Below are 114,618 nucleotides of genomic sequence, written 5' to 3' on the forward strand. Positions count from 1 at the left end.
GGCGAGAGCCGCTTCTACCTGTCGCTCACCGACGATCTCATGCGTCTGTTCAACTCCGGTGCCGCCGAGTCGCTCATGGGCCGCGGCAACGTCCCCGACGACCTCGCCATCGAGAACAAGATCGTCGGTCGGGCGATCCGTTCCGCTCAGTCGCAGGTCGAGTCCCGCAACGCCGAGATCCGGAAGAACGTCCTCAAATACGACGACGTCCTCAATCGGCAGCGCGAGGCTATCTACGGCGACCGTCGGCACATCCTCGAGGGCGACGATCTCCAGGACCGCGCCTCGAAGTTCCTCGACGACGTCGTGAACGAGGTCATCGATCAGCACACGGGCGAGGGCGGACCCGACGACTGGGATCTCGATGCCCTGTGGACCGAGCTCCGCACCCTCTACCCGATCTCGATCACGATCGACGAGGTCATCACCGAGGCCGGCTCGAAGGGCAAGGCGACGCGCGAGTTCCTCGGTCAGGAGATCCTCTCCGACGCCAAGGTGGCCTACCAGAACCGCGAGGCGACCCTCGGCGAGGCGGCCATGCGCGAGCTCGAGCGTCGTGTCGTGCTCTCGGTGATCGATCGCCGCTGGCGCGACCACCTCTACGAGATGGACTACCTGAAAGACGGGATCGGTCTGCGGGCGATGGCGCAGCGCGACCCGCTGGTCGAGTACCAGCGCGAGGGCTACGCGCTGTTCCAGAGCATGATGGGCCAGATCCGCGAGGAGTCGGTGGGCTTCCTGTTCAACCTCGAGGTCGAGGTCCAGAACCAGGTCGGCGCCGAGAAGACGCCGGTGATCGCTGCGAAGGGGCTCGGCAACGAGCAGGCCCCTCCCGCCCTCGAGTACTCGGCGCCGAACATCGACGGCGAGGTCGAGGTCCGCGACCAGAAGGGCCGCCTCGAGAAGGGGGCCACGGCCCGCGCCCAGCGCCTGCAGGAGACCGCCACGCAGACGACGGCGCCCGAGGTGGCCGCGGCGCGGGCATCGAGCGGCACGGCGCCGGCGGGCAAGGGCGCGTTCGGTCAGAAGACCGGAGGCGACGAGCCCGCACCCGTGAACCGGGCCGAGCGCCGGGCGGCCGGCAAGAAGTAGGCCGGTACTGGACGATCGGTCGCGACCGGTCACGCGACGACGGAGGCGCACCCGCTCAGGCGGGTGCGCCTCCGTCGTCGGCGGGGGAGGCCCCGTGTCGGCGCCGCCTCTCGGATCAGAGGATGTGGAGGGCGCTCGCCTGCCACCGGCCCCGGACGGTCTCGAGGCGCACGGCGACGGCGCGGCTGCGCCCCCGACCGTGGACGACGACGACGCCCTCGACGATGCCGTGAACGGGTTCCGCGATCCGCACCGGCCCGAACCGCAGGATCGGGCGCTGGGGTCGGACGCCGTGGGCGACGCGGGCCCTCGTCGAGATCCTGACCCTGTTGCGCAGGGTCGCGAACACCTCGGCGGTGACCCAGCGCGACAGCTGCTCGATGTCGCGTGCCCCGGCCATGACCTCGAGCACCGAACGGGCGAGGGCTTCGACGGCCGCCTCGGCGGTGATGGGCTTGCCCCGGGGTGCGAAGGGGTCCGGCGAGATGGCCGCCAGCGTCCCGCAGCCGGGCACGGCGCTCAGATGGCGTTCCAGCGGGATCGACCCCGTGGGCGACTCGACGCCCGTGCGGGGGCGGGCTGACGTGGTGGCGCGTGGTGAAGAGGGCATCGTGCTCGTACTTTCGTGACGGCGGCTCGGTCGTACACAACATATGACATCCGGTATTGGTTCGACAAGGACAGGCCGGGCTGTGGAGAGATCGCGGTCGTCCACAGAGCGCGACCCGCGCCTCCTGGGGTCCACGGGTCGACCTAGACTGGGGCGGTGTCGACGCTCAGTGATCTCGTACTCGCCCAGGGCCGCTCCAGCGAAGCGGACATCGAGTGGTTGCACCTGCTGGTCGGCGACTGGCAGCTGCTGGCCGACCTGGCCTTCGCCGACATGGTCCTCTGGGTGCCCACGCAGACGGGCAGCTTCGTCGCCGTCGCCCATGCGCGCCCGTCCAGCAGCGCGACGCTCTTCTACCGCGACTTCGTCGGACAAGAGGTGCGCCCCGAGTGGCGCGTGCAGATCGATGCGGCGTTCTCGTCCACCCGCATCGTCGACTCCGCCGCCCCCGACTGGTACGAAGAGACCCCCACGCGGGTGCGCGCCGTCCCCGTGCTGCGTCGACTCGGTGCGAGCCGCCCCGATGTGACCGAGGCGCCCATCGCCGTCATCACCCGGCACACGAACCTCAGCGAGGCCCGCACCCCGAGCCGGCAGGAGCTCACGTTCAACCAGTGCGCGAACGACCTGTTCGCGATGATCGCCGCGGGGGACTTCCCCGACCTCGGGGCGCCGACCGGCCCCCGGCGCGGCGCTCCCCGCGCCTCCGACGGGCTCCTCCGCCTCGACGTCGACGGCACGGTCACCTTCGCCAGCCCCAACGGGCTCTCGGCCTTCAATCGCATGGGCTTCGACGGCGAGCTCGAAGGGGAGTCCCTCGCCGAGGTGACGACGAACCTGCTGCAGGGCAAGCTGGTCATCGACGAGTCCCTGCCGCTGGTCGTCACCGGGCGGGCGCCATGGCGCACCGACATCGAGGCCCGGGGTGTGACGGTGTCGCTCCGGGCGATCCCGCTGCGTGATCGGGGCGAGCGCATGGGCGCCATCGTGCTCTGCCGCGACGTCACCGAGCTGCGGCACCAGGAGCGCGAGCTCATCACCAAAGACGCGACGATCCGCGAGATCCACCACCGGGTCAAGAACAACCTGCAGACCGTGGCGTCCCTCCTGCGCATCCAGGCGAGGCGGACGCACACCGACGTGGCCCGCGAGGCGCTGACCCAGGCGATGCGGCGGGTCGCCTCGATCGCGGTCGTGCACGACACGCTGTCCGAGGGCCTCAGCCAGAACGTGGACTTCGACACGGTCTTCGACCGCGTCCTCATGCTCATCGCCGAAGTGGCCTCGAGTCACAACACGACCGTGCGGCCCGCCCTCGTCGGCAGCTTCGGCGCCCTGCCGAGCGAGTACGCGACACCGCTCGCGCTGGCGCTGACCGAGCTGGTCACCAACGCGGTCGAGCACGGCCTCGACGGCCGCGACGGCGAGGTGCAGATCGTCGCCGAGCGCGACGACGAGCAGCTGACCGTCAAGGTGCGCGACAACGGCGTCGGTCTGCCCGAGGGCAAGGTCGGCTCCGGTCTCGGCACGCAGATCGTCCGCACGCTCATCCAGGGCGAGCTCGGCGGCACGATCGACTGGCACACGCTCGTCGGCAGCGGCACCGAGGTCACCATCGAGATCCCGTTCCGCTGGCTCACCCAGTCCTGACGGCCCGCCCGAGCACGCGACGAGCGTGCCCGGACAGCGACGAGGCCGGCTCCCCAGGGGAGCCGGCCTCGTGACGAGCCCGTCGGTCGGTCGCGACCGCCGTCGGGCGAGAAGGTCTAGCTGGCGCGACGAGCGCGAGCCGCACGGCGCTTCAGCGCACGACGCTCGTCTTCGCTGAGGCCGCCCCAGACGCCGGAATCCTGGCTGGTCTCGAGGGCGTACTGGAGGCACGTCTCGGTGACGGTGCACCGACCGCAGACGGTCTTGGCCTTGTCGATCTGGTCGACAGCGGGGCCCGTGTTGCCGACGGGGAAGAACAGCTCCGGGTCTGCGGTCAGGCAGGCGGCCTTGTCACGCCAATCCATCGATGGGTACTCCTTTAAATGCTGAACCGGCGCAACGAAGCACCGGTTCCGGATGGGGGAAAGAGAAAGAATTCGGGAGGCGCGCACAGCCGTGTGCACGTCACTTCGACCTCGAATATGGTCGCATACTGGTACGGCCAAATCAAGGATTTTGTGGAGGGCCACGCATGAGCCGAGCGGCTGAGAACGACCCCGCCGAGCCGACAGATCCGTCTGCCGCGACACGTCGACCGCCCCTCCTGTGGGTGCTGCTCGTGCTGCTCGTCGGCGAGCTCGTCGTCGTGGGCGGGGCCGCGGCCTATCTGCTCATCGAGCTCGTCGTCGCGACCCCGTCGTCGTACCCCTCCGCGGTGGCCGTGCTCGTGCTGACGCTGATGGCGGCGGCGTGGCTGGGCTCGATCGTCGTCGGGGCCTTCCGTGGCCGGGCCTGGATCCGCGGCGCCGCCATCGTCTGGCAGGTGCTCCAGGTGGCCGTCGGCGTCGGCAGCCTCCAAGGGACGTTCGCGAACCCCACCGTGGGGCTCTGGCTCATCGTCCCGGCCGTGCTCGTGGTCGTCCTGCTGCTCACCCCGTCGGTGACCGCAGCCACCGCCGCCCGCGACGAAGCGCCGCCCCGCACCTACTGACGCCGCCTCGCAGACGAGTGCGGAGCCGAGGAGGCGCGCGACGGCGCCCCGGGACCGCCCTCAGTCGAGCGCCAGCTTCTTCCGCAGCGACGCCACATGACCCGTCGCCTTCACGTTGTACAGCGGGAGCACGACGGCCCCCTCGCCGTCCACCACGAACGTCGACCGGATGGTGCCGGTGACGATCCGTCCGTAGCTGTTCTTCTCGCCGTACGCCCCGTACGCCTCGTGCACGGTGAGCTCCGGGTCGCTCAGCAGAGGGAAGTTCAAGCCCTGCTCGTCCTTGAACCGGCGCAGCGCCTCCGGAGCATCCTTCGAGACGCCCAGCACCTGATACCCGGCCGACTTCAACGAGTTGATGTTGTCGCGGAAATCACACGCCTCGGTCGTGCAGCCCGGCGTCGACGCCGCCGGATAGAAGTACACGATCACGTTCCGCCCCGCGAAGTCCGACAACGAGACCGGCGAACCGCTCTCGTCCTCGAGGGTGAACGACGGCGCAGCAGCGCCCTTCTCGAGCTTCGTGGCCATGGTGCTCCGATCTTCGGGCGCGCGAAGCGCCCCGGTGTTCAACAGGTGTCAGAACTCATGCTAATGTTGATCCTCGTTGCGGGACTCACCGCAGCACGCACCTCTAGCTCAATTGGCAGAGCAACTGACTCTTAATCAGTGGGTTCTCGGTTCAAGTCCGAGGGGGTGCACGACAAATCGATCCCCCGTGTTCATCATTCGATGAAGCGGGGGATTTGTCGTCGTGCCGGTTTGGTCGGCTGCGCCGACGTGCGGCCTGGGGCCGCGCGGGGTGGGGGTCCTTGCCGCCAGGTCGCTGTTGCCCGGGGGTGACGGCGCTTCGCGCGTCACGGTGCGACGGCGCTTCGCGCGTCGCGGGGCGACGGCGCTTCACTGGTCGCGGGGAGGCGACGGCGCTTCGCGCGTCGCGGGGCGACGGCGCTTCGCGCGTCAGGGGGAGGGCGACGGCGCTTCGCGCGTCAGGCCCTGAGAGCTGTGAGCGAGGAGCGCCTGGATCTCCGGCGCGATGGGGTCGAGTCCGACGAGGACCGAGCCCCACGATGGGAGACGGGCCTCCGTCACCGCTAGGGGCGGTCCGAGGGGCGGGGGTGCTGGGCGGCTGAATCCCGGCCGGTCACGGGGTAGGGGCCGGTCATGCCCTCGCGGAGGCGCGCCGCGGCGAGGATGCGGTCGCGCTGCAGGTGCCAGCCGAGCATCAGCAGCGGGATGATGACGACCAGCGACATCACCGTGAACGACCCGATCGGCCAGTCGATCGCCATCAGCACCACCACCGCGAGCAGGAACGCCAGCGTCAGGTAGCTCGTGACCGGCGCCCCCGGCAGACGGAACGACGGCTCCTCCGCCTTGCCCTCCTTCGCCCAGCGACGCAGCCGCATCTGACAGAGGATGATCGTGCCCCACGCCGTCAGGATCCCCAACGACGCGATGTTCAGGACGATCTCGAACGCGGCGCTCGCCCCGACGATCGCATTCAGACCCACCCCCAGCAGGGTGATCGACGCCGTCAGGAGGATGCCGCCGAACGGGACACCGCCCTTCGACATCTTCGTCGTGAACTTCGGAGCCGATCCGTTCATCCCCATCGAGTGCAGCACCCGACCGGTCGAGTACAACCCGGCGTTCAGGCTCGACAGCGCCGCCGTCACGACGACGAAGTTCATGATCGACCCCGCGATGCGGCCGACCTCGGGGCTCCCGATGCTGCTGAAGAACGTGACGAACGGGCTCTCGCCCTCGGCGTAGGCCGTGTACGGCAGCAGCAGCGACAGCAGCACCAGCGAACCGACGTAGAAGACCGCGATCCGCAGGATGACCGTGTTGATCGCCCTCGGCACCACCTTCTCCGGATTCTCGGTCTCGCCCGACGCCGTGCCCACCAGCTCGATCGCGGCGTACGCGAAGACGACGCCCTGCACGACCAGCACCGCCGGCAGCAGCCCGCTCGGGAGGATCCCGCTCGAGGCCACGACCGACCAGCCCGTGTCGACCGTCGCGCCGTCGTGCGTCACCGGGAACGCCGCGGCCAGCCAGACGACCCCGACCACCAGGAACACCACGAGCGCCGCGACCTTGACGATCGCGAACCAGAACTCCATCTCGCCGAAGACCTTCACCGCCAGCAGGTTCACCGACAGCACGACGGCCAGGGCCACGAGGGCCAGCAGCCACTCCGGGGCGGCCGTGAAGGCCTTCCAGTACTGCAGGTAGAGGGCCACGGCGGTGACGTCGACGATCGCCGTCATCGCCCAGTTCAGGAAGTACATCCAGCCCGCCGCGTAGGCGAACTTCTCCCCGTAGAACTCCCGGGCGTACGAGACGAAGGATCCCGAGGAGGGGCGGTGAAGCACCAGCTCGCCGAGCGCGCGCAGGATGAAGAACGCGAACACGCCGCAGATCGCGAAGACGATCGCGAGAGAGGGCCCCGCCGTCGCCAGCCGCCCGCCGGCACCGAGGAACAACCCCGTCCCGATGGCGCCGCCGATGGCGATCATCTGCAGCTGCCGGGGCTTGAGGCCGTGCTGGAAACCCTCCTGCTCGTGGCTGAAGTCCTGGGGGACGGTGTCCGGGTGCGCGGCCGAGCCGCGGTCTCCGTCAGATGCGCTCATGCCGAGAGGGTAGGCCCGAGTCTGCAGTTCGTGCACATCGAGCGGTCGGCATGTCGGGGGACCTGCGCTCCGCGGACGACGGCCCTCGAAGGTGCACGGCGTGTAACGAAAAGGCCACGATGTCGATGCCCATGAACACGGCGATCGGAGGGGATCGGGGTACACGTCCGGTCCCTCCGGAGGGGGGGTGCGGATTGGGATGGACGACACATGTTCGCTACGGTCGTCGAGGCCCGCTCCGGTGGGCCCGTCATCATCAGGACGCGATGATCGGCGGTCCGGCAGTCTCGGATCCCGATCCCCGTACGGTCTGGTGGCGTCGGTGCCGGTCCCATGACCGCACCAGCGGGGTACAGGTTCGCATCCAGGATCACGATGCTTGAGCCAGCACGTCCCGCATGCGCCGTCGACCCGTCCGCCCGACCAGAACGCCGCCGACGGCGCGCCTGCCCGAGCGGAAGGCGTTCCCCGGCGTGCCCGCGGAGAGCCCATGACAACGACACCACCCGCCGTGCGTGCGAAGAACCTCTACAAGGTCTTCGGTCGCCGACCCCGAGAGGCGGTCACCCGACTCGAGTCCGGCGCCAGCCGCACCGAGGCCTCGGCCCTCGGAACCGCGGCCGTCATCGACGCGTCCTTCGACGTCCAGCCCGGCGAGATCTTCGTCGTCATGGGGCTCTCGGGCAGCGGCAAGTCCACGCTGATCCGGATGCTCAACGGTCTGCTCGAGCCCACCTCCGGGTCGGTCGAGGTGTCGGGCACCTCGATCTCCGACGTCCCGGCCAAGCGGCTGCGCGACGTCCGGCGTCAGCACGTGTCGATGGTGTTCCAGCACTTCGCCCTGCTCCCGCACCGCACCGTCATCGACAACGTCGCCTACGGCCTCGAGGTCCAGGGCGTGGCGAAGGCGAAGCGGCTGGCGAAGGCGCGGGAGGTCACCGAGATCGTCGGTCTCGCCGGGTGGGAGGACAAGCTCCCGAGCGAGCTCTCCGGCGGCATGCAGCAGCGCGTGGGCCTGGCCCGAGCGCTCGCGGCCGAGACCGACATCCTGCTGATGGACGAGGCGTTCAGCGCCCTCGATCCGCTCATCCGCCGCGAGATGCAGGAGCAGCTGCTCGAGCTCCAGGCGAAGCTCGGCAAGACCATCGTCTTCATCACGCACGACCTCAACGAGGCGATGTTCCTCGGTGATCGCATCGCCGTCATGCGCGACGGCCGCATCGTGCAGATCGGCACGCCGGAGGACATCCTCACCGACCCGGCCAACGACTACGTCGCCCAGTTCGTCCAGGACGTCGACCGCGCCCGCGTGCTGACGGCCTCGAGCGTCATGGAGCCGGCCCGTGCGGTCGTGCAGCTGACCGCCGGGCCCCGCGGAGCCCTGCGCACCCTCCGGGACCTGCAGACGGCCGCCCTGTTCGTCCTCGGCCGCGACCGCCGGCTGCTCGGCTGGGTGCGCGACCGGCACGTCATGCGTCAGGTCAAGTCGAACGACACCGATCTCGAGGCCATCGTCACCACCGAGTTCGCCAAGGTCGGCCCCGACGCCGCCCTCGTCGACCTCTTCGAACTCGCCGTCGAGAGCCCGCTGCCCATCGCCGTGGTCGACGACCACGACCGCCTCATCGGCGTCATCCCGCGGGTCACGCTCCTCGCGGCCCTCGGCAACGTCGACACGACGACCTCGCCGATCCCCGTGCTCGAACCGGTCACCCGCTACTCCGAGAGCGAGCTGGACGCCACCCTCGCGACCGGGGAGACCCCCGTCGCCGCCACCGAAGGAGCCACCCGATGAACGAGATCCTCCGCATCCCCTTCGGCAGCTGGGTCTCGGCCGTCGTCGACTGGATCACCACGCACCTCGGCGGCCTGTTCGACGTCGTGCGCGCCGTCTTCCTCTTCTTCTACGAGTGGACCGAGTACCTCCTCAGCGCGCCTCCGTTCTGGGCGATCGTGCTCGTCGTGGCCGCGCTCGCGTTCGTCGCCCGGGGGTGGAGGTTCGCCCTCGGGTCGGCCGTCGGCCTCCTGCTGATCAGCTCGGTCAACCAGTGGGAGAACGCCATGTCCACGCTGGCGCTCGTGCTGGTCGCCGGAGTCATCGCGATCGCCGTCAGCATCCCGCTGGGCGTCCTCGCCGCGAAGTCGTCGATCGCCTCGCAGATCATCCGACCGGTGCTCGACTTCATGCAGACCACGCCCGCCTTCGTCTACCTGATCCCCGCGCTGCTGCTGTTCCGCGTCGGCGTGGTCCCCGGCATCGTCGCCACGATCGTCTTCGCGATGGCGCCCGGCGTCCGGCTCACCGAGCTCGGCATCCGCGGGGTCGACACCGAGGTGGTCGAGGCCGGCCAGGCCTTCGGCTCGTCGCCCTGGCGCATCCTGCGTCAGATCCAGCTGCCGCTGGCGAAGCCGAGCATCATGGCCGGGGTCAACCAGGTCATCATGCTCTCGCTCTCCATGGTCGTCATCGCGGGCATGGTCGGAGCCGGCGGACTCGGCGGCGACATCGTCGCGAGCCTCAACCGGATCGACGTCGCCCTCGGCGCCGAGGCGGGCATCTCGGTCGTCGTCCTCGCCATCATCCTCGACCGCATGACGGCCGCCCTTGGCGCCGACCGTCGCGCACGGCGCCGGCCGTCCCGCATCGCCCGCGGGTCCGATGACGCGGTCCCGGAATCCGGTCCGACCGGCGCGTCCGCCGACGCCTCGACGTCCGAGTCCCCGCTGCCCGACGCGCCCGCCCCCGATCGGACGCCGGCGTCCGTCTAGACCCCGACGGGGCGACCGGAGTCATCAGGTCGGCCCGCACCTCCCGCACCACCCGAAAGGATCACATGAACAAGCGCACCACCATCGCAGCCTCCGTCGCCCTCGGCACCTCAGCCGTCCTCGGCCTCGCCGCCTGCTCGCCCCCCGGCAGCTCGACGGAGAGCGAGACCCTCGACAACGGCGACCAGAGCGTCGTCGACATCGCGGTCTTCAACGGCTGGGACGAGGGCATCGCCGCCTCCTGGCTCTGGAAGTCCGTGCTCGAGGAGGAGGGCTACACGGTCAATCTGAAGATGGCCGACGTCGCACCGGTCTACCAGGGCCTCACGACCGATGACTACGACGTGGTCCTCGACACCTGGCTGCCCGTCACGCACAAGGAGTACATCGACCAGTTCGGCGACGACCTCACCGACCTCGGCGCCTGGAACGACGGCGCGAAGCTCGCCATCGCGGTCAACGCCGACGCCCCGATCGACTCGATCGAGGAGCTGAACGAGAACGCCGACCTGTTCGGCGGCACGATCGTCGGCATCGAGCCGGCCGCCGGCCTGACCTCGGCCGTCGAGAACGCGACGATCCCCGACTACGGCATCGACGACCTGACCCTCCAGACGTCGTCGACCGCCGCGATGCTCACCGAGCTGAAGAGCGCCACGGATTCGGGCGAGAACATCGCCGTCACGCTGTGGAGCCCGCACTGGGCGTACGACGCGTTCCCGATCAAGGACCTCGAGGACCCGAAGGGCACGCTCGGCGACGCCGAGGGCATCCACTCGTTCGGCGGCAAGAGCTTCACGGCCGACTACCCGCAGTTCGCCGAGTGGCTCGAGGGCTTCGAGATGGACAACGACCGCCTCTCGTCGCTCGAGAACGCCATGTTCAACAGCGGCGTCGACGGGAGCGACTACACCGAGGTCGTCGAGGCGTGGGTCGCCGACAACCAGGACTACGTCGACGGCCTCACCAGCTGACGGATCGGCTGCGGCCGACCGCAGGGCCCCGGGCGACGTCGTCCCCGGGGCCCTGCGGCATGCCGGCGTATCCCCAGCCGACGGGCGGGCGACGCACAGTGAATCGGCAGGACGTGGCCGAGGAGGCGCGACTAGCGTCGAGCACGTCGCATTCCGATCCCGCGACGGCACCACCACCCCGGACACCCCGGGGAACAGCACGAGAGGCACCACCCGTGAGCATCACCAGCATCGACGCCGTCCGCCGCAACGCCCGGGTCAGCACCCGGACGATCGCAGCCGACCTGGTGCAGGTGTCGACCCCCGACCGCGTGCTCGGCCACATCCGCGTCGAGAACGGCGCGTACGTCGCCGTCCGTGGATCGAACCCGCACTGGGGCGACGAGGTCGGCCGCTACGCCACGCAGGGCATGGCCCTCGAGGCTCTGCGCCTGCGCAAGCGCTCCGTCTGACGGCACCGCGTCGGGATGCCGTCCCCCGGGCGGTCGGCCGGCCCTCCGACCGGGTGGACCCGCCGCGGGCTCAGGGCCCGACGGAGGCGAGGAACGACCGCAGGCTGCGATCGATCTCGACCCGCGCCTCCTCGTCCGTCAGCGTCGCGGTCCCGTCGCCCGCCTGATCGCCGTAGGCGCCGAACTGCGCGTGGTTCGACCCCTCGATCTGCACGATGGAGGCATCGGGCGGCAGCTGGTCGCGGTACCGCTCGATGTCGTCGGGCGTGCTGAGGCCGTCCTCGCTGCCGCCGAGGCTGAGCACGGGCAGGTCGGTCTCGTCGGAGAGATCGGTGGTCGCGCAGTACGAGCCGAAGAGCACGAGACCGTCGACGCGCGGGTCGCTCTCGGCGTAGCCGCAGGCGCGGACGCCACCGAGCGAATGACCGCCGACGGCCCAGTGCGAGATCTCGGGCGCCTCCGACGTGAAGTCGGTGAGGGCCCGCCAGTCGAAGAGGCCGAAGCCGAGCACCGGTCGGACGATGATCACGGTGACCCCGGAGCGCACGGCCCCCGAGAGCACCTCCTCGTACGCCTGCGGGTCGACGCGCGCGCCGGCGAGGAAGACGAGGCCCTGGTCCCGCGGCGTCGTGTCGGCCGGACGCATGACGACCGTGTCGGGGCGGTCCGTCACGTCGACGGCGGTGTCCTCGGCCACGGCGGCGACCGAGGAGGCGGTGGCCGCCAGGGGCAGCTTGGCCCACGTGAAGAAGCCGGTCGCGCCGAGCACCACCGCGGCGAACAGCACCGAGGCCACGATCTTGACGATGCGTCGCGACCGCGACCCACGGTGGAGTGCGGGCACCCGTGTGGCGGGCTCGTGACGGGAAGCTGTGCGTTGTCTCACGGTTCCCATCCTGGCCGATCCGCGGTCGTGCTCGCTGAGGATGTCCGCCAGGCTGGTCCGATGCCTTGGATCGCACCCGTCGTCGCCGTCGTCTCGGCCGTCGTCCTCACCTTCGTCGTCTCGGCCCTCGTCGGCTGGGTCTTCTCGTTCGTCGCCCGTCGGAAGACCTGGGCGGTGGACTTCGTGACCCGCATGCGCCGCCCGTTCCGGTGGTCCCTCCTCGTCGTGCTGCTCACCATCGCCCTGTCGACCACGCTGCCCCGCAGCCTCGGCGCCGACTACCCCGGCGACGAGGCGGTGTCCCAGGTGTTCCGCTGCGCCATCATCGTCGTCGTCGCCTGGTTCGTCGGGGCCCTCGCGATCTTCTTCGAGGATCTCGGTCTCTCGCGCTACCGGGTCGACACCCCCGACAACAGGGTGGCGAGGCGGGTGCGCACGCAGGTGCTGATCCTCCGACGACTGACCGTCGCCCTCATCGTCATCGTCGCGGCGGGCGCTCTGCTGCTGGGGTTCCCCGGGGTCGAGGCCGTCGGGGCCAGCGTGCTGGCCAGCGCCGGTCTGGTGTCGGTCGTCGCCGGTCTCGCGGCCCAGTCGACCCTCGCCAACGTGTTCGCCGGCATCCAGCTCGCCTTCAGCGACGCGATCCGCATCGACGACGTCGTGGTCGTCGAGGGGCAGTGGGGTCTCATCGAGGAGATCACCCTCTCGTACGTCGTCGTCCACATCTGGGACGACCGGCGCCTCGTCCTGCCGTCGACCTACTTCACGACGACGCCCTTCGAGAACTGGACCCGCCGCAACAGCGAGCTGCTCGGCGCCGTCGAGTTCGATCTCGACTGGCGGGTGCAGCCCGGCGACATGCGCGCCGAGCTCGATCGCATCCTCGAGCGGACCGATCTCTGGGACGGCCGGGTCAAGGTGCTCCAGGTCACCGACGCGACGGGCGGGTACGTGCGGGTGCGGGTGCTCGTCACGGCGAAGGACGCCCCGACGCTGTTCGACCTGCGCTGCCTCGTCCGCGAGGACCTCATCTCCTGGCTGCACGAATCGAGTCCGGTCTCGATCCCGAGGGCCAGGGTGCAGATGGTCGCCGACGAGCCCGCGGTCTCGGGACGACCGCGCCGGTCGACGTCCGAGGCGGGAGGGCTCTTCAGCGGCGAGAACGCCGACAGCGAGCGGACGGCCCTGTTCACCTCGGCCATCCCCGTCCAGAGCCCGGACGACGGCGGTCGTCCCGACGGCCGCCCCGTCGCCCGACCGGACCGCTGACCCGCGATCCCGGGAGATGCGAAGGAGGCGCGTCCCGGTCGTCGGGACGCGCCTCCTTCGTGTGTTCCGCTCGGGTCAGTCGTCGTTGGCGGCGTCGACGACGTTGCCGATGGCGATGGCCGTCGTCGCCACCCAGGCGACGGCGGTAAGCAGCAGCCGCCAGTCGCGAGGACCGGCCGTGAGGCTCTTCAGGAGGCTGACGCCCGAGAAGATCGAGCTGAGGATGGCTCCGTTGAAAAGGAATTTGCGCACTGTTCGCTCCCGTGTTCGTTGTGATCACGCTATCCGCTGCGAGCAGCGCTGTCCGGAGGTCGGGCCGGCGGTTGTAGGTTGAGCTGCCCGCCGGTCGGACGGGCCGCCTCGTCGATCGCGAAGGAGTCCCTGTGCGCACAGCCGTGCTCGGCGCCGTGTTCCTCGCCGTGGGGCTCGTCGCGTTCCTGACGGGGGTCCTGACGGGCCCCGAGCTCGTGGTCCTCGTCGAGCGGGTCGCCCCGGTCCTCGGCTTCGTGGTCGCCCTGACGATCGTCGCCGAGCTCGCGGCCGAGGCGGGGCTCTTCGCCTGGCTGGCGCGCACCTGCTCGCGGTTCGCCGGGGGGCGCGTCGTCGTGCTGTGGCTCCTGGTCGTCGTGCTGGCCGTCCTCTGCACGGTGTTCCTCTCGCTCGACACGACGGCCGTCCTGCTGACGCCCGTCGTCGTGCTCGTGGCGCGCCACGCCGGTCTGCCGGTGATGCCGTTCGCCCTGACGACGGTCTGGCTCGCCAACTGCGCGTCGATGCTCCTCCCGGTGTCGAATCTCACGAACCTGCTCGCCCTGGGTCAGCTCGGCTCGCCCGCTCCGCTCGCCTTCGCGGCGCTGGTCGCGCCCGCGGCGGCCGTCGGGATCGTCGTGCCCGTCGCGGCCATCGGCGTCCGATACCGCCGTCAGCTCGCCGGGCGGTTCGCGCCTCCCGAGCCCGACGAGGCTGACGACCCCGTGCTGTTCCGCGTCGCCGCCCTCGTCACGGCGCTGCTGGTGCCCGCCCTCGTGTCGGGCGTCGAGGTGTGGATCCCCGCGGCCGTCGCCGCGGCCGTCCTCGTCGTCGCGTTCGCCGTGCGCCGCCCGGCGGTCCTCAGACCGGGCATGGTGCCGTGGAGCACGCTGCTGTTCGCCGGCGGTCTGTTCGTCGTCGTCGAGGCGGCGCACTCGCTCGGTCTCGCCGATCTGCTCGGCTCGGTCGTCGGGGGAGGGGACTCGCTGCCCGACCTGCTCCGACTCGCCGGGGGCGGGGCCGCGGCGGCCAACCTGGCGAACAACCTCCCGGCCTATCTGGCGCTCGAGCCCGTCGCCGGATCCCCGCTGCGTCTCGTGGCTCTGCTGATCGGGGTCAACATCGGCTGTCTCGTGACGCCATGGGCCTCGCTCGCCACGCTGCTCTGGCACTCGCGCCTGACGGCCATGGGCGTCGAGGTCTCGTGGCCGCGCGTCATCCTCGGCGGCCTCGCCGTGGCGGCCGTCGCGGTGCCGCTCGCCGTGCTGGCGCTGGTCGTCGTCCCCTAGCCCGGGGTCCCGGCGCGACGAGGGTCAGAGCCAGTCGCGCCGTCTGAACTGCCACCACAGGAGACCGCCGATCGCGACGATCAGCACGCACGACGTGATGAAGCCGGTCGTCGACTGGAACCCCGGGTACGGCACGTTCTGGCCGTAGAAGCCGGTGATGGCCGTCGGCACGGCGATGATGGCCGCCCAGCTGGTCACCTTCTTCATGATGAGGTTCATCCGGTTGGACTGCAGATTGAGGTTCGTGTCGAGGATCGTCGAGACGAGATCCCGGAGCGAGTCGTTCTGCTCGGCCACCCGCTGCACGTGGTCGTACACGTCGTGGAAGTAGGGCTGCATCTCGGAGTCCACCTGCTTGAGGTCCCTCCGCAGCAGGGTGTTGAGCACCTCGCGCATCGGGGACGCGACCCGGCGCAGCTGCACGAGGCTCTTGCGCAGGGCGAACGACCGCTTCTGCACGTCCACCGTGCGCGGGCGGGGGTCGAAGAGGTCGTCGGCTATGCCCTCGATCTCGTCGTCGAGGGCGTCCGTCGCCTCGAAGTGCCGGTCGACGATGCAGTCCAGCAGGCCCCACAGCAGGAAGGTCACGCCGTGCTCGGCGAGATCCGAGCTGTCGTCGAACACGCGCTCGAGTCGGGCCCGGTCGAACTCGGGGTGATGGATGGTCACGAGAGCCCGCTCCGTGACGAAGGCCTTCACCTCGCTGGTGGTCAGCACGCCGGTCCTCCGGTCGAAGCGCACGTCGTAGAGGGCGGTGAACAGGTGCCCCTCGTACCGGTCGATCTTGGGCCGCTGACCGTCCTGCAGGGCGTCCTCGACGGCGAGCTCGTGCAGCCCGAGCTCCTCCTCGAGCGCAGCGAGATCGGCGGCCGTGGGGTCGGTCAGGTCGACCCAGACGACGCAGCCGTCCTTCTCGAGATGATCGCTGACCTCGGCGAGAGTGAAGCCCTCCGAGATGAGGCGCCCTCCCCGGTAGGCGCGGGTCGAGACGGGAGCGCCGCTCGGCCCTCGGACCCGTCCGGCGGGGCCCTCCCCATCGCCGGGGTCGGGTTCGGTGCGCGCGGGGCGGGTGTCGGTCATGAGGCGCATGCTAATCCCGTGAGCCTCCATGCCAAGCAGCGCGTCGACGCCCCTCCCGGATTCTTCGAGGCCGAGGCGGCGGGCCTCGGCTGGCTGGCCGCGGCGGAGAGCCGAGGAGGCGCGCGCATCGTGGGCGTGCACGCGGTCTCCCCGGGTCGCATCGACCTCGAGGCCGTGTCGACCGCGCGTCCGACCGCGGAGGCCGCCCGGCGCTTCGGTGCGGCGCTCGCCGTGACCCACGCGACCGGCGCGGACGCCTTCGGTGCGCCTCCCGAGGGGTACGACGGTCCGTGCTTCATCGGCCGCCGACCGATGTCGGTGCGGCCGGCCCCGACCTGGGGTGCCTTCTCCGCCGAGCAGCGGGTGCTGCCCTACGCCGTCGCGGCGCTGGACGCGGGCAACCTCGACCGGTCGGGTCTCGACGTCGTCGAACGGGCCTGCGCGCTGCTCGCCGAGGGCGTGTTCGACGACGACGAGCCTCCGGCCCGGCTGCACGGCGACCTGTGGTCCGGCAACGTGCTCTTCGGCGACGGGGGAGTGGTGCTGATCGACCCGGCGGCGCACGGCGGGCACCGCGAGTCGGACCTCGCGATGCTCGCGCTCTTCGGCTGCCCGTTCCTCGACGACGTGCTCGGGGCCTACGACGAGCGCGCACCGCTGCGCGACGGATGGCGCGACCGGGTGGCCGTGCATCAGCTGCATCCCCTCGCCGTGCACGCGGCCGGTCACGGCCCCGGCTACGGCGCGGCGCTCGTCTCGGCGGCCGACGAGACCCTCCGGCTGGGGTACGACCTCCGGGGCGCCGCCCGGGCCCGCTGATAATCTGGCCGTCCCGCGCCCGTGCGGGTGATCCGACAGGAGCTGACCCACCTCATGCCCGACCCCTCCGAACGTTACGGCTTCGTCGTCGTCTCCAACCGCCTCCCCGTCGACCGCGTGATCGCCGACGACGGCAGCGCCTCGTGGCAGCACTCGCCCGGCGGGCTCGTCACCGCCCTCGAGCCGGTCATGAAGGCCAACGACGGCGCCTGGGTCGGCTGGGCCGGGCAGCCCGATCTCGAGTTCGAGCCGTTCGACGACGACGGCATCTCGATCGTCCCGGTGCCGCTCAGCGCCGAAGAGGTGCAGCGGTACTACGAGGGGTTCAGCAACGACACGCTGTGGCCGCTCTACCACGACGTGATCGCCGCCCCCACGTACCACCGCGTCTGGTGGGAGGCCTACGTGCAGGTCAACCAGCGCTTCGCCGATCGCGCCGCCGAGATCACCGAGGAGGGCGGCACCATCTGGGTGCAGGACTACCAGCTCCAGCTCGTCCCGCGGATGCTCCGCGAGGCCCGCCCCGACCTCACGATCGGCTTCTTCAACCACATCCCCTTCCCCCCTCTCGGCATCTTCTCGCAGCTGCCGTGGCGCAAGCAGATCCTCGAGGGGCTGCTGGGCGCCGACGTCATCGGGTTCCAGCGCGCCGACGACGCCTCGAACTTCTCCCGCGCCGTCCGCCACCTCCTCGGCTACGGCACGACGCGTCCCTACGTCGAGGTGCCCGTCGACGACGAGAGCGCATCGGTCTCGAAGCGCGGCAAGAAGGTGCGCCGTGTGCTGGCCAAGCACTTCCCCATCTCGATCGACGCGGCGAGCTACGAGGAGCTGGCGGCGCGCCCCGACATCCAGGCCCGGGCGCGCGAGATCCGAGAGGGCCTCGGCAACCCCAAGACCGTCATGCTCGGCGTCGACCGTCTCGACTACACCAAGGGCATCCGCCACCGCATGAAGGCGTTCGGCGAGCTGCTGGCCGACGGTCGTCTCAGCGTCGAGGACGCCACGCTCGTGCAGGTCGCCAGCCCGAGCCGCGAACGCGTCGAGACGTACAAGCAGCTCCGCGACGAGATCGAGCTCACGGTCGGACGCGTGAACGGCGACTACGCGACCATGAGCCACACGGCCATCAGCTACCACCACCACGGCTACCCCCGCGAAGAGATGGTCGCGCTGTACCTCGCCGCCGACGTGATGCTGGTCACCGCGCTCCGCGACGGCATGAACCTCGTCGCGAAAGAGTACGTCGCGGTCCGCCGCGACAACGACGGCGTGCTCGTGCTCAGCGAGTTCGCGGGCGCCGCCGACGAGCTCAAGACGGCCCTGCTGATCAACCCGCACGACATCGGCGGGTTGAAGAACACCATCATGAGGGCGATCGAGATGCCGCGGAGGGACCGCACGACGCGCATGCGTGCCCTGCGTCGGCGAGTGCTCGACAACGACGTGGCCAAGTGGTCGGCGTCGTTCCTCCAGGCGCTCGAGAACGTGCGACCCGGGCAGCAGATCACCCCCGCGGACACCGAGACCACCGACGAGAGCGAAGCCGAATGACCTCAGACGACCCCCGCGCCCTGTCCGACGCCCTCGGACGCCTCGCGACGACCCCGCGCCTCCTCGTGGCCCTCGACTTCGACGGCACGCTGGCGCCCGAGGTCGACGCTCCGATGGCCGCCCGCGCTCTGCCCGAGGCCCTGACGGCGATCGCCCGGCTGTCGGCGGCCGAGGCCACGACCGTGGCCCTGGTCTCGGGGCGCGACCTGGCGTCGCTGAGCGAGATCAGCGAGACGGCCGACGAGGTCCTCCTGGTCGGCTCGCACGGCGTGGAGCTCCGCATGGCGGGCCACGAGACGAGTCTCACCGACGACGAGGCGGCCGCTCGTGCGCGCCTCTCCGAGGTGGTCCACGCGGCCGCCGAGGGCCACGACGGCGTCTTCGTCGAAGAGAAGCCCGCGGGTCTGGCGCTGCACACGCGCCTCGCCGACGCCACGACGACCGAGACGGTCCTGTCGGAGGCGCGGCGCACCGTCGGCGCCCTCGAGGGCATCCACGAGCGAACCGGCAAGAACGTCCTCGAGTTCGCCGTCAGAGCCACGGGCAAGAACGACGGCATCGACCGCCTCCGCGAGATCGTCGGCGCCACGGGCGTCCTCTACGCCGGCGACGACGTGACCGACGAGGACGGCTTCGCCGCCCTCGGCGAGGGCGACCTGGCGGTCAAGGTCGGTCCGGGCGAGTCGGTGGCCGGTCACCGCGTGGCCGACCCGGCGGCGATCGCGCGCCTCCTCGGCGAGCTGGCCGATCTGCGGGAGCACCTGGGGCATTCCTGACGGAGCATGTGTCCCGGGGCGTCTGACCGATCTGGGCCTTCCCAGGCGACTGCAAGGTAGTCTGGACCCTCCGCCCGACTCCCCGCGCCCGCTCATCCGATCGGCAGACGAGGTCGCCAGCCGACGGAGGTCCTCGTGATCGCAGCCCTGACAGCGTTCGCCGTTGCGGCCGTGATCGTGGCCGCGGTCGGCCGGCGGATCGGCGTCTCGCTCTTCCTCTGGGCGTCGCTCGTCCCGTTCGCGGTCTTCGTCTTCACGGCCCTGCAGGGGCCAGCCGTCCTCTCGGGTGAGATCCCCGAAGAGACGGTGCCGTGGATCCCGCAGCTCGCCATCTCGCTCACCCTGCGCATGGACGTCCTGGCCTGGGTGCTCTCGCTCGTGGTCACCGGCGTGGGTGGTCTCGTGCTCGTCTACTGCGCGCGCTACTTCCGCGACGACGAGACCGGACTCGCCCGCTTCGCCGCCGTCCTGGTGGCCTTCGCCGGTGCGATGTACGGTCTCGTCACCAGCGACGACGTCTTCGTCCTGTTCGTCTTCTGGGAGGCCACGAGCGTCTTCTCGTACCTCCTGATCGGCCACTACACGTCGAAGCAGGCGAGCCGCGGCGCGGCCCTGCAGGCGCTGATCGTCACCACGGCCGGCGGACTCGCCATGCTGGTCGGACTCGTCATCCTCTCCGTGCAGGGCGGGACGAGCTCGCTCTCCGAGCTGGTGGCGGACCCGCCCGCCGGCACGGCGGTCACCGTCGCCGTGATCCTGGTCCTCGTGGGGGCCCTCTCGAAGTCCGCTCTCGTCCCGTTCCACTTCTGGCTGCCGGCGGCGATGGCCGCGCCGACCCCGGTCAGCGCCTATCTGCATGCGGCCGCGATGGTCAAGGCCGGCATCTACCTCGTCGCCCGTCTCGCGCCGGGCTATCACGACTCTCCCGGCTGGCAGGAGGTCATCGTCACGGTCGGCGTCGTCACGATGATCCTCGGCGGCTACCGGGCGCTGCGCCAGCACGACCTCAAGCTGGTGCTGGCCTACGGCACGGTCAGCCAGCTCGGCTTCCTGGTGATCGTGGTCGGCTTCGGCACCCGCGACGCCGCTCTCGCGGGGCTCGCCCTGCTCGTCGCGCACGCCCTCTTCAAGTCCACGCTGTTCCTCGTGGTCGGGGTCATCGACCACCGCACGGGCACCCGGGATCTCCGCCGACTGAGCGGGTTGGGCCGGCAGACGCCGGTGCTGCTCGTCGTGACGGTGCTGGCCCTCGCCTCGATGGCGGGCGTGCCGCCGCTCTTCGGCTTCGTGGCCAAAGAGGCGGTGCTCACCTCGCTGCTGCACGACGCCGAGACCGGCTCGGTCTGGGGTCTCGTCGCGCTGGTGGGCGTGGTCGTCGGATCGATCCTCACGACCGCCTACAGCCTCCGCTTCCTCTGGGGGGCCTTCGCGCGCAAGAAGGGCGTCGAGCCGGTCGAGTTCGTCCGCGAGCACATCGACTTCCTGCTGGCCCCGGTCATCCTCTCCCTCGCCGGTCTCGTCCTCGGTCTCGCAGCGCACCCGATCGATCCCGTCTTCGCCCTCTACGCCGACACCCTGCCGGCCGGCGGCGGCGACCACGAGCCGTACTACCTCGCCCTCTGGCACGGGCTCGAGCCCGCACTCGGGCTCACCGTCGTCTCCCTCGGCGTCGGAGCCCTGCTCTTCTGGCAGCGCGAGCGGGTCAGCGCTCTGCAGAAGGCGGTCTCGTTCCTGCCCCGCGCCTCCGACGGCTATGTGGCGATCATGGCCGGCATCGACCGGACGGCGTCACGCACGACGGCGACGACGCAGCGTGGATCCCTGCCGTTCTACCTCGCGACCATCCTCGTCGTGTTCATCGCGTCGTCCATCGTCACGCTGTCGCTCAACCGCAGCTGGCCGAGCACGGCGGTGCTCTTCGACTACCCGGCCCAGCTCGCCATCGGCACCCTCATGATCATGGGCGCCATCGCGGCGGCGCTGTCGAACAAGCGCTTCCAGGCCGTCGTGCTCGTCGGGGTCACCGGTTACGGCATGGCCGCGCTCTTCGCGCTGCACGGCGCCCCCGACCTCGCGCTGACCCAGGCACTCATCGAGACCATCACCCTGATCGCCTTCGTGCTCGTGCTCCGGCGCCTGCCGGCCCGGCTCGGCGACCGCAACGGCCGGACGCACACCGTCGCCCGCGCCGTCATCGGCATCGCCGTGGGGTCGGTCATGGCGGCCATCGCCGTCGTCGCGCTCGGCGCCCGGCCCGGGGCGACCATCTCGGGCGCCTTCCCGTCGCTGGCGGTCGACGGCGGTCACGGCAAGAACGTCGTCAACGTCACGCTCGTCGACATCCGCGGCTGGGACACCATGGGCGAGATCGCCGTGCTGATCGTCGCCGCGACCGGGGTCGCGAGCCTCGTCTTCATCACGTCGCGGGCCGACATCCTGCCGCGTCCCGAGAGGCGGACCCGGGCGCAGCGGTTCCTCGCACGGGTCCGTCCCCTGCGTGAGCCGGCTCCGGTCGTCCCCGACGGCGGATCCGCCGTGCAGATCGGCGACAGCGCCGAGGGCGACCGCCGCGCCTGGCTCCTGGCGGGCCGCAAGATCGCGCCGCAGAACCGGTCGATCCTCCTCGAGGTGGTCGTGCGGCTGATCTTCCACGCCATCATCGTCGTGTCGGTCTACCTGCTCTTCGCCGGTCACAACACCCCGGGCGGCGGGTTCGCGGGTGGTCTCGTCGCGGGGTTCGCGTTCGTGGCGCGCTACCTCGCCGGGGGCCGGTACGAGCTCGGCGCCGCAGCACCCCTCGACGCGGGCAAGCTGCTCGGCGCCGGTCTCCTGACCGTGACGGCCACGGCGCTCGTCCCGCTGTTCTTCGGCGTCGACGCACTGACGTCGACCTGGGTCGAGGGCGAGGTCCCCGTGCTCGGGCACCTCGAGTTCGTCACCTCGACCTTCTTCGACATCGGCGTGTACCTCGTCGTGGTCGGGCTGGTGCTCGACGTGCTCCGGAGTCTCGGGGCCGAGGTCGACCGTCAGGAAGAAGAGGACGACACGGGGTCGTCCGTCCCGCAGCACGACGCCGGAGGCGAGGGCGGGAGCGAGACCATCCCGGTCGCGACATCCGGGCCGACCACGAACGAGGGAGGCCGCGCATGAGCGTATCGCTCGTCCTGATCGTCGTCATGGCGGCTCTCTACGCGTGCGGGGTGTTCCTCCTGCTCGAGCGCAGCATGACCCGTGTGCTGCTGGGGTTCCTCCTCGTCGGCAACGCGACCAACATCCTGATCCTGATCATGTCGGGTCGACGCGGGGCCGCCCCGATCGTCGACGGGCAGGCACCGCCGGTCGACTTCGCCGACCCGCTGCCGCAGGCCTTCGTGCTCACCGCCATCGTGATCACGTTCGGGATCTCGGCGTTCATGCTCGCGCTCATCTACCGCTCCTGGCGCCTGGCCCAGGCCGACACGGTGTCGGACGACGTCGAGGACCTCGAGATCGGCCGGCGCGGAGTGCCCGCCGAAGAAGAGGACTCGCAAGGCGACGGCGACGACGAGTCGGGTGGAGAGAGCGAGTTCGGCGATCGGGCCGAGGCGGCGGTGCCCGCCGATGCGACGCACCGGGTCGCGCCCGACGACCCGGGCGCTCCCGCCTCCGCCCGCCCCCGAAGCACACCGACCGACGAGAGCGAGAACGCATGAGCTTCCTCGTCCCGCTGGTCGTCCTGGTCCCTCTGCTGGGCTCCGCGGCCGCGCTCATCACGGGTCGCCGGCCCCGCCTCCAGTCGATCCTCTCGATCGTCGCGCTCGGCGTCGTCGTGGTCATCAGCCTGGTGCTGCTCGTCGTCGTCGACACGCAGGGCGCGATCGCCGTCCAGGTCGGCGGATGGGAGGCCCCGTACGGCATCACGCTGGTCGTCGACCGTCTCGCGGCCCTCATGCTCAGCATCTCGTCGATCGTCCTGCTGGCGGTCTTCGTGTTCTCCGTCGGGCAGGGGCAGGCCGACGGCGACGGCGAGGCTCCCGTCTCGATCTACAACCCCACGTATCTGATCCTCGCGACGGGGGTCTTCAACGCCTTCATCGCCGGCGACCTCTTCAACCTCTACGTCGGGTTCGAGATCCTGCTCGTGGCGAGCTACGTGCTCATCACCCTCGGCGGCACCGAGCAGCGCATCCGCGCCGGCGTCGTGTACATCGTCGTCAGCCTGGTGTCGTCGGTCCTCTTCCTGGCCTCCATCGGCATGATCTACGGGGCGCTCGGCACGGTCAACATCGCCGACATCGCGCAGCGGATGGACACCATCCCGGCGGATGTCCAGACGATCATCCACGTGATGCTGCTGACGGCCTTCGGCATCAAGGCGGCGATCTTCCCGCTGTCGTTCTGGCTGCCCGACTCGTATCCGACGGCGCCCGCTCCCGTGACCGCGGTCTTCGCCGGGCTGCTCACGAAGGTCGGCGTGTACGCGATCATCCGCACCGAGACCGTGCTGTTCGTCGAGAGCAACGTCAACGTCTACCTGCTGATCATCGCGCTGCTGACGATGGTGGTCGGCATCCTCGGCGCCGTGGCTCAGGCCGACATCAAGCGGCTGCTCTCGTTCACCCTTGTCAGCCACATCGGCTACATGATCTTCGGCATCGCGCTCGGCACGGTCGAGGGCCTCGCGGCGACGATCTACTACGTGGTCCACCACATCACGGTTCAGACGACCCTCTTCCTCGGGGCGGGTCTGATCGAACGCCGAGGAGGCACGGCCTCCATCACGAGACTGGGCGGACTCCTGAAGGCGGCCCCGATCATCGCGGTGCTCTTCTTCATCCCGGCTCTGAATCTCGGCGGGATCCCGCCGTTCTCGGGCTTCATCGGCAAGGTCGCGCTCTTCGAGGCGGGTGCCCGTCTCGACGACCCCCTCGTCTACGTGCTGATCGGGGCCGGCGCGCTGACGTCGTTGCTCACCCTCTACGCACTCATGCGGGCCTGGAACCTCGCCTTCTGGCGGCCCAAGGCCGATGTGGAGGATCACGAGTCGCCCTTCACCGAGCACCTCGAGGAGGCGCCGCACCGTGTCGCGGTCCAGCAGAAGCGCACCAATCCGCGAACGATGGTCGGTGCCACGGCGGGCATGGTCCTCGTGTCGCTCGTCCTGACCTTCGCGGCCGGTCCGCTCTACGGCGTGGCCGAGCGGGCCGCCGGCCGGGTGTACGGCTCGAACGAGTACGTGCAGCTGGTCTTCCCGTCGGGTGAGGGCGAGACCCAGACCGAGACGTCGTCGCCGGCTCCGACACCCGCCGGGGGACCGGCCGACGAGGGGAGCGCGCCATGAGCGCCCGACCGTCCCGCGGTGAGGTGGGCCGGAGCCTCGCCCGCCAGCTGCCGCTGCTGATCGGCCTGGTCGTCCTCTGGATGTGCCTGTGGAACCAGTTCACCGTGCTGGCCTTCGTCACCGGCGTGGCCGTCGCCCTGCTCGTCACGCGGGTGTTCTTCCTCCCTCCGGTCGAGCTGAGCGGACGCTTCAACGTCTGGTTCGCACTCGTGTTCCTCGGGCACTTCGTGCTCGACCTGGTCCGGGCATCGGTCCAGGTCGCCTGGCAGGCGGTGCGGCCGCGCGGAGTCGACTCCAACGCCATCGTCGCCGTCCAGCTCCATACGCGGTCGGACTTCATCATGACGCTCGTGGCCGAGGCGATCTCGCTCGTCCCCGGGTCGCTCGTGGTCGAGGCCGACCGCGAGCGGTCGATCCTCTACCTGCACGCGCTGGCCGTCGAGGACGCCGACGGCGTCGCCGCCGTCCGCGCGAACGTGCTGGTCGTCGAGGAGCGCCTGGCGCGCGTGCTCGGCAGCGCCGACGACCTCCGCCGCATCGCGGCGGGCACGCCGGCCGCGTCCGAGGTGCACGATCCCGTGGCGCCGTCCTCGTCCTCCGAAGGGGGTCCCTCGTGATCGTCGTCGAATACGTCGTGGGCGCCCTGTTCGCCTTCGCCGGTCTCGCCTCCGTCATCCGCATCGTCAAGGGTCCGTCGATCCTCGACCGCATGATCGCCTCCGACATGCTGCTGACCACCCTGATCTGCGTCCTGGCGGCCGACATGGTCTTCTCGGGTCACACCCGCACGATCCCGGTCATCATCGTCCTCGCCCTGTCGGCGGTCTTCGGATCCATCACGGTCGCCCGCTACGTCTCCCGGCAGGACCCGTCATGATCCCCCAGTCCGTCTACGACGTCGCCTCCTCCGTGCTGCTGATCGGCGGCGCCCTCCTCTCGCTGGCGGCGGGGATCGGTCTGCTCCGCTTCCCCGACGCGCTGTCGCGGATGCACGCGGCCACCAAGCCCCAGATCTTCGGGCTGATCCTCGTCCTCGCCGCGATCGCCCTCGATCAGCACACCGTCGGCACGATCGCCTCGCTGCTCGTCGTCCTCGTCTTCCAGATGCTGACGGCGCCCATCTCGGCCCACATGATCGGGCGCGCCGGGTACCGCAACGGCGACCTCCTCCGCGACCAGCTGGTCGTCGACGAACTCGACGAGGCCGTGGCCCGCGCGGCCGGCGAGCTCGCCGACACCGTCGAGGGCGACGAGGCCGACATCGACGTGTCCGACCTGCCGGTCGGCTCCGCCGACGCCCTGGCCGTCGAGCTGGATCGCGTCGAGGGTCTCGGGGAGCACGACGCCGACGACGGCGAGGTCGACCGCGACGTCGAGGGTCGTCCGTCGACGGCGGGCGAGCAGGGCGGGAGCCGCCCGGGCGGCCTCTGACCGCTCCGCGCGGGGTGGACGGAGGCGCCGCCGCCACGCCCTAAACTCGACCCATGCCAGAGAAGGACACCCCGGTCGGGATCGACATCAAACCGCGGAGCCGAGTCGTCACCGACGGCGTCGAAGCCACGACCTCCCGAGGCATGCTCCGTGCCGTCGGGATGGGCGACGCCGACTGGGACAAACCCCAGATCGGCATCGCGAGCAGCTGGAACGAGATCACCCCCTGCAACCTGTCGCTCGACAGGCTCGCCCAGGGCGCGAAAGAGGGCGTGCACTCAGGCGGCGGCTATCCGCTTCAGTTCGGCACGGTCTCCGTCTCGGACGGCATCTCGATGGGCCACGAGGGCATGCACTTCTCGCTGGTCTCGCGTGAGGTCATCGCCGACAGCGTCGAGGTCGTCATGAACGCCGAGCGCCTCGACGGCTCGGTCCTGCTGGCCGGCTGCGACAAGTCCCTGCCGGGCATGCTGATGGCCGCCGCCCGACTCGACCTCGCCAGCGTCTTCCTCTACGCGGGCAGCGTCGCCCCCGGGTGGGTCAAGCTGAGCGACGGCACCGAGAAGAACGTCACGATCATCGACTCCTTCGAAGCCGTCGGCGCCTACAAGGCCGGCACCATCGGCGAGGAGGACCTCAAGGCCATCGAGTGCGCGATCGTGCCGGGCGAGGGCGCGTGCGGCGGCATGTACACCGCGAACACGATGGCGAGCGTGGCCGAGGCCCTCGGCATGAGCCTCCCCGGCTCGGCGGCCCCGCCGTCGGCGGATCGTCGCCGCGACTACTTCGCGCACCGTTCGGGCGAGGCCGTCGTCGAGATGCTCCGCCTCGGCATCACGACCCGCGACATCCTGACGAAGAAGGCGTTCGAGAACGCCATCGCCGTCGCCATGGCGTTCGGCGGCTCGACGAACGTCGTGCTCCACCTGCTCGCCATCGCCTACGAGGCCGAGGTCGACCTGACGATCGACGACTTCAACCGCATCGGCGACAAGGTGCCGCACATCGGCGACCTCAAGCCCTTCGGAAAGTACGTCATGAACGACGTCGACCGCATGGGCGGCGTGCCCGTCGTCATGAAGGCCCTGCTCGACGCCGGTCTGCTGCACGGCGACTGCCTCACCGTCACCGGCAAGACGGTCGCCGAGAACCTCGAGGCGATCAAGCCCAAGCCGCTCGACGGCGAGGTCCTCCGCACGCTCGACAACCCGATCCACGCGACGGGCGGTCTGACGGTCCTGAGCGGCACCTTCGCCCCCGAGGGCGCGGTCGTCAAGACCGCCGGCTTCGACGCCGAGGTGTTCCAGGGGCCCGCCAAGGTCTTCGAACGAGAGCGCGGCGCCATGGACGCCCTCACCGAGGGGCGCATCGAGGCCGGCGACGTGGTCGTCATCCGCTACGAGGGTCCCAAGGGCGGCCCGGGCATGCGCGAGATGCTCGCCATCACGGCGGCCATCAAGGGCGCGGGGCTCGGAAAAGATGTACTACTCTTGACGGACGGACGATTCTCAGGCGGCACAACCGGCCTGTGCATCGGCCACATAGCACCCGAAGCGGTCGACTCCGGTCCGATCGCGTTCGTGCGCGATGGTGATCTGATTCGGGTCGATATCGCCGCTCGCTCGATCGACCTACTCGTCGATCCGGCTGAGCTTGAATCCCGCCGCGACGGCTGGGAGCCCCTCCCGCCGCGATACACCCGCGGTGTCCTCGCCAAGTACGCACGCCAGGTCCGCTCTGCAGCGGAAGGCGCCGTCACCTACTAGGCCGCGCCTCCTCGGCAGGCCGTGACAGGGTCGGCCCACCGCGACCGCCGGCTCGGCGGCCAGGGCCCGTCCGTCGTCGACGACACCCGTCATCACCGTCACATCACCACGAACAGGAACCCGGCACTCATGCCCTCCGAAACGACGCCACTGCCCGGAGCCACGACCCGTGCCTCCGGTCGCGCGAACAGCCCGGCCGCGACCACCGCGCCTCCCGTCCTGACGGGCTCCGGCGCGATCCTCAAATCGCTCGAGAACCTCGGGGTCACCGACGTCTTCGGTCTTCCCGGCGGCGCGATCATCCCGTTCTACGACGAGCTGATGGCCTCGACGGCGATCCGGCACATCCTCGTCCGGCACGAGCAGGGCGCCGGTCACGCGGCCGAGGGCTACGCCGCCTCGTCCGGCCGCCTGGGCGTGGCGATCGCCACCTCCGGCCCTGGCGCGACGAACCTCGTGACGGCGATCGCCGACGCCTACATGGACTCCGTGCCGCTCCTGGCGATCACCGGTCAGGTCTTCTCGACCCTCATGGGGACGGACGCCTTCCAGGAGGCCGACATCGTGGGGATCACGATGCCGATCACCAAGCACTCGTTCCTCGTGACGAAGCCCGAAGACGTCCCCGCCACGCTGGCGGCCGCCTACCAGATCGCCACGACGGGTCGCCCCGGACCGGTGCTGGTCGACATCACGAAAGACGCGCAGCAGAACAGCGCGCCGTTCATCTGGCCGCCCGTCGTCGACCTGCCGGGCTACCGTCCGGTCACCAAGGCCCACGGCAAGCAGATCACGGCCGCGGCGCAGATGATCGCCGAGGCGAAGCAGCCCGTCTTCTACGTCGGCGGCGGCGTCATCCGCGCCGGCGCGTCGGCCGAGCTGAAGACGCTCGTCGAGGCCACCGGGGCCCCTGTGGTCACGACGCTCATGGCCCGCGGCGCGTTCCCCGACTCGCACGACCAGCACCTCGGCATGCCGGGCATGCACGGCACGGTCCCGGCCGTGCTCGGCCTCCAGGAGAGCGACCTGATCATCGCGCTCGGCGCCCGATTCGACGACCGGGTCACGGGCAAGGCCGATCTCTTCGCCCCGAACGCGAAGGTCGTGCACGTCGACATCGACCCGGCCGAGATCTCGAAGATCCGCTTCGCGGACGTGCCCATCGTCGGCGACGCCAAGATCGTCATCCCCGACCTCACGAGCGCCTTCGCCGAGGTGACCGGCGGCGTCCGCCCCGACATCTCCGCCTGGTGGGAGCACCTGAACGGTCTGCGCGAGCAGTTCCCGCTCGGCTACACCGAGCCCGACGACGGGCTCCTCTCGCCTCAGGGCGTCATCAAGCGCATCGGCGAGCTCTCGGGCCCCGAGGCGGTCTACGCCTCCGGGGTGGGTCAGCACCAGATGTGGTCGGCGCAGTTCATCCAGTACGAGCGTCCGCACGCCTGGTTGAACTCCGGAGGCGCGGGGACGATGGGCTACTCGGTCCCGGCCGCCATGGGTGCGAAGGTCGCCCAGCCCGACCGCGTGGTCTGGGCCATCGACGGCGACGGCTGCTTCCAGATGACCAACCAGGAGCTCGCGACCTGCGTCATCAACGACATCCCCATCAAGGTCGCGATCATCAACAACTCGTCGCTCGGCATGGTCCGCCAGTGGCAGACGCTCTTCTACGAGGGTCGCCACTCGTTCACCGACCTCAACACCGGGCACGAGACGCGCATGGTGCCCGACTTCGTCAAGCTGGCCGACGCCTACGGCGCCCTCGGCATCCGGGTCCGCCGTGAGGACGAGGTCGACGCCGCCATCAAGCTCGCCCTCGAGACCAACGACCGCCCCGTGGTCATCGACTTCGTCGTCAGCCGCGACGCCATGGTGTGGCCGATGGTGCCTCAGGGCGTCTCGAACTCCGAGATCCAGCACGCCCGCGCCCTCGCCCCCGAGTGGGACGACGAGGCACCCGGCACCAGCGCCTCCGACACCACCCGCGACGGCGACATGACAGGAGAGCACGCATGAGCCACGTCCTGAGCCTGCTGGTCGAAGACAAGCCCGGTCTGCTGACCCGCGTCGCCGGTCTCTTCGCCCGCCGCGGCTTCAACATCGAGAGCCTCGCCGTGGGCAAGAGCGAACTCGAGGGCTTCAGCCGCATCACGGTCGTCGTCGACGTCGAGGAGCTGCCGCTCGAGCAGGTCACGAAGCAGCTGAACAAGCTGGTCAACGTGATCAAGATCGTCGAGCTCGACTACTCGCAGTCCGTGCAGCGCGAGCACATGCTCATCAAGGTGCGGGTCGACAACACGACCCGCTCGCAGGTGCTGGAGGCGGTGACGCTGTTCCGCGCGTCGGTCGTCGACGTCTCGACCGACTCCCTCGTGATCGAGGTCACCGGCGACACGGGCAAGACGACCGCCCTGCTGCGGGTGCTCGAGCCCTACGGCGTGAAGGAGATCTCGCAGTCCGGGCTCCTGGCCATCGGCCGCGGCGCCAAGTCGATCACCGACCGCGTCTTCAAGAACTAGACGGGCGCGGCGCGGTCGACCTGCGCCTCCTCGTCATCCCATCAACCGACATCCCCACCGACATCCGTCGACAACCGAGGAGAATCACCACTGTGACTGAAATCGTCTACGACAACGACGCCGACCTGTCGATCATCCAGGGCAAGAAGGTCGCCGTCATCGGCTACGGCTCGCAGGGTCACGCGCACGCGCTCAACCTCCGCGACTCGGGCGTCGAGGTCGTCGTCGGCCTGAAGGAGGGCTCGAAGAGCCGCGCCAAGGCCGAAGAGGCCGGCTTCACCGTTCAGACCCCCGCCGAGGCGTCCGCCTGGGGCGACGTCATCGTCATCCTCGCGCCCGACCAGGTTCAGCGTCACGTCTACGCCGACGACATCGCTCCGAACCTCGCCGACGGCAAGGCCCTCGTCTTCGGGCACGGCTTCAACATCCGCTTCGGCTACATCGAGGCGCCCGAGGGCGTCGACGTCGTCCTCGTCGCCCCCAAGGGCCCGGGTCACACGGTCCGCCGCGAGTTCGAGGCAGGCCGCGGCGTCCCCGTCATCGTCGCCGTCGAGAAGGACGCCTCGGGCGCCGCCTGGGATCTCGCGTGGTCTTACTCGAAGGGCATCGGCGGCCTCCGCGCCGGCGGCATCAAGACCACCTTCACGGAAGAGACCGAGACCGACCTGTTCGGCGAGCAGGCCGTGCTCTGCGGCGGCACCTCGCAGCTCATCCAGTACGGCTTCGAGACCCTGACCGAGGCCGGCTACCAGCCGCAGATCGCCTACTTCGAGGTCCTGCACGAGCTCAAGCTCATCGTCGACCTCATCTGGGAGGGCGGCCTGGCCAAGCAGCGCTGGAGCGTCTCCGACACGGCCGAGTACGGCGACTACGTCTCGGGCCCTCGCGTCATCACCCCCGACGTCAAGGACAACATGAAGGCCGTCCTCGCCGACATCCAGTCGGGCGCGTTCGCGAAGCGCTTCATCGACGACCAGGACGCCGGCGCCCCCGAGTTCGTCGCCCTGCGCAAGAAGGGCGAGGAGCACCCCATCGAGGCCACCGGCCAGGAGCTCCGCGCCCTGTTCGCCTGGAAGCAGCAGGACAGCGACTACGTCGACGGCAGCGCTGCGCGCTGACGCCGACGCAGTCGGGGCGACGCTGGCCGTATCGGTCGGCTCCGCCGACGGGCGACGGCAGCGCTGCGCGCTGACGCCTCCGAGTCATCCCGAGAGGGCCTCGCACCGGACGTTGCGGGGCCCTCTCGGCGTCCGCCCGCACGGCGACGCCGTGGCATGATCTAAGGCATGGCAGAGAGCAAGACAGCAGTCCACTTCGGCGCCGGCAACATCGGCCGCGGCTTCGTCGCCCAGTTCCTCCACGCGAGCGGCTACGAGGTCGTCTTCGCCGACGTGAACGACGACCTGATCGGCTCGCTCCAGTCGCAGTCGTCCTTCGAGGTGCACGAGGTGGGCGAAGACAGCCGCGTCACCGTCGTCGACGGCTACCGGGCCATCAACAGCCGGTCCGACGAGGCGGCGCTCGTCGCCGAGATCGCGACCGCCGCCATCGTCACCACGGCCGTCGGAGCCCGGATCCTCCCCTTCGTCGCGCCCGTGATCGCCAAGGGCCTCGCCGCCCGCGACGCCGCCCTGCCGCCGCTCGCCGTCATCGCGTGCGAGAACGCCATCAACGCCACCGACTCGCTCGCCGCGGCCGTGCGAGAGCACGACCCCGCCGAGAACGCCGTCTTCGCGAACTGCGCCATCGACCGCATCGTCCCCGAGCAGGCCGGCGGCACCCTCGACGTCACCATCGAGTCCTTCTTCGAATGGGTGGTCGAGAGCACGCCGTTCGGCGACTCGCGTCCCGAGATCGAGGGCGTCACCTGGGTCGACGATCTCGAGCCCTTCATCGAGCGCAAGCTGTTCACCGTCAACACGGCTCATGCCGCGGCCGCCTATCACGGGTTCCGTCGCGGTCTCGCGAGCATCCGCGAAGCCCTCGACGACGCCGAGGTGATGACCGAGGTGCGGGGCGTCCTGTCCGAGACCAAGTCGCTGCTGGTGGCCAAGCACGGTCTCGATGCGGACGCGCAGCAGGCCTACATCGAGAAGAACCTCGTCCGCATCGCCAACCCCCACCTCCCCGACACGACCGAGCGCGTGGGGCGGAACCCCCTCCGCAAGCTCAGCCGGCACGAGCGCTTCGTCGGGCCCGCGGCTCAGCTGGCCGAGCGCGGCCTTCCCTCCGACGCTCTCGTCCGGGCCGTCGGCGCCGCCCTCGACTTCTCGGTCGCCGACGACGTCGAGAGCGTCGAGCTGCAGGCGCTGCTCAGCTCCGGTCTCTCCGCCGACGAGCTGACGACGACGCTCACGGGGGTCCTGACCGACCACCCCCTGTTCCCGGCACTGCGCGACGCCGTCGCGGCCAAGACGTCGGCATGACGTCGAGCCGGCCCGAGCCGGTCGACGGCGACGACGAGGCCCTCAGCTGGGGTGACGAGCTCGACGCGAGTCACGTCGACGGGCCGGCGCGGGCCGGCGAGCCCGGGCCCGACGACCGACCCGACGACCCCGCCGCGGTCAAGCCCATGAGCTCGGCGGCCCTGATCGGCCACGGGATCCTGGGGGGAGCCCTCCTCCTCTGCGCCGTGGGCTGGGTCACCCTCATGGGTCGCTTCACGTACACCTTCGACACGCCCTTCGCCACGGGCCTCTGGCGCTTCGGCGTCGTCGTCGCGGTCGCCGCCCCGGTGCTCTGGTTCGCGGCGACGATCGCGGTCGTCCCGGCGGCGGCGAGCCGTCGGCGTCTCGTCGCGCTGCTGATCGGCGTGCTGATCGTGGCCCCCTGGCCGCTGCTCGTCGGGGTGGGCGCATGAGCCGCGCACGTGGTGACGCGACGGGTGCTCCCCGCCGCGACCGCGCCTCCTCGGTGGTCGTCGTCGCTCTGGTGATCCTGTTCGGGCTGCTGTTCGCCTACGACCTCGTCGAGGCCGTCACGAACCTCATCTCGGTGCCGAACGAGGCCCGGTACGCGAACAACGACTTCTACGCCGAGAACGGCCTCGACGGGCTGGTGGCGTCGCCGCCGTGGTTCGCCCTCGTCGCGAACGTCGCCCTGCCACCCGCAGCCTTCGTCGCAGCCCTGGTCGTCGCCCGCCGTCGCGCACTGCCCGTCGTCGTGCTGGTGCTGTTCGCGGCCCTCGGTGCGGTCGCGGCCCTCAGCCTGACGATCACGGCCTACGTCCAGAGCATCTGACCCGCCCCGCCGACCCGGGGCGTCACATGGCGGGGGAGTCGATAGAGTGACGACAGCCGCGCCCACGGCGCGTCGCGGCCGTCCCCCCGAACTCTCTCTTTAAGGACCTCGTCTCCGTGGCAAAGCCCGTCGTGTTGATCGCAGAAGAACTCTCACCCGCAACCGTCGAGGCCCTCGGTCCCGACTTCGACGTGCGATCGGTCGACGGCACCGATCGTCCGGCCCTCCTCACGGCGCTGGCCGAGGCCGATGCGGTGCTCGTCCGATCGGCGACCCAGGTCGACGCCGAGGCCATCGCCGCCGCGCCGAACCTCAAGGTCGTCGCCCGCGCCGGCGTCGGGCTCGACAACGTCGACATCAAGGCGGCGACGACCGCCGGCGTCATGGTCGTGAACGCGCCGACCTCGAACATCGTCTCGGCCGCCGAGCTGACCGTCGGTCACATCCTGAGCCTCGCGCGTCACATCCCCGCGGCGCACGCCGCCCTGGCCCAGGGTCAGTGGAAGCGCTCGAAGTACACCGGCGTCGAGCTCTTCGAGAAGACCGTCGGCATCGTGGGTCTGGGTCGCATCGGCGCCCTGATCACCGCCCGTCTGCAGGCGTTCGGCGTGAACGTCGTCGCCTACGACCCCTACGTCACCCCGGCGCGAGCCCAGCAGCTCGGGGTCACGCTGCTCTCGCTCGACGATCTGCTGGCCACGGCCGACTTCGTCACCATCCACATGCCGAAGACCCCCGAGACGACCGGCATGATCGGCCTCGAGCAGATGAAGGCCATGAAGAAGAGCGCGTTCGTCGTGAACGTGGCCCGCGGCGGTCTGATCGACGAAGACGCCCTCTACGAGGCGCTGACCACGGGCGAGATCGCCGGCGCCGGTCTCGACGTCTTCGTCTCCGAGCCCCCCGTCGACCAGCGGCTCCTCGGTCTCGAGAACGTCGTCGTCACCCCGCACCTCGGCGCCTCGACGTCCGAGGCGCAAGAGAAGGCGGGCGTCTCGGTCGCCCGCTCGGTGCGCCTGGCGCTCGGCGGCGAGCTCGTGCCCGATGCCGTAAACGTGGCGGGCGGCGTCATCGACCCCTACGTGCGCCCCGGCATCGGTCTCGTCGAGAAGATCGGCCAGGTCTTCTCGGGTCTCGCCGACAGCCCGCTCACGAGCGTCGACGTCGAGGTGCGCGGCGACCTCGTCGAGTACGACGTCAGCGTCCTGAAGCTCGCGGCCCTGAAGGGCATCTTCACGAACATCGTGAGCGAATCGGTCAGCTACGTGAACGCGCCCCTGCTCGCCGAGCAGCGGGGCATCACCGTCCGTCTGCTCACCGATCCGGCGAGCGACGAGTACCGCAACGTGATCACCCTCCGCGGCTCGCTCAGCGACGGGTCGCAGATCTCGGTCTCGGGCACGCTGACCGGCACGAAGCAGGTCGAGAAGATCGTCGAGATCAACGGCTACGACGTCGAGGTGCCTCTCGCGAAGCACCACATCGTCATGGTCTACGGCGACCGACCCGGCATCGTCGCGGTCTACGGGCGCGAGTTCGGCGAGGCCGGCATCAACATCGCCGGCATGCAGATCGCCCGTCGCAGCGCCGGCGGACAGGCGCTCAGCGTCCTGACCATCGACAGCCCGGCCCCCGACGACCTGGTCGAGAAGGTCCGGGTCGCCATCGACGCCGAGCTGCTGCGCGAGATCGACATCACGCTCTAGCCTCTCCCTAAGACGACGGGCCGCCCGCCCCCGTATCGAGGGGCGGGCGGTCCGTCGTCTCGCGGTCGGGCGACCGAGACCGGGCCGAGGAGGCGCGGCGTCAGATCTCGAGGGATTCGTGCGCCGCCAGCAGCACGGCCCGCCCGCCGACCGACTCGGCGCTCGACCGGAGCCGGTCGAAGTGCATGGCGAGCCCGGCGTCGCTGAGGGTGCGCTCGTGCGTGGGGAACACGGTGGTCGCGCCGACGGCGGTGACGTAGTCCATGGCCTCCGAGATCTTCAACCACGGAGCGCCCACGGGAGCGGCGAGGGTCTCGACGGCGACGGGTGGGACGGTGAACGCGTCGCCCGGGTAGAAGAGCCGACCGTCGACGAGCACGCCGACGTTGTCGATGACGGGGATGGACTCGTGGATGACGGCGTGGCGTGAGCCGTGGAACGCGAGGTCGAACGGGCCGACCTCGATCGTTTCGCCGTCCGCCACGACGTGCACGTCGAAGTCGGCCGCCGCCGAGGCGACGCCGGCCGGACCGTAGATCGTCATGCCCGGGTTCGTCGCCAGCAGGTGGCCGAGCTGGTCGGGTGTCCAGTGGTCGGGGTGCTCGTGCGTCACGACGACGGCGTCGACGTCGGCCACGTCGATCATCGGCGAGCCGAACGAGCCGGGGTCGACGACCAGGCGCCGCCCCTCGATCTCGATGATCAGGCAGGCGTGTTCGAGTTTGGTGAGGCGCATGGGCGCGACTGTACGCCCCGAGGCTCGTGCATCGGAGACGCCCGGGTCGACGTGCGGCTGCCCGGGGAGTGCGGCGGGGTGCCTCGTCAGCTCAGGGGGTCTTCGGGGGTCGCAGCGCTGATCTCCGCACATGGGGCGTCGAGACGGGGACGCTCGGCGGAGCGCCGGCGCGGGGTGAGGTCATGTGATGCGCTCACGCTCACCACCGTGGGTCAGGCGGAGTTCTTGCCGCCGGCGGACCATGACGTGCCCCCGGCCTCCCCTCGGATGCCGGCGGCCCGGCGTTCGGCATCGGCGTGGGCCCGAAGACCGGCCCCGGGGTCGGCGCCGTCGAGACGCTCGGCCGTCAGACGGTCGCGGCGTTCGCGCAGGACGAGCGCGATCGTGGCCGCGACGATGACGACGACGATCAGGATGATGACGACTGCGGCTGTGTTCATGATGTCCCCCTCAGGATCGACCAAGACTGCCGCCTCGTTCCCGGTGACCGCAAGTGGTGATCTCGAATCGGACCGACCGGGCCCGACACGGGAGCGACCACAGGGTCCGGTGCCTCTCCTCGGCTGCCGGGCTGGTGGGCAGCTCGGTTCGCCCCCTTCCTCCGGTCAGGGCGTCGTGCCGAGGAGGCGCTCGGTCCAGTCGCGGAGAGCGGCGACGGCCCTGCGAGACAGGGTCGCTTCCGGCATCATGCTCGTCGACCCGTGGAACGCCCCGGGCCACACGTGCAACTCCGCCTGGACGCCCGCCGCCCAGAGCGCGGTGGCGTAGGCGACGGTCTCGTCGCGGAACACCTCGGTGCTGCCGCAGTCCAGGTACGCCGGCGGCAGGCCGGCGAGATCGGTCGCACGGCCCGGAGCGGCGTGGATCGACACATCGTCTCCGCCGCGACGGTGGCCGAGGTAGGCGTCCCAGCCGAACCGGGTCATCTCGCGGTCGGCGACGCCCACCCCGTCGAACTGCCGGGCGGAGAGGGTCGCATCGCGATCGTCGAGCATGGGGCTGACGAGCACCTGCCCGACGACCGCCGGCCCGTTCCTGTCGCGGGCGAGGAGCGCCGTGCCCGCCGCGAGTCCGGCGCCGGCGCTCTGGCCGACGAGGACGATCCGCTCCGGGTCGATGCCGAGCTCGTGGGCGTGCTCGGCGGTCCAGACCAGGCCGGCGTAGCAGTCCTCGACCGGGTACGGGTCGGGGTGCTCCGGGGCGAGACGGTAATCGGGGCTGACCAGGACGACGTCGTGCACGAGCAGCCAGTCGTCGTACGAATCGAGATCGCCGAGGTGGTGACCGAACATCATGCCGCCCCCGTGGACGGCGAAGGCGCAGGCCGCCGTCCCGGTGCGGCCGATGCGCTGGACGACCGCGAGGGCGATCGGGTCGCCGAGGTGCCCGGGCACGGTGATGCTGCGCCTCTCGAGACCGCGAGCTCGCAGTCCTTCGTCGAGCTGCGCCTCCGTCATGTCCAGCTGTCGCATCCCCGGCAGCATCCCGGTCTCGAGCCGGAAGCGGCCGCGGGCGTCCATCGCCTCCAGGAAGGGCACGAACTCGGGGTCGAACGGCGGGCGGGGCAGGGGGATGGTGTCAGGCACGGGAGGACTCCTCGGCAGGGGTGGCGATGGCGGTCGCAGGGGCGGATGCGGTCGAAGGGGCAGGGGTGGTCGATCCGGCGGGGGTGGCCGTGCTGGCCGGCGCGTCGGACGTCCGCGCCCGCAGCATGCCGACCGCGACGAGCACGGCGGCGACGGCCGCGAGGCCGAGCCCGGCGATGGTGAGGGCGTCCTCGAATCCTGAGAGACGCGGGGCCGTCCACGGGACGGTCGTGATGCTCCCGGTGACGAACGCGGCGACGATGGTTCCCGCGGCGGCGACCGCGACCCCGCCGGCGAGCTCGCTCGAGGTGTCGACGAGGGCCGCGCCCATCGAGGTGCGGTCGACGGGGAGGCCCGTGAGCACGGAGGCGCCTGCGACGACGCCGACGACGCGCATGCCGGCGGCGACGAGCACGAGCGCGACGAGCACCCAGACGTACCCGTGACGACTCAGGGCGCCGAAGACCACGAGGCCCGACACGACCGTGACCGCGCTGACCCATGCGGCGCGGCTCAGGCCGACCCGCTGCACGAACGGCCCCACGAGGCGCCCTCCGGCCAGGAGCACGACGACCTGCGGCGACGTGCCGACGGCGGCGAGGGCCGGCGGCCAGCCCCAGGCGAACTGCAGCTGCAGCGTCACGAGGTACGACATCCCGGCGACGGCGAGGCCCGACGCGGCCTTGAACGCCAGCCCGCTCGACACCAGGGGGCGGGCGAGCAGACGCAGGTCGACCACCGGGTGCCGCGCGGTCCGCACGCGCACGACGAATCCGACCCCGCATGCGACGGTCAGGGCGCCGGCGACCCACCCCCACGAGGAGGCGGTGGTCGCCCCCACGACGACGGTCGGCGTCACGAGCAGCCCCGTCACGGTCGCGGCCCCGAGCAGAGCGCCGCCCACGTCGACGGGGTCGTGCCGCAGCCCCGCGGGTGCATCCGGAGCGACTCCGGATCGGATGCCGACGAACGCCAGCGCGGCGATCGGCACGTCGGCCAGCAGCAGCACCTGCCACGGAGCGATGGCGAGCACGAACCCGCCGACGGTCGGGCCGACGGCCAGGCCGACGAGCCCCGCGGTCGAGATCACCGTCAGGGCCCGCACGCGCAGGCCCTCGTCGTCGAACAGCCGGAACGCCAGCGCCATCGACCCGGGGGTGGTCATCGCCGCGGCGACACCCGTCAGCACCCGGACGGCGATGAGCTGCTCGGTGGTCGTGACCGCCACGGTCGCGAGGCTCGCCACGGCGAGGAGCGCGAGGCCGACGAGCATCACCCGGCGGCGTCCCACCCGGTCGGCGACGGCGCCGAAGAGCAGCATGAGCGCGCCGAAGGCGACCGCGTAGGCGCCGGACACCCACTGCAGCCCCGTGGTCGACGAGCCCAGCTCGCGGCCGATCGTCGGCAGCGCGACGTTCAGCACCGAGGTGTCGAGCATCTCGAACAGGAACACCGCGGACAGCCCGGCCAGGGCGATCGACGCATCGGACAGCCGGGGAGGCGCGTCGGCGGCGACCCGCCGGCCGCGGGGGAGAGAGGGGCTGGGTGGCACGAGACGCACTCCTTCTGGGAAGAAGTGGCGACTCGTTCGATGCCGCGTGCAGGTGCGTCGCAGAGCGCGACGCCTTTTACCTCGGTGACGTGAACGATACACCGGCTGCTGCGGAAGGCGGACTCCACTCTTGATCGAGCCTTCAGCCGCGAACGTCCGGTCCCGCCCGGGCGGTATCGGACGGCCTCGCGCGCCGGGTGCTCCGCCTGCGATCGCGACGGATGACGCGCTGGTCCTGCTCGGGGTGACGGGCGCGCTCGAATCGAGCAGCGCGTCGTGCCCCAGGGAGGCCCCGGCGATCCGCCCGACTCGAGGAGGTGTCGGTCAGTCGTCGCTCTCGGCGACTCTCGCGAGGGTGTCGCTGCTGAAGCTGGTCATCGATTCTCCTTCCCTGTCGCGCACCGTCCAGGAGCGGCACGGAGCGGCAGGCCCGTGTCTGCACTTCTCATCTGCCCGCGAAGTCGTCGTCGGTGATGTGCTCGAGCCAGGTGGTGGTGCTGGCCGGGTCGTCGCCGTTCTCGAGCATCGCGATGTGCTCCATGAAGACGCCGGGGGCGGCGGCATGGAAGTGCTCCTGGCCGGGCGGGGTGTAGATCGTCTGACCGGGGTGGACGTCGATGATCCGACCGTCGCGGGTGCCGAAGCGGCCGACGCCGGCGGTGATCAGGCTGCGGTCGCGTGCGGACAGTTCCGCGCGGTTCCAGACGTCCTCGAAGAGGACGTCGTCGGTGAGGGCGGCGAGCTTCGGGGCGAAGTCCCCGAACACGTTCCGTCCGCCCCCGACCTGCTTGGGCTGGTCTGCCATCACTCTTCTCCTGCCTGGTGCGTGCTCGACGATGTCGTCATCGCCTGGATGCCACGAAACCCCGGACGGGAGTCCTGAGGGAGGCACTGATGTGACACCCTTCGCCGAGCCGCTCGTCGCGGGCGAGTCGTCAGTCGTCGGTGTACCCGGACGAGATGCTGCGAGGGTGTGCCTGACGGGACACCCCCGTGGGGGCCTCAGGCTCGCGCCGCGCCGTCGGCTCGATTTGTGCGGCGCTCGACAGCTGTGGCATACTCGACGAGTTGCAAATACGGCCCCATCGTATAGCGGCCTAGTACGTCGCCCTCTCACGGCGGTAACACGGGTTCGAATCCCGTTGGGGTCACAACCACGAAACCCGCTCAGCTCCGGCTGAGCGGGTTTCGTCGTCTCCCCGCGCCTGCGGGCCGCCGGCACCCGGCACCGGCACCCGGCACCCCCGAGAACCGCCGCCCGCTCGGTCCGTCACCGCGAGGGCACGACGTTCCGGGCCGTCCCCTCCAGCAGACGGGCCACCCCGTCCACGTCGACCTCGACGAAGCGCCCGGCCCAGGTGCCGATCTGCAGCTGACCCGCGAACGACCACAGCGTCTCGCCCGTCGCGAGGTCGAACCCGACGAGGGTCGAGCGCCCGCCCGAGCTGCCGAAGGCGAGGGCGTACCCGACGGTGCGCGACGCGGCGACCACCACCGCGCCGTCCGGCAGGGCGATGGTCGCGCGGGCGGCCCCGGTCTCGCCGTCGAGGGCGACGACCGACTGCGGGCCGGCGCCGGGTGCGGTGACGGTGGCGTACACCGTGTCGTCGGTCTGCCCGGGCAGCCCGTCGGCGCTCGAGGCCCCGTCCGCCGGCCTCGACCACCGCACCTCCCCGGTGCTCCAGTCGACGCAGCTGAGCTGGTCGTCGCTCAGATCGGTGACGGTGAGGCACGTCCGCGACGTCGAGTACGAGCCCGACGCCGCCGGGGTGGAGCTCCAGAGCGGCCGTCCGTCGAAGTCGACGGCGGCGAAGCCCCGGTCGACGCCGCGGACCGGCCCCACGATCGAGTCCGGGCGGGCGACGTAGCCCCCGAGCGCGGCGAGGTCCCCGCGCCACGGGGTCTCGCGACCGTCGAGTCCGACCTGTACCGTGCCTCCCGGGCGGGCGACCACGAGGCGGTCCGGCAGAGCGAGGGCCTGGCCCTCGAGACTCCCGGGGCCGGCCCAGAGCACGAGGTCGAGATCGCGGACGTCGCGCAGCTGGAACGCGAACGTCGCGCCCTCGGCCGTCTGCCCGCCGGTCATCACCGTCCGGCCCGCCGTCTGGAACTGCTCCGAGTCGACCGTCGTCACCGGCGCCGTCCGCTGCCTCAGCTCACCGGTGGTCGCGTCGAGGGTGACGAGGACCGTCTGGCCGCCCGCCCGGGCCCGCACCACGACGATGCGGGCGTCGTCGACGACCGTGGCCGACGCGAGCTCCACCGGGCCCCGCAGCCCGAGCGCCTGGAGGTCGTCGGCCACGTCGTACACCCACAGCACGCGCCCGAGGTCGGTGTCGAACGACGCCAGTCGAGTGCCCACGCCCGCCGTGGCCCCGCCGCAGTCGCCGTCGTTGGCGAAGCCGTAGGTCCACGCGCCGGCCGCGCGCAGCAGCACCCGACGATCGTCGATCGGCTCGTCCCGGAACCGCAGGCACTCCGCCGGCGTCCCGGGCGCGAGCGCGGCACCGAGGTCGATCGACCAGCCGGTGGCCGTCGGGGCCTCCCGCAGGTCGTCCACCGCGACGCCGCGCCACGGCGGGTCCGCCCCGTACCGCGGCTGCCCGGGCACGAGCGCGACGATCACGACGACGGTGACGATCACGCCGACGAGGTAGGCGGTCGCGATGCGGCGGGCCGAGGAGGCGCGGTGCCAGCGCGAACGGAGGCGACCGCTCGGTCGACGGGACGTCCGTCGGGCGCCGGCGCGCGCCTCCTCGGCTCGCCGGTCGGGCGGCCGGATCATGAGGTCGCCCCGATCCGCTGACCGCCGCCGAGCCGTCGAGCGACGCCCACCCCGTCGACCTCGACGAGCGCCCCGCCCCAGAACGAGACGCTGCCGGCCGAACGGAGCGTCCAGAGCGGGCGCCCCGAGGCGGCGTCGTGGGCGGCCACGGCCCTGCTCTGCGGCGAGGAGCCCATCGCCAGGTAGACGACGGTGCGCGAGGCCGCCACGACCGTCTCGAGATCACCCGCGGGCACGTCGAACACCGACCGCCCGGTGAGGCCGTCGAGCGCCGTGAGCCGCGGTCGACCGTCGCGACGGGCGATGCCGTAGACGTCGTCGGACACCTGGCCGGGCACCCCGCGGGCCGTCGTGGCCGCACCGTCGACGGACCAGCGCGTCGTGCCGTCGGAGGGCCGCAGGCACGTCGTCGTGTCGTCGTCGGAGGTCACGAGCAGGCACCCGCGCGTCGCGGCGATCGAGCGGGCGTCGAGGGGGCGCGCCCATCGGGCGGCGCCGTCGCGGTCGAGCGCCGAGACGACGCGGCCGCCCGGGCCGGAGCGCACGGCGAACAGATCGTCGTCGCCGCCCGGTGCCGGTGAGCCGGCCGCCACCAGATCGGGACTCGATCGGTACGGCGTCATCTCGCCGGTGCGCCCGTCGACCCTGATCGAGCGTCCCTCGATGGGCACGACGAGGGCGCCGGGCACCAGCAGGGGGGTGCGGCCCCGATCCGCCGACCCGCGCCAGACCGGCACGGTCAGCGCGGCGGCGTCGACGAGCGCGTAGGCGTCGGGGTCGCCGACCGCGGCCGCCGCCGAGCGCAGCTGGAGGCGGCCGAGCGTGGCGACGCTGACGCTCGGCAGGTCGCGGCGTTCGCGGGCGGTCTCGAGGTGGCGTCCGTCGTCGAGCGCCAGCGCCGCCTGGACGAGCCCCCGGTCGGACTGCGTCTGCACGAGCACGCGGCCCGCCGCCGGCACCACCTGGGCCGACGGGATGCTCGTCGGGTCGGCGTCGGGGACGTCCTCGACGAGGTCGTGCACCCAGAGGGCGAGTCCCGTCCGGACGTCGACGAGGGCGACGCGGCTCGTGTCGTGGGCGAACGCGGCGGTGCGGCACTCGGCGGCCTCCGCGAGATCGTCGGCGCGGAGGTCCACGTCGGCTTCGAGGTCGAGGTCGATCGAGGTGGTGACGGCGACGAGACCGGACTCGGCGGGGGACGGCCAGAGGTGCACGCAGTGCGCGGGCGCCTCGGGGGCCAGCAGCGCCGCGAGGTCGAGCGACCAGAGGGTCTCGCCCGGCGCCGAGCGCAGGTCGTCGACGACGAGTCCGCGCCACGGCGGCTCCGCGCCGTACTCGGGGTCGGCCGCCCACCCCGCGACCAGCACGATGGCCGTGGCGACGAGCAGCGCCAGGTAGCCCCCGAGGAGGCGCGGAGCGCGTCGACCGCGGACGGCGCGCAGCCGTCGCGCCGGGTCGCGCGCGGGGACGGGCAGGGGGTCGGACACGAGCGGGTCGACCTCCTCGTCGAGCGGCACCGCCGGTGCGTCCGACGACTGCCGTCATGGTATTCGGAGCCGGCCGCGTCGGTGCTCGCCCGTCCGCCGGGAATGGGCGGACCGGCCCCGCGCGTTGCCCCCCGAGACCGAGGACCCGCGCCCGACGCTGGCGTAGACTTCGACGATCATCCGAGCAGCAGACATCGAGAGAGGTGGGCCCGTGGGTAGAACGCTGGCCGAGAAAGTATGGGACGACCACGTGGTCGTCAAGGGCGAAGACGGCGCCCCCGACCTTCTCTACATCGATCTCCACCTCGTCCACGAGGTCACGAGCCCGCAGGCCTTCGACGGCCTCCGTCAGGCCGGGCGGCCGCTGCGTCGCACCGATCTGACGATCGCGACCGAAGACCACAACACGCCCACGCTGGCGATCGACCGGCCGATCGCCGATCTGACCAGCCGCACGCAGATCGAGACCCTGCGCCGCAACACGGCCGAGTTCGGCGTGCGTCTGCACCCTCTCGGCGATGCCGAGCAGGGCATCGTCCACGTCGTCGGCCCGCAGCTGGGCCTGACGATGCCCGGCATCACCGTGGTCTGCGGCGACTCGCACACCTCGACGCACGGGGCCTTCGGCGCCATGGCGTTCGGCATCGGCACGAGCGAGGTCGAGCACGTCATGGCGACGCAGACCCTGCCCCTCAAGCCCTTCAAGACGATGGCGGTGACGGTCGAGGGCACCCTCCGGCCCGGTGTCACGGCGAAGGACATCATCCTGGCCGTCATCGCCCAGATCGGCACGGGCGGCGGTCAGGGCTACGTGCTCGAGTACCGCGGCAGCGCGATCCGCTCCCTCTCGATGGAGGGGCGGATGACGATCTGCAACATGTCCATCGAGGCCGGCGCCCGCGCGGGCATGGTCGCCCCCGACCAGACCACCTACGACTACCTCCGGGGTCGCCAGCACGCCCCCGAGGGGGCCGACTGGGACGACGCGGTGGCCTACTGGGACACCCTCCCGACCGACGACGACGCCGTCTTCGACGCCGAGATCTTCCTCGACGCCGACGAGCTCGAGCCGTTCGTCACCTGGGGCACGAACCCGGGTCAGGGCGTCTCGCTGAGCGACTCCGTGCCCGACCCGGCGGCGATCGTCGACCCGAACGAGCGCGCCGCGGCATCGCGGGCCCTCGAGTACATGGCCCTCGAGGCCGGCACGGCCATGAAGGACATCGCCGTCGACGCCGTCTTCATGGGGTCGTGCACGAACAGCCGCATCGAGGACCTGCGCGCCTTCGCCTCGATCATCCGCGGGCGCACGAAGGCCGAGGGCGTGCGGGTGATGGTGGTGCCGGGGTCCGCGCGGGTGCGGCTCGAGGCCGAGGCCGAGGGTCTCGACAAGGTGTTCACCGACTTCGGGGCCGAGTGGCGATTCGCCGGCTGCTCGATGTGCCTCGGCATGAACCCCGACCAGCTGGCCCCGGGCGAGCGCTGCGCGTCGACCTCGAACCGCAACTTCGAGGGGCGGCAGGGCAAGGGCGGTCGCACCCACCTGGTCTCGCCGCTCGTCGCGGCGGCGACCGCCGTCCGCGGCACGCTGTCGTCCCCGTGGGATCTCGCCTCCGACACCCCGATCGGCGACGCCCTCGCCGAACGCCTGACCGGCACCCCCGCAGGAGGCGCGCTCTGATGGAGAAGTTCACCACCGTCACCGGGGTGGCGGCGCCGCTGAAGCGGTCGAACGTCGACACCGACCAGATCATCCCGGCCGAGTTCCTCAAGCGGGTGACGAAGACGGGATTCGAAGACGCCCTGTTCTTCTCCGCCCGTCAAGACCCCGACTTCGTCCTCAACCGACCCGAGTACCAGGGCGCCCGCGTCCTGATCGCCGGGCCGGACTTCGGCACGGGCTCGAGCCGCGAGCACGCCGTCTGGGCCCTCCGCGACTTCGGCTTCGACGTCGTCCTGAGCGCCCGCTTCGGTGACATCTTCCGCGGCAACTCGGGCAAGCAGGGGCTCCTCGCCGCCATGGTCGCCGAAGACGACATCGAGCGCCTGTGGGCCGCGGTCGAGGCCTCGCCCGGGGTCGAGATCACGGTCGACCTCGCGTCGCAACGCGCCACGCTCGGCGACCTGTCAGTCCCGTTCGAGGTCGATGCTTACACTAAGTGGCGACTCCTCGAAGGCCTGGACGACATCGGCCTGACCCTCCGCGACGAAGCGGCCATCACAGAATTCGAATCCCGCCGCGCCGCCTGGCGCCCGAAGACATTGCCGGTGAAGTAAGTGAACTCGCTCATCCAAGACGCAGCAGCAGCCGGGGCCCGTGTGGGCCTCAAGTCCGACGAGATCGTCATCCGCGGCGGCAAGCCGCTGATCGGTCGCATCGAGGTGCGCGGCGCCAAGAACCTGGCGACCAAGGCCATGGTCGCGGCCCTCCTGGGCGATACTCCGAGCATCCTGCGCGATGTGCCCGACATCAGCGACGTCAACGTCGTCCGCGGGCTGCTCTCCGTCCACGGCGTCCGCATCACCGACCCCGCTCGCGGCGAGATGATCCTCGACCCGTCGAACGTCGAGTCGGCCCACTTCGCCGAGATCGACGCGCATGCCGGCTCGAGCCGCATCCCGATCCTCTTCTGCGGCCCGCTGCTGCACCGCCTCGGCGAGGCCTTCATCCCCGATCTCGGAGGGTGCCGCATCGGCGACCGCCCGATCGACTTCCACCTCGACGCCCTCCGCGCCTTCGGCGCCGTCGTCGACAAGTCGTACAACGGCATCCACCTCACCGCGCCGAACGGTCTCGCCGGTGCGAACATCGAGCTGCCCTACCCGAGCGTCGGGGCGACCGAGCAGGTCCTGCTCACGGCGGTCCTCGCGACCGGCGTGACCGAGCTGCGCAACGCGGCCATCGAGCCCGAGATCATGGACCTCATCGCCATCCTCCAGAAGATGGGCGCGATCGTCTCCGTCGAGCCGAACCGCGTGATCTTCATCGAGGGCGTCGAGAAGCTCCGCGGGTACACGCACCGCGCGATCAACGACCGCAACGAGGCCGCCAGCTGGGCCGCCGCGGCCCTGGCCACCAAGGGCGACATCTTCGTCGAGGGCGCCGACCAGAAGGACCTGATGACGTTCCTCAACGTCTTCCGCAAGGTCGGCGGCGACTTCGACGTCCACGAGGACGGCATCCGCTTCTTCCACCCCGGTGGCGACCTCAAGCCGGTCGTCGTCGAGACCGACGTCCACCCCGGCTTCATGACCGACTGGCAGCAGCCGCTCATCGTGGCCCTCACGCAGGCGCAGGGCACGTCGATCGTGCACGAGACCGTCTACGAGAACCGCTTCCAGTTCACCGAGGCGCTCAACGACATGGGCGCCGACATCACGGTGCACAAAGACGGACTCCCCGGTCACGACCGACGCGTCGCCCGTCGTGAGTTCGAGCAGGCCGCGGTCATCAACGGCCCGACGGCGCTGCACGGGGCCGACATCCGCGTCCCCGATCTGCGGGGCGGCTTCAGCCACCTGATCGCCGCGCTGACCGCCGAGGGCGAGTCGAAGATCAGCAACGTCGGCATCATCAGTCGCGGTTACGAGCACTTCATCGCGAAGCTCCGCAAGCTGGGCGCCGACTTCGACTTCAAGGGCTGATCCCCGCGTGGCACCCCACGGCGACCCCGACGCCCCCGTCGTCCCGGTCGGCCCGGGTGAGCGCCGCCGAGAGAAGGGCGCGGTCCTCCGGGTCCTCGCGACTCCGGCGGCGCCGCTGTTCGACCTGATGGCCAAGATCGACGTCGTCGACGGGCACAAGCTGCCCGCGTCGGGCTCGTTCGTGCTGACGCCGAACCACATCACCAACATCGACCCCGTCGTGGTCGGCCGCGTGATGTGGCGCTTCGGTCGTCTGCCCCGGTTCATGGCGAAGGCCTCTCTCTTCCGGGTGCCGATCTTCGGCCGGCTGATGCACGCCATGGGTCACATCCCCGTCGAGCGCGCGGGGCGCACCCATGACAGCGATCCGTTGGGCGCCGCCGGCCGGCTGACGGCCGTCGGCGGCGGCGTCATCGTCTACCCCGAGGGCACCCTGACCCGCGATCCCGACCTCTGGCCCATGAAGGGCAAGAGCGGTGCGGTGCGACTGGCGCTGGCGGCCGGCGTGCCGATCATCCCCGTCGCCCACTGGGGCAGCCAGGAGCTCATGGGGCGGTACTCGTCGAAGCTCAGGCCGTTCCCCCGGAAGCGCATCACCGTGATCGTCGGCGATCCCGTCGACCTCTCGCCGTACCGCGACAGGCCCCTCGATCAGGCGTCCATGACCGAGGCCACGGCGCTCGTCATGGAGTCGATCACCGCCCTCCTCGAGCGGATCCGCCACGAGGAGGCGCCCGCCCAACGATGGAACCCGTCCAAGAACGAGCAGAGGGAGACAGGCAGCTTTGAGTAGCTCGGAATCGCGCGAAGGCGCCATCGAGGCCCTCGGGGAGGGCGCCGTGACGACCGAGGCGATCTCGATCGTCATGCGCGAGTCCGTCCCGCGCCGGGTCGCCGTGCTCGGGTCGGGCAGCTGGGGCACCACCTTCGCCAAGGTCCTGGCGGAGGGCGGCGCCGACGTCACGCTCTGGGCGCGGCGGCCCGAGGTTGCTCGCGAGATCACCGAGAGCAAGCGCAACACGGACTACCTGCCGGGCATCAACCTCCCCCGCACGCTCGTGGCGTCGTCCGACGTCGCGACCGCCCTCGACGGCGCCGAGCAGGTCTACCTCTCGGTCCCGAGTCAGACGCTGCGCGACAACCTCACGGCCATCCGCTCGCTCGTCCCGCACGGCGTCCCCGTCGTCAGCCTCATGAAGGGCGTCGAGAAGGCGACCGGTCTCCGGATGAGCCAGGTGATCGAGAGCGAGCTCGACGTCGACAGGTCCCTCATCGCCGTCGCGTCCGGCCCGAACCTCGCCCTCGAGATCGCCAAGAGGCAGCCGACGGCGGCCGTGGTGTCGTCGCACAGCCTCGAGACCGCGACCCTCGTGGCGGCCACGGCCACCAACCCGTACTTCCGCTCGTTCGTCAACACCGACGTCATCGGCACGGAGTTCGGGGGAGTGCTCAAGAACCTCATCGCGGTCGCCATCGGCATCGTCGACGGGGTCGGCTACGGAGAGAACACCAAGGCCTCGATCATCACCCGCGGGTTGGCCGAGATGACGGCCTTCGCCGTCTCGTTCGGGGCCAAGGCCGAGACGCTCGCCGGGCTCGCCGGGCTCGGCGACCTCATCGCCACCTGCGAGTCCCCGCTGTCGCGCAACAACACGGCGGGACGCCTCCTGGGGCAGGGGTACGCGTTCGGCGACGTCGTCCGTCAGATGAACCAGACCGCCGAGGGCCTCGCGTCGGTCGCGCCCATCCTCGAGCTCGCCCGCAGCCGCGGCGTCGACATGCCCATCGTGCAGCAGGTGGCCGAGGTGCTCGCCGGTACGCTTGACCCGCGGAACATCGCTCCGCACCTCACCGAGACCAGCGAGCCCCAGGGCGAGTGACCTCCGGTCGACGGCGCGCCCCCGGTGCGGCGCGACGCCGGGGCCCGCGCCCGCCGACCACCCGAGAGGGACCCCGATGAGCATCGATCCGACGAGCCCCGCAGAGACCGGGGCCACGACGGCCGTCTCAGCCCCCGCCGGGCACAAGCAGACCGTCGTCGTCCTCTTCGGCGGGCGGTCGAGCGAGCACGCCATCAGCTGCGCGACCGCCGGCGGCGTGCTGTCCGCGATCGACCGTGATCGGTACGACGTCGTCCCCGTCGGCATCACCCGGGACGGCGCCTTCACCCTGCAGCCCGACGACGCCGGGGCCTTCTCGCTCTCCGCCGACTCCCTCCCGGGCGTCGTCGACAACGGCACGCGGGTGCACTGGCCGGAGTCGACCTCGAGTCGCGAGCTCTCGGTCGTCGAACCCGACGGCAGCGTGCGCCTGCTCGGCGCGGTCGATGTCGTGTTCCCGATCCTCCACGGCCGGTTCGGCGAGGACGGCACCGTCCAGGGCCTCCTCGAGCTCGTGGGCCTGCCGTACGTCGGGGCCGGTCTGCTCGCCTCCTCGGTGGGCATGGACAAGCACTTCACCAAGACGGTGCTCCAGGCGGCCGGCATCGCCGTGGCCCCGTGGCGCACCGTCCGCCGGCGGGCCTGGCAGGACGACCCCGCCCAGGTGACGGCCGACGTCGCCGATCTCGGCTTCCCGGTGTTCGTCAAGCCCGCGCGTGCGGGGTCGAGCGTCGGGGTGTCCCGGGTCGACTCCGAGGCCGGTCTCGCCGCCGCGATGGAGGTCGGTCTGGCAGAAGACGGCAAGGTGCTCGTCGAGGCCGCGGTCGTCGGCCGCGAGATCGAGTGCGCCGTGCTCGGCGGCCGCGACGGGGGTGCTCCGCGCACGTCCGTGGGCGGCGAGATCGTCCTCGGCGGCGAGACCTTCTACGACTTCGAGTCCAAGTACCTCGGTGCGCCGGGCGCCGACCTCGTCTGCCCGGCCGAGCTCGCGGCAGACGACCTGGCCGAGATGCAGCGCCTCGCCGCTCTCGCCTTCGAGGCCGTCGACGGCACGGGCCTGTCGCGGGTCGACTTCTTCCTGACCGACGACGGCTGGGTGATCAACGAGATCAACACGATGCCCGGCTTCACGCCCATCTCGATGTTCCCGGCCTGCTGGCTCGCCAGCGGCCTCAGCTACCGCGAGCTCATCACCGAGCTGATCGAACTGGGCCTCGAGACCGAGCGCTGAGAGCGCAGCCGAGACCGGAGCCGAGGAGGCGCGGGCCGACTCAGGGGGCCGGCGTCGCCTCGGTGCCGGGGAGGTCCTCGACGCCGACGCAGCCGCGGCCGTCGTTCGGCAGGTACCCCACCGCGTCCGCCAGGTCGAACAGCGCGCTGCTGCCCGCCTCGGCCGTGACGACGACCTGGACGGCGGGGGTCCGCCCGTAGGTCGTGAAGACGTAGGTGTCCGGGTCGTCGGAATCCTGGTCGGCGAGCCAGTCGACGCCGCTGACCGGGTAGCACGGCAGATCCGAGACGGCGGGAGCCTCGACGCCGCATCGCAGCAGCACCTGACTCGGCGTGCCCCACGCACCGGTGGCCTGGGCGTCGGTCTCACGGCGCTCGTAGGGCGCGCTCTCGGGGCCGACCTTCTCGGGGAGGTGCACCGTCACCTGGGCGCAGGCCGGGTCGTTCGCGTCGGCCGCGGCGGTCAGGGGCACGGCGGCCGTGCAGCCGGCGAGCGCGGGTACGACCACGGCGCCGGCGGCGAGCAGGCTGAGGAGGCGGCGACGGGGTCGCCTGGTCGGGCTGGGCACGCTGTTCAGGCTACCGTCGTCTCCATGGAGCACCCCGCCACGTCGGTCGACGTCGAACCACCCGTGACGGTGCAGGGGGCCGGTGAGCTCGAGACGCTCGCGCGCATCCTGCCCCGACTGCCCCGAGGCTCGCGCACGGACCTCGGACCGGGCGACGACGCCGCCGTCGTGTCGGCGCCCGACGGCCGCTTCGTCGTGACGACGGATCTGATGGTGCACGGCCCCGACTTCCGTCTGGCCTGGTCGTCGCCGTACGACCTCGGCTGGAAGGCCGCCGCCTCGAACCTCGCCGACGTCGCCGCGATGGGAGCGGTGCCGACGGCGCTCGTCGTCGCGCTCGCGGTGCCGGGGGAGACCCCGGTGGCCGACCTCGAGGCCCTGGCCGACGGGCTGCGCGACGCGTGCGCCGTGATGGCGCCGGGCTGCGGCGTGGTCGGCGGCGATCTGTCGGTCTCGGCGACGCTGACGATCGCCGTGACGGCCTTCGGCGATCTCGAAGGGCGTCGTCCCGTCACCCGCGACGGGGCGTCCGCGGGTGACGTCGTGGCCGTCTCGGGTCCGCTCGGACGGGCGGCTCGGGGGCTGGCGCTCCTGTTCCGCCTCGGCGTCGATCACGACGGCGCGCCCGACGCGGTGGCCGCAGCGGGTCTGCGCGGACGCGATCCCGATGTCGGCTGGCAGCTGGCGCCCACCCCGCCCGTGGCCGACGGACCCCTGGCCGCGCGGGCCGGTGCGACCGCGATGCTCGATCTGTCCGACGGTCTGGCCCTCGACGCGGGTCGGGTGGCCCGGGCGAGCGGCGTCGTGATCGACCTCGACTCCGGGTCGCTCGGCGCCGACCCGACGGCCGCCCTCTCCGGCGGCGAGGATCACTCGCTGTTCGCGACGTTCCCGCCGGACTCCCTCCTGCCGGGAGGATTCCGCGCGATCGGAACGGTCCGCGCAGCCGATCCGGGCTCGCCGCCGGTCACGGTCGACGGTGTCGATCCCGGTGCGACCGGGGGCTGGGACCCGTACCGCCGGTGGTCCGGAGACCGCGGCTGACGCCGTCCGTCGCCCCGGACGGCCTCTCGCGGGTCAGTCGCGGACGGCGAACCAGACGGTCGTGTCGCCGTACTGCTTCTTGACGTCGAGGCTCAGTCCGTCGGGCCAGCGGGGCGCGCCGTCGCGGCTCGCCCGCTCGACGACCACGAGGGCCTCGGGTGCGAGGAGCGGGACGAGAGCCGACAGATCGTCGGCCAGCTCGTCCGTCGTGAGCTCGTACGGCGGGTCGAAGAAGACCAGGTCGACGAGGGCGCCCGAGCCGGTGAGGAACGACCGCACCGACTGCACCACGAGGTCGACGCGCGGCGGCGCGCCTCGGGGCGGCTTCGGCGCCCGTGCGAGCACCGCGTCGGCGTTCCGGCGCAGCACCTTGGCGGCGGCGGGTGACTTCTCGACGAGCGTGACCGACGCGGCCCCGCGCGAGGCCGCCTCGAGCCCCAGCCCGCCCGTCCCGGCGTAGAGGTCGAGCACGGCTCGCCCTCGGATCTCGTCGCGGGCGTCGAGCGACGAGAAGAGGGCCTCCCGCACGCGGTCACTCGTAGGCCTCGTGCCGACCTTCGGGACGACGAGCGTGAGGTTGTCGGCGAAGCCGGAGATGATGCGGGACATGGGGACAACCTTGCCAGGTCGTCGGGGCCGGCTTCGCGCAACCCGACAAGTCGGTCGCGCGGTGCCACGCCCGTCTTCGTGGATGTCGCACAAGCGACTTGGCGCGTCCCGTCGAGTCGAGCAGCATCCCTGAGCATGACCAGCGTCGATCGGACCATCCGTCCCTCCTTCACCAAGTCGATGTTCGCGGGGCGCATCGCCTCGGAGCTCGTCCTGCCCTATCCGCAGATGTCCGCCGACGAGAAGAAGAAGGTCGAGACGATCTCGGCCTCGGCGCGCGAGGTCCTGTCCGGCTACGACCCCTTGAAGGCGGAACGCGACGGGTGGATCGGCGACGATCTCGTCCGCGAGCTCGGCGAGCGCGGGCTCATGGGCCTGTTCGTCTCGGAGGAGTACGGCGGGCTGGGTCTCGGACAGAGCGCGTACTGCCGGGTCTACGAGGAGTTCGGTCGAGTCGACGGCACGCTCGCCACGGTCATGGGCGTCCACCAGTCCATCGGCACGAAGCCCCTCCACCTCTTCGGCACCGACGATCAGAAGGCCCGCTGGCTGCCCGACCTGGCCAGCGGTCGGAAGCTCGCCGCCTTCGTCCTGACGGAGCCCAACGTGGGCAGCGACGCCTACGCGCTCGAGACCCGGGCGGAGCGGCAGAGCGACGGCAGCTGGCTGCTGAACGGCGAGAAGCGCTGGATCGGCAACGGCGACGGCGACGTGCTGACGGTCTTCGCGCAGAGCGACCTGGGGCACGTCGCGCTGATCGTCGAGAAGGGGATGGACGGGCTCAGCACGGGGCCGCGGTTCGAGACGCACGGCCTCAAGGCCAATCGCCTGCAGCGCGTCCGGTTCACCGACGTCCGCGTGCCGGCCGAGAACCTGCTCGGCGAGCCCGGCGACGGCTTCCGCATCGCGGTCAACACGCTCAACAACGGGCGCATGTCGATGGGGACGGCCATCGCGGGCGGCATGAAGAGGTTCCTCGAGCTGAGCCTCGAGCACACGGAGGCGCGTCGTCAGTTCGGCAGACCGCTCGCGGACTTCGAGATGGTCGGCGACAAGCTCGCCTGGATGACGCGCCAGATCTACGGCGTCGAGTCGATGTCGTATCTCACCACGGGTCTCGTCGACCGCGGCGACACCGACTTCGCCCTCGAGTCGGCCATGACGAAGGTCGCCGCCAGCGACACCGGGTGGTACGCGCTGAACCGCGCGGTCCAGCTGCACGGCGGCGAGGCGTACATGGAGGGCCACCCGCTGGCGAAGGCGCTCCGGGACTTCCGCATCTTCCCGATCTTCGAGGGCGCCAACGACGTCCTGCGGGCCTTCGTGGCGCTGAACGGCCTCAAGTCGCTCAGCGACGAGCTGCCCGACGTGGCGTCGTTGAGCATCGGAGCCCCGGGCCGCGCCCTCGGCGTGCTCGCGCCTTACGTGGCCGGGCGGGTGCAGCGGAGGATCCGCCCCGACCGGCCGGTCGGCGTGCATCCCTCGCTGGCCAAGCCGGCCGCCGAGCTCGGCGAGCAGGTCTCGCGGCTGCGCGAGCGTGCGGAGGGCGCCCTCCGTCGCCACGGCAAGAGGGTCCAGGAGAAGCAGCTCGTGCAGAAGCGCCTCGCGGACGCGGCGAGCGGCATCTACGCCCAGACGGCGGTCCTGTCGCGCGCGTCGACGGCCCTGCAGGAGGGGCGGGTCGACTCGGACGCCGAGCGTCGCCTGGCCGTCGACTACTGCCGGGAGTCGGCGCGCGCGGTGTCACGGCATCTGCGCGGTCTCGAGGTCGACGACGATCGACGGGGTGCGGCGCTCGCCGCGGAGACCCGCGCCTCCGGGGGGTACCGCTACACCCTGTGACGGCCGCCCGGGTCGGGAGCGTCTGTCGGGGGAGGGCGGTAGCGTGAGTCCGTGCCCGACTCACCCCTCGACGCGTCCCTCGCCGGTGCCCTGGGCGGGCGCACGGCGACCGCTCTGCAGAAGGCGTTCGGGCTGCGAACGGTCGGCGATCTGCTGACGCACTTCCCGCGCCGGTACGCGCGGCGGGGCGAGCTCACGGCCCTCGACCAGCTCCCCCTCGGCGAGGCGGTCACCATCGTGGCCCAGGTGCTCGACGTCCGAGAGCGCACGATGCGGGCCCGACGCGGGTCGATCCTCGAGGTCCGCATCGGCGACGGGCAGGGCATCCTCACCCTGACGTTCTTCAACCAGGCGTGGCGGGCCCGCGACCTCGTACCCGGGGCCCGGGGCATCTTCGCGGGCAAGGTGGGCGACTACCGCGGGCTGCGGCAGCTGGCTCATCCCGACTACGAGCTCTTCGACGCCTCGCACGAGGCCGTCGCCGGGGTGGGCGACGCCGAGGCGCAGAAGTGGGCGCGTCAACCGATCCCGATCTATCCGGCCAGTGCGTCCGTCGCCTCGTGGCAGGTCCAGAAGTCGGTCGAGGTGCTGCTCGACGGCCTGCCTCCTATCGATGACGTCGTGCCCGCGTCCGTACGCGCCGAGCTCGAGCTGATGCCCGTCGCCGAGGCGTACGAGCGCATCCACCGCCCCGAGACCGACCGCGACCATCTGAGGGCCCGAGACGCCCTCCGTTTCGACGAGGCGTTCGTGCTGCAGAGCGCACTGCTCCAGCAGCGTGCGCTCGTCCGGCGCTCGGCGGCGACGCCGCGGCGGGCCGCCCCCGACGGCATGCTGGCCGCCTTCGACGCGGCGCTGCCGTTCGACCGGACGGGCGATCAGCGGCTCGTCGGCGACGAGATCACCCGCGACCTCGAGGCCGACGTGCCGATGAACCGGCTCGTCCAGGGCGAGGTCGGCTCGGGCAAGACCCTCGTCGCCCTGCGGGCCATGCTCGCCGTCGCCGAGAGCGGGGGGCAGTCGGCGCTCCTGGCCCCGACCGAGGTCCTGGCGTCGCAGCATCTCCGGTCGATCACCGCCACCCTCGGCCCCGATCTCGCCGCGCGACTCCGGCCGACGCTGCTGACCGGGCAGATGACCACGGCCCAGCGCAAGAAGGCGCTGCTGTCGATCGTGAGCGGTCAGGCGCACATCGTCGTCGGCACGCACGCCCTGATCAGCGAGACCGTCGGGTTCTTCGATCTCGGTCTCGTCGTCGTCGACGAGCAGCACCGCTTCGGCGTCGAGCAGCGCGAGGCCCTGCGCAAGAAGGGTGCGACCCCGCCGCACGTCCTCGTGCTCACGGCGACGCCGATCCCGCGCACGGTGGCCATGACCGTCTTCGGCGACCTCGACATCTCGACCATCGCCGAGCTGCCGAAGGGCCGACGTCCCATCGAGTCGTTCGTCGTGCCGCTCGCCGACCACCCGGGCTGGGTCGACCGCGTCTGGCAGCGGTCGGCGGAGGAGATCCGGGCGGGCCGTCAGGTCTTCGTCGTCTGCCCCGCCATCGACGCGGCGACGAGCGAGCCGGGCGACGAGGCGGAGCCCGTCTCCGGCTCGGACGCCGAGACCGACGGAGCCGAGCGACCCGCGGCCCCGCCCCGGGCGAGCGTCGAGGCGGTCCTCGCCCTGACGGCGTCCCTGCCCGTCCTCGAGGGTCTCGTCATCGAACCCCTGCACGGCCGCATGTCGTCCGACGAGAAGGACGACGTGATGCGGCGCTTCGCGGCGGGCGCGATCGACATGCTCATCGCCACCACGGTCATCGAGGTCGGGGTCGACGTCCCGAACGCCTCGACCATGGTCGTCCTCGACGCCGACCGGTTCGGCGTCTCGCAGCTCCACCAGCTGAGGGGGCGGGTGGGTCGTGGCGGGCACGCCGGGCTCTGCCTGCTCGTGACCTCGGCCCCGAGCGACACCGTCGCCCGCGAACGCGTCGACGCGGTGGCCTCGACGCTCGACGGCTTCGAGCTCGCCCAGGTCGACCTCGACCTCCGGCGGGAGGGCGACGTCCTCGGCGACCTCCAGTCGGGCGGCCGCTCGTCGCTCCGTCTGCTCCGGGTCGCGCGCGACGGCGACCTCATCGGTCTGGCGCGCGAGCACGCGTCCGAGGTGCTCGACGCCGACCCGCGCCTCCTCGACCACCCCGCCCTCGCCGCGGCCATCGCCAGGCGGCTCGACGACCGCGGTCGCGAGGCCATGGGCAAGAACTGAGCCCTCGGGCGTCGTCCGGCGGATGCTCGGCCAACCTCCCGGGCCGGGCCGCTACTGTGTGGCCATGAGCAGGATCGCCGTCGTCCCGGGGTCGTTCGACCCGGTCACCCTCGGTCACGTCGACGTGATCGCCCGGGCGGCCAACATCTTCGACGAGGTCCACGTCCTCGTCGTCCACAACCCCGACAAGTCGGCGCTCCTGCCCTTGGCGCAGCGGGTCTCGCTCCTGACTGCCGCACTCCGCGACGCCGGGCTGCCCGAGAGCGTCAGCGTGCACAGCTGGAGCATGGGGCTGCTCGTCGACTACTGCACCGACGTCGGCGCCAGCGTCCTCGTCAAGGGGATCCGATCGCAGGTGGACGTCGCCTACGAGACGCCGATGGCGATCATGAACCGGAGCCTGGCCGGCGTCGAGACGGTCTTCCTGCTGCCCGACCCCGCCCATGCCCACGTCTCCAGCTCGCTCGTCCGTCAGGTCGCGGGGCTCGGCGGCGACGTGTCGCCGTACGTGCCGCGGGTCGTCGCGGAGTACCTCCAGACCACCTGAGGCCGACGCGGCAGCCCGAGCACCGCCTCCTCGGGGGCGACCGCTCCGAACACCGCTCGACGCCCCGCCCCGCAGCACCCGCGCACCCCTTCGTCAGAGAGCACGCCGATGACCACGACCAGCCGACCCGCCGACCTGGCGGATGCCGCCCACGACGACGTCGGGCTCATGCCGCTCGCCGAGGTGCAGCAGCGCGCCCGGGGGATCCTCGAGGCCATCGGCACGGTCATCGACGGCAAGGACGGCGCCATCGGCACGGCCCTGACCGTCCTGCTCGCGGAGGGGCACCTCCTCATCGAGGACGTCCCCGGCGTCGGCAAGACCCAGCTCGCGCGCGCTCTGGCCAAGGCCGTCGACGCGACGGTGACGCGCATCCAGTTCACCCCCGACCTGCTGCCGAGCGACATCACGGGCGTGTCCGTCTTCGACCGGCCCTCGGGCGGGTTCGAGTTCAAGCCCGGCCCGGTGTTCGCGAACGTCGTCATCGGAGACGAGATCAACCGGGCATCGCCGAAGACGCAGTCGGCCCTGCTCGAGAGCCTGGAGGAGCGCCAGGTCACCGTCGACGGCATCACCCACCCCCTGCCCGATCCGTTCCTCGTCGTCGCGACGCAGAACCCGGTGGAGATGGAGGGCACGTACTCGCTCCCGGAGGCGCAGCGCGACCGGTTCATGGCCCGGATCTCGCTCGGCTACCCCGATGCCGAGAGCGAACTGCGCATGGTCCAGCAGCGCGAACGCGTCAGCCCCCTCGACGTCCTGAAGCCCCTCGTCACGCTCGTCGACCTGCGGCGGATGATCGCGTCCGTCCGCGCCGTGTACACCGCCGAGGCGGTCGAGCGGTACGCCGTGGCGCTCGTGCAGGCCACCCGGGTCCACCCCGACGTGCGACTCGGCGCGAGCCCTCGGGCGACGCTGCAGCTCATGCGGGCGGCGAAGTCGTGGGCGGCTCTCAGCGGTCGCGAGTTCGTCGTGCCCGACGACATCGACGCGATGAGCGGTCCCGTGCTCGGACACCGCATCATCCTCGCCGGCCGGGCGGGCGCCGGCGCGGTGTCGGCCGCCTACGACGTCGTGGCCGACGTCGTCGCGTCGACGCCCGTCCCGCTCGGCGACGCGCGCTGATCGTGGTCGACGGCCCGCAGGCACCACCCGCTCCGCGGGCGAGTGAGCCGCGGCGTGCGGAGGCCGCGCGACGTCTCTCGCCGACCCGCGGCGGAGTCCCGCGACCCACCCTGCGCGGGGGAGCGGTCGTCGGGGCCGGTCTCGCCCTGATCGTCGTGGGGACGATCCTGCCGGCACCGGCGCTGGTCTTCGCCGGCACCACGCTGGTCGTCCTCGTCGTGGCCGTGCTCGTCTCGCTCCTCCTCCGTCGGCCCCGGCTCGTCGTGACCCGCCGCTTCTCGCCCGACCGCGGCATGGCGGGCTGGTCGGTCGACGAGACCGTCACCCTGACGGCCACGGGCGGCGCCGCCGGGACGATGGGGATCCGCGACGACGTCGGCTGGCGCCGGACCCGGCCCTCCGAGGCCGTGGGCATCGCGCTCGTGCCGGGCCGCGCCTCCTCGGCGGTGTTCCGTCACGACGGTCTGCCGCGGGGTCGGCACCGGGTGGGCCCGCTGCACGTCGACCTCATCGAGTCGTTCGGGGTGGCCCGCCGCCGGGTCGTGGCACCGGGCGTGGCCGAGCTGATCGTCGTCCCCGAGGTCCACGAGCTCGGGGGAGGCGCCGAGTCGCGCGCCCTCGGCGACGGTGCGCGGCGGCAGCGCGAGCAGAGCCTCGCCGGCGGGGACGACGACCCCGTGACCCGGCAGTACCGACGAGGCGACCCCATGCGACGGGTGCACTGGAAGGCCTCGGCCCGGCACGACGAGCTCATGGTCCGGCAGGAGGAGCAGCACGGTCTGCCGAGCGCGCGGCTCGTCCTGGCCGTCGCGGCCGACGGCTGGTCCGACTCGCACCCGGGGCCCGACGGACGGAGCGCCAGCGAGGCCTTCGAGTGGGCGGTCTCGGTCGTCGCGAGTCTCGGCGTCGAATCCGGTCGGAGCGGTTCGGTGACGCAGGTGACGACCCCCGCCGGCGACCTGCTGGCCCGGCACGACCCCGACTCCCCGTCCGCCTACCTCGAGGCGCTCGCCGACCTCGCGCTGGACGATCTCCGGCGGATCGATCTACGGGCCGGGGGAGCCGGCGTCGTCGCGGCGCCTCCCGCGCCCCGCGAACCCGTCGTGGCCGTCGTCTCGGGCCTCCGCACCGCCGAGATCGAGGCGCTCGGCCGCTCGCGGGCCGTCGGCTCGTCGGCCGTCGCCCTCGTCGTGTCGCCGCCGCTCGGGTTCCGAGAGACGTCGCCCGTCGGCGGGGAGCGCGCGGACGACGGTCTGGGTCCCGACGACGTCGCCGACGCGCTCCGCGAGGCGGGCTGGCGGGTCGTGACCGCGACGTCGGGCGATCCCGTGTCCGACGTCGTCGTCGGGGCGGGGCTGCTCCATGACTGACGCGTCGCCGCGGCGCCCGGTCGTGAGGGTCCCCGCCGGGACGTGGCAGCCGACCCTCGTCGCCTGGCTCGTCTTCGTCGCGGCCCTCGCCAGCCTCCAGCCTCTCTTCGTCGGCGCCGGGTGGTGGCTCGCCGCGACGTCGGTGTCCGCCGCCGTCCTGGGGGTCTCCCTCGCGGCGCGTCGTCTCCGGGCGCCCTCGTGGGTCGCCTGGATCGTCGGCGCGGTGGCCGGGTCCGCGCTGACCTGCGCATTCGTGTCGGGCGGCACGGCCGTGCTCGGGGTGATCCCCACCTCGGCCACGCTGCAGCGCGTGCGCGACCTCGCCGATCAGGCCGAGGCGGCGATCGTGGCCGAATCGGCGCCGCTCGACGTCTCCGACGGCGTCCTCGCGACCGTCCTGGTGTCGGTGCTGGCCGCCTCCATCATCATCGACCTCGTGTCGTCCGTCGGTCAGCTGCCGGCGTTCTCGGGGATCGTCGCCGTCGTGGTGCTCGCCGTCCCCGCCTTCGTGCCCGGCGTCACCACGAGCTGGCCCGCCGTCGCCGTGACCGTCCTGCTCTTCCTCGTGCTGCTGGCTCTGGCGACCGGGCGTCGTCCGACCGTCGGCGGTCTCGTCGGCGGCGTCGCGGCCGTGGCGGTGGCCGGTGTGCTGACTGCGACCGTGCCTCTCGGCGGGGTGACCCCGCTCAGCGGCTCGGGAGGGTCCGGTCTCGGGCTGGCGACGGGCGTCAACCCGATCGTCGACCTCGGCGACGACCTGCGCCGAGGCGCCCCCGTCACGGTGCTGACCTACCGGTCGTCGGACGCCGACGGGGACTACCTCAAGCTCGTCGACCTGGTCGACTTCTCCGGTCGGTCGTGGAGCCCCGCCGAGGGCGACCCCGATCCCGAGGCGAGTCTCGAGAGTCTCCCCGCCGCGCCCGGCATCGCCGACGGCACCGACCGGCGCGAGGTGACCACCGAGATCGATGTGGGTTCGCTGCGCAGCCCGTACCTGCCCCTGCCCGTGCCGGCGACGAGCGTCGAGGGCGTCGACGACGAGTGGGGGGTCGTCGTCGAGTCCGGCGTGACGGTCCGCAGCACCTCGACCGGGACCCAGGGCCTCGAGTACACCGTCGAGAGCTCGCCCGTCGATCCGAGTCGCGAGCAGGTCGTCGCGTCGCTCGCCGACGAGGGCGCCGCGATGGCCGAGTACCTGTCGACCGACGGGGTCCCGCAGAGCGTCGTCGACCTCGCGGCCGAGGTCACCGCCGACACGCCCAACGCGTTCGACGCGGCCGTGGCGCTGCAGAGCTTCTTCCGCGACGGCGACTTCGTCTACTCCGAGGACACCCCCGTCGACGAGGGCTACGACGGCAGCGGGCTCGACGCCGTGCAGACGTTCCTCCAGGTGCGCAGCGGCTACTGCGTGCACTTCGCGTCGTCGATGGCGGTCATGGCCCGCACGATCGGCATCCCGTCGCGCGTCGCCGTGGGGTTCCTGCCCGGCGAGTCGACCGGCTTCGGCGCCGACGCCGAGCGCCGGGTCAGCAGCGACGATCTGCACACCTGGCCCGAGCTGTACTTCGAGGGCCTCGGCTGGGTCCCGTTCGAACCGACCGTCGGGCTCGGCAGGCCGCAGTCCTACCTCCAGCCGACGGGGGTCGAGCCCACCGCGGCGCCCTCGGCGGACGACGCCGCGACCCCGACGCCGTCCGCCGACGACGCGCCCGCCGAGTCCGCGACGCCCACTCCGACGACCGATGCGACCGATCCGTCGGCATCCGGGTCCGCCTCCGGCCAGGCGGGTCGCGGGCTCGAGGCGACGGGTCTCATCGTGGTCGCCCTCCTCGCGCTCGTCCTCGTCGTCCCCTCGGGGCTCCGGGCCGGGCGCCGTCGTCGCCGTCGGTCCGTCGCGCCGCCCGACGTCGGTCTGGCCGCCTGGCGCGAGGTCGTCGACACCGGAGCCGATCTCGGCGTCGCACCGCCTCGCGGGGCCACGCCGACGGCGACGGCCCGTGCCCTCGCCGAGCGGCTCGCCCGAGGGCAGGGGGCCGAGGAGGCGCGGCTCGCCCTCGACCGGCTCGTCTCCGCCCTGCAGACCGAGCGCTTCGGCGGGGTGGCCGCGGGGGAGTCCGCGTGGTCAGACGCCGCGATCGTCGTCGCGGGTCTCCGATCGTCGTCGACGTCGCGCGAGCGCCTCGTGGCACGGCTGGCGCCGAGGTCGCTGATCGCGCCTTCCCCAGCGGGAAACGGCCTGACGGCGTAAACTCGTCTCTCGTGCCTCATTTCATCCAGACCCCCTACACGCTCCCCGTGTACGACCTCATGCATCGTCCGGGGGAGATGCGCGAGCGGAACCTCGACGTCGTCGTCCCGGAGCGACTCGGCGAGGGCCAGATCGCCGTCGCCGCGGGTGACACGCTGCGTCTCGACGTGCGGCTCGAGGGTCTGCACGACGGCATCCTCGTGTCGACGCACGTGTCCGGTACCGCCACGGGCGAGTGCAGTCGGTGCCTGAAACCCCTCTCCGAGCCTGTCGAAGTCGATTTCGCCGAGCTTTTCGCGTACGCTATCGACGAAGCTTTTGACTATCAGGTTCACGACGACCACGTGGATCTTGAACCTGTGGTCAGAGACGCAGTGGTTCTGTCACTGCCCTTCCAGCCGGTGTGTCGGCCGGATTGTCCTGGACTCGACCCGGTGACGGGTGAACGGATCGAGGACATCGACGACTACCAGCCTCGCGAGAGCATCGACCCCCGTTGGTCCGCTCTCACGGGGTTCCAGGCTGAATCGGCACCTGCCGAGGGCTCGCCCGACTCCGACTCACGTCGGTAGGGGTGGCCGGCGGCCCGACCGGGTCGCACCACACCACCGCGTCACCCACCAGTCAGACCAGGCCCCCTGCGGGGGAGCCGCAAGAGAGAAGAGATGCTCATGGCCGTTCCCAAGAGGAAGCAGTCACGCTCGAACACGCACGCCCGCCGCTCGCAGTGGAAGGCCGCGCCCGTTCAGCTCGTCAAGACCATCGAGAACGGCAAGGTCACCTACAGCCTCCCGCACCGTGCGAAGGTCGTCGAGGACAGCGCCGGCACCGCCCTGTACATGGAGTACAAGGGCCGCAAGGTCGCCGACGTCTGAGCACTCCCCTCGTGATCACGTCCTCCTCGGCGGTGTCGAGATGACGACCACTCCCGATCAGCCCGTGTCGAGCCTCCGTGCCGACCGGGCTGATCTGCTGTCGCGCCTCGACATCGACATCCGCCCCGAGCTGCTCGACCTCGCGCTGACGCACCGTTCGTTCGCGTACGAGCACGGCGGCATCGCGAACAACGAGCGTCTCGAGTTCCTGGGCGACTCCATCCTCGGGCAGGCCGTGACGGTCATGCTGTTCACCGCGAACCCCGATCTCGACGAGGGCGACCTCGCGAAGCGACGCGCCAGTCTCGTCAGCACGGTGGCACTCGCCGAGGCGGCCCGAGCGATCGGTCTCGGTGCCCACCTCCGGCTCGGCCGGGGCGAGGAGCTCACGGGCGGTCGCGACAAGCCGTCGATCCTCGCCGATACCGTCGAGGCGATCATCGGCGCCACCTACCTCGACGCCGGCGGTGACACGGCGACGGCCCTCGTCCTCCGGCTGATCGCGCCCCTCCTCGACGATCCGGACCGCTTCGGTGCGGCGATGGATCCGAAGACCAGCCTGCAAGAGCTGGCGGCGGCCCTCGGCCGGGGGATGCCGAGCTATCACGTCACCGACAGCGGCCCCGACCACGACAAGCGCTTCCATGCCACGGTCCGCCTCGGCGGAGACGACGTGGCGACCGGCGTCGGCAGCAGCAAGAAGCAGGCCGAGATGGCCGCAGCGCTCGAGTCGTGGACTCTGCTGAGCAGCCCCTCCGACGGTCTCTGACCGGTGCCCGAGCTCCCCGAGGTCGAGGTCGTCCGCGCCGGACTGCAGCCCGTGGTCGCGGGCGCGGTGATCACCGGCGTCGACGTCCTCGACCACCGGTCGCTGAAGCGGCATCACGGCCCGTCCGACGACTTCGTCGACCGGCTCGTCGGGGGCACGATCGACGCGGCCGTCCGTCGAGGCAAGTTCCTCTGGTTCCCCTTCGAGCCGGCGGCTCCGCACGAGCATCCGCTGGCCCTGGTCGCGCATCTCGGCATGAGCGGTCAGGTGCTCCTCCGCAGCCGCGACGCGGAGCCCGACCGCCTCATGCGCATCCGCCTCGACGTCGACAGCCCGGCGCTCGGTCCCGTCCGTCTCGCATTCGTCGATCAGCGCATCTTCGGCTCGATGGCGCTCGACGAGACGGTGCCCACCCTCGACGGGCGAGCTGCGGGCTTCTCGGCGCCGCGCCTCCTCGGCTCGCCCTCGTCGGAGGCAGCCGACGCCGCGCAGCAGACCGCCGTGCAGCAGGTCGCCGTGCAGCAGGTCGCCGGGCAGCAGGCCGCCGTGCAGCAGGCCGCCGTGCAGCAGGCCGCCGCGCAGCACGCCGCCGCCGGCGGGCAGACGGACGCCCCCGCCTGGGCGATCCGGGTGCCGCGGCAGGTCTCGCACATCGCCCGCGATCCGCTCGACCCGGCCTTCGACGAGGCCCGGGTGATCACCCGTCTGCTCGCCCGGAGGACCGGCGTCAAGCGCGCCCTCCTCGATCAGGGTCTGCTGAGCGGGGTCGGCAACATCTACGCCGACGAGAGCCTCTGGGCAGCGCGCGTGCACCCCGAGCAGCCGACGGCGTCGTTCTCGAGGGCCCGGGCGCGGGTGCTGCTCGCCGAGGTGCGTGCGGTGCTGCTCAGGGCGCTCGGCGAGGGCGGCACGAGCTTCGACGCGCAGTACGTCAACGTCAACGGCCAGTCCGGCTACTTCGCGCACAGTCTCGCGGCGTACGGGCAGCAGGGGCGCCCCTGCCCCCGCTGCGGCACCGCCATCGTGCGCGAGGCGTTCATGAACAGATCGAGCCACCTCTGCCCCCGCTGCCAACGCGTGCCCGGCTCTCCCCGCACCTAGTCTTGAGCGCAGGTCACCCCCGCAGACAGGACCCGAGGAGGCGCGGCGCATGCACCTGAAGAGCCTCACGCTCAAGGGCTTCAAGTCGTTCGCGTCGCCGACGACGTTCGCGTTCGAGCCCGGCGTCACGTGCGTGGTGGGGCCGAACGGCTCGGGCAAGAGCAACGTCGTCGACGCCCTCGCGTGGGTGATGGGCGAGCAGGGGGTCAAGAACCTCCGCGGCGGCAAGATGGAGGACGTCATCTTCGCCGGCACGTCCACCCGCGGCCCGCTGGGGCGCGCGCAGGTCGTGCTGACGATCGACAACGCCGACGGGGCCCTGCCGATCGACTACACCGAGGTGACGATCAGCCGCACGCTGTTCCGCAACGGCGGCAGCGAGTACGCGATCAACGGCGAGGGCTGCCGCCTGCTCGACGTGCAGGAGCTCCTGAGCGACTCGGGTCTCGGCCGCGAGATGCACGTGATCGTGGGGCAGGGGCAGCTCGACGCGGTGCTGCGGGCGACCCCGGAGGAGCGGCGGGGCTTCATCGAGGAGGCCGCGGGGATCCTCAAGCACCGCCGGCGCAAGGAGAAGACCCTCCGCAAGCTCGATGCGATGCAGGCCAACCTGACCCGGCTGAGCGATCTCGCCGGCGAGATCCGTCGGCAGCTGAAGCCCCTGGGCCGGCAGGCCGAGATCGCCCGCGAGGCGCAGACCATCGCGGCTGTCGTCCGAGACGCCCGCGCGCGCCTGCTCGCCGACGAGGTCGTCGCGCTGACCCGCGTGCTGTCGGCACGGTCGAGCACCGAGGCCGAGCACCGGGCCGAGCGCGGGACGCTGACCGCGAGGCTCGACGAGCTCGGTGCGGCCGAGCAGCGTCTGGAGGAGGCCATGGTCGGCGACGACGTCGATCGGGCGCGGCGGGTCGCGTTCGAGCTGGAGTCCGTGCACGAGCGGCTGCGCAGTCTCGCGAGTCTCGCCCGGCAGCGCCTGCAGCTTCTCGCCCAGCAGGCCGAGCAGCCGGCCGCCGTCACGACCGTCTCGGAGAGCATGGTCGCCGACGCGCGCGACGAGGCGGAGCGTCTGCAGGGCGACGTCGCCGCCGCCACCGCCGCGGTCGAGCGGGCCCGGGCCGGGCTCGCGACGGCGCGCCGCGCCCTCGATGCGCTCGACGACGAGATCTCGGCTCAGAGCGCGCTCGTCTCGAAGCACGATCTCGAGGCCGGTCGGCTGCGATCGGCTCTCGACCTCGCGCGGTCCGAGCTCGCGGCGGTCCGCGGCGAGCGTCTGCGTCACGAGGCCGCTCTCGCGGCCGCCGAGACCCGGCGCGACACCGCACGGTCCGAGCTCGACTCCCTCGACGACGAGGCGCCGGAGGGCGATGGCGTCGACCACCGCGCGGTGCAGGCCGAGGCCGAGCGCGAGGCCGCCGACCTGACCCTCCGCGTCGACGGGCTGCGCGACCGTCTGCACGTCGCCGAACGGGAGCGCGACGCGCTCGCGGCACGGCGCGCGGCTCTCGCGATGGCGCTCGACGGCGACGACGGCGGGGCGGCTCTGCTGCAGGCCGATCGGGACGGCGTTCGGGGTCGCTTCGCCGATCACGTCCAGGTGCGCCCCGGGTTCGAGGCGGCGGTCGCCGCAGCGCTCGGCACCCTGGTCGACTCCGTGCTCGTCGACGACTCCACCGCCGCGTTCGACGCCCTGGCCCACGCGACCGCAGCCGAGCTGGGTCGGATCGAGGTCGTGGTGGCCGAGCCCGAGAGACGCGTCGTCGCTCTCGACGCGGTGCTCCCGACCGGGGTCGTGACGGCGATGTCGGTCGTCACCGCGCCTCCCGGCGTCCTCGGTCTGCTCGCGGGCACCGTCATCGCCGACGACCTGGTCGTCGCGCGAGCCGCTCGGGCGACGCTGGTGGACCACCCGGCGCCCGTCACGGTCATCACGCGGTCGGGCGAGGTCCTCACCGACTACGTGCTGCGCGGCGGTTCCGGTGCCGAGCGCTCGCGACTCGAGCTCGCGGCCGAGCGCGACGCCGCGGCCGAGGGCCTGGCCGCGGTCGAGGCGTCGCTCGCGGAGCTCGTCCCCGAACACGACGAGGCTCGGCGTCGGCTCGCCGAGGTGCGCGCCGCCGCCGCCGAGGCCGGACGTCGAGCGACCACCGAGGAGGCGCGGGTCGTCGACCACGAGCAGCGTCTCGGTCGTCTGCGCGCCCGGTCCGACGCCGCCGAGGCCGAGGTCGAGCGCCTGCGGGGAGCGCTGAGCGTGGCGACCCGGTCGGCCGACGAGGCCTCGGTCGTCGTCGAGGCGGCCGTGGCCGCGCACGAGACCCATGCCGCGCGCCCGCGCCCGCTGCTCGACGTGTCGGCGCGGCAGGGCCTGCTCGACGAGGTCGAGGCCGCCCGGGCCGACGAGGTCGAGCGGCGGGTCGTGCTCGAGACGGTCCGGGAGCGCGTGCGCGCCGAGACGGCGCGGGCCGGGACACTGCAGCGGCAGCTCGACGAGCAGCGCCTCGAGGCCGAGCGGACGGCCCGACGAGCCGTCGTCCGGCAGCGGCAGATGGCGTCCACGTCGGCGGTGCTGTCCGCGCTGCCCCCCACCGTCGACGCGGTCGCCCGGTCGCTCGACGAGGCGCGCCAGGGGCTCGCCGAGGCCGAGCGCGCCCGGGCCGGGCGGAACGACGAGCTCGCCGGTCTCCGCCGGGAGGCGCGGGTCGTCCGGGACCGCCTCGACACCGTCACCGAGAGCGTCCACGGTCTCGAGATGGAGCTCCACGAGAAGCGCCTGCATCTCACCGGTCTGCTCGAGCGGGCGGCGTCGGGTCTCGGTCTCGTCGAGGACGTCCTGGTCGCCGAGTACGGCCCCGACGTTCCCGTGCCCGGGCCGGACGGATCGTCGTCCGCGTTCGACCGACCCGAGCAGGAGGTCCGACTCGCGGCCGCCGAGAGGAAGCTGGCCCGGCTGGGCCGGGTCAACCCGCTGGCCCTCGAGGAGTTCGCGGCGCTCGAGCAGCGTCACGCGTTCCTCAGCGATCAGCTGACCGATCTGACCCGCACGCGCGCCGATCTCCTGACGATCATCGACGAGATCGACCAGACGATGCAGACGATCTTCGGCAGCGCCTTCGACGACACGCAGGCGGCGTTCGACCGGGTGTTCCCGATCCTCTTCCCCGGCGGCAGCGGGTCGCTCCAGCTGACCGACCCCGACGACCTGCTGACCACCGGCATCGAGGTGACCGTGCGACCGGCGGGCAAGAAGATCGAGCGGCTGTCGCTGCTGTCGGGCGGCGAGCGGTCGCTGGCCGCCGTGGCACTGCTCATCGCCATCTTCAAGGCGAGGCCGAGCCCGTTCTACATCATGGACGAGGTGGAGGCCGCGCTCGACGACGCCAACCTCGGCCGGCTCCTCGCGATCTTCGAGGACCTCCGCGAGTCGAGCCAGCTCATCGTCATCACGCACCAGAAGCGCACGATGGAGATCGCGGACGCCCTGTACGGCGTCTCGATGCGCCAGGACGGCGTCAGCGCCGTCGTCGGGCAGCGGGTCGTGACCGAGCGCTCGACCGGCTGACGCCCCCGGTCGACGACCCGCGCCTCCCGATCCGAGGAGGCGCGGGTCGAGTCGGTCGCCGCGCCGTCACGACGCGCGCGGCCCGCCTCCCGTGCCCGGCGCGACGCCGATGGCCCAGGCGGTCGGCGGGGGAGCGCCGTTCAGCACCCACTCGCCCACGATCCGCCGCTTGAAGACCTGCGGGTTGTGCGACGCGACCGTGCGCGCGTTCCGCCAGTGACGGTCGAGGGCGGCGTCGACCGAGACCCTCGAGGCGCCGAGGGCGTCGAACAGATGCGATGCGGCCGCCGGAACGGCGTCGCTCAAGACGGTCTGGGCCCGGTAGACGTCGGCGCCGGCCCGGGCGACGAGATCGTCGAGGCCGGCGGGGCGGGCGCCGTCGCGCGAGGCCACGGCGACGCGTTCGACCGCCTCGGCTCCGCGGCGGAGGAGCGCCTCGGCCGTGAACGCCGTCGCCGAGAGCTCGCCGACGACGGCCTGCAGCTGCGGGTCGTCGCGACCGCGGTCGGCGTTGCCGTGGCTGTACACCCGGCTGCGGCCCGTGACGTTCGCCACCGCGTCGCGCACGACGGCCCGCGCGATCCCGGTGAGGACGGCGTTCAGCACGAGCTGGAAGAACGGCGTCTGGTGCGGGGCGCGCTCGATGCCGTCGAAGACGTGCTCGGGTCGCACCACCGCCCCGTCGAAGACGACGGTGCCGGTGCCCGTGTGGCGTTGACCGAAGCCGTCCCAGTCGTCGAGCACGGTGACGCCGGGCTGGTCGACGCGGACGGCGACGGCCGTGTCGGGCAGGCCGTCGCGACCGACGGTGACGTCGGTCCAGTCGGCGTAGAGGGTGCCCGTCGTGTAGTACTTCGCGCCGTGCACGGCGAGCGTCCCGTCGGGCGCCTCGACGAGACGGGTCGCCGTCGTGCCGAGGGCCGCCGTGCCCCGCTCGCTCCAGGCGTTGCCGATCAGCTCGCCGTCGGCGATGCGTCGCAGCCAGTCGTCGCGGGCGGGGGACGGGGCGAACGAGCGCTGGTCCTCCACGAACTCGAGATGCCCGCGCAGGGCGTGCGCGACGTTCGAGTCGGCCTCGGCCAGCTCGCCGAGGAGGTCGATGGCGTCGGCGAGGCCGAGACCGAGACCGCCGTGCGACACGGGGACGGTGATCGCGCCGAACCGCGCCTCCTGCAGATCCCGGAGGGCCCGTCTCGGCAGCTCGCGCCGTCGCTCGCGGTCGGCGGCCCCGTCGGCGATGCGCGCGAACAGGTCGGCGAACCGCGCCCGGGCCGACTCGAGGTCGAGGGGCGCGCGGGTCACGTCGACGGCGCTCACGTGTAGAGGGACAGCGGCTGGAGGACCCCGGTCAGGAAGTGCGCGCCGACCTCGAGCCGCTTGTAGTCGACGGGGTCGTGAAGACTGTGCGTCCGCGCATTCCGCCAGTAGAGATCGAGACCCACCGAGCTGCGGGTCGAGCTCGACCCGGTCGCCTCGAAGACGCGCGACGTCGCGTCCGTCGCGAGATCGCTCGAGACCACCTTCACCTTGGCGATCTCGATGGCCAGCGCTCCGCGCGACTCGGCCGTGACGCCGTCGCCCTTCGCCGTCTCCGCGTCGAAGAGCACGCCGACCCGGTCGGCCAGGGCCTCGACCGCGGCCGCCTGCGCGACCAGCTCGCCGTAGAGCCGCCTCACGAACGGATCCTCGGCGTAGCGCTCGGCATCGCTGAGGAACCAGGCGTTCGGGCGGGCGATCGTGATGTCACGAGCGGCCGCCAGCGCCCCCTCGGCGAGACCGAGGTACAGGTTGCCGAATCCCAGCTGGATCGCGGCGGTGATGAGCGTCGAGAACGGCTCGCCGTCGAGGGCGCCCAGCACGTCGGAGGGCTCGACGCGCACGTCGGTGAAGCGCACGCTGCCGGAGGCGCTCTGCCGCTGGCCGAGGGCGTCCCAGTCGCCGAGGTGCTCCACCCCGTCGGCGTGCGAGTCGATGACGAAGGCGATCACGTCGCTTTCGCGCTCGCCGCCCGTGACCACGGCGTTGACGAGCGCCCGGTCGCCGGACGAGACGCCGGTCGAGAAGCGCTTGAGGCCGTCGAGGCGGTACCCGTCGCCGTCGGGTCGCAGGCGGAGGTCGGGATCGACGGGGTTCACCGAGTCGCCCCAGAGCCAGCGTCCCTCGATGGTCCGACGGTAGAAGCGCTCCCGCTCGGCGGCGGGCGCGCTCGTGGCGATGTTCGCGACGTTGACGTAGTGGTAGAGCAGCAGCTGCGCCAACGAGCCGTCGGCCCGGGCCAGGATGCGCACCACTCGGAACGCGGTCTGCCAGTGCGCTCCGCCCCCGCCGAAGGCCGCCGGGTCGAGGAGGGTCACGAGACCGCTGGCCCGCAGGGGCTCGAGCTCGGTCGTGGGGTCGGCCCCGCGGCGGTCCCGCTCGAGCACGTCGCGGGCCAGGACGGCGGCGACGTCGAGGGCGACGGCCGTCCAGCGCGCGAGCTCGTCGGCGTCGGCGACGCCGGTCCAGTGGCTGCGCGGCGGGGTCGCGGCGTCGGGGGGAGCAGGTGCGGGGGACGGTGTCGGCGGGTTCAGCAGATCGGTCATCCGTGGCCTCCAGTCGTGGGTGTAGTCGGTCACGCTAGGGCCGCCCCCGATCGCGGCGGACGCCCGTTACGCCCCGTGACCCCCTGTGACCGTGCATGGCGCCGGGTCTTCCCGGCGCCCTCGCGCACCCTCCAGGATGTGGCCACCGCGGTGGACCGCCGCGTCGACATCCCTGGCCCGCCGGCCTCCCGCACCCCGAGGACATCATGACCGTGACCCGCCCCGCTCGACTCGCCCCCGTCGTCGCCGCCGCCCTCGGCGTCGTCCTCGTCCTCACCTCCTGCTCGCTGAAGACCTCGACGGCCGACGCCGACGACGCGCCGGCGCCCGCTGCCGCGACGGCGGGAACGGCCGACGTGCCGAGCCTCGAGGGCAAGACCGTCGGGGTCGCGGCCAAGGACGTCGTCCACGACTTCAGCCGCATCGTCTACGAGAACGTGCAGGACCGCGTCGAGGCGCTCGGCGGCACCGTCGTCGCCACGCAGGCCGAGGCGAAGGACGACAAGCACGTCAGCGACATCGACGCCCTCCTCTCGCGCGACGTCGACGCGATCGTGGTCATCCTCGGCGACGCCACCACGCTCGCCCCCGAGCTCGAGAAGGTCCACGAGGCGGGCATCCCCCTGTTCACCATCGACAACGTCAGCGAGTTCAGCGAGAACAACGTCACGAGCGACAACTGGCAGATCGGCTCCACCCTCGCGCGGACGATCGCGGAGGACATCGGGGGCGAGGGCAGGATCCTCGTCTTCAACGGGTTCCCGGGCGTCGCCCCCTGCCGCATCCGCTACGACGAGCTGTCGCTCGTGCTGAAGGACTACCCGGGCATCGAGCTGATCACCCCCGAGCTGCAGGACAAGTACGTCGGCACCATCGAGGACGCCAAGCAGCAGGTCACCGACGCGCTGCAGCGGTACCCGGAGGGGGAGATCCAGGCGATCTGGTCGTGCTGGGACACCCCTCAGATCGGGGCCGCGCAGGCCGTCGACGCGGCGGGCCGTGACGAGATCCGGATCTACGGGGTCGACGCCGACCAGGGCGCGCTCGATCTCATCGCCGACCCCGACTCGTCGTACACGGCGACGGTCGCCCAGCAGAACTCGGCCATCGGCACGACGTCGGTCGACAACGTCGCGCGGTTCCTCGGCGGCGACGAGGCCGACGTGCCGGTCACGAGCTACCTCCCGCCCGTCCTCATCACGAAGGAGAACATCGCCGAGAAGCGCGAGGAGCTGGGCCTGTGACGACACCCACACCCACGCCCGCGCCCACGCCGGGCGCCGCGCTCGCGCTCCGCTCCATCATCAAGTCGTTCGCCGGCGTCGAGGTGCTGCACGGCGTCGACCTCGACGTCGCACCCGGCGAGGTCGTCGCCCTGGTCGGCGAGAACGGGGCCGGCAAGTCGACCCTGATCAAGATCCTGACCGGGTTCCACCCCGCCGACTCGGGCACGATCTCGCTCGGCGGCGTGCCGGTGCGGATCGCGACGGCAGCCGACGCGGAGCGCCTGGGCATCCGCGTCGTCCACCAGGACCGCCATCAGGCCGGGCGGCTGACGGTCGCCGAGCAGCTCTACCTCGGACGCTCCGAGGGGCGTCGGGGCTGGGTCTCGCCCCGGGCCCTCCGCCGTCGAGCGGAGTCCGACCTCCGCGCCTCCGTGGGGCTCGAGATCAGCGCCGACCTGCTCGTGGACGACCTCACCGTCGCCGAGCGGCAGCTGCTGCAGATCGCCCGTGCCGTGCTGTCCGAGCCGCGGGTCCTCGTGCTCGACGAGCCCACGGCGCCGCTCGCCGCGCACGACGTCGCGCGGCTGGTCGAGACCGTCGCGCGCCTCCGGTCCCGTGGCGTCCCGATCGTGTACATCTCCCACTACCTGCAGGAGGTGGACGACATCGCCGACCGGGTGGTCGTCCTCCGCAACGGGTCGGTCGTCGGCGAGGTCGACCTCCGCGACGATGCGGACGAGGTCACGGCGACGAGCCGGGAGGCCTCCGACGACCTCGCCCGCACGAGACTCGACCGCGTCGTCGAGCTCATGGTCGGCCGCCGCGTCGACGAGTACGGCGGTCGCCGTCGCGACGGCGCGGGCCTCGGCGCCGACCCGTCGCTGGTGATCGAGGGGCTGAGCGTCGCCGGGCACCTCGACGGCGTCGATCTCGCGGTGCGCCCCGGCGAGATCGTCGGGGTGACGGGTCTCGTCGGCTCCGGCGTCGAGGTGCTGGCGGAGGCCGTGACGGGCCTCCGGCGCCGAGGAGGCGCGGTGCGGGTGGGCACGCGCAGCATCCGGACCCCGGCGGCGTTCGTCCGCGCCGGGGGCGCCCACGTCCCGAGCGATCGTCGACGGGACGGCGTCGTGCTGCGGCACACGGTCCGCGAGAACATCGCGCTCGCGAGTCCGCGGGTCACCTCGCGCCTGGGTCTCTGGGTGGACCGCGGTCGCGAACGGGAGCTCGCCCGGCAGCAGGTCGCGCACGTCGACGTCCGACCGGCCGACCCCGAGTCCGTCGCGGGTCGTCTGTCGGGCGGCAATCAGCAGAAGGTCGTGCTCGGTCGCTGGCTGGCGGCCGGATCCCGTGTCTTCGTGCTCGACCAGCCCACGGCCGGCGTCGACGTCGGCAGCCGGCAGGCCGTCTACGACCGGGTCGAGGAGCAGCTCCGCGACGGCGCGGCCGTCCTGCTCGTCACGGTCGACCTCGACGAGCTCGTCGGCCTGGCCGATCGCATCGTGGTGCTCTACCGCGGCCGCGTGCGCGCCGTCATCGAGCACGCCGACGCCACCGTCGACCGCGTGCTCGCCGTGGCGTCCGGGGCCGCCGCGTGAGCGCCGTGGGCACCCACGGGGTGGAGGCGGCGGGCCGACACCCGTCCGCCGCGCCGCCGCCGCCGCCCTCGTCGACGCCCGAGCGGCCCGAGCGGCCGCGGGCCCGTCGCCGTGGCGCGCCCCGCTGGGTCTCGCTGCTCGGCTGGGCCGTCGTGGTCGTCGAGTTCGGCGTCCTCGCCGCGGCCTCCTCGTCGTTCGCGACGCCGGGTAACGCGGCGTCGATCCTCTCGCAGGCCGCCGTGTACGCGATCGCCGGCTTCGGCCTCGCCATCGTCGTGATCACCGGCGGCGACGACGTCGTCCGAGGAGGGATCGATCTCTCGAGCGGCGCCGTCGTCGCCGTCTCGGGCGTCGTCGCGGCCCTCGTCGCGACCGCCGGAGGGGGAGCCCCGGCCGCGATCGCGGCGGCGCTGCTCGTCTCGGCGGGCTTCGGCGCCCTGAACGGCACGGTCGTCGTCCTCGGCGTCAGCCCCCTGCTCGTCACGCTCGCCACCGGCGGGATCGTCACCAGCGTCGTCTACCTGGCCACGGGCAACGTCAAGGTGCCGCTCGACGACGCCGTCTTCCGCTGGCTGCGGTCCGGCGATCTCGTCGGGGTCCCGGCTCCGATCGTCGTCCTCGCCGTCGTGGCCGTCGTGGTCGGTCTCGCCGTGGGGCGGACGACCTGGGGCGTCCGCAGCTACGCGGTGGGCGAGAACCCCACGGCGGCGTCCGTCACGGGGGTGGGGGTCTGGCGGTACGTCGCGGGCAGCTACGTCCTGTCGGCGCTGCTCGCCGGCGTCGCGGGGATCGTCCTCGCCTCGCGTCTGGCCGCCGCCGTCCCCGACGTCGGCGAGCAGATCCTCCTCGACATCGTGCTGACCGCCTACATGTCCATCGTGTTCTCCCGCCGACTCGTCGTCACCATCGGCGGAACCCTCGTCGCGGCGGTCTTCGTCGCGGCGCTCGTCAACGGCTTCACCCTGCTCGGCATCGGCAGCCAGTGGGTCGGCGTCGTCAAGGGCGTCCTCATCCTGGCCGTGCTCGCCCTGGCCGCCGTCCGAGAGAGAGGACTCGTGCGATGAGCACCGTCACCGACCGCCCGTCACCCGAGCAGCCGTCGAGCCCCGATCCCGCCGCGGGTCCGTCCCGCGGATCCGCTCCCGCGGTCGCCCCGCCGTCCGACCCCGATCGCCTCCGCCGTCTGGCGACGCGCCTCCTCGCACCCGGGGCGCTCGTCGTCATCGTCCTCGTCTTCGGGCTGCTCACCCCGACCTTCGCGACCGGCGGCAACCTCCGGTCGGTGCTGTCGGCGGCCGCGCTGGTCGCGATCGCGGCGTGCGCCATGACGGTCGTGGTCCGGAGCGGGGGCATCGATCTGTCCATCGGGGTCGCCGTCGACCTCGCCGCGCTGGGGGCCACGGCCCTCATCGCCGACGGCTACGTGACCTGGTTCGCCGTCGTCGCGGGTCTCGCCTTCGGCACGCTGGCCGGGGTCGTGAACGCCGTGCTGGTCACCGTTCTCCGCATCCGCGCATTCCTGGCGACCCTGAGCGTCTGGTTCGTCGGCACGAGCGTGCAGCAGCTGCTGACCGACGGCGGTGCGCCGATCTACCTGCGGCGACCGGCCACGCCGGAGTCGTTCGCGGCCCTGGGCGATGCGACCGTGGCGGGCGTCCCGTTCCCGGTCGCCGCCGCGGCGCTCCTGGCGATCGTCACCTGGCTGCTCCTCGATCGGACGCGGTGGGGCCGGGTCGTGACGGCGGCGGGGGAGCAGCGGACGGCGACGACCATCGCCGGTCGGGCCACGCGTCCCGCTCTCGGGGCGGCCTTCGTCGTGGCCGCAGCGATCGCGTCCGTGGCGGGCGTCCTCCTGGCCTCCCGCAGCTACGGCTTCGTGGCGGGCAGCGGCCAGGCCTACGTGCTCGACGCGATCGGGGCGGTGTTCATCGGGGCGACGCTCAGCCGCTACGGCAGGCCGAACGTCGTGGGGACGCTGATCGGCGTGCTGATCTTCACGATCCTCTCGAACGGGCTGGCGCTGCTCGGGGTCAGCTACTACTTCGATGGTCTCGTGCGCGGCGTGGTCCTGATCGTCCTGCTGGTGGCCGCGTCCGTCCTCGCCCGCGGGACCACGGGGCCGTCCCTCCGGACGCTGCTCGGCCGGGCGGCTCGCTGAGCCGCACCCGGATGCGACGGAGGCCGAGGAGGCGCGACCATCTCGTGCGCGCCTCCTCGGCCTCCGTCGTCGGACCGGCGTCCTCAGTCGATGTCGGTGTCGACCACGCCGCCGTTGATGCTCAGCACGTGCCAGGCCGCGCCGTCCCACTCGACGGTGTTCGCCGCGGCGTTCTCGATGTGCGGCACCTCGCGACCGAGGATCTCGGACAGGATGAACCGGATAATCGTGCCGTGGCAGACGACGACGATGTGCGCGTCGTCGCCGTCGAGGGGCAGCCGCGTGTCGCGGATCGTCTCGAGGGCGCCGATGCCGCGGCGGGACACCGACTCGCGGGGCTCGATGTCGGGGTAGTCGTCGTTGGGCTCGTCGGGGATCGGCGAGACCGGGCGGCGGCCCTCGTTCGACGCGTAGTCGCGCTCGATGAGCTCGTCGTACGCGTCACCGAGCTCGATGCCGAGCGTGTCGGCGATGATGCGCGCCGTCTCGCGGGCACGGCCGAGCGGTGACGAGACGATCGCGCTCCAGTCGGCGCCGGCGAGGAGGCCGGCGGCCTCGAGCGCCTGGCCGCGCCCCGTCTCGTTGAGGGGGATGTCCGACGACCCCTGCAGCTTGTCGTTCAGGTTCCAGTCGGTCTGTCCGTGACGGATGAGTTCGAGGCGCATGGTGGTTCCGTTCGATGGATCTGCGGCGTGCGGTCGCGGACGGCGACCGCACGACGGGTCGGGCTAGTGGTCGTCGTCGGTCGTGCTCGTGACGCCGGAGCGGTCGCCGGCGGCGGCCGCCCGCGCGTCGCGTCGCGTCTTGGCGAGGCTGAGGACGGTCGCGACCGCGATCGTCAGCAGGATGAACCCCAGCGAGAACCAGATCGGGATCTCGGGGATCCACTCGATCGGCTCGCCGCCGTTGATGAAGGGCACCTCGTTGACGTGCAGGGCGTGGAAGAGCAGCTTCACGCCGATGAACGCCAGGATGACGGCGAGCCCCTGGGCGAGGTAGACGAGGCGCTCGAGCAGACCCGAGATCAGGAAGTACAGCTGACGCAGTCCCAGGAGCGAGAAGGCGTTGGCCGTGAAGACGATGTAGGCCTCCTGGGTCAGACCGAAGATCGCGGGGATCGAGTCGAGGGCGAAGAGCACGTCGGTCAGGCCGATGGCGACCATGACCAGGAACAGCGGGGTGAAGAGGCGCTTGCCGTCGACCTTGGTGGTGAGCTTCTGGCCGTCGTAGTCCTTCGACGTCGGGATGATGCGACGCAGGGTCCGGATGAGCTTGCTGTCGGCCTCGTCCTTGTCGTCGTGGCCGCCGCGCACCTGGCTGTAGGCGAGCCAGAAGAGCAGGATGCCGAAGAGGTAGAACACCCACGAGAAGTTCTCGATGATCACGACGCCGGCGGCGATGAAGAGACCGCGCGAGAGGAGGGCGATCGCGATGCCGACGAGCAGGACCTTCTGCTGGTAGATCCGCGGCACGGCGAAGCTCGTCATGATGATCAGGAAGACGAACAGGTTGTCGACCGAGAGGGCCTTCTCGGTGATCCAGCCCGCGAAGTACTCGCCGCCGTAGGTCCAGTTCGAGAACACGCCGACGCCGACGCCGAACAGGATCGCGATGCCGATGTAGACGCCCGACCAGATGGCGGACTCCTTGATCGTCGGCTCGTGCGGGGTGCGCACGTGACTGAAGAAGTCGAAGAACAGCAGGCCGATGATGCCGGCGATGGTGATCGCCCAGGTTATGAAGTGGACGTCCATGGTCGTACCTCCAGTACGCAGCGGGTACTGAAGGTCTCCTCCACTCGCGCGACGTTCTCGACGAACGCAGGCGAACCGGTGCACCGGGTCGAGATCGGTCTCTTCCGTATTGACGACGCCACCGCGCGGGAGTACTCCCCTTCAACTCGCCGATCTTACAGCCTCTGCACGGTCTGCATGTCCGCCGGGGGCCGAATATGCTGACGGCATGGCTTCCCCCTGGTCCCTCTCCGGTGCACTCCGTGGCATGTTCGCGAAGAAGACGATCGACGAGACGACCTGGGACGACCTCGAGGAGGCGCTGATCGGCGCCGACTTCGGCCCCGACGTCACCGAGCAGGTCGTCGACGACCTCCGCGCCAAGGTGCAGCGCTACAGCACGACCGACCCGGCCGATCTCAAGCGGATGCTGCGCGAGGTCCTCGAAGAGCGTCTCTCGAAGCTCGACTCGACCCTGAAGCTCAGCAACCGCCCGGCGGTCGTGCTGATGGTCGGCGTCAACGGGGTGGGCAAGACCACGACGATCGGCAAGTTCGCCAAGTTCCTCCGCAACTACGACCGCTCGGTCGTGGTCGGGGCCGCCGACACCTTCCGGGCGGCCGCCGTCGAGCAGGTCGCGACCTGGGCCGACCGGGCGGGGGCCCGCATCGTTCGTCCGCAGCAGCCGGGCCAGGACCCGGCCTCCGTCGCGTACCAGACCGTCGAGCTCGCGATGCGGGAGGGCATCGAGATCGTCCTCATCGACACGGCCGGCCGACTCCAGACCAAGTCGGGCCTGATGGACGAGCTCGGCAAGATCAAGCGGGTCGTCGAGAAGCAGACCGAGATCGCCGAGGTGCTGCTCGTCCTCGACGCGACCACGGGTCAGAACGGTCTCGCCCAGGCGCAGGCGTTCATCGAGCACGCGGGCGTCACCGGTCTCGTGCTCACCAAGCTCGACGGTTCGGCGCGCGGGGGCTTCGTGCTCGCCGTGCAGGAGCAGACCGGCATCCCCATCAAGCTCGTCGGACAGGGCGAGGGCATCGGCGATCTGACCGGCTTCACGCCGCACGTCTTCGTGCAGAACCTCATCGCCTAGTCACGACCACGCGGTCCGCCGACGTCGGTTAAGCTGTCGTCACCATGGCCACATTTGGAACGCTCTCCGACCGCCTCGCGGAAACCTTCAAGAACCTCCGCAACAAGGGCAAGCTCAGCCCCGCCGACGTCGACGGCACCGTGCGCGAGATCCGGCGGGCGCTGCTCGACGCCGACGTCGCCTTCGAGGTCGTCAAGGCGTTCACCACCACGGTGCGCGAGCGGGCTCTGGGCGACGAGGTCAGCAAGGCGCTGAACCCCGCCCAGCAGGTCGTGCAGATCGTCAACGAAGAGCTGGTCGAGATCCTCGGCGGTCAGCAGCGGCGGCTCGAGTTCTCGAAGAACCCGCCGACCGTCATCATGCTCGCCGGCCTCCAGGGCGCCGGCAAGACGACCCTGGCCGGCAAGCTCGCGAAGTGGCTGGCCAAAGACGGTCACACGCCGCTGCTCGTCGCGGCCGACCTGCAGCGCCCCAACGCCGTCCAGCAGCTCCAGGTGGTGGGCGAGCAGGCCGGTGCGGCCGTCTTCGCGCCCGAGCCGGGCAACGGCGTCGGCGACCCCGTCAAGGTGGCGAAGCAGGCCATCAAGTTCGCCCGCGACAAGGTCTACGACACGGTCATCGTCGACACGGCCGGTCGTCTCGGCGTCGACGCCGACCTCATGAAGCAGGCCTCGAACATCCGCAAGGCCGTCGACCCCGACGAGGTGCTCTTCGTCATCGACGCGATGATCGGTCAGGATGCCGTGGCCACGGCGAAGGCCTTCCAAGAGGGCGTCGACTTCACCGGCGTCGTGCTCTCGAAGCTCGACGGCGACGCCCGCGGTGGTGCGGCGCTCAGCGTGGCGTCGGTCACGGGTCGGCCCATCATGTTCGCGTCGACCGGTGAGGGCCTCGACGACTTCGAGCCGTTCCACCCCGACCGCATGGCCAGTCGCATCCTCGACCTGGGCGACATCCTCTCGCTCATCGAGCAGGCGCAGCAGGCGTTCGACGAAGAGGAGGCGATGGCGGTCGCGCAGAAGATCGCGACCGACTCGTTCACCCTCGACGACTTCCTCAAGCAGATGCAGCAGCTCCGGAAGATGGGCTCGATCAAGGGCATGCTCGGCATGCTGCCGGGCGCCAAGGGCATGCGCGAGCAGCTCGAGAACTTCGACGAGCGCGAGATCGTCCGCACCGAGGCGATCATCCAGTCGATGACCCCCCAGGAGCGCCAGCTGCCCAAGCTCCTGAACGGCTCGCGTCGTCTGCGCATCGCCAAGGGCTGCGGCATGACCGTGACCGACGTCAATCAGCTGGTGCAGCGCTTCGAGCAGGCCTCGAAGATGATGAAGACCGTGGCCAAGGGCGGTGTGCCCCAGATGCCGGGCATGGGTCCGATCCCCGGCGCCTCCTACGCCGGCAAGCGGCCCGCCGCCAAGAAGAAGGGCTCGAAGGCCGGCAACCCCGCCAAGCGCGCGGCCCAGAACGCCGCACTCGCGTCGGGCAAGCCCGCCGGGTCGCCGGGAGCCGCCGGTTCGGGCTTCGGCCTGGGTGGCGCGCAGGGGGACAAGGCGCCGACCCCCGACGAGCTGGCGTCGCTGCAGAAGATGCTCGGGCGCGGCTGATCGCACCCCTCGGCGGGCCTCGTCCGCCGATCGATCCGCAGGAGGCGCGGTGCCCGCGGCAGGGCACCGCGCCTCCTCGGGTCAGAGGGTCGTGTCGACGCCCTCTCGCAGCTCCCGGACCAGCGATGAGACCACCGGCCGCAGGTCGCCGCCATGGCGGGCCGACACGGAGAGCTGACGCTGGTAGCTCGCGCCGTGCTCGATGATCGAGTCGATCGAGCGCAGCTCGGCGAGGCATCCCAGACGCTCGGCGGTGGGCTCGAGGCGCGTCATCAGATCCCTGAGGTCGTCGGTCACGAGTCGCTCGTCTCCCGCCGAGTTCTGGATGACGATGGCGTCCATGCCGTACCGGGCCGCACGCCACTTGTTCTCGCGGACGAACCAGGGCTGCATCTGCGGCGGCTCCTCGCCGTCGTCGAGGGACTGCGACATGTCGTCGACGAGGCACTGGACGAGCGCTCCGACCGCCGCGACCTCGCCGAACGTCGAGATTCCGTCGAAGACGCGCGTCTCGAGGGTGCCCCACTTCGGTGACGGGCGGATGTCCCAGCGGAGCTCGCTGTGGTGGTCGATGACGCCCGTGTGCGTCATGTCCGCCACCATCTCCTCGTAGTTCGCCCAGGCGCCGAACTGCGGGGGGAGTCCGGCGGTCGGCAGCTGCTGGAACATGAGTGCGCGGTTCGAGGCGTAACCGGTCTCCTCGCCGACCCAGAACGGACTCGAGGCGGTGAGGGCCTGGAAGTGGGGGAGGTGGGTCAGCAGCCCGTTGAGGATGGGGAGGACCTTCTCGCGCGAATCGATGCCGACGTGCACGTGGACGCCCCAGATCATCATCTGCCGACCCCACCAGCGGGTGCGGTCGATGAGGGTCGCGTACCGTTCGCTGCCGGGCGTGACCTCCTGGTCGGAGTAGCGGCCGAAGGGATGGGTGCCCGCGCAGATCAGGTCGGCCCCCACGACGTCGGCCGACCGGTGCGCGGCGTCGATGACCGAGCGGAGGTCGTCCACGGCGTCGGCGACGCGGCGATGGACGCCGCTCACGACCTCGACGGTGTTGGTGAGCAGCTCGTGCGTCAGCCGCTCGGGGCCGTCGGCGTTCAGGTGCGCGAGATCGGCCAGGATGGCCGGAGCGTGGGGAGCCAGATCGCCGGTCTCGCGATCCACCAGTGCCAGCTCCCACTCGATGCCGAGGGTCGAGCGCTCGGAGCTCGTGAAGTCGATGCGCATGGTCGGGGCCCTCCGTCGGTCCGCCGCGAGCGTCGAGTGTCGCACGCGGCGTCCATCCTGCCAGTCGTGGTCGCGGCGAGACCGGCGGAGGGACAGGGGAGTCGCACGGCGACGCGCCGGGAAACCCGAGCGCCGGGGATTGGTGGAACCGGTCGTTCGTCTGCAACAATGGTGGGTCGAGTCTCCGTCCGCCCGACCCTCTAATCAGGCGGACGACCAGACCCCATCAGAGCTTTCGAGCCGAGTGTGCCCCCACGCTCACGGCTGGCAACTCGCCCACATCACATCACACAGGAGAATTGTGGCTGTCAAGATCCGTCTCAAGCGCATGGGCAAGATCCGCGCCCCCTACTACCGCATCGTCGTCGCCGACTCGCGCACCAAGCGCGATGGTCGTGTCATCGAGGAGATCGGCAAGTACCACCCCACCGAGGAGCCCTCGTTCATCGAGGTCGAGTCGGACCGCGCGCAGTACTGGCTCGGAGTCGGCGCGCAGCCGACCGAGCAGGTCGCGGCGCTCCTGAAGCTCACGGGCGACTGGGGCAAGTTCAAGGGCGACGCCGACGCCGTCAGCACCGTCAAGACCAAGGCCCCCAAGGAGGCCTTCGTCGCCGACGAGAAGAAGAAGCCGGTCCTCGTCCCCAAGTCGGAGAAGCCCGCCAAGGCCGAGGCTCCCGCCGAGGCCCCTGCCGACGACGCCGAGACCACCGAGGCGTAGTCAGTGCTCGCACCTGCACTCGAACACCTCGTCCGGGGGATCGTCGATCACCCGGACGAGGTGCAGGTCGTGGCCTCGACCTCGCCGCGCGGCGACGTCCTCGAGGTGCACGTGCACCCCGACGACCTCGGTCGCGTCATCGGTCGGGCCGGTCGGACCGCGAAGGCGCTGCGCACCCTCGTCTCGGCCCTCGCCGACGGCAAGCGCGTCCGAGTCGACGTCGTCGACGGCGACCTCTGACCCGTGAGCACCGAAGACACCACGCAGCTGCGGGTCGGGCGCCTGACGAAGCCCCACGGGCTCAAGGGCGCCCTCAAGCTCGAGCTCTTCACCGACACCCCTGAGACGCGCTTCGTCCCGGGTGCCGAGTTCACCCTCCAGGTCCCCGAGACCAGCGAGTGGCACGGCAAGACCCTGACCCTGGCCGAGCTGCGCTGGTACAACGGGCATCCCGTCGGCTTCTTCGAGGGCGTCCTCGACCGCACCGGCGCCGAGTCGCTCGTCAAGGCCATCCTTTGGGTCGATCAGGACCTCACCGAGCTCCCCGACGAAGACGACGCCTGGTACCACCACCAGCTCATCGGTCTCCGGGTCGAGCGAGACGGGGTCCCCGTCGGAACGGTCGCGCGGATCGACCACCTTCCCGCTCAGGACCTCCTGGCCGTCGCCACCCCCTCCGGCGAAGTGCTGGTGCCGTTCGTCTCGGTGCTCGTCCCGTCGGTCGACATCGAGGCCGGGGTCGTCGTCGTGACGCCTCCCGCTGGGCTCTTCGAGGAGCTCGTCGACGCCGACACGGACGGCCCGACCGACGGCGACGCGAACACGACCGACGAGGTCTGATAGTGCGCATCGACATCGTGTCGATCTTCCCCGAGTTCTTCGGGGTGCTCGACATCTCGCTGATCGGCAAGGCGCGCCAGCAGGGCCTCCTCGACGTCGCGGTGCACGATCTGCGCGACTTCACGCACGATCGTCACCGGACGGTCGACGACACCCCCTACGGCGGGGGCGCCGGCATGGTGATGCGAGCCGAGCCGTGGGGAGACGCGCTCGATCACGTCCTCGGCGACGAGGCGACGCCCGAGACCACCACGATGATCGTCCCGTCCCCGGCCGGGACCCCGTTCACCCAGGCCGTCGCGCGCGAGCTCGCGCTCGAACCGCATCTCGTCTTCACGTGCGGCCGCTACGAGGGCATCGACCAGAGGGTCGTCGACCACGCCGCGACGCGCGTCTCCGTCCGCGAGATCAGCCTCGGCGACTACGTGCTGAACGGCGGCGAGGTCGCCGTCGTCGCGATGATCGAGGCCATCGGTCGACTCGTCCCGGGGATGGTCGGCAACCCCGCCAGCCTGACGGAAGAGAGCCACGAGAACGGGCTGCTCGAGTACCCGAGCTACACGAAGCCGGCATCGTGGCGGGGCCTCGACGTGCCGCCGGTCCTGCTGAGCGGCAACCACGGCGCGATCGCCGAGTGGCGTCACCTCCAGCAGCTCGAGCGCACTCGTCGCGTCCGTCCGGACCTCCTCGACTGATCTCCCTCGCCGGGGTGATCCCGATGATGCAGCGGACTCGCGTCCTCCCTCTCGTACCCTGGTGGGCATGACGACGCGCCGAATCCTCTTCCGCCTCCTCTGGCCCCTGGTCTTCGTCCTGCCCCTGTGGGTCCTGCTCGGCCGTGCGTTCTTCGGGGCGCCGCTGGGTCTGCAGTTCGTCGGGCAGGTGCTCCTCGTCCCCCTGCTCTTCGCGGGCCACGTCGTCGCCGCCGGGCTGATCGTCGCTCGCCGCAGCGTGCGGTCGAGCAGGGCCGTCTCGTGGCTCGACGCCGGACTTCTCGTCGCGGCCTGGCTCGCCCAGCTCGCCCTCGGATTCTTCCTCGTCGATCGTTCGTCGGGAGCGGGGGCCGCCTCGGGATTCACCGCCGCCACCGGCGGCGACCTCGATCTCTCGACCGCGCTCTCGGCCCTGGCGTCGGTGCTGACCATCGCGTCGGTGATCGCCCTCGTCGTCTCCGGCGGGTGGCAGCTGCTCCGCGAGACCGGTCGGCGGGTGGCCGCCTCGATGGCGGAACTCGACCGGGTCGCCGGCATCGGCGTGGCCCAGGCCGGTGCGCGACGGCCGTCGACGCCCTGGCCCGACGCCGCCTCGTCCGGCTCGGCCCGCGGCGACGGCCCGGTCATCCGCATCGAGCCGCGCACCGACGACGGGCCCCGTCGTCCCTGATGCGGACCGGCCCTCTGTAGCGCGGGGCCTCCGGCCTGTGGCACACTTGATCTTCGTGCCTGCGCACGACTCTGCCACAGGGGAGTCTGCCATCTCAGCGCACATCCTCTTCATCACGAATCGGTGGTCTCCCACCACGAACGGCAGTCGACCTGTGGCGGTTGCAGAGAGCGAACGACTATGCACATCCTCGACGCGGTTGACTCCGCAAGCCTGCGCACGGACATCCCCGACTTCCGTGCGGGCGACACCGTCAAGGTGCACGTCAACATCATCGAAGGCACGCGCTCGCGCGTCCAGGTCTTCCAGGGTGTCGTCATCGGCAAGCAGAACGAGGGCGTCCGCGAGACGTTCACGGTCCGCAAGGTCAGCTTCCAGGTCGGTGTCGAGCGCACCTTCCCCGTCCACTCGCCGGTCATCGATCACATCGAGATCGTGAGCCGCGGCGACGTGCGCCGCGCCAAGCTGTACTACCTGCGCGAGCTGCGCGGCAAGAAGGCCAAGATCAAGGAGAAGCGCGACAACTGATCGCCTCCTGAGAACATCCCCGAGCTCCCCGCCGTATACGATGGCGGGGAGCTCGGGCGGTTAAATGACAGACAACACATCTTCACATCGGCGTCGTCCGCGTCCCTCCCGGGGCGGTGGCCGCCCCCGAGGCCTCGCCGTCTTCCTCCGGGACATCCTGGTCATCTTCGTGATCGCGCTGCTGATCTCCTTCCTGGTCAAGACCTTCCTGATCCGCTCCTTCTACATCCCCTCCGGGTCGATGGAGAACACGCTGCAGATCGACGACCGCATCATCGTGAACGAGCTCGTGCCCGACGTCGTGGACGTCCAGCGAGGCGACGTCATCGTCTTCACGGACCCGGGCGGGTGGCTCGACGGCACGGCTCCCGTGACGACGACCTCCGGCAACCCCGTCACCGACGGCGCCGCGTGGTTCCTCACGCAGATCGGCCTCGGCACCCGCGACAGCAACGACCATCTGATCAAACGGGTCATCGGGCTGCCCGGTGACACGGTCGCCTGCTGCAACGACTTCGGGCAGATGTCCGTCAACGGCGTCCCGCTCACCGAGCCGTACGTGCTGAAGCCCGAGGGCGAGGCCCGGGTCTCCGGAGACGACTTCTCGGTGACGGTCCCGCCGGACTCCCTCTGGGTGATGGGCGACAACAGGTACAACTCGAAAGACAGCCGGTACAACGGCTCGACGCCGAGCAGGGGATTCGTGCCCCTGAGCGACGTCGTGGGTCGCGCCTTCGTCGTCAGCTGGCCCTCCACCCGGTGGCAGTGGCTCGACGACCACCCCGAGGTCTTCCGCGGCACGGAACGCGAGGGCGAGTGATGGCGGTCGTCGATCCCACCCTCGACGTCGAGCGGGAGCTGCACGCGGGGGGCGCCTCCTGGGTCATCGGCTGCGACGAGGTGGGGCGTGGGGCCATCGCCGGCCCCGTCGCGGTCGGCCTCGGCGCCGTGCCGGCCGATTGCGTCGACATGCCCGTCGGTCTCCGGGATTCGAAGCTCCTGTCCGAGAAGCGGCGTGAGGTCCTGTATCCGCTCGCGACCGCCTGGGTCTCCCACCACGCGGTGGGCTTCGCCGAGGCGCACGAGGTGGACGAGCTCGGCATCGTCGCAGCGCTCGGACTCGCCGGGCGTCGCGCCCTCACGGCCCTGCACCATCAGGGCGTCGGGATCATGCGCTCCGTGGTCGTCCTCGACGGCAACCACGACTACCTGTCGCCGCAGCTGGCCACCCCGCCCCGCATCACGACGAGGGTCAAGGCGGATCGGGACTGCGCCTCGGTCGCGGCGGCGTCGGTCATCGCCAAGGTCGAGCGCGACCGGCTGATGATCGAGGCGGACGGCGTCCACCCCGGCTACGGGTGGTCGGGGAACAAGGGCTACGGTTCGTCTGCGCATTTCGGCGCTCTTGCCGAGCTCGGCCCCTCGCCCCTGCATCGCGTGACCTGGCTCCACTGAGGCCGGTGGTGCCGGGGCGGTCGTCGTCCCGGATGCCGCGTAAGATGGCTCCTCGATGGACGAAGACGAGTTCGAAGACTACGACCGCGAGGTCGAGCTCGCGTTGTACCGCGAGTACCGCGACGTGGTGTCGCAGTTCCGATACGTGGTCGAGACGGAGCGCCGGTTCTACCTCGCCAACGAGGTCGAGCTCGTCCGTCGCGACACCGAGCACGACTTCTACTTCGAGTTGAGCATGACCGACGTCTGGGTCTGGGACGTCTACCGCTCCGACCGCTTCGTCAAGTCGGTCCGTGTGCTCACGTTCAAAGACGTGAACGTCGAAGAGCTGACCGCCCGCGACCTCGAGCTCCCCAAAGAGCTGGCGCTCGACGAGTAGCACCCGAGGGATCCGTCCCTCCCCGGTACGGCGACCGCCCGGACCATCCCCAGGTGCCGTCCGAGTCCCCACGACCTCGGGTCCTGCTCCGCCAGCCTTCTCGTCGAGGAGGCCGACATGGCGAAGAAGGACGAACTGGGGCGGCGCGGCGAAGACGTGGCCGCCGAATGGATCGAGGCGCAGGGGATGCGCGTGCTCGAGCGCAACTGGCGCTGCGCCGAGGGCGAGATCGATCTCGTCGCCCTCGACGGCGACGACGTCGTGGTCGTCGAGGTCAAGACGAGGTCGGGCGCGGGGTACGGGCACGCGCTCGAGGCGGTCACCGCGGCCAAGCTCGCGCGGCTCCGGCGACTGGCCGTCGCGTGGAGCAGAGCGCATCCCGGCAGAGGCCGGGGGCTGCGGATCGACGTCGTCGGCATCACGGTCGAGAGGTGCCACGGTCACGAGCGCATCGAGCACGTGCGCGGGGCCGGCTCGTGAGCATCGGTCGGACCCGAGCGGTCTCCCTGCTCGGGCTCGACGGGGCGCTCGTCGAGGTCGAGGCCGACATGGGGCAGGGGCTTCCGGCGTTCATGATCATCGGGCTGCCCGACACGTCGCTCGGCGAGGCCCGCGACCGCGTGCGGGCGGCCGCGACGAACTCCGGCTGCGCGCTGCCGACCCGCAAGCTGACGGTCAACCTCTCGCCGGCGTCCCTGCCCAAGCAGGGGTCCTCGTTCGACCTCGCGATCGCCGTCGCGGCCTTGGCGGCGGCCGATCTGGTCTCAGCCGATTCCGTGGCGCGTGTGGTGCACCTGGGCGAGCTGGGTCTCGACGGCAGGCTGCGGCCCGTCGACGGCGTCCTGCCCGCCGTCCTCGCGGCGAGGCGGGCGGGGGCCGTGACGGTCATGGTGCCGAGCGACAACGCCGACGAGGCGTCGCTGGTCCCCGACATCCGGGTCGTGGCGGTGGCGGGTCTCCGCGACGCGGCCATCTGGCATGGCGCCGAGCTCGAGCCGGAGTCCGTCGACGTCATCGTGCGGCCTCGTCCGCCCGCCGGGCCGGGGTCCGACGACGGCCGGCGCCCTGATCTCGCAGACGTCGTGGGCAACTCGGACGCCGTGCAGGCGCTGATCGTCGCGGCGGCCGGCGGCCATCATCTCCTGATGGTCGGTCCGCCCGGCGCGGGCAAGACCATGCTGGCCTCGCGTCTTCCCGGCATCCTCCCCGACCTCGATCTCGATGCGGCCCTCGAGGTCGGCAGCGTGCGGTCGCTGGCGGGGCGGCCGGTCGTCGGGGGTCTCGATCATCGTCCGCCGTTCGAGAGCCCGCATCACACCTGCAGCGCCGCCTCGCTGATCGGCGGCGGCAGCGCCGTCATCCGTCCCGGTGCCGCCTCGCGGGCGACGCGGGGCGTCCTCTTCCTCGACGAGGCGCCGGAGTTCTCCCGATCGGTGCTGGACTGCCTGCGGCAGCCCCTGGAGTCCGGCGAGGCCGTGGTCCACCGGTCGAGAGCCGTAGCGCGCTTCCCCGCCCGCTTCCAGCTCGTGGCCGCGGCGAACCCGTGTCCGTGCGGTCAGTACGGCACGCGCGACGGCGACTGCGAGTGCTCACCGCACCAGCGACGGCGGTACCTGGCGAAGCTCTCGGGACCTCTCGTCGACCGCATCGATCTGCAGCTGCGCGTAGCGCGCATCAGCTCCGCGGTCTTCCGTCTGTCCGAGCAGGTCGAGCGGACCACCACGGCCGACGCGCGCCGTCTCGTCGAGGAGGCGCGGGCTCGGGCGGCGGGGCGGCTCGCCGAGACCCCGTGGCGGCTGAACTCCGAGGTGCCGGGCACGTGGCTGCGCGACCGGGGCAACCGACTGCCGGTGGGCGTCAGCCTCCCCGCCGACCGGGCCCTCGAGACGGGCGCCCTCACGATGCGCGGCTACGACCGGGTCCTGAGGGTCTCGTGGACGCTCGCCGATCTCGACGGGGCCGACCGCCCCGAGCGGTCGCACGTCCTGGGCGCCCTCGGACTCCGGAGGTCGGTGTGAACGGGCTGCTGACGGTCTCGACCGCCGATCTGGCCGATCTCGTCGCCCCGCTCCGCCCCGGTGCCGACCGTGCCGTCGACGCCTTCGCTCTGGGCGCCTGGTCGGCCGTCGTCGAACCCGGTGACGTCGTGGGCGGTCTGGCGCGACGTGTCCTGGGGCCGGCGGTGGCTCTGCGCCTCGTCCTCGAGTCGCTCGATCGACGCGACGCGGTCACCGAGCCGTCGCTGCTCGGGTCGGCGCTGCGGAACGAGGGCGTCGATCCCGCGGAGGTCGATGACCGGCGGATCGCGCGGGCGCTCTCGCGGTGGGCTCCGCGGACGACCGACACGCGCATCCTGTCGTCCTTCCGGGCCGCCACCGCGCTCGGCCTCCGTCTCGTCGTCCCCGGCGACGACGGCTGGCCACCGGCCTTCGACGACCTCGGCGACCACGCTCCGGCCGCGTTGTGGCTGCGGGGCGCCGCCGAGCTGCCGGAGGTGACGTCGGCCGTCGCCGTCGTGGGGTGCCGCGCCTCGACCGCCTACGGCGAGCAGGTCGCCGCCGACCTCGGCAGCGCATTGGCCGATCGCGGCTTCTGCATCGTCTCCGGAGGGGCCTACGGCATCGACGGGATGGCGCACCGGGCGGCCCTGGCCGCCGATGCGCCGACGGTCGCCGTCATGGCGGGGGGAGTCGACCGGTTCTATCCCACCGGCCACGACGCTCTGCTGCGGGCGGTCGTCGAACGCGGGCTGCTCGTCTCGGAGTCGCCCTGCGGCAGCACGCCGAGCAAGTGGAGGTTCCTGCAGCGGAATCGGGTCATCGCCGCGCTGTCCGCGGTCTCGGTGGTCGTCGAGGCGGGGCGGAGGTCCGGTGCGCTGAACACCGCGGCCCACGCGCAGGCGCTGGGCAGGCCCGTCGGCGCCGTACCCGGACCGGTCACGTCGCCGTCGTCGGTCGGCTGCCATGCGCTCATCCGCTCGGGACTCGGGGTCTGCGTCACGACGGCCGCCGACGTCGTCGAACTGATCCCCGGGCGGAGCCTGCCCGACGCGGGCGCCTCTCCCGCTCGAGACGACCCCGAGCGCGTCCGCCTGCTCGATGCTCTGAGCACGAGGGTCGACCGGGGCACCGACGAGGCTTCCATCGCCAGCGGCCTGTCGACGGCCCGGACGCGGGGGCTCCTCGCGGAGATGGAGGACGAGGGCCTCGTGACACGGGCGCCCTCGGGATGGCGCCGGTCGCCTCCGCCGGGATGACCCGGGGCGACGCGATGACGGAGGGATCGCGTCACGACTTGTCCGCGGCGGCCCGGCACCCTATGGTCCCGCAGAGGGGGACCGAGAGGATCCCCGGCGATCGTGCGGTCGTCTCACCCGCCTCATCCCGACAGGACCCGCCATGACGTCGTCCGGCCCATCCGACGCCACTCCCGCACGCCGGTTCGTGCGCACCCTCCGGGAGGACGTCTCGTCTGGCCTCGAGCACATCGTGTTCTCCCGACTCGTGGGTTCGGCGCTCATGCCCCGCACCGCCAGGCGACTCCTGCTCGTGGCCGCGGGGGCGGCGGTGGAGTCGGGCCCCGGCGGGGGCTTCACCCTGGTGGGCAGCCCGAAGAACCTCACGATCGGCCACAGCGCGTACCTGAACCGGAGCGTCTTCATCGAAGCGCTCGCACCGGTCGGCATAGGCCGTGACAGCGCCCTCGGCATGGAGGTCATGATCGTGACGAGCCACCACGAGCTGTCGTCCGCGGGCGCCTGGAGCCCGCGGTCGACCGGGCGTCCCGTCGTCATCGGCGAACGGGTCTGGATCGGTGCTCGGGCGACGATCCTCCCCGGGGCCGTCATCGAGGACGACGTCGTCGTCGCCGCGGGTGCGGTGGTCGCGGGGAGGCTGAGGTCCCACGGCCTCTACGCGGGGGTGCCGGCGAAGAGGATCCGCGATCTGGCGCCGGCCGCCGGAGAGGAGGCGGACGTCGCCACCGGCACGGCCACGTCGACTGAGCCGTCCGCCCCTCGGTGACTACTCTGTCGGGATGATCGACGTCGCACTCTTCGTGGAGCATCTGCGGCACGGACGCGGTCTCAGCGAGCACACGATCCGTTCGTACCGGTCCGACCTCGCCGAGTTGACGGCCTTCGCCGTGACCCGTCTCGGACGTGAGCCCGACCACGGGGACCTCGATCTCGACCTCCTCCGCGAGTGGCTCTACCGGGGCACGCGGGCCGGCCTCGCACGGTCGACGCTGGCGCGGCGGTCGGCGAGCGTCCGGGCGTTCACCCGGTGGCTGGAGGAGACCGGTCGGACGCCGATCGACCAGGGGGTGCGTCTGCGTGCGCCGAAGGCCGAGAGCCGACTGCCCCGGGTCCTGACCGAGCCGCAGGTCGAGGGGATCCTCCGGTCGCTCGCGGTCCGCGCCGAGGGAGACGACGCCGGTGCGCGTCGCGACCTCGCCGTCGTCGAGCTCCTCTACGGCTCCGGACTCCGGGTGTCCGAACTCGTCGGCGCCGATGTCGACGACGTCGATCTGGGGCGTCTGACGGTGAGGGTCACCGGAAAGGGCGGCAGGCAGCGGGTCGTGCCCTTCGGCGTGCCCGCGGCGGAGGCTCTCGGTCGGTACGTCGAGCTCGCCCGGCCGCGTCTCGTGGCGGGCGCGGACGCACCCCCGACGGCGGCCTTCTTCGTCGGTTCGGGGGGTGCCCGCCTCGGGACGCGAGCCGTCCACCGACTCGTGGCGCGCCTCCTCGGGGACATCCCGGGGACGGGCCCGGCGGGCCCGCACTCCCTGCGGCACACCGCGGCGACCCATCTGCTCGACGGCGGCGCCGACCTCCGCGCCGTGCAGGAGCTGCTCGGGCATGCCAGTCTCGGCACCACGCAGATCTACACGCACGTCTCGACCGAGAGGCTGCGCGAGAGCTATCGATCCGCGCACCCCCGCGCCTGACGGTCGGCAGATCAGCCGATCGGCCGCGTCGGCAGCAGCACCGACGGCCGTCCGCCCCCGAGCATCAGCAGAGGCGAGACGTATTCGCCGTCGATCCGGGCCCCCAGATGGACCGCGTCGGCGTCGCTCGAGTGCCCGGCGACGACGATGCCCACCGTCGAGCCGCGGGACACCGCCTCGCCGGAGGACAGGTCGCTGGTCACCGGCTCGAGACTGCTGACCACGCCGTCGGCGTGCGTGATCGAGAGGACCGGCCGATCGACGACCGTGCCGGCGAACCGCACCACCCCGTCGTCCGGCGCCGTCACCGGCGTGCCCGGCGCGGCGCCGATGTCGATGCCCCGATGCCCGGGAGACCAGGCGTGCTCCGGCGCCGCGAAGGGCCGGACGACGGGATGCGGCGGGGCCACCGGCCACGACCAGACGGCTCGAGAGGTCCCGTCGCCACGCGCCGCCCCCGCGGGTTCGGGTGCGACACCTGCGACGAGGCAGGCGGAGACCGCGAGGGAGCCGACGATCGCCCATCGAGTCGGCGTACCCGAGGGGCGGCCCACGACGGCGAGCCGCGAGCGGCGTGCTGGGGGCGGGGGAGAGCGGCGCATCGCCGAATTCTGCCGAGCGTGCACCTCGTGCGGCCGAGGCGTATCGTTCACCGGTGCACGGAAATCCGGTGCACGACGTTGTGGGGGAGACGAGGCACGGCCCCTCTCCTCCGAGCCAGAAGGAGAACCGTGTCGAACTCGACAGCAGAGTCAGCAGAGACCAGGAAGCTGAACAGACGGGTGACGGCGCTCGCCGTCGCGGCGGCCGTGGGCGGCTTCCTCTTCGGATTCGACTCCTCCGTCATCAACGGGGCCGTCCAGTCCATCACCGACGAGTTCGGCCTGACCGAGTTCGCCTCGGGCTTCGCCGTCGCCTCGGCCCTCATCGGCTGCGCGATCGGCGCCTACGTGGCCGGTCGTCTCGCCGACAGGATGGGGCGCATCAAGGTCATGCTGATCGGCGCGGCCCTGTTCCTCATCAGCTCGATCGGCGCCGCCGCGGCCTTCGCCGTCTGGGACCTCGTGCTCTGGCGCGTCATCGGCGGTCTGGGGATCGGCATCGCCTCGGTCATCGCCCCGGCCTACATCAGCGAGGTCTCGCCCAAGGCCATCCGCGGCCGGCTCGCCTCGTTCCAGCAGCTCGCGATCACGCTCGGCATCTTCGTCGCCCTGCTCTCCGATCAGCTGTTCGCCGTCTCCGCCGGCGGCGCCTCGGAGCCGTCGCTGTTCGGCCTGGCCGCCTGGCGCTGGATGTTCCTCGTCGGCGTCGTGCCGTCGGTCGTCTACGGCGTGCTGGCCTGGCGTCTGCCCGAGTCGCCCCGGTACCTCGCGGGCGAAGGGCGCGAGAAGGAGGCGCGCGAGGTCCTCGAGAGCATCGTCCCGACCGAGACGGTCGACACGAGCCTGAAGGAGATCACCGACTCGATCAAGACCGAGGCCGACCTCGAGACCAAGTCGTCCATCCGCGGCAAGCGCTTCGGGCTGCAGCCCATCGTCTGGGTCGGCATCATCCTCGCCGTCCTGCAGCAGTTCGTCGGCATCAACGTGATCTTCTACTACTCGACCACCCTCTGGCAGGCCGTCGGATTCCAGGAGGAGGACTCCTTCCTCATCTCCACGATCACCGCGGTGGTCAACGTCGCCGTGACGTTCATCGCGATCGGGCTGGTCGACAAGGTCGGTCGTCGTCCGCTCCTGCTCACCGGTTCGGTCGGCATGTTCATCAGCCTCGCGGTGACCGCCCTCGCCTTCAGCCAGGCCACGACCACGTCCGCCGGCGACCCCTCGCTGCCCGGCGCCTGGGGTCCGGTCGCCCTCGTGGCGGCCAACCTCTTCGTCGTCTCCTTCGGGGCCACGTGGGGACCGCTCATGTGGGTGCTGCTCGGCGAGATGTTCCCCAACAGCATCCGCGCGACCGCGCTCGGAGTGGGCAGCATGGCGAACTGGATCGCCAACTTCATCGTGACGGTGACGTTCCCGAGCCTCGCGGCCCTCAGCCTGACGCTCTCGTACGGCATCTTCGCCTTCTTCGCGCTCGTCTCGTTCTTCTTCGTGTTCGCGAAGATCCCGGAGACGAAGGGGCGTTCGCTCGAGGAGATGGGCGTCTCGGCCCTCGACGGCTCGATCGATCCGAAGGGCGCCCGCGCCTGATCGCAGCGTGATCGTCGAACGCCCCGGCCGGGATCCGGCCGGGGCGTTCGACGTGTCAGCACGACGGGGTCGCGAGGCCAGGCGCCGCTCCGCCGGTCGAACCCCGCGTGGTGCTACCATGATCCACGCAGCCTGCTCAGCAGGCTGACTTCGCGTGCCCTGTGCGTCTTCGGACGCACCGATCGCGAGCCGGTCCGTCCGACTCTGATCGCCACCGGCCTCCATCTCCATTCGGTCCGACCGCGTCTCACGATGCGAGCGGCGGTGATGCGCCCGGGCACCAGGCAGCGGCGACCATCCGGTCGTCCAGACAACCGACAATCCGGCTCACCGACGCGTGCGCCCAGAAACAGGAGAACGACCATGGCCGTCGTCACCATCCGCCAGCTGCTCGACAGCGGCGTCCACTTCGGACACCAGACCCGCCGCTGGAACCCGAAGGTGAAGCGATTCATCCTCGCCGAGCGCTCCGGCATCCACATCATCGACCTCCAGCAGTCGCTCGGCTACATCGACAAGGCCTACGACTTCGTCAAGGAGACCGTCGCCCACGGCGGCACCATCCTCTTCGTCGGTACGAAGAAGCAGGCTCAGGGTTCCATCGCCGAGCAGGCCAACCGCGTCGGACAGCCCTTCGTCAACCAGCGGTGGCTCGGTGGCCTCCTGACCAACTTCCAGACGGTTTCGAAGCGCCTCGCTCGCATGAAGGAGCTCGAGGACATCGACTTCGACGACACGACTCAGGGCTTCACCAAGAAAGAGCTCCTGATCAAGAAGCGCGAGCTCGACAAGCTGCACAAGACGCTCGGCGGGATCCGCAACCTCACGAAGACGCCCTCGGCGCTCTGGGTCGTCGACACCAAGAAGGAGCACCTGGCGATCGACGAGGCCAAGAAGCTCGGCATCCCCGTCATCGGCATCCTCGACACCAACTGCGACCCCGACGAGATCAACTTCCCGATCCCCGGCAACGACGACGCCATCCGCTCCGTCGGTCTGCTGACACGCATCGTGGCCGACGCCGCCGCCGAGGGCCTGGTGCAGCGTCACCAGAAGCCCGAGGACGCCGACCAGCCGGTCGAGCCCCTCGCCGAGTGGGAGGCCGAGCTGCTCGCGCAGGGCGAGGCCAAGGCCGCCGAGTCGGCTCCCGCCGCCGAGTCGCTCCCCACGGAGGAGAACGACGCCGATGCTCAGGTCGCCGAGAAGCCCCTGGGCGAGCCGGTCGCCGAGCCCGTCGCCGAGGCGTCCGACGAGACCGCTGCGGAGCCGGCCGACGCCGCCGCCGCTGCGGACTCGAAGTAACCCACCTCTCCACTCCGACTCCACGAAAGGACGTCAGACATGGCAAACTTCACCGCCGCTGATGTGAAGACCCTCCGTGACCGCCTCGGTGCGGGCATGATGGACAGCAAGAACGCGCTCGTCGAGGCCGATGGCGACATCGAGAAGGCCGTCGAGATCCTGCGCGTCAAGGGACTGAAGGGCGTCGCCAAGCGCGAAGGCCGTCAGACCACCGCCGGACTCGTCGCCGCCAAGGCGTCGTCGGGCTACGCCACGATCATCGAGCTCGCCAGCGAGACCGACTTCGTCGCGAAGAACGAGAAGTTCATCGCTCTGGCCGACTCCGTCCTCGAGGCCGTCTCCGCGGCCGGCGCCGCCACCGCGGCCGAGGGCAACGCGGCCGCCATCGGCGGGCAGACCGTCGAGGCGTTCGTCAACGACGAGGCGGCCCTCATGGGCGAGAAGGTCGAGCTCCGCTCGGTCGCTCGCGTCGAAGGCTCCGAGTTCGCGATCTACCTGCACAAGACCTCGAAGGACCTGCCCCCGCAGGTCGGCGTGGTCGTCGGGTACACCGGCTCCGACGCCGAGACGGCCCGTTCGATCGCTCAGCACGTGGCCTTCGCCGCGCCGACGTACCTGTCGCGCGACGAGGTCCCGGCCGACGACGTCGCCAAGGAGCGCGCCATCGTCGAGGAGACCGCCAAGAACGAGGGCAAGCCCGAGGCCGCCCTGCCGAAGATCATCGAGGGTCGCCTGACGGGCTTCTTCAAGGAGATCGCCCTGCTCGACCAGGCCTACGCGAAGGACAGCAAGCTGTCGGTCGCGAAGGTCGTCGAGCAGGCCGGCATCGAGATCCAGGGCTTCGCCCGGATCAAGGTCGGCGCCTAGCCAGCAACGTGATGGGGTCTGAGACGGTCGAACGTCTCAGGCCCCATCGTCGTGTCCGCAGCCGATCCGCCCTGCGCGGACCGGCGCCCAGCACCGAGTCGCTAACCTGGCTTCGGCCATGAACGAGGGAGAACCCAGATGACATCAGATCGCACCGGACGCCGACGGGTCCTTCTCAAGCTCTCGGGCGAGGCCTTCGGCGGTGGGCAGCTGGGCGTGAACCCCGACGTCGTGGGCGCCATCGCCCGTGAGATCGCCGACGCGGCGAAGGACGTCGAGATCGCCGTCGTCGTCGGCGGCGGGAACTTCTTCCGCGGCGCCGAGCTGAGCCAGCGCGGCATGGACCGCGGGCGCGCCGACTACATGGGCATGCTGGGCACCGTCATGAACGCGCTCGCCCTCCAGGACTTCCTCGAGCAGGCCGGAGCCGAGACGCGAGTGCAGTCGGCGATCTCGATGACCCAGGTCGCCGAGCCGTACATCCCTCGTCGCGCCGAGCGTCACCTCGAGAAGGGGCGCGTCGTCATCTTCGGGGCCGGGGCCGGTCTGCCCTACTTCTCGACCGACACGGTCTCGGCGCAACGCGCCCTCGAGATCGGCGCCGACGAGGTCCTCGTGGCGAAGAACGGCGTCGACGGCGTCTACTCGGCCGACCCCCGTCACGACCCGTCGGCCGTCAAACTCGACGTGCTGACCTATCAGGAGGCCCTGGTGAAGGGTCTCAAGGTCGTCGACTCGACCGCCTTCAGCCTATGCATGGACAACGGCATGCCCATGCACGTGTTCGGCATGGAGGGTGGGGGCAACATCGCCCGCGCCATCCGTGGCGAGCGCATCGGAACCCTCGTCAGCAACTGACGACTAAGCTCGACAACGAACCAAGGGAGCATTGTGGCGATCACCGACGTACAGAACGAGACGCGCGAGAAGATGGAGCGGGCTCTGGAGTCCGCCAAGACCGACTTCGGTCAGGTCCGGACGGGTCGGATCAACCCGGCGCTCTTCCAGAAGATCCCCGTCGACTACTACGGGACCCCGACGCCGCTCGCCCAGCTGGCGTCGCTGCAGGTCCCCGAGGCTCGCACGATGATCGTGACCCCGTACGACAAGACGGCGCTGAAAGAGATCGAGCGGGCCATCGCGACCTTCCCGAACCTCGGCGCCAGCCCGACCAACGACGGCACGCTCGTCCGTGTGACGATCCCCGAGCTGACGCAGGAGCGCCGCAAGGAGTTCGTCAAGATCGTGCGTGGCAAGGGCGAGGACGCCAAGGTGCAGATCCGCAACATCCGACGCAAGTCGAAGGAGAGCCTGGACGCCCTCAAGACCGAGGTCGGCGACGACGAGGTCGCTCGTGCCGAGAAGGATCTCGAGAGCCTGACCAAGGGGTACATCGACTCGATCGACGAGGCGCTGAAGAAGAAGGAAGCCGAGCTGCTCGAGGTCTAGATGAGCGACGCTCCTGACGGTCCCCGTTCCGACGGGTCGGGGCCGACCCCCAAGACCACACTCGGCAGCCGTCGCGCCGACTTCGACGCTCGCGCTCAGGCGGCGCGTCACGATCTCGAGAATCAGCTCCGCACCCGCCGCGCCGCGCTCGGGGCCCGGAACGACAAGCTGACGGCCCGCACGGGCAGAAACCTCCCCGCCGCCATCGGCGTGGGCGTCGGTCTCGGCGCCGCCGTGCTCGTGAGTCTGATCTTCGAGCCCGCGTTCTTCATGATCGTCGCCGCGGCCCTCATCGGGTCCCTCTGCTTCGAGCTGGCGAGCGCCCTGCGGTTCGCGGGTCGTGATGTGCCGCGTCTGCCGAGCGTGCTCTCGGGGGTCGTCATCGTCCCGGCGGCGTTCCTCTACGGAGCCCAGGGGCAGTGGCTCGCGCTGCTCGGCGGGATCCTCCTGGTGACGGTGTGGCGCCTCGTCGAACTGGCACGTCCCTCCCACCGGACGAGCGCCTCCTCGGTGGCCCGTGATCTGGGTGCTGGTGCGTTCGTGCAGATCTACTGCGCGTTCCTCGGCAGCTTCATGGCGCTCATGGCCGCTCAGCCGAACGGTGCGAACTGGACCCTGGCGGCGCTCATCATCGTCATCGCGGTGGACACCGGGGCGTATGCCACGGGACTCTCGTTCGGCAAGCACCCCATGGCGCCTCGCATCAGCCCGAAGAAGACGTGGGAGGGCTTCGCCGGCTCCGTCGCGGCGAGTCTCATCGCGGCGATCTTGCTCTCGTGGCTGATGCTCGACGAAGCCTGGTGGTTCGGGTTCATCCTCGGCGGTGTCATCATCGTCACCGCGACGATCGGCGATCTGTCCGAGTCGCTGATCAAGCGCGACCTCGGCATCAAGGACATCTCGACCTGGCTGCCCGGTCACGGGGGGTTCCTCGATCGGCTCGACAGCACGCTGCCGTCGGCTGCAGCGGCCTACGCGCTCTTCCTCGTCGTCACCTGACGCGGCCTGCCGCCCACCCAGGAGGTCGGGAGGCGCGGGTGCGGCATGATGGTCGGGTGAAGACGACATTCCCGATGGCTCCGCACGGTCAGCTCGGCTACGACGTGACCGAGGTGGAGTCGTTCCTCGAGAAGGCCCGGGCGGCTTACTCGGGTGCGGCGCCGACGCGGGCCACCGGCACGACGGCGATCGACTCCGAGCGCATCCGCCGGACGGCCTTCTCGATGACGAAGGGCGGCTACGCCACGGCGCACGTGGACGCGGCTCTCGAGCGGCTCGAGGACGCCTTCGCCGATCGGGAGCGTCAACGCTCCCTCTCGGGGGAAGGGGACGCCGCGTGGTTCGCGGGTGCCCGGACCGCGGCGGAGGAGATCGTCGCCCGTCTCGATCGCTCGGACGGGCACCGCTTCGATCGCGTGGGGTTCCTCACGCAGGGCTATCACCCGGAGGACGTCGATCGGTTCGCGAAGCGCCTCTCGGGCTACTTCGGCGAGGGTCAGGCGCTGAGCATCGACGACGTCCGCGCCGTGGTCTTCCGGGCCAGGCGCGGGGGCTACCGCGAGGCGCAGGTCGACGTCGTCCTCGACGCCGTGGTCGACGTCATGCTCGCCGTCCGGTGATCCCGCGTGGACACGCGGTGCCGGACCCTGGTCACCTCGTGATAAATCCGTTACCCTGAATTCACTTATGGGTAGGCACGCTGCAACGACGACGACCGGAATCACTCCTCGCGAGCACCCGGTGCTCGTCGCCAGACCCTCGGTGGAACGCCGCATGGTCCGGGCTTCGAGTCTGACCCCTGCGCCGATTCCGTCCGCTGCGGCCCCCCGACCGAGCCGAGGTCGCTACGTGCTCCCGGCCCTCGGCTTCGTCGCCTCGTTCGCCTTCGTCTCGGCGTCGCTCGTCAACCCGATCTCGGGTGCCGAGGCGACGACGCGCGTCGTCGGGGGAGCGAGCGTCCTCGTGGCGCCGGGTCAGTCCTACTCGGTCATCGGGGCGTCGGCCCCGACCGTCGACCGCGACGGCTACGGCGTGACCCTGCCTCCGCCTCCGCCGCCGCCCGAGCCCGAGCCGGTCATCACCGAGGAGCCCGCCGACGAGGTCGCCTCGGCCGTCGTCACGGCGGAGGAGCCGCCGGCAGCGGCCGCCGCGGCACCCGTGGCCGGGACCCCCGATCCGGGCAGCGCCAAGGCCATCGCCGCGGGCATGGTGTCGGCCAGAGGCTGGGGCGCCGGCGAGTACGACTGCCTCGTGTCGCTCTGGAACAAGGAGTCCGGCTGGAACGTCTACGCGTCCAACGGCTCCAGCGGGGCCTACGGCATCCCCCAGTCGCTGCCCGGCAGCAAGATGGCCACGGCCGGTGCCGACTGGCAGACCAACCCCGCGACCCAGATCACCTGGGGTCTCAACTACATCTCGGGCGTCTACGGCTCACCCTGCGGCGCGTGGTCGCACTCGCAGGCCGTCAACTGGTACTGAGTCCACGCGAGCTCCGACCGCCGCCTCGTCGGGGCGGGTGCGCTGTACGGGACCTCACCGCGATACGGTGGAGGACATGCCCCGTAGTAATCGACCGCGTCGGCCCCGTGACGCGAGACGGGCCGATGAGCCCGCCGAGGACATCACCCGGGCCCTCCGGGGCGGCGCGGTGGTCGAGAGCCGTCACGGACGGTCGTTCACGGTGCAGTCGATCGGCGCGTCGTCGTCGGTCAAGGAGTACATCTGTCCGGGCTGCTCGCTGACCGTCGCGCCAGGCACGGCCCACGTCGTCGTGTGGCGGGCCGACGGGTTGTTCGGCGAAGCCGACGACCTGGCGTCGAGGCGTCATTGGCACACGCACTGCTGGAGGATCTCGTGACCGAACCGACCGAACCGACCGGAGCGACCGAACCGATCGGACCGACCGAGCCGGCCCGCGCCTCCGAGGCCGTCGAGATCCGCGGTGGGGTCCTGCTGCCCGCCCGGCGCCGCGACGTCGACCTGCGGACCTCCGACGGGCTCCGTCTCGTCGGCGAGCTGTCGCTGCCCCAGGATCGCCCCGCCGTCGGCACGCTGGTGACGCTCCACCCCCTGCCCACCGCGGGCGGCTTCATGGACAGCCATGTGATCCGGAAGGCCGCCGCCCGGCTTCCCGCGCTGGCCGACCTGGCCGTCCTGCGCTTCAACTTCCGGGGGGTCTCGTCGCCCCGTGGGCGCTCCGAGGGGGAGTTCGGAGAGGGGATCGCCGAGGCGGCCGACCTCGCGGCGGCGGTGAGGTTCGTGCACGACGAGGGCCTGCCGACCCCGTGGCTGGTCGGCTGGTCCTTCGGCACCGAGGTGGCGCTCAAGCACGGGCGTCAGGTCGAGTCGGCCGGACTCGTGCTGCTCTCGCCGCCCCTGCACCGCACCTCGGACGACGAGCTCGAGGCGTGGAACGACGTCGAGACGCCCATCGTCGCGGTCGTCCCGGAGTTCGACGACTACCTGCGTCCCGACGAGGCCGCACGTCGCTTCTCGGTGATCCCCCGGGCCGACGTCGTGCCGGTCGAGGGGGGCAAGCACCTCTGGGTCGGCGAGAAGCAGACGACGCGCGTGCTCTCGGAGATCGTCCGTCGCGCCGCTCCTCACGCCCTGCCGCTGCCCGCCCGCTGGGCGTGACCGCCTAGAGGGTGTTCTGCCGGGGCACGAGCACCTCGCGGATGATCAGGAGCACCGACGCGGCGAAGGGGATCGCGACCAGGGCGCCGAGGACCCCGAGGAGGGTCCCGCCGACGAGGGCGGCGATGACGACGACGACACCGGGCACCTTGACGGCTCGGCGCATGATGCGGGGGCTCAGCAGGTAGGCCTCGATCTGCATGTAGACGAGGTAGTACACGGCTGCGGTGATCCAGGTCGACGGCGACTCGGGCAGCAGGGCGACCTGCGCCAGCACGATGATCGCGGATCCGCTGATCGTCCCGACCAGGGGGATGATCGAGCCGACGAACGCGATCGTCGCGAACACCGCGGGCTGCTCGGCTCCGATGATGCTCAGGAAGACGAAGCTGAGGATGCCGTTGATGGCGGCCAGCGTGAACTGCCCGATCACGTAGCGCCCGACCGAGTCGCCGATCTGCTCGGCGATGAGCGCGAACTTGTGGCGTTTGGAGGCGGGCACCAGCTGGTACAGCGCGCTCTTCACGTTCTCGATGGACGACGTGAAGTAGAGCGTCAGGATCAGGACGACGATGGTGGCGAAGAGCCCGTTCCCGATCGCGACGCCCACGGCGAGGACTCCGCCGCCGATCGTGACGACGTTGTCCGGGTCGCTCAGGAAGGCCACGATGGCGTCGAGACCCTGCTGCACGTCGAAGACGTTCTGGGGCACGAGCTCCTGCAGGTTGTCGACGAACTGCTGCGTGGTGACGCTCTGCAGGTAGGTGACGAGGTTCGTGATCAACGCCGTGGCCTGGCTCACGACGACGGGCACGATCGCGAAGACCACCCCGACGACGGCTCCGAGCAGGGCGACCATGACGATCGCGATCGCGAGGGAGCGCGGCACGCTCCTCTTCTCGAGCCACGACACGATGGGATCGAGCCCCAGAGCGATGAACAGCGCCGCCCCGACGTACGTGATGATCGTCGACAGCTCGCTGACGGCGCCGCCGATCACGAGGGCGACGAGGACGCCGAGCCCGGCCAGGAGGCCCAGCCGGAAGGGATTGTGGATCTTCACGCGGGGTTCACTCCTGTCGACGGTGGCTCGGCCCGCTGGCGCGACTCCACCGAGTGACTACTCTGGCGCAACCTCGGGCGCGCCGCCCAACACCCCGCGGAGGTTCTCGAGGTAGCCGGCGACGGCGTCGCGCTCCTCGCGCAGATCGGCGAGGCGTCGTTCGGCGTCGCCGACGAGCTCGCGCGCCCGCGTCTCGGCCTCGGCGACGATGTCGCGCGATCTCGCCTCGGCGTTCGTCAGCACCTCGTGGGCCGTCGCGTCGGCCTCGCCGCGCACCGTCCTGGCGTGCTCGTGCGACGACCGTTCGAGCTCGTCGGCCTCCCGTCGGACGTCGACGGAGCGCTGGCGTGCCTCGTCGAGCTGGGCGTGGGCCTCGTCGAGGTAGTTCTGCGTCTCGGCGACGGCGGCCTGATGCCGGGCGACGAGATCGCGCTCGAGCTCGTCGAGCCGGGTGCTGCGCTCGAGCGCCAGAGCGATCCGAGCCTCGTCGGTCTCGCGGGCGACGGCGGCCTCCTCGCGGTCGCGCTCCGCGGCGAGCTCGGCGCGGAGCGTGGCGGCCTCGCTCGCGAGCCGGGCGCGTTGCGCCTCCTCGTCGTCGAACAGCCGCGCCTGGCTCTCCGCCACCTCGGCGTCGAGGTCGGCACGGGCGTTGACGGTCTCGGCCTCGACCTGGGCGCGGTGCTCGGCGGCGTCGCGCTCGAGTCGATCGGCCTGCTGCTGGGCGTCGCGGGCGAGGCGGTCACGCGTCTCGGCGGTCGTGCGCTCGATCTCGTCGCGCGTGGTCGTGCGGGCGAGCTCGATCTCGTCGCGCGCCGTGCGGGCGTCGCGGTCCAGCTCGGCTCGAGCGGTCTCGATCTCGAGCTCGAGACCGGCCCGCACCTCGAGGGCCTCGGCCGCCAGGGAGGCGCGGGTCGTCTCGATCTCGCGGCGCAGGTCGTCGCGTCGTGCGTCCACTTCGCGCTCGAGCGCCGCGCGGGTCTCGGTCACGTGGCGGCTCAGCTCGGCGCGCTGCTCGGCGATGTCGCGGTCGAGCTCGGCGCGTCGGTTCTCGACGTCGTCGTCGAGCTCGGCGCGGGCCGCCGCGATCTCGCGGTCGAGATCGGTCCGCCGGGTCGTGACCTCGAGCTCGAGCTCGGCGCGCGTGGTCTCGTCGAGGCGGGCGAGCTCGGCGCGGAGGGTCGTGCCCTCCCGGTCGAGGTCGGCGCGCTGCCGCTCGCTGTCGGCGACGAAGAGGGCGCGGGTCTCGGCGGTGGTGCGGGCGAGCTCGGCGGCGTCGGCTCGCGCCTCGGCGACCTCGCGGCCGACGATCTCACGCTGCTCGGCGGCGTCGCGCTCCGCATCGGCGCGGAGGGCGGCGGCCTCGTGCCGTGCGGTGGAGACGTTCTCGGCGGCCTCGGTGGCGGCCGCCCCGCGCATCGCCGACGAGTCGCGCTGGGCCTCCTGCAGCATCGATCGGGCCTCGTTCCGGGCGCGGGCGACCATCCGGTCGGCCTCGGCGCGGGACTCGTCGATCTGGGCGGCGGCACGGCCCCGCGCGTCGCCGAGCACCGCGTCGGCGCGCTCCGAGGCCTCGGCGACGAGACGCTCGGCCTCGGACGAGGAGGAGCGGCGCAGCTCCTCCGCGTCGATGTCGGCCTGGCTGACGAGCCGGGTCGCCTGCTGCTCGGCCAACCGCAGGGTCTGCTCGAGCTTGCTGCCGAGGCCGGCGTACGTCGGGGTCCCCGCCTCGTCGAGCTCCGACTGGAGGTCGTCGAGGCGGACCTGGAGCCGCTTGAGCTCGGCGACGGTCTCGGCGCGATCGGCGTTCGACTTGATGAGCTCGCGACGGAGGTCGCCGAGCGCCCGGTCGACCTCCTCCTTGCGGTACCCGCGGAGTTCCGTTCCGAAATCTGCTTCGTCGACGGCCACGGTGTCTCCTCTTGCTCGGCGGCGGGCACGAGGTCGCTCGTGCCCGGACCCGTCGATTTTAGCGGTCGGCGGACCGGGCGCAGGAGGTCGTGACGCGACTCGCGGACGGGCGGGCGCCTCCCAGGCTATTTCGGATACGCTGAGCCGTCTTAAAATCTGCTGCCGCGCCCGACCTCCTGGCCGGGCCCGCGCCGGCGCGGCCGTCCCGAGCGGTCCGCCGCGACCCGACCGGGATGGTGGCACGGAGGGAGAGAAACGTGCGTTTCATCGTCGCAGTGGTCGTCGTCGTCCTGGCGGCGCTCATGGTGGCGCTGGGCTTCGCCCAGCGGACCGTGTTCGCCCCGCCCCCGAGCGTCTCGTCGACCGTGTCGACCGCCGACTCCGAGGCCCGCATCACGGTCGTGCCGTCCGAGGCGCTGCACGGGCACGACGGTCGTCAGACGGTGAGCATCTCGGGTTCGGACACCGACTCGGTGTTCGCGGCGACCGGTCGCACCTCCGACGTGCTGGGCTGGGTGGGTGATTCCGCCTACAACGAGGTGTCGTTCGACGAGACCACCGGCGAGCTGGTGAGCACCCCCGTCGAGGGCGACACGGCCGACGTCCCGAGCCCCGCGGACTCCGATCTCTGGAACGCCGAGTACGCCGGCGCCGACCCGACCTTCTCGATCGACGCGCCCGACGACGTCTCGCTCGTGATCGTCTCCGACGGCACGGCCCCGGCACCCGACACCCTGCGGGTGACCTGGCCCCTCTCGACGGCCACTCCGGCCGCCGGGCCGCTCATCGCAGGCGGTCTCGTGGTGCTGCTCATCGGCGTCCTCCTCTACATCTGGGCCATCGCGCATCACCGGCGCAACCGCGGCCCCCGTCGCCGATCGGGTCAGGGCAAGCCGCCTCGCGTCACGCGCCGGTCGCGCCGCGAGCCCCTGACGTCGGGCGACGACCCCGCCGCCGGCCGTCGCTCCATCCGCCGCTCGATCGCCGTCGTGCCCGTGGTGCTGGTCGGAGCCCTCGCGCTCTCGGGCTGCACGGCCGACTACTGGCCGAGCGCCGTGGGCGGCGCCGGGGCCGACGCCTCGGCGACCCCCACCCCGACGAGCACCGACGCCGTGCCCGACGAGCAGGACGACCTCCAGCCGCCCGTCATCAGCGTGGCCCAGGCCGAGCGCATCGTCCAGCGGATCTCGACGGTGGCGTCCGAGGCCGACGGGACCCTCGACGCCGATCTGGCCGCCACGCGCTTCACCGGCCCGGCACTCGCGCAGCGTCAGGCCAACTACGCCCTCCGCGCGAAGGACGACGGCGCCGCCGAGCCCATCGCCGTCCCCGAGGGCGATGTCACGCTCACCCTGCCGCAGCAGGCCGACACGTGGCCGCGCAGCGCCTTCGTCATCGTCCAGTCCGACGACACCGCCGTGGCACCCATCGCGCTGACCCTCGTCCAGGAGGACGCCCGCGCCAACTACCAGGTCGAGTACCTGACCAGTCTCGAGGCCGGGGCGACCCCGCCGACGGTCGCGCCCGCCAGCATCGGCGCCGCCCGCCTGTCGCCCGACGTCAAGCTCCTGACCCTCCAGCCCGATCAGCTCGCCACGGCGTACGGCGACATCCTCAGTGAAGGCGACGAGAGCGAGTACGCCGATCTCTTCGAGGCCGAGGGGGACACCCTCCGCGAGAAGATCGGCAAGCCCTACAAGGACGCGAAGCGCGAGGCGCTGCCCGAGACCGCGTCCATCGACTTCGCGTCGACGCCCGACGAGGACCCGGCCGTCGCGTTCGCGACGAACGACGCCGGGGCGATCGTCTCGGTCGCCCTCAACGAGGTCGAGACCGTGAAGCCCACGGCGGAGGGCGCCGAGGTCAACCCCGAGGGCGCGGTCAAGAACCTCACGGGCATCGACAAGACCACGAAGGGCATCGAGGCGACCTACGGCGTCGAGCTGCTGTTCTCCGTGCCGCCCGTCGGGAGCGATCAGAAGATCGTCCTGCTCGGATTCAGTCAGGCCCTCATCAGCGCGAAGGAGCTGTCATGACCAACGTCCCCCCTCTGCCCGCCGGACTCCGCGGAGCCGTCGACCTGTCGTCCCTCGTCGATCGACCGGCCCCCGGGGCGGCGGGCCGTGCTCCGGCCGCCGGGTCGCCTGCGGGAGCGCCGGCGGCGAGCGACGGCGCCGCGCCGGCGTCGGTGGGTGTGCCCGCGCTCGTCCTCGACGCGACCGACGAGACGTTCGCTCAGTTCCTCGAGCTGAGCAGCACCGTGCCCGTCATCGTCGATCTCTGGGCGGAGTGGTGCGGCCCGTGCAAGCAGCTCTCGCCGGTGCTCGAGAAGCTCGTCGCCGAGTACGGCGGACGTCTCGTCCTGGCCAAGGTCGACGTCGACGCCAACCCGCAGCTCACCCAGGCGTTCCAGGCGCAGTCGATCCCCGCGGTCGCCGCCGTGATCGCCGGCCGCCCGGTGCAGCTGTTCGTCGGGGCCCTCCCCGAGGCGCAGGTGCGCGACGCCTTCGAGCAGGTGCTCGACCTGGCCGTCCAGAACGGCGTCACGGGCACCGCCGTCGTGCAGGGCGGCCCGGAGGTCGACGGCGAGACCCCCGAGCCCGAGCCGGAGCCCCTGCCGCCGCACCACCAGGAGGCCTACGACGCGATCGACCGCGGCGACTACGACGAGGCCATCGCGGCCTACAAGACCGCCATCGCGCAGGATCCCCGCGACCAGCTGGCCGTGGCGGGTCTGGCGCAGGTCTCGCTGATCTCGCGGCTCCAGGGCGTCTCGCTCGCCGAGGTCCGCGACGCCGCGGCGGCGGATCCGACGGATCTCGCCGCGCAGCTCGCCGTGGCCGATCTCGACGTGAGCGGCGGGCACGTCGACGACGCGTTCGATCGGGTGCTGACCGTGTTCCCGACGCAGGACGCCGCGGGGAAGAACGAGGCCCGCGCGCGCCTCCTCGAGTACTTCGAGATCGTCGGCGCCGACGACCACCGTGTGGTCGCCGCTCGTCGGCGGCTGACGATGCTGCTCTACTGACCCGCGCTCGTCACAGGCGCGAGGCCCCCGTCCGATTCGGACGGGGGCCTCGTCATGTCGGCGGACGCCGAGGAGGCGCGGGTCGGCTCAGGGGCGTCGCTTCAGCCAGAGGACGCCCAGGGGCGGCAGCAGCACGTCGGCCGAGGCGGGGCGACCAGCCCACGGGGTGTCGGTCGCGACGACGCTGCCCATGTTGCCGACCCCGGAGCCGCCGTACTCGGCGGCGTCGGTGTTGAGGATCTCGTGCCAGGTCCCCGCCTCGGGGAACCCGAAGCGCATCTGCACGGGCTGACCCGACCAGTTCGCCAGGACGGCGACGCTCTCGCCGTCACCGGACTTGCGCATGAACGCGACGACGCTCTGCTGCGCCGCGCCTCCGTCGATCCACTCGAAGCCCTCGGTGTCGAAGTCGTGCGCCCAGAGGGCCTTCTCGGACCGGTACACGGCGTTGAGCTTGCTGACCAGGTCGAAGAGCTGCTGGTGCTCGTGCCGGTCGAGCACGGACCAGTCGAGACCGTTCTCCTGGCTCCACTCGGTGGGCTGCCCGTACTCGGACCCCATGAAGAGCAGCTGCTTGCCGGGGTGACCCCACATGTAGGCCAGGTACGCGCGGAGGTTGGCGCGCTTCTGCCAGTCGTCGCCGGGCATCTTCTCGAAGAGGGATCCCTTGCCGTAGACGACCTCGTCGTGGCTGATCGGGAGCATGAAGTTCTCGCTGAACGCGTAGTGGAACGAGAAGGTCAGCTCGCCGTGGTGGTACGAGCGGTGGATCGGATCCTTCTCGACGTAGTCGAGGGTGTCGTGCATCCAGCCCATGTTCCACTTCAGCCCGAAGCCGAGACCGCCGTCGCTCGTGGGGCGTGAGACGCCGGGCCAGCTGGTGCTCTCCTCCGCGATCATGACGATTCCGGGGTGGCGCTTGTACGCGGTGGCGTTGGCCTCCTGGAGGAACGAGATCGCCTCGAGGTTCTCGCGGCCGCCGAAGCGGTTCGGCAGCCATTGGCCGTCATCGCGGCTGTAGTCGAGGTAGAGCATCGACGCGACGGCGTCGACGCGCAGTCCGTCGATGTGGAACTCCTCGAGCCAGTAGAGCGCGTTGGCCACCAGGAAGTTCCGCACCTGCGAGTCCCCGAAGTTGAACACCAGGGTGCCCCAGTCGGGCTGCTCGCCGAGACGGGGGTCGGAGTGCTCGTAGACGGCGCGGCCGTCGAAGTTCCCGAGGGCCCATTCGTCTTTGGGGAAGTGCCCGGGAACCCAGTCCATGATGACGCCGACGCCGGCCGCGTGCAGCCGGTCGATCAGGTACTTCAGGTCGTCGGGGGAGCCGTAGGTGCTCTGCGGCGCGTAGTAGCCGGTCACCTGGTAGCCCCAGGAGCCGCCGAACGGGTGCTGCGTGAGCGGCATGAACTCGACGTGGGTGAAGCCGAGGGCCGTGACGTAGTCGACCAGGGGGTCGGCCAGCTCGCGGTACGACAGGCCCGGACGCCACGAGCCCACGTGCAGCTCGTAGACGCTCATCGGGCCGGCGTGCTGGTCGGTCGCCGCGCGCCGCTCGAGCCAGGCGTCGTCCGACCACGTGTGACCGGAGCGCGTGATGATCGAGGCGGTCGCCGGGGGGACCTCAGCCCGTCGGGCCATCGGGTCGGCCCGCTCGACCCACACGCCGTCCGGGGTGAGGATCTCGTACTTGTACGTGCCCTCGGTGACGCCGGGCACGAAGATCTCCCAGACCCCGTTGCCGTCGAGACGGCGGAGGGCGTGCAGGGCGCCGTACCAGCCGTTCAGCTCGCCGATGACGCGCACGGCCTGGGCGTGGGGAGCCCACACGGCGAACGAGGTGCCCGTGACGCCCTGATGCTCGCGTACGTGCGAACCGAGGACGGTCCAGAGCTGCTCGTGCCGGCCCTCGCCGAACAGGTACAGGTCGAGGTCCGAGACGGTCGGGGCGAATCGGTAGGGGTCGTCGGCGAGCCAGGGCGCGCCTCCGTCGTACGAGGCCTCGATCTCGTAGCCGCCGAGGGGCGCCGTGGCGACGCCCTGCCAGAGACCGTGCGCGAGGTGCTCGAGGACGACGACCTCCGAGGAGGCGCCGGTCACCGTGACGGATGCGGCCAGCGGTCGGACGACGCGCACGACGGTCACGCCGTCGCGGGTGTGCTCGCCGAGCAGCGCGTGCGGGTGGCCGTGGCCACCCTCGGCGGCTGCCGCGACCTCGGCGTCGTCGAGCGGGGGAGCCGAGGGCGTCGGGGCGGCGACGGCCTCGACGGGGACGTCGGCCGGCGTCGGGTCCTCCGCCGGGGAGGGGGTGAGGGGGGAGGTCATGATCGGTGCTCCTACGGTGCGCGGTTCAGGTCGACGGTGAGGACGTGCACGGGCTCGACGAACGCGTCGAGACGGACGTAGTTGTCGTCGCCCCAGGTCCAGGACTGGCCGGTGATGAGGTCCCTGACCGTGTAGGTGCCGCCGGGGGTGAGCCCGAACTTCGTCACGTCGAGGTGGACGGTGGTCTCCCGCGCCGAGTGCGGGTCGACGTTGGCGACGACGATCACGGCGTCGGCGCGCCCGCTGCGGGTGTGCGCGCGAGAGAGGTACTTCGAGAAGACGAGCACGGCGTCGTCGTCGCTCGAGTGCACCTCGAGGTTGCGCAGCTGACGCAGCGCGGGGTGCGACGCCCGGATGCGGTTGAGCTGGGTCAGGTAGGGGGCGATCGACGCGCCGGCCGCCTCGGCCGCGGCCCAGTCGCGGGGCTTGAACTCGTACTTCTCGTTGTCGATGTTCTCTTCGCTGCCGGGACGCGCGACGTCCTCGATGAGCTCGTAACCCGAGTAGACGCCCCAGGTCGGCGACGCCGTGGCGGCGATGGCGGCGCGGATCTTGTAGGCCGACTGCCCGCCGTACTGCAGGTACGGCGTGAGGATGTCGTGGGTGTTGACGAACAGGTTCGGGCGGAGCCAGCCGCTGGTCTCCTTCGACAGCTCGGTGAGGTACTCCTCGAGCTCCCACTTCTCGTTTCGCCAGGTGAAGTACGTGTACGACTGGTGGAAGCCGACCTGGGCGAGGGCCTGCATCATGGCGGGCTTCGTGAAGGCCTCCGAGAGGAAGACCACCTCGGGGTTCGTCTCGCGGATCTCGTGCAGCAGCCACTCCCAGAAGCGGACGGGCTTGGTGTGGGGGTTGTCGACCCGGAAGATCGTGACGCCGAGGTCGATCCAGTACCGGACGATCCGGAGCACCTCGCGGCTCAGCCCGTCGTAGTCGTTGTCGAAGTTCAGGGGGTAGATGTCCTGGTACTTCTTCGGGGGGTTCTCGGCGTACGCGATCGTGCCGTCGGGCAGGGTCGTGAACCACTCGGGGTGCTCGGTCACCCAGGGGTGGTCGGGCGAGCACTGCAGGGCCAGGTCGAGGGCCAGCTCGAGTCCGCTGTTCCTGGCGGCCTCGACGAACCAGCGGAAGTCGGCGACCGTCCCGAGCTCGGGGTGGATGGCGTCGTGCCCGCCGTCGGCCGATCCGATGGCGTAGGGGGATCCCGGATCGTCGGGCCCCGCGGTGAGGGTATTGTTCGGTCCCTTGCGGAAGGTCGTGCCGATCGGGTGCACCGGCGGGATGTAGACGACGTCGAAGCCCATGCGGCTGATGGCGGGCAGGCGTCGGGCGGCCGTGCGGAACGTGCCGCTCTTCCAGCTGCCGTCGGCCTGCTTGCGGGCGCCTTCGCTGCGCGGGAAGAACTCGTACCAGCTGCCGAGCCCCGCTCGGCTGCGCTCGACGCGGAGGGTCTCCACGGAGCTGCGGGTGCGCAGGCTCGCGAGCGGCCTGCTCGCGAAGACGGCCGCCAGTCGCGGGTCGGTGGCGACGCGGAGGCGCGCCCCGGCGGACAGCGACGTGTTGCCGAGCGCCGTGGCGGCGTCGCGGACGAGGACGGTCTCGGGGTAGTCGTCGACAGCGGCGGCCAGCAGCTCGCTGCCGAGCGCGAAGGTCACGTCGACGTCGAGCTCTGCCGGGATCTTGATCTCGGCCGTGTGCAGCCAGGTCGCCCAGTCGTCCGTGTACGCCTCGACCTGCCAGGTCCAGTCGCCCTCGGTCTCGAGCTGCACCTCGGTGGTCCACCGATCGGTGCCCGGGATGCCCGCGGTGAGCGGATGCCGCGTGGTCTCGCCGGTCGGATCGATGAGGAGGAGGTCCGCACCGATCAGGTCGTGGCCCTCGCGGAACACGGTGGCGCCGAACGGCACCACCTCGCCGGAGAACGCCTTCGTCGGGAACACCCGGTCAGGGGTGGTCGGGGTCAGTGCCGTGACGGGGATCCGTCCGACCTTGGGCTCGTATGCAGTCGACACGTCAGCGACGCTACCCGGTATCGCGCGGGGTCGGCCCTGGTCGGAGAGGTCGTCCCCCTCCGGGGCTCGGAGACGACCGATCGGGGTACAGAATGCCGTCCGCATCGGTGGGGACAGACGGTCTCGTCCGTTTTGCCCCCCGTTCTGGGTCGGTGCACATGCATGAAAAAGCTATGTCCGCACTTAGGGGGACCGCTACTGTCGTAGACGTCAGCCAGGCCTGCCCGCCCAGTGGGAACACCGAGAGCCCGGCGCCGCTGACCACCCTCCGGACCCGAACATCCGGCATCCCCCGCTCACACCGCATCGCCCTGGCCGTCCTCCCGACGGACGGCCCGGGGCGCTGCTCGTCGCGCCGTCACGGCGCGGATAGGACCGTCATGAACAAGCTCGTCAAAGGCTCCATCGCCGCCGCGGCAGGCGTCGCACTCCTCCTCGGCGGTGCGGGCACCTTCGCCCTCTGGAACGCCAACACGGAGGTCTCCGCGGCGAGCGTCAGCTCCGGCACCCTGGCGCTGACGACGAGCGGCGCGGGCACCTGGACGGACATCACCAACGGGCGCAACGTCGCGATCTCTGACGTCTCGCAGTACCGGATCGTCCCGGGCAACAAGCTCCGCTTCACCCAGACCATGAAGATCGACGCGTCGGGCAACGACCTGGTCGCCGATCTCGCCTACTCGACCGCGTCGGTCACGGGTTCGCTCAAGGGCATCGCGACCACCACGATGAGCGTCTCCAGCGCCGCGGGCTCGAGCGCCCTGCCGGCGGGTGTGACGGCCGACCCGGCGGCCCCCGGCAGCTTCGTCGTCCGGCCCGTCGCCGCCGGCAGCACGACCGCCGTCGTCACCTTCGTGGTCGAGCTCCCGCAGGCGACCGAGGGTGCGGCGAGCATGAACGGTACCCTCGACCTCAGCAAGCTGACCTTCACCCTCAAGCAGCGCGCCATCGCCTGATCCCCACCAGCCACCACCACCGAGACGGGAGACGCGCGATGAGCCGACCGGCAGCCGCCGCGCGTCGTCACCGTGCGGAACCCTCGCGACGAGCCGGCGGTCTCCGCCGGCTCGTCCGATCCACCTGGTCGGCCACCGGCCTCGTCGTCGTCGGTCTCCTGGCCCTCGTCGCGACCGCCGGCGGCACCTACGCCCTCCTCGGGGCCTCGGCGACCAGCAACGCGTCGGTCATCGCATCCGGCTCCGCCTCCGTCACCGTGGGCAGCGTCTCGTCGCTCGACGTCGCGAAGCTCGGGCCGGGTCGCTCGGTCTCGGGGACGTTCGTCGTGAGGAACACCGGCACGGTTCCGCTGCAGCTCCGCCTCACGGGCACGACCCCCACGAGCGTCGACGCCGCGGTGGTGGGCGAGCTCACCGCGGCGGTCGCCGTCCTGCGGAGCGGCTCCTCGTGCGCGGTCTCGACCGCGGGCGCCTCGACCCGGGCGGCCTCGTTCGACACCGGCGCGTCGTGGGCCGTCCTGCCGGCGGGTCAGTCGCTGACCGCCTGTCTCGTCCTCGCTCTCGACGCCGACGCTCCGGCCACCGTGCAGAACACGGCCGCCTCCGTCGGGTTCGTCGTCGCCGGGACGCAGGTCGCCCCGTGACGCGCCGTCGCACCCGCCCCGTCGCCCGGCGCGGCCTCGTGCTCGCGCTGCTCGCGGGCGTCGTCATCGGCGCGACGCTCGCGACCGGCGGCGCCGCGGTCGCCCTCTGGACGACCAGCGCCCCGGCCGCGACGCGCGTCGCCACCGGGGCCGTGGGTCTCAGCGCGACCGACCTCGCGTCCCTCCAGCGCGACTACACGGCCTCCGTCCCCGCGGTCACCGGATCGTGGTCGTTCACGAACACGGGCACGGTGGACGCCGACTACTCGACCACGGCGTCCCTGGCCTCCGGCAGCTCCGCAGCGCTCGCGTCCTCGATCTCGGTCGTGGCCTGGCCCGTCGCGCGCGGGCAGACGCCCGCCGCGGCGTGCACGGCGTCCGCAGCGGTCGGAGCCGGCTCGGTCTCGGGCACGTGGGCCGCGCCTCCTCGGCTCGGCGGGTCGCTCGCAGCGGGCGCGTCGGTCGCCTGGTGCCTCCGCTCGTCGACGTCGACGTCGTCGCCCCTCGGACGCGTCACGCCCGTGCTGACCGCATCCCTCGCGGCCGGGTCGTGGCGTGCTCCGGCCCAGGAGCGCCGCTTCGTCCAGAACAACACAGTGCCGCCCCGCCAGACGGCCACCTGCTCGTCCACCGACATCTACTACGCGTGGCTCGACTTCGACCCGTCGGACCGACCCATCGAGACCACCTACGGTTCGTTCGTCGGATCGACCCGGGTCGGCACGGCCACCGAGACCGGCCACTACCCGCACTTCGCCTTCACCCGCGAGACGCTCCCGAAGAACCCCTACGGCGACGGTCGCATCACGGTCGACATCCGCGTGGTGGTCGACGGCGTCGCGGGTGCCGTCGCCGCGACGGGCGTCGTCGTCGCCGGTCAGGACCCGAACGGCCTGAGGAACATCCAGTGCCCGTGAACGACGACGGGACGGCGCCGGACCCGACGCCCCGCGCCAGGGCGAGTCGCGCCGTGGTGGTCGCCGTCGTCGCAGCCGTGCTGATGCCGGCGCTCGTCGGCGGGCCGGCGGCGACGGTCGCCCACGCCGCGGCACCCCGCGAGGGTGCCGGCGCGGGGCGACGCGCCGACCCGCCGAGACTCATGCTCAGCGCCGACGGGCTGCGCTGGCAGGTGCGCCTCACGGCGGGACCCACGGCGGCGGGGGAGGCGCTCGTGCCCGGCGGGACGACCTCGACCACGTTCTGGGTGAAGAACGTCACCAGCGACCCGGCCGTGCTCGCGGCGCGCGTCGTCGACGTCGAGGTCTCGTCCCCGGCCTTCGCCCGCGATCTGACCGTCACGGCGACCCGGGGCGCCGAGACGTCGGCCGACCCGACGCCCTCCCTGCCGCTCGGCTCGCCGGCCTGCACGGCCCTCAGGGCACCGGGGCTGCTCTCGGCCGGGGAGGAGGCGCCGGTCACCGTGGCGCTCGCACTCGCCGAGAGCGCCACCGGGTCGTCGGCCGGGCAGTCGGTGGGCGTGACCGTGCTCGTGTCGCTCGCGGGACGTGCGGGCGACGCCGCCGACGAGTGCCCGTCGCCCGCCGTCCCCGGGGCCGCGATGCTGCGAGGCGGCGAGTGGGACGTCGCGGGAGACGCGGACGTCCGGTCCGCCGACGGAGTCGTCGCATCGTCGACCGGACCCGTCGCCGCGGGCGCCGCCTCGGGGGAGACCTCCCCCCGGTTCATCGGTCTCCCTCTGCCCGGGGAATGGCTCCCGCTGCTGCTCGGCGCCGTGTCCCTCCTCGCCGGCGGCTTCGTGGCGCTCGGCCGCCGTCGTCCCGAGGCCCACGCCGACGCGTCCGCCGACCCCGGCTCCACCGCCGCCGCGAGCCGCGATGCGACCGACCGGACGGGCGCATGACCGCGCGC

The 114,618-nt window shown here is 71.5% G+C and carries 107 protein-coding genes and 2 tRNA genes (2 of these 109 only partly in view); 83 read left to right on the forward strand and 26 right to left on the reverse strand.

The features are described 5' to 3' along the window. Positions 1-1,092 carry the 3' end of a preprotein translocase subunit SecA gene (gene secA, locus ASF17_RS05360; RefSeq protein ID WP_055796225.1) on the forward strand. It extends 1,734 nt beyond the left edge of the window, so the window shows 1,092 of its 2,826 coding nt (coding positions 1,735-2,826); its start codon lies off the left edge, out of view; the stop codon is at positions 1,090-1,092. Positions 1,093-1,207: 115 nt separating this feature from the next. Here the strand turns inward: secA and ASF17_RS05365 are convergent, their stop codons facing one another. Continuing rightward, the gene (locus ASF17_RS05365; protein WP_156357315.1) at positions 1,208-1,702 is read right to left on the reverse strand and encodes an Rv3235 family protein; all 495 of its coding nucleotides are present in this window, start codon (positions 1,700-1,702) and stop codon (positions 1,208-1,210) included. 156 nt (positions 1,703-1,858) lie between these two features. Between ASF17_RS05365 and ASF17_RS05370 the strand changes: the two genes are divergently transcribed. Beyond that, on the forward strand, positions 1,859-3,352 hold the full coding sequence (locus ASF17_RS05370; RefSeq protein WP_055796232.1) for a sensor histidine kinase: 1,494 nt from the start codon (positions 1,859-1,861) through the stop codon (positions 3,350-3,352). Between the two features lie 116 nt (positions 3,353-3,468). Here ASF17_RS05370 and ASF17_RS05375 read toward each other — a convergent pair whose 3' ends face one another. Next, positions 3,469-3,717: a WhiB family transcriptional regulator gene (locus ASF17_RS05375; protein ID WP_055796236.1), complete on the reverse strand. Its 249-nt coding sequence runs from the start codon at positions 3,715-3,717 to the stop codon at positions 3,469-3,471. Between the two features lie 167 nt (positions 3,718-3,884). On the opposite strand from ASF17_RS05375, the gene ASF17_RS05380 reads away from it, so the two are divergent. After that, a complete protein-coding gene (locus tag ASF17_RS05380; protein ID WP_055796239.1) occupies positions 3,885-4,343 on the forward strand; it encodes a hypothetical protein in 459 nt (152 codons plus the stop codon). 60 nt (positions 4,344-4,403) lie between these two features. Here the strand turns inward: ASF17_RS05380 and bcp are convergent, their stop codons facing one another. After that, the gene (gene bcp, locus ASF17_RS05385) at positions 4,404-4,874 is read right to left on the reverse strand and encodes a thioredoxin-dependent thiol peroxidase (protein ID WP_055796243.1); all 471 of its coding nucleotides are present in this window, start codon (positions 4,872-4,874) and stop codon (positions 4,404-4,406) included. Positions 4,875-4,971: 97 nt separating this feature from the next. Here bcp and ASF17_RS05390 point away from each other — a divergent pair. Continuing rightward, a tRNA-Lys gene (locus tag ASF17_RS05390) sits at positions 4,972-5,044 on the forward strand. Positions 5,045-5,437: 393 nt separating this feature from the next. Here the strand turns inward: ASF17_RS05390 and ASF17_RS05395 are convergent. Continuing rightward, complete coding sequence (locus ASF17_RS05395; RefSeq protein ID WP_055798272.1) at positions 5,438-6,982, reverse strand: amino acid permease; 1,545 nt, start codon at positions 6,980-6,982, stop codon at positions 5,438-5,440. A gap of 490 nt (positions 6,983-7,472) precedes the next feature. Here ASF17_RS05395 and ASF17_RS05400 point away from each other — a divergent pair, with 490 nt between their 5' ends. From ASF17_RS05400 to ASF17_RS05415, 4 genes are all read left to right on the forward strand, one after another. Continuing rightward, on the forward strand, positions 7,473-8,777 hold the full coding sequence (locus ASF17_RS05400; protein ID WP_055796245.1) for a quaternary amine ABC transporter ATP-binding protein: 1,305 nt from the start codon (positions 7,473-7,475) through the stop codon (positions 8,775-8,777). Next, entirely contained in the window at positions 8,774-9,751 is a 978-nt protein-coding gene (locus ASF17_RS05405) for an ABC transporter permease (RefSeq protein ID WP_055796249.1), read from the forward strand. Before ASF17_RS05400 ends, ASF17_RS05405 begins: the two co-directional genes overlap by 4 nt. Positions 9,752-9,816: 65 nt before the next feature. Continuing rightward, on the forward strand, positions 9,817-10,725 hold the full coding sequence (locus ASF17_RS05410; protein ID WP_055796252.1) for a glycine betaine ABC transporter substrate-binding protein: 909 nt from the start codon (positions 9,817-9,819) through the stop codon (positions 10,723-10,725). Between the two features lie 215 nt (positions 10,726-10,940). Next, positions 10,941-11,177: a hypothetical protein gene (locus tag ASF17_RS05415; RefSeq protein WP_055796256.1), complete on the forward strand. Its 237-nt coding sequence runs from the start codon at positions 10,941-10,943 to the stop codon at positions 11,175-11,177. 70 nt (positions 11,178-11,247) lie between these two features. Here ASF17_RS05415 and ASF17_RS05420 read toward each other — a convergent pair whose 3' ends face one another. Then, positions 11,248-12,063: an alpha/beta hydrolase gene (locus ASF17_RS05420; protein ID WP_235476387.1), complete on the reverse strand. Its 816-nt coding sequence runs from the start codon at positions 12,061-12,063 to the stop codon at positions 11,248-11,250. A 60-nt stretch (positions 12,064-12,123) separates the two neighbouring features. Here ASF17_RS05420 and ASF17_RS05425 point away from each other — a divergent pair, with 60 nt between their 5' ends. Next, entirely contained in the window at positions 12,124-13,332 is a 1,209-nt protein-coding gene (locus ASF17_RS05425; protein ID WP_055796262.1) for a mechanosensitive ion channel family protein, read from the forward strand. A 75-nt stretch (positions 13,333-13,407) separates the two neighbouring features. Here the strand turns inward: ASF17_RS05425 and ASF17_RS15840 are convergent, their stop codons facing one another. After that, positions 13,408-13,584: a hypothetical protein gene (locus ASF17_RS15840; RefSeq protein ID WP_200913438.1), complete on the reverse strand. Its 177-nt coding sequence runs from the start codon at positions 13,582-13,584 to the stop codon at positions 13,408-13,410. 131 nt (positions 13,585-13,715) lie between these two features. Here ASF17_RS15840 and ASF17_RS05430 point away from each other — a divergent pair, with 131 nt between their 5' ends. Continuing rightward, positions 13,716-14,870 (forward strand): SLC13 family permease, encoded by a 1,155-nt coding sequence (locus ASF17_RS05430; protein ID WP_055796265.1) that lies wholly within the window; start codon positions 13,716-13,718, stop codon positions 14,868-14,870. A 24-nt stretch (positions 14,871-14,894) separates the two neighbouring features. Here ASF17_RS05430 and ASF17_RS15960 read toward each other — a convergent pair whose 3' ends face one another. Continuing rightward, entirely contained in the window at positions 14,895-15,950 is a 1,056-nt protein-coding gene (locus ASF17_RS15960) for a magnesium transporter CorA family protein (protein ID WP_235476398.1), read from the reverse strand. An 18-nt stretch (positions 15,951-15,968) separates the two neighbouring features. Here ASF17_RS15960 and ASF17_RS05440 point away from each other — a divergent pair, with 18 nt between their 5' ends. The 17 genes from ASF17_RS05440 (at position 15,969) to serA (ending at position 35,081) form a co-directional block, all read left to right on the forward strand. Beyond that, positions 15,969-16,769: a fructosamine kinase family protein gene (locus ASF17_RS05440; protein WP_055796268.1), complete on the forward strand. Its 801-nt coding sequence runs from the start codon at positions 15,969-15,971 to the stop codon at positions 16,767-16,769. 54 nt (positions 16,770-16,823) lie between these two features. Beyond that, positions 16,824-18,323 carry an alpha,alpha-trehalose-phosphate synthase (UDP-forming) gene (otsA, locus tag ASF17_RS05445; protein ID WP_055798279.1) on the forward strand — a complete coding sequence of 500 codons (1,500 nt, stop codon included), beginning with the start codon at positions 16,824-16,826 and terminating at the stop codon, positions 18,321-18,323. After that, positions 18,320-19,099, forward strand: a complete 780-nt coding sequence (gene otsB / locus ASF17_RS05450; protein WP_055796272.1) for a trehalose-phosphatase — start codon at positions 18,320-18,322, stop codon at positions 19,097-19,099. The genes otsA and otsB overlap by 4 nt, the downstream gene beginning before the upstream one ends. Before the next feature lie 135 nt (positions 19,100-19,234). Then, positions 19,235-22,249 (forward strand): Na+/H+ antiporter subunit A, encoded by a 3,015-nt coding sequence (locus ASF17_RS05455; protein WP_082475091.1) that lies wholly within the window; start codon positions 19,235-19,237, stop codon positions 22,247-22,249. Next, positions 22,246-22,791 carry a Na(+)/H(+) antiporter subunit C gene (locus ASF17_RS05460; RefSeq protein ID WP_055796277.1) on the forward strand — a complete coding sequence of 182 codons (546 nt, stop codon included), beginning with the start codon at positions 22,246-22,248 and terminating at the stop codon, positions 22,789-22,791. Before ASF17_RS05455 ends, ASF17_RS05460 begins: the two co-directional genes overlap by 4 nt. Continuing rightward, on the forward strand, positions 22,788-24,419 hold the full coding sequence (locus tag ASF17_RS05465) for a Na+/H+ antiporter subunit D (protein WP_082475092.1): 1,632 nt from the start codon (positions 22,788-22,790) through the stop codon (positions 24,417-24,419). The genes ASF17_RS05460 and ASF17_RS05465 overlap by 4 nt, the downstream gene beginning before the upstream one ends. Continuing rightward, positions 24,416-25,036 (forward strand): Na+/H+ antiporter subunit E, encoded by a 621-nt coding sequence (locus ASF17_RS05470; protein ID WP_055796281.1) that lies wholly within the window; start codon positions 24,416-24,418, stop codon positions 25,034-25,036. The genes ASF17_RS05465 and ASF17_RS05470 overlap by 4 nt, the downstream gene beginning before the upstream one ends. Further along, positions 25,033-25,296, forward strand: a complete 264-nt coding sequence (locus ASF17_RS05475; protein ID WP_055796283.1) for a monovalent cation/H+ antiporter complex subunit F — start codon at positions 25,033-25,035, stop codon at positions 25,294-25,296. The genes ASF17_RS05470 and ASF17_RS05475 overlap by 4 nt, the downstream gene beginning before the upstream one ends. Beyond that, entirely contained in the window at positions 25,293-25,850 is a 558-nt protein-coding gene (gene mnhG, locus ASF17_RS15235; RefSeq protein WP_082475204.1) for a monovalent cation/H(+) antiporter subunit G, read from the forward strand. The genes ASF17_RS05475 and mnhG overlap by 4 nt, the downstream gene beginning before the upstream one ends. A 53-nt stretch (positions 25,851-25,903) precedes the next feature. Further along, positions 25,904-27,616: a dihydroxy-acid dehydratase gene (gene ilvD, locus ASF17_RS05485; protein ID WP_055796286.1), complete on the forward strand. Its 1,713-nt coding sequence runs from the start codon at positions 25,904-25,906 to the stop codon at positions 27,614-27,616. 129 nt (positions 27,617-27,745) lie between these two features. Beyond that, the gene (locus tag ASF17_RS05490) at positions 27,746-29,632 is read left to right on the forward strand and encodes an acetolactate synthase large subunit (protein WP_082475205.1); all 1,887 of its coding nucleotides are present in this window, start codon (positions 27,746-27,748) and stop codon (positions 29,630-29,632) included. Continuing rightward, complete coding sequence (ilvN, locus tag ASF17_RS05495) at positions 29,629-30,135, forward strand: acetolactate synthase small subunit (protein WP_055796290.1); 507 nt, start codon at positions 29,629-29,631, stop codon at positions 30,133-30,135. The genes ASF17_RS05490 and ilvN overlap by 4 nt, the downstream gene beginning before the upstream one ends. A 92-nt stretch (positions 30,136-30,227) precedes the next feature. Beyond that, entirely contained in the window at positions 30,228-31,253 is a 1,026-nt protein-coding gene (gene ilvC / locus ASF17_RS05500) for a ketol-acid reductoisomerase (protein ID WP_055796293.1), read from the forward strand. A 168-nt stretch (positions 31,254-31,421) separates the two neighbouring features. After that, positions 31,422-32,561, forward strand: coding sequence for a mannitol-1-phosphate 5-dehydrogenase (locus ASF17_RS05505; protein WP_055796296.1), 1,140 nt, complete (start codon positions 31,422-31,424; stop codon positions 32,559-32,561). Further along, on the forward strand, positions 32,558-32,995 hold the full coding sequence (locus ASF17_RS05510) for a hypothetical protein (RefSeq protein WP_055796299.1): 438 nt from the start codon (positions 32,558-32,560) through the stop codon (positions 32,993-32,995). The genes ASF17_RS05505 and ASF17_RS05510 overlap by 4 nt, the downstream gene beginning before the upstream one ends. Next, positions 32,992-33,375, forward strand: a complete 384-nt coding sequence (locus ASF17_RS05515) for a hypothetical protein (protein WP_055796302.1) — start codon at positions 32,992-32,994, stop codon at positions 33,373-33,375. Before ASF17_RS05510 ends, ASF17_RS05515 begins: the two co-directional genes overlap by 4 nt. A 116-nt stretch (positions 33,376-33,491) precedes the next feature. After that, on the forward strand, positions 33,492-35,081 hold the full coding sequence (gene serA, locus ASF17_RS05520; protein ID WP_055796305.1) for a phosphoglycerate dehydrogenase: 1,590 nt from the start codon (positions 33,492-33,494) through the stop codon (positions 35,079-35,081). A 100-nt stretch (positions 35,082-35,181) separates the two neighbouring features. Here serA and ASF17_RS05525 read toward each other — a convergent pair whose 3' ends face one another. From ASF17_RS05525 to ASF17_RS15240, 5 genes are all read right to left on the reverse strand, one after another. Continuing rightward, entirely contained in the window at positions 35,182-35,817 is a 636-nt protein-coding gene (locus ASF17_RS05525; RefSeq protein WP_055796308.1) for an MBL fold metallo-hydrolase, read from the reverse strand. A gap of 212 nt (positions 35,818-36,029) precedes the next feature. After that, positions 36,030-36,257 (reverse strand): hypothetical protein, encoded by a 228-nt coding sequence (locus ASF17_RS05530; RefSeq protein WP_055796311.1) that lies wholly within the window; start codon positions 36,255-36,257, stop codon positions 36,030-36,032. Positions 36,258-36,422: 165 nt separating this feature from the next. Beyond that, positions 36,423-37,403 carry an alpha/beta hydrolase gene (locus ASF17_RS05535; protein ID WP_055796314.1) on the reverse strand — a complete coding sequence of 327 codons (981 nt, stop codon included), beginning with the start codon at positions 37,401-37,403 and terminating at the stop codon, positions 36,423-36,425. Beyond that, positions 37,396-38,955 carry an MFS transporter gene (locus ASF17_RS05540; RefSeq protein ID WP_055798281.1) on the reverse strand — a complete coding sequence of 520 codons (1,560 nt, stop codon included), beginning with the start codon at positions 38,953-38,955 and terminating at the stop codon, positions 37,396-37,398. The genes ASF17_RS05535 and ASF17_RS05540 overlap by 8 nt, the downstream gene beginning before the upstream one ends. A gap of 445 nt (positions 38,956-39,400) precedes the next feature. Next, positions 39,401-39,760: an AraC family ligand binding domain-containing protein gene (locus ASF17_RS15240; RefSeq protein ID WP_082475093.1), complete on the reverse strand. Its 360-nt coding sequence runs from the start codon at positions 39,758-39,760 to the stop codon at positions 39,401-39,403. Between the two features lie 273 nt (positions 39,761-40,033). Here ASF17_RS15240 and ASF17_RS05550 point away from each other — a divergent pair. Beyond that, positions 40,034-40,106 (forward strand) — tRNA-Glu (locus tag ASF17_RS05550). A 119-nt stretch (positions 40,107-40,225) separates the two neighbouring features. Here the strand turns inward: ASF17_RS05550 and ASF17_RS05555 are convergent. Next, positions 40,226-41,740: a PQQ-binding-like beta-propeller repeat protein gene (locus tag ASF17_RS05555; RefSeq protein WP_055796316.1), complete on the reverse strand. Its 1,515-nt coding sequence runs from the start codon at positions 41,738-41,740 to the stop codon at positions 40,226-40,228. Continuing rightward, the gene (locus ASF17_RS05560) at positions 41,737-43,257 is read right to left on the reverse strand and encodes an outer membrane protein assembly factor BamB family protein (RefSeq protein ID WP_055796320.1); all 1,521 of its coding nucleotides are present in this window, start codon (positions 43,255-43,257) and stop codon (positions 41,737-41,739) included. Before ASF17_RS05560 ends, ASF17_RS05555 begins: the two co-directional genes overlap by 4 nt. A gap of 181 nt (positions 43,258-43,438) precedes the next feature. Here ASF17_RS05560 and leuC point away from each other — a divergent pair, with 181 nt between their 5' ends. The 6 genes from leuC (at position 43,439) to ASF17_RS05590 (ending at position 49,983) form a co-directional block, all read left to right on the forward strand. Then, complete coding sequence (gene leuC / locus ASF17_RS05565) at positions 43,439-44,908, forward strand: 3-isopropylmalate dehydratase large subunit (RefSeq protein WP_055796323.1); 1,470 nt, start codon at positions 43,439-43,441, stop codon at positions 44,906-44,908. Beyond that, complete coding sequence (gene leuD, locus ASF17_RS05570) at positions 44,908-45,504, forward strand: 3-isopropylmalate dehydratase small subunit (protein WP_055796326.1); 597 nt, start codon at positions 44,908-44,910, stop codon at positions 45,502-45,504. Before leuC ends, leuD begins: the two co-directional genes overlap by 1 nt. Then, positions 45,505-46,872, forward strand: coding sequence for a UDP-N-acetylglucosamine 1-carboxyvinyltransferase (gene murA, locus ASF17_RS05575; protein WP_055796327.1), 1,368 nt, complete (start codon positions 45,505-45,507; stop codon positions 46,870-46,872). A gap of 7 nt (positions 46,873-46,879) precedes the next feature. Next, positions 46,880-47,665, forward strand: coding sequence for a lysophospholipid acyltransferase family protein (locus ASF17_RS05580; protein WP_055796330.1), 786 nt, complete (start codon positions 46,880-46,882; stop codon positions 47,663-47,665). Positions 47,666-47,738: 73 nt separating this feature from the next. Further along, positions 47,739-48,752 carry an NAD(P)H-dependent glycerol-3-phosphate dehydrogenase gene (locus ASF17_RS05585; protein WP_055798285.1) on the forward strand — a complete coding sequence of 338 codons (1,014 nt, stop codon included), beginning with the start codon at positions 47,739-47,741 and terminating at the stop codon, positions 48,750-48,752. Positions 48,753-48,828: 76 nt separating this feature from the next. Beyond that, a complete protein-coding gene (locus ASF17_RS05590; RefSeq protein WP_082475094.1) occupies positions 48,829-49,983 on the forward strand; it encodes a D-alanine--D-alanine ligase family protein in 1,155 nt (384 codons plus the stop codon). 40 nt (positions 49,984-50,023) lie between these two features. On the opposite strand, the gene ASF17_RS05595 is transcribed toward ASF17_RS05590, so the two are convergent. Next, complete coding sequence (locus ASF17_RS05595) at positions 50,024-50,551, reverse strand: DUF3515 family protein (protein WP_055796333.1); 528 nt, start codon at positions 50,549-50,551, stop codon at positions 50,024-50,026. Positions 50,552-50,575: 24 nt separating this feature from the next. Between ASF17_RS05595 and thiL the strand changes: the two genes are divergently transcribed. Beyond that, positions 50,576-51,595, forward strand: a complete 1,020-nt coding sequence (thiL, locus tag ASF17_RS05600) for a thiamine-phosphate kinase (RefSeq protein ID WP_055796336.1) — start codon at positions 50,576-50,578, stop codon at positions 51,593-51,595. A gap of 33 nt (positions 51,596-51,628) precedes the next feature. Here the strand turns inward: thiL and rsmD are convergent, their stop codons facing one another. Next, positions 51,629-52,204 (reverse strand): 16S rRNA (guanine(966)-N(2))-methyltransferase RsmD, encoded by a 576-nt coding sequence (gene rsmD, locus ASF17_RS05605; protein WP_055796340.1) that lies wholly within the window; start codon positions 52,202-52,204, stop codon positions 51,629-51,631. 135 nt (positions 52,205-52,339) lie between these two features. On the opposite strand from rsmD, the gene ASF17_RS05610 reads away from it, so the two are divergent. The 11 genes from ASF17_RS05610 (at position 52,340) to smc (ending at position 67,893) form a co-directional block, all read left to right on the forward strand. After that, positions 52,340-54,046, forward strand: a complete 1,707-nt coding sequence (locus ASF17_RS05610; protein WP_055796343.1) for an acyl-CoA dehydrogenase family protein — start codon at positions 52,340-52,342, stop codon at positions 54,044-54,046. Between the two features lie 51 nt (positions 54,047-54,097). Continuing rightward, positions 54,098-56,302, forward strand: coding sequence for an ATP-dependent DNA helicase RecG (locus ASF17_RS05615; protein WP_055796347.1), 2,205 nt, complete (start codon positions 54,098-54,100; stop codon positions 56,300-56,302). Between the two features lie 64 nt (positions 56,303-56,366). Then, complete coding sequence (gene coaD, locus ASF17_RS05620; RefSeq protein ID WP_055796352.1) at positions 56,367-56,849, forward strand: pantetheine-phosphate adenylyltransferase; 483 nt, start codon at positions 56,367-56,369, stop codon at positions 56,847-56,849. A 108-nt stretch (positions 56,850-56,957) separates the two neighbouring features. Next, positions 56,958-57,974 (forward strand): AAA family ATPase, encoded by a 1,017-nt coding sequence (locus ASF17_RS05625; protein ID WP_055796356.1) that lies wholly within the window; start codon positions 56,958-56,960, stop codon positions 57,972-57,974. Positions 57,975-57,976: 2 nt separating this feature from the next. Further along, positions 57,977-59,344, forward strand: coding sequence for a DUF58 domain-containing protein (locus tag ASF17_RS05630; RefSeq protein ID WP_055796359.1), 1,368 nt, complete (start codon positions 57,977-57,979; stop codon positions 59,342-59,344). Then, positions 59,337-61,592, forward strand: coding sequence for a transglutaminase family protein (locus tag ASF17_RS05635; protein WP_082475095.1), 2,256 nt, complete (start codon positions 59,337-59,339; stop codon positions 61,590-61,592). Before ASF17_RS05630 ends, ASF17_RS05635 begins: the two co-directional genes overlap by 8 nt. 47 nt (positions 61,593-61,639) lie before the next feature. Continuing rightward, a complete protein-coding gene (locus ASF17_RS05640; RefSeq protein ID WP_235476401.1) occupies positions 61,640-62,164 on the forward strand; it encodes a YceD family protein in 525 nt (174 codons plus the stop codon). Between the two features lie 99 nt (positions 62,165-62,263). Continuing rightward, a complete protein-coding gene (rpmF, locus tag ASF17_RS05645; RefSeq protein WP_055798295.1) occupies positions 62,264-62,467 on the forward strand; it encodes a 50S ribosomal protein L32 in 204 nt (67 codons plus the stop codon). Between the two features lie 40 nt (positions 62,468-62,507). Beyond that, complete coding sequence (rnc, locus tag ASF17_RS05650) at positions 62,508-63,236, forward strand: ribonuclease III (RefSeq protein ID WP_055796365.1); 729 nt, start codon at positions 62,508-62,510, stop codon at positions 63,234-63,236. Positions 63,237-63,239: 3 nt separating this feature from the next. Then, a complete protein-coding gene (locus tag ASF17_RS05655; RefSeq protein WP_055796369.1) occupies positions 63,240-64,337 on the forward strand; it encodes an Fpg/Nei family DNA glycosylase in 1,098 nt (365 codons plus the stop codon). A 49-nt stretch (positions 64,338-64,386) separates the two neighbouring features. Then, on the forward strand, positions 64,387-67,893 hold the full coding sequence (gene smc / locus ASF17_RS05660; protein ID WP_055796371.1) for a chromosome segregation protein SMC: 3,507 nt from the start codon (positions 64,387-64,389) through the stop codon (positions 67,891-67,893). 66 nt (positions 67,894-67,959) lie between these two features. Here the strand turns inward: smc and ASF17_RS05665 are convergent, their stop codons facing one another. Beyond that, complete coding sequence (locus ASF17_RS05665; protein WP_055796374.1) at positions 67,960-69,210, reverse strand: acyl-CoA dehydrogenase family protein; 1,251 nt, start codon at positions 69,208-69,210, stop codon at positions 67,960-67,962. After that, positions 69,207-70,475 carry an acyl-CoA dehydrogenase family protein gene (locus ASF17_RS05670; RefSeq protein WP_082475096.1) on the reverse strand — a complete coding sequence of 423 codons (1,269 nt, stop codon included), beginning with the start codon at positions 70,473-70,475 and terminating at the stop codon, positions 69,207-69,209. Before ASF17_RS05670 ends, ASF17_RS05665 begins: the two co-directional genes overlap by 4 nt. Before the next feature lie 206 nt (positions 70,476-70,681). Here ASF17_RS05670 and ASF17_RS05675 point away from each other — a divergent pair, with 206 nt between their 5' ends. From ASF17_RS05675 to ASF17_RS05690, 4 genes are read left to right on the forward strand one after another with little or no spacing between them, the layout of a single operon-like run. Beyond that, positions 70,682-71,719 carry a sugar ABC transporter substrate-binding protein gene (locus tag ASF17_RS05675; RefSeq protein WP_055796377.1) on the forward strand — a complete coding sequence of 346 codons (1,038 nt, stop codon included), beginning with the start codon at positions 70,682-70,684 and terminating at the stop codon, positions 71,717-71,719. Further along, the gene (locus tag ASF17_RS05680; protein WP_055796381.1) at positions 71,716-73,296 is read left to right on the forward strand and encodes a sugar ABC transporter ATP-binding protein; all 1,581 of its coding nucleotides are present in this window, start codon (positions 71,716-71,718) and stop codon (positions 73,294-73,296) included. The genes ASF17_RS05675 and ASF17_RS05680 overlap by 4 nt, the downstream gene beginning before the upstream one ends. Further along, positions 73,293-74,360 carry an ABC transporter permease gene (locus tag ASF17_RS05685; RefSeq protein WP_055796383.1) on the forward strand — a complete coding sequence of 356 codons (1,068 nt, stop codon included), beginning with the start codon at positions 73,293-73,295 and terminating at the stop codon, positions 74,358-74,360. The genes ASF17_RS05680 and ASF17_RS05685 overlap by 4 nt, the downstream gene beginning before the upstream one ends. Further along, positions 74,357-75,454: an ABC transporter permease gene (locus ASF17_RS05690; protein WP_055796385.1), complete on the forward strand. Its 1,098-nt coding sequence runs from the start codon at positions 74,357-74,359 to the stop codon at positions 75,452-75,454. Before ASF17_RS05685 ends, ASF17_RS05690 begins: the two co-directional genes overlap by 4 nt. Before the next feature lie 83 nt (positions 75,455-75,537). Here ASF17_RS05690 and ASF17_RS05695 read toward each other — a convergent pair whose 3' ends face one another. Both ASF17_RS05695 and ASF17_RS05700 read right to left on the reverse strand, forming a co-directional pair. After that, the gene (locus ASF17_RS05695) at positions 75,538-76,119 is read right to left on the reverse strand and encodes a histidine phosphatase family protein (RefSeq protein WP_055796388.1); all 582 of its coding nucleotides are present in this window, start codon (positions 76,117-76,119) and stop codon (positions 75,538-75,540) included. Between the two features lie 63 nt (positions 76,120-76,182). Beyond that, on the reverse strand, positions 76,183-77,208 hold the full coding sequence (locus tag ASF17_RS05700; RefSeq protein WP_055796390.1) for a TerC family protein: 1,026 nt from the start codon (positions 77,206-77,208) through the stop codon (positions 76,183-76,185). Positions 77,209-77,416: 208 nt separating this feature from the next. On the opposite strand from ASF17_RS05700, the gene ftsY reads away from it, so the two are divergent. Together ftsY and ffh are read left to right on the forward strand one after the other, a co-directional pair. Beyond that, entirely contained in the window at positions 77,417-78,286 is an 870-nt protein-coding gene (ftsY, locus tag ASF17_RS05705; RefSeq protein WP_055796393.1) for a signal recognition particle-docking protein FtsY, read from the forward strand. A 44-nt stretch (positions 78,287-78,330) separates the two neighbouring features. Continuing rightward, positions 78,331-79,893, forward strand: a complete 1,563-nt coding sequence (gene ffh / locus ASF17_RS05710; protein WP_055796397.1) for a signal recognition particle protein — start codon at positions 78,331-78,333, stop codon at positions 79,891-79,893. 81 nt (positions 79,894-79,974) lie between these two features. Here the strand turns inward: ffh and ASF17_RS05715 are convergent, their stop codons facing one another. Further along, on the reverse strand, positions 79,975-81,120 hold the full coding sequence (locus tag ASF17_RS05715; RefSeq protein ID WP_055796401.1) for a glutamate--cysteine ligase: 1,146 nt from the start codon (positions 81,118-81,120) through the stop codon (positions 79,975-79,977). Positions 81,121-81,421: 301 nt separating this feature from the next. On the opposite strand from ASF17_RS05715, the gene rpsP reads away from it, so the two are divergent. The 14 genes from rpsP to ASF17_RS05785 all read left to right on the forward strand — a co-directional run bounded on the left by rpsP (position 81,422) and on the right by ASF17_RS05785 (position 91,370). Next, complete coding sequence (rpsP, locus tag ASF17_RS05720) at positions 81,422-81,838, forward strand: 30S ribosomal protein S16 (protein WP_055796404.1); 417 nt, start codon at positions 81,422-81,424, stop codon at positions 81,836-81,838. A gap of 3 nt (positions 81,839-81,841) precedes the next feature. Then, positions 81,842-82,078 carry an RNA-binding protein gene (locus tag ASF17_RS05725; protein ID WP_055796407.1) on the forward strand — a complete coding sequence of 79 codons (237 nt, stop codon included), beginning with the start codon at positions 81,842-81,844 and terminating at the stop codon, positions 82,076-82,078. Positions 82,079-82,081: 3 nt separating this feature from the next. Then, entirely contained in the window at positions 82,082-82,678 is a 597-nt protein-coding gene (gene rimM / locus ASF17_RS05730; RefSeq protein WP_055796410.1) for a ribosome maturation factor RimM, read from the forward strand. A 2-nt stretch (positions 82,679-82,680) separates the two neighbouring features. Next, positions 82,681-83,373: a tRNA (guanosine(37)-N1)-methyltransferase TrmD gene (gene trmD / locus ASF17_RS05735; protein ID WP_055796414.1), complete on the forward strand. Its 693-nt coding sequence runs from the start codon at positions 82,681-82,683 to the stop codon at positions 83,371-83,373. A gap of 67 nt (positions 83,374-83,440) precedes the next feature. After that, positions 83,441-84,061, forward strand: coding sequence for a hypothetical protein (locus ASF17_RS05740; protein WP_156357317.1), 621 nt, complete (start codon positions 83,441-83,443; stop codon positions 84,059-84,061). 180 nt (positions 84,062-84,241) lie between these two features. Further along, a complete protein-coding gene (gene rplS / locus ASF17_RS05745; protein WP_055796420.1) occupies positions 84,242-84,589 on the forward strand; it encodes a 50S ribosomal protein L19 in 348 nt (115 codons plus the stop codon). 64 nt (positions 84,590-84,653) lie between these two features. Then, a complete protein-coding gene (gene lepB / locus ASF17_RS05750) occupies positions 84,654-85,409 on the forward strand; it encodes a signal peptidase I (RefSeq protein ID WP_055796423.1) in 756 nt (251 codons plus the stop codon). Beyond that, positions 85,409-86,044, forward strand: coding sequence for a ribonuclease HII (locus tag ASF17_RS05755; protein WP_055796426.1), 636 nt, complete (start codon positions 85,409-85,411; stop codon positions 86,042-86,044). The genes lepB and ASF17_RS05755 overlap by 1 nt, the downstream gene beginning before the upstream one ends. A gap of 55 nt (positions 86,045-86,099) precedes the next feature. Beyond that, entirely contained in the window at positions 86,100-86,423 is a 324-nt protein-coding gene (locus ASF17_RS05760) for a DUF2469 family protein (protein ID WP_055796429.1), read from the forward strand. 117 nt (positions 86,424-86,540) lie between these two features. Further along, a complete protein-coding gene (locus ASF17_RS05765) occupies positions 86,541-86,903 on the forward strand; it encodes a YraN family protein (protein WP_055796432.1) in 363 nt (120 codons plus the stop codon). Next, positions 86,900-88,441, forward strand: a complete 1,542-nt coding sequence (locus ASF17_RS05770; RefSeq protein ID WP_055796437.1) for a YifB family Mg chelatase-like AAA ATPase — start codon at positions 86,900-86,902, stop codon at positions 88,439-88,441. Before ASF17_RS05765 ends, ASF17_RS05770 begins: the two co-directional genes overlap by 4 nt. Next, a complete protein-coding gene (gene dprA, locus ASF17_RS05775) occupies positions 88,438-89,679 on the forward strand; it encodes a DNA-processing protein DprA (RefSeq protein WP_055796440.1) in 1,242 nt (413 codons plus the stop codon). The genes ASF17_RS05770 and dprA overlap by 4 nt, the downstream gene beginning before the upstream one ends. A gap of 142 nt (positions 89,680-89,821) precedes the next feature. Further along, complete coding sequence (locus tag ASF17_RS05780) at positions 89,822-90,445, forward strand: acyltransferase (protein ID WP_055796443.1); 624 nt, start codon at positions 89,822-89,824, stop codon at positions 90,443-90,445. A 13-nt stretch (positions 90,446-90,458) separates the two neighbouring features. Continuing rightward, positions 90,459-91,370 carry a tyrosine recombinase XerC gene (locus ASF17_RS05785; RefSeq protein WP_055796445.1) on the forward strand — a complete coding sequence of 304 codons (912 nt, stop codon included), beginning with the start codon at positions 90,459-90,461 and terminating at the stop codon, positions 91,368-91,370. 11 nt (positions 91,371-91,381) lie between these two features. Here ASF17_RS05785 and ASF17_RS05790 read toward each other — a convergent pair whose 3' ends face one another. Then, on the reverse strand, positions 91,382-91,972 hold the full coding sequence (locus ASF17_RS05790; protein ID WP_082475098.1) for a murein hydrolase activator EnvC family protein: 591 nt from the start codon (positions 91,970-91,972) through the stop codon (positions 91,382-91,384). A 129-nt stretch (positions 91,973-92,101) separates the two neighbouring features. On the opposite strand from ASF17_RS05790, the gene ASF17_RS05795 reads away from it, so the two are divergent. The 10 genes from ASF17_RS05795 to ASF17_RS05840 all read left to right on the forward strand — a co-directional run bounded on the left by ASF17_RS05795 (position 92,102) and on the right by ASF17_RS05840 (position 100,816). Further along, entirely contained in the window at positions 92,102-93,562 is a 1,461-nt protein-coding gene (locus tag ASF17_RS05795; protein WP_055796450.1) for a sugar porter family MFS transporter, read from the forward strand. A 363-nt stretch (positions 93,563-93,925) separates the two neighbouring features. After that, positions 93,926-94,864, forward strand: a complete 939-nt coding sequence (rpsB, locus tag ASF17_RS05800; protein WP_055796453.1) for a 30S ribosomal protein S2 — start codon at positions 93,926-93,928, stop codon at positions 94,862-94,864. 39 nt (positions 94,865-94,903) lie between these two features. Then, the gene (tsf, locus tag ASF17_RS05805) at positions 94,904-95,731 is read left to right on the forward strand and encodes a translation elongation factor Ts (RefSeq protein WP_055796456.1); all 828 of its coding nucleotides are present in this window, start codon (positions 94,904-94,906) and stop codon (positions 95,729-95,731) included. A 138-nt stretch (positions 95,732-95,869) separates the two neighbouring features. Continuing rightward, on the forward strand, positions 95,870-96,589 hold the full coding sequence (gene pyrH / locus ASF17_RS05810) for a UMP kinase (protein ID WP_055796459.1): 720 nt from the start codon (positions 95,870-95,872) through the stop codon (positions 96,587-96,589). Between the two features lie 72 nt (positions 96,590-96,661). Further along, positions 96,662-97,180, forward strand: a complete 519-nt coding sequence (frr, locus tag ASF17_RS05815; RefSeq protein ID WP_055798304.1) for a ribosome recycling factor — start codon at positions 96,662-96,664, stop codon at positions 97,178-97,180. Continuing rightward, positions 97,181-98,179, forward strand: a complete 999-nt coding sequence (locus tag ASF17_RS05820; protein WP_082475100.1) for a phosphatidate cytidylyltransferase — start codon at positions 97,181-97,183, stop codon at positions 98,177-98,179. 56 nt (positions 98,180-98,235) lie between these two features. Then, positions 98,236-98,799, forward strand: a complete 564-nt coding sequence (locus ASF17_RS05825) for a DivIVA domain-containing protein (RefSeq protein WP_235476404.1) — start codon at positions 98,236-98,238, stop codon at positions 98,797-98,799. A gap of 229 nt (positions 98,800-99,028) precedes the next feature. Next, on the forward strand, positions 99,029-99,658 hold the full coding sequence (locus ASF17_RS05830) for a lytic transglycosylase domain-containing protein (RefSeq protein WP_082475101.1): 630 nt from the start codon (positions 99,029-99,031) through the stop codon (positions 99,656-99,658). 76 nt (positions 99,659-99,734) lie between these two features. Further along, complete coding sequence (locus tag ASF17_RS05835) at positions 99,735-100,037, forward strand: hypothetical protein (protein WP_055796464.1); 303 nt, start codon at positions 99,735-99,737, stop codon at positions 100,035-100,037. Between the two features lie 35 nt (positions 100,038-100,072). Beyond that, positions 100,073-100,816: an alpha/beta hydrolase gene (locus ASF17_RS05840; RefSeq protein ID WP_055798314.1), complete on the forward strand. Its 744-nt coding sequence runs from the start codon at positions 100,073-100,075 to the stop codon at positions 100,814-100,816. 4 nt (positions 100,817-100,820) lie between these two features. Here ASF17_RS05840 and ASF17_RS05845 read toward each other — a convergent pair whose 3' ends face one another. Continuing rightward, positions 100,821-101,879 carry an AI-2E family transporter gene (locus tag ASF17_RS05845; protein ID WP_055796470.1) on the reverse strand — a complete coding sequence of 353 codons (1,059 nt, stop codon included), beginning with the start codon at positions 101,877-101,879 and terminating at the stop codon, positions 100,821-100,823. A gap of 57 nt (positions 101,880-101,936) precedes the next feature. Continuing rightward, positions 101,937-103,787 (reverse strand): DivIVA domain-containing protein, encoded by a 1,851-nt coding sequence (locus ASF17_RS05850; protein ID WP_055796473.1) that lies wholly within the window; start codon positions 103,785-103,787, stop codon positions 101,937-101,939. Positions 103,788-104,044: 257 nt separating this feature from the next. Here ASF17_RS05850 and ASF17_RS05855 point away from each other — a divergent pair, with 257 nt between their 5' ends. Further along, positions 104,045-105,823 carry a hypothetical protein gene (locus ASF17_RS05855; RefSeq protein ID WP_156357318.1) on the forward strand — a complete coding sequence of 593 codons (1,779 nt, stop codon included), beginning with the start codon at positions 104,045-104,047 and terminating at the stop codon, positions 105,821-105,823. Further along, entirely contained in the window at positions 105,820-106,815 is a 996-nt protein-coding gene (locus ASF17_RS05860; protein WP_055796481.1) for a tetratricopeptide repeat protein, read from the forward strand. Before ASF17_RS05855 ends, ASF17_RS05860 begins: the two co-directional genes overlap by 4 nt. A gap of 87 nt (positions 106,816-106,902) precedes the next feature. On the opposite strand, the gene glgB is transcribed toward ASF17_RS05860, so the two are convergent. After that, positions 106,903-109,137 (reverse strand): 1,4-alpha-glucan branching protein GlgB, encoded by a 2,235-nt coding sequence (gene glgB, locus ASF17_RS05865; RefSeq protein ID WP_055796484.1) that lies wholly within the window; start codon positions 109,135-109,137, stop codon positions 106,903-106,905. A gap of 11 nt (positions 109,138-109,148) precedes the next feature. Beyond that, a complete protein-coding gene (locus ASF17_RS05870) occupies positions 109,149-111,149 on the reverse strand; it encodes an alpha-1,4-glucan--maltose-1-phosphate maltosyltransferase (protein ID WP_235476406.1) in 2,001 nt (666 codons plus the stop codon). A 380-nt stretch (positions 111,150-111,529) separates the two neighbouring features. Here ASF17_RS05870 and ASF17_RS05875 point away from each other — a divergent pair, with 380 nt between their 5' ends. The 5 genes in view from ASF17_RS05875 to ASF17_RS05895 are tightly spaced (at most 38 nt apart) and all read left to right on the forward strand, a layout consistent with a single transcriptional unit that may run on beyond the window. After that, positions 111,530-112,105, forward strand: a complete 576-nt coding sequence (locus tag ASF17_RS05875; RefSeq protein WP_055796488.1) for an alternate-type signal peptide domain-containing protein — start codon at positions 111,530-111,532, stop codon at positions 112,103-112,105. A gap of 38 nt (positions 112,106-112,143) precedes the next feature. Then, positions 112,144-112,749: a TasA family protein gene (locus tag ASF17_RS05880; protein ID WP_055796492.1), complete on the forward strand. Its 606-nt coding sequence runs from the start codon at positions 112,144-112,146 to the stop codon at positions 112,747-112,749. Continuing rightward, positions 112,746-113,666, forward strand: coding sequence for a hypothetical protein (locus tag ASF17_RS05885; RefSeq protein ID WP_055796496.1), 921 nt, complete (start codon positions 112,746-112,748; stop codon positions 113,664-113,666). The genes ASF17_RS05880 and ASF17_RS05885 overlap by 4 nt, the downstream gene beginning before the upstream one ends. Next, on the forward strand, positions 113,657-114,610 hold the full coding sequence (locus tag ASF17_RS05890; protein ID WP_055796499.1) for a hypothetical protein: 954 nt from the start codon (positions 113,657-113,659) through the stop codon (positions 114,608-114,610). Before ASF17_RS05885 ends, ASF17_RS05890 begins: the two co-directional genes overlap by 10 nt. Further along, positions 114,607-114,618 carry the start of a signal peptidase I gene (locus ASF17_RS05895; RefSeq protein WP_055796501.1) on the forward strand. The gene runs 591 nt beyond the window's last position, so 12 of the gene's 603 nt are visible here — the first part of the coding sequence; its start codon is at positions 114,607-114,609; its stop codon lies beyond the right edge, outside the window. The genes ASF17_RS05890 and ASF17_RS05895 overlap by 4 nt, the downstream gene beginning before the upstream one ends.

Origin of the sequence: Frigoribacterium sp. Leaf263, from assembly GCF_001422285.1 — a bacterium.
GTDB lineage: Bacteria > Actinomycetota > Actinomycetes > Actinomycetales > Microbacteriaceae > Frigoribacterium.

Bases quoted from the DNA above. Each gene is read 5' to 3' on its own strand.
- ASF17_RS05635 (WP_082475095.1), top strand. From the start codon at position 59,337: ATGACTGACGCGTCGCCGCGGCGCCCGGTCGTGAGGGTCCCCGCCGGG.
- ASF17_RS05875 (WP_055796488.1), top strand. From the start codon at position 111,530: ATGAACAAGCTCGTCAAAGGCTCCATCGCCGCCGCGGCAGGCGTCGCA.
- rpsB (WP_055796453.1), top strand. From the start codon at position 93,926: ATGGCCGTCGTCACCATCCGCCAGCTGCTCGACAGCGGCGTCCACTTC.
- ASF17_RS05820 (WP_082475100.1), top strand. From the start codon at position 97,181: ATGAGCGACGCTCCTGACGGTCCCCGTTCCGACGGGTCGGGGCCGACC.
- ASF17_RS05700 (WP_055796390.1), bottom strand. From the start codon at position 77,208: ATGGACGTCCACTTCATAACCTGGGCGATCACCATCGCCGGCATCATC.
- ASF17_RS05405 (WP_055796249.1), top strand. From the start codon at position 8,774: ATGAACGAGATCCTCCGCATCCCCTTCGGCAGCTGGGTCTCGGCCGTC.
- lepB (WP_055796423.1), top strand. From the start codon at position 84,654: ATGACAGACAACACATCTTCACATCGGCGTCGTCCGCGTCCCTCCCGG.
- ASF17_RS05510 (WP_055796299.1), top strand. From the start codon at position 32,558: ATGACGTCGAGCCGGCCCGAGCCGGTCGACGGCGACGACGAGGCCCTC.
- ASF17_RS05505 (WP_055796296.1), top strand. From the start codon at position 31,422: ATGGCAGAGAGCAAGACAGCAGTCCACTTCGGCGCCGGCAACATCGGC.
- ASF17_RS05835 (WP_055796464.1), top strand. From the start codon at position 99,735: ATGCCCCGTAGTAATCGACCGCGTCGGCCCCGTGACGCGAGACGGGCC.
- ASF17_RS05555 (WP_055796316.1), bottom strand. From the start codon at position 41,740: ATGATCCGGCCGCCCGACCGGCGAGCCGAGGAGGCGCGCGCCGGCGCC.
- ASF17_RS05425 (WP_055796262.1), top strand. From the start codon at position 12,124: ATGCCTTGGATCGCACCCGTCGTCGCCGTCGTCTCGGCCGTCGTCCTC.
- bcp (WP_055796243.1), bottom strand. From the start codon at position 4,874: ATGGCCACGAAGCTCGAGAAGGGCGCTGCTGCGCCGTCGTTCACCCTC.
- rpmF (WP_055798295.1), top strand. From the start codon at position 62,264: ATGGCCGTTCCCAAGAGGAAGCAGTCACGCTCGAACACGCACGCCCGC.
- glgB (WP_055796484.1), bottom strand. From the start codon at position 109,137: ATGACCTCCCCCCTCACCCCCTCCCCGGCGGAGGACCCGACGCCGGCC.
- ASF17_RS05740 (WP_156357317.1), top strand. From the start codon at position 83,441: ATGACGACGCGCCGAATCCTCTTCCGCCTCCTCTGGCCCCTGGTCTTC.
- ASF17_RS05715 (WP_055796401.1), bottom strand. From the start codon at position 81,120: ATGCGCATCGACTTCACGAGCTCCGAGCGCTCGACCCTCGGCATCGAG.
- ASF17_RS05465 (WP_082475092.1), top strand. From the start codon at position 22,788: ATGAGCTTCCTCGTCCCGCTGGTCGTCCTGGTCCCTCTGCTGGGCTCC.
- ilvD (WP_055796286.1), top strand. From the start codon at position 25,904: ATGCCAGAGAAGGACACCCCGGTCGGGATCGACATCAAACCGCGGAGC.
- ilvN (WP_055796290.1), top strand. From the start codon at position 29,629: ATGAGCCACGTCCTGAGCCTGCTGGTCGAAGACAAGCCCGGTCTGCTG.
- ASF17_RS05470 (WP_055796281.1), top strand. From the start codon at position 24,416: ATGAGCGCCCGACCGTCCCGCGGTGAGGTGGGCCGGAGCCTCGCCCGC.
- ASF17_RS05460 (WP_055796277.1), top strand. From the start codon at position 22,246: ATGAGCGTATCGCTCGTCCTGATCGTCGTCATGGCGGCTCTCTACGCG.
- rplS (WP_055796420.1), top strand. From the start codon at position 84,242: ATGCACATCCTCGACGCGGTTGACTCCGCAAGCCTGCGCACGGACATC.
- ffh (WP_055796397.1), top strand. From the start codon at position 78,331: ATGGCCACATTTGGAACGCTCTCCGACCGCCTCGCGGAAACCTTCAAG.
- mnhG (WP_082475204.1), top strand. From the start codon at position 25,293: ATGATCCCCCAGTCCGTCTACGACGTCGCCTCCTCCGTGCTGCTGATC.
- ASF17_RS05585 (WP_055798285.1), top strand. From the start codon at position 47,739: ATGCGCGAGTCCGTCCCGCGCCGGGTCGCCGTGCTCGGGTCGGGCAGC.
- ASF17_RS05670 (WP_082475096.1), bottom strand. From the start codon at position 70,475: ATGACCGATCTGCTGAACCCGCCGACACCGTCCCCCGCACCTGCTCCC.
- ASF17_RS05695 (WP_055796388.1), bottom strand. From the start codon at position 76,119: ATGCGCCTCGAACTCATCCGTCACGGACAGACCGACTGGAACCTGAAC.
- rsmD (WP_055796340.1), bottom strand. From the start codon at position 52,204: ATGTCCCGCATCATCTCCGGCTTCGCCGACAACCTCACGCTCGTCGTC.
- ftsY (WP_055796393.1), top strand. From the start codon at position 77,417: ATGGCTTCCCCCTGGTCCCTCTCCGGTGCACTCCGTGGCATGTTCGCG.
- smc (WP_055796371.1), top strand. From the start codon at position 64,387: ATGCACCTGAAGAGCCTCACGCTCAAGGGCTTCAAGTCGTTCGCGTCG.
- ASF17_RS05380 (WP_055796239.1), top strand. From the start codon at position 3,885: ATGAGCCGAGCGGCTGAGAACGACCCCGCCGAGCCGACAGATCCGTCT.
- leuD (WP_055796326.1), top strand. From the start codon at position 44,908: ATGGAGAAGTTCACCACCGTCACCGGGGTGGCGGCGCCGCTGAAGCGG.
- ASF17_RS05530 (WP_055796311.1), bottom strand. From the start codon at position 36,257: ATGAACACAGCCGCAGTCGTCATCATCCTGATCGTCGTCGTCATCGTC.
- ASF17_RS05610 (WP_055796343.1), top strand. From the start codon at position 52,340: ATGACCAGCGTCGATCGGACCATCCGTCCCTCCTTCACCAAGTCGATG.
- ASF17_RS15960 (WP_235476398.1), bottom strand. From the start codon at position 15,950: ATGACCGACACCCGCCCCGCGCGCACCGAACCCGACCCCGGCGATGGG.
- ASF17_RS05375 (WP_055796236.1), bottom strand. From the start codon at position 3,717: ATGGATTGGCGTGACAAGGCCGCCTGCCTGACCGCAGACCCGGAGCTG.
- rnc (WP_055796365.1), top strand. From the start codon at position 62,508: ATGACGACCACTCCCGATCAGCCCGTGTCGAGCCTCCGTGCCGACCGG.
- frr (WP_055798304.1), top strand. From the start codon at position 96,662: ATGGAGCGGGCTCTGGAGTCCGCCAAGACCGACTTCGGTCAGGTCCGG.
- ASF17_RS05400 (WP_055796245.1), top strand. From the start codon at position 7,473: ATGACAACGACACCACCCGCCGTGCGTGCGAAGAACCTCTACAAGGTC.
- ASF17_RS05490 (WP_082475205.1), top strand. From the start codon at position 27,746: ATGCCCTCCGAAACGACGCCACTGCCCGGAGCCACGACCCGTGCCTCC.
- ASF17_RS05675 (WP_055796377.1), top strand. From the start codon at position 70,682: ATGACCGTGACCCGCCCCGCTCGACTCGCCCCCGTCGTCGCCGCCGCC.
- ASF17_RS05780 (WP_055796443.1), top strand. From the start codon at position 89,822: ATGACGTCGTCCGGCCCATCCGACGCCACTCCCGCACGCCGGTTCGTG.
- ASF17_RS05860 (WP_055796481.1), top strand. From the start codon at position 105,820: ATGACCAACGTCCCCCCTCTGCCCGCCGGACTCCGCGGAGCCGTCGAC.
- ASF17_RS05765 (WP_055796432.1), top strand. From the start codon at position 86,541: ATGGCGAAGAAGGACGAACTGGGGCGGCGCGGCGAAGACGTGGCCGCC.
- ASF17_RS05625 (WP_055796356.1), top strand. From the start codon at position 56,958: ATGACCACGACCAGCCGACCCGCCGACCTGGCGGATGCCGCCCACGAC.
- ASF17_RS05690 (WP_055796385.1), top strand. From the start codon at position 74,357: ATGAGCACCGTCACCGACCGCCCGTCACCCGAGCAGCCGTCGAGCCCC.
- ASF17_RS05880 (WP_055796492.1), top strand. From the start codon at position 112,144: ATGAGCCGACCGGCAGCCGCCGCGCGTCGTCACCGTGCGGAACCCTCG.
- coaD (WP_055796352.1), top strand. From the start codon at position 56,367: ATGAGCAGGATCGCCGTCGTCCCGGGGTCGTTCGACCCGGTCACCCTC.
- ASF17_RS05365 (WP_156357315.1), bottom strand. From the start codon at position 1,702: ATGCCCTCTTCACCACGCGCCACCACGTCAGCCCGCCCCCGCACGGGC.
- ASF17_RS05410 (WP_055796252.1), top strand. From the start codon at position 9,817: ATGAACAAGCGCACCACCATCGCAGCCTCCGTCGCCCTCGGCACCTCA.
- thiL (WP_055796336.1), top strand. From the start codon at position 50,576: ATGGAGCACCCCGCCACGTCGGTCGACGTCGAACCACCCGTGACGGTG.
- ASF17_RS05760 (WP_055796429.1), top strand. From the start codon at position 86,100: ATGGACGAAGACGAGTTCGAAGACTACGACCGCGAGGTCGAGCTCGCG.
- ASF17_RS05515 (WP_055796302.1), top strand. From the start codon at position 32,992: ATGAGCCGCGCACGTGGTGACGCGACGGGTGCTCCCCGCCGCGACCGC.
- otsB (WP_055796272.1), top strand. From the start codon at position 18,320: ATGACCTCAGACGACCCCCGCGCCCTGTCCGACGCCCTCGGACGCCTC.
- ASF17_RS05790 (WP_082475098.1), bottom strand. From the start codon at position 91,972: ATGCGCCGCTCTCCCCCGCCCCCAGCACGCCGCTCGCGGCTCGCCGTC.
- ASF17_RS05525 (WP_055796308.1), bottom strand. From the start codon at position 35,817: ATGCGCCTCACCAAACTCGAACACGCCTGCCTGATCATCGAGATCGAG.
- ASF17_RS05755 (WP_055796426.1), top strand. From the start codon at position 85,409: ATGGCGGTCGTCGATCCCACCCTCGACGTCGAGCGGGAGCTGCACGCG.
- ASF17_RS05395 (WP_055798272.1), bottom strand. From the start codon at position 6,982: ATGAGCGCATCTGACGGAGACCGCGGCTCGGCCGCGCACCCGGACACC.
- otsA (WP_055798279.1), top strand. From the start codon at position 16,824: ATGCCCGACCCCTCCGAACGTTACGGCTTCGTCGTCGTCTCCAACCGC.
- ASF17_RS15240 (WP_082475093.1), bottom strand. From the start codon at position 39,760: ATGGCAGACCAGCCCAAGCAGGTCGGGGGCGGACGGAACGTGTTCGGG.
- ASF17_RS05785 (WP_055796445.1), top strand. From the start codon at position 90,459: ATGATCGACGTCGCACTCTTCGTGGAGCATCTGCGGCACGGACGCGGT.
- pyrH (WP_055796459.1), top strand. From the start codon at position 95,870: ATGACATCAGATCGCACCGGACGCCGACGGGTCCTTCTCAAGCTCTCG.
- tsf (WP_055796456.1), top strand. From the start codon at position 94,904: ATGGCAAACTTCACCGCCGCTGATGTGAAGACCCTCCGTGACCGCCTC.
- ASF17_RS05590 (WP_082475094.1), top strand. From the start codon at position 48,829: ATGAGCATCGATCCGACGAGCCCCGCAGAGACCGGGGCCACGACGGCC.